Annotated in this window: 101 protein-coding genes, 1 tRNA gene and 6 pseudogenes (2 of these 108 cut by a window edge); 57 read left to right on the top strand and 51 right to left on the bottom strand. The window is 72.7% G+C overall.

What is annotated here, in order from left to right:
- The 3 genes from ACQ452_RS23085 to mce all read right to left on the bottom strand — a co-directional run.
- Window positions 1-1,247, bottom strand: the 5' portion of a protein-coding gene (locus ACQ452_RS23085) for a cell division protein DivIVA (protein ID WP_433387255.1). 16 nt of this gene lie to the left of the window's left edge; 1,247 of the gene's 1,263 nt are visible here — the first part of the coding sequence; its start codon is at window positions 1,245-1,247; the stop codon falls past the left edge of the window.
- A gap of 290 nt (window positions 1,248-1,537) precedes the next feature.
- The gene (ccrA, locus tag ACQ452_RS23080) at window positions 1,538-2,902 is read right to left on the bottom strand and encodes a crotonyl-CoA carboxylase/reductase (RefSeq protein ID WP_433394358.1); all 1,365 of its coding nucleotides are present in this window, start codon (window positions 2,900-2,902) and stop codon (window positions 1,538-1,540) included.
- Window positions 2,903-3,260: 358 nt separating this feature from the next.
- Window positions 3,261-3,731, bottom strand: a complete 471-nt coding sequence (gene mce, locus ACQ452_RS23075; protein ID WP_433387254.1) for a methylmalonyl-CoA epimerase — start codon at window positions 3,729-3,731, stop codon at window positions 3,261-3,263.
- A gap of 60 nt (window positions 3,732-3,791) precedes the next feature.
- Here mce and ACQ452_RS23070 point away from each other — a divergent pair, with 60 nt between their 5' ends.
- From ACQ452_RS23070 to ACQ452_RS23045, 6 genes and pseudogenes are all read left to right on the top strand, one after another.
- Entirely contained in the window at window positions 3,792-4,991 is a 1,200-nt protein-coding gene (locus ACQ452_RS23070; RefSeq protein WP_433387252.1) for an acetyl-CoA C-acetyltransferase, read from the top strand.
- Window positions 4,992-5,093: 102 nt separating this feature from the next.
- Window positions 5,094-6,029 (top strand): methylmalonyl Co-A mutase-associated GTPase MeaB, encoded by a 936-nt coding sequence (gene meaB, locus ACQ452_RS23065; protein ID WP_433394357.1) that lies wholly within the window; start codon window positions 5,094-5,096, stop codon window positions 6,027-6,029.
- 74 nt (window positions 6,030-6,103) lie between these two features.
- Window positions 6,104-6,517: an Asp23/Gls24 family envelope stress response protein gene (locus ACQ452_RS23060; protein ID WP_433387251.1), complete on the top strand. Its 414-nt coding sequence runs from the start codon at window positions 6,104-6,106 to the stop codon at window positions 6,515-6,517.
- Window positions 6,518-6,736: 219 nt separating this feature from the next.
- A complete protein-coding gene (locus tag ACQ452_RS23055) occupies window positions 6,737-8,425 on the top strand; it encodes an acyl-CoA mutase large subunit family protein (protein WP_433387249.1) in 1,689 nt (562 codons plus the stop codon).
- 311 nt (window positions 8,426-8,736) lie between these two features.
- Window positions 8,737-9,654 (top strand): tetratricopeptide repeat protein, encoded by a 918-nt coding sequence (locus tag ACQ452_RS23050; RefSeq protein ID WP_433387247.1) that lies wholly within the window; start codon window positions 8,737-8,739, stop codon window positions 9,652-9,654.
- An 85-nt stretch (window positions 9,655-9,739) separates the two neighbouring features.
- Window positions 9,740-10,676 (top strand): annotated as a pseudogene (locus ACQ452_RS23045) (arginase family protein); the annotation flags it as partial.
- 475 nt (window positions 10,677-11,151) lie between these two features.
- On the opposite strand, the gene ACQ452_RS23040 reads toward ACQ452_RS23045, so the two are convergent.
- The gene (locus ACQ452_RS23040; protein WP_433387245.1) at window positions 11,152-13,113 is read right to left on the bottom strand and encodes a penicillin-binding transpeptidase domain-containing protein; all 1,962 of its coding nucleotides are present in this window, start codon (window positions 13,111-13,113) and stop codon (window positions 11,152-11,154) included.
- 286 nt (window positions 13,114-13,399) lie between these two features.
- Here ACQ452_RS23040 and ACQ452_RS23035 point away from each other — a divergent pair, with 286 nt between their 5' ends.
- Window positions 13,400-18,478 carry an NAD-glutamate dehydrogenase gene (locus ACQ452_RS23035; RefSeq protein ID WP_433387244.1) on the top strand — a complete coding sequence of 1,693 codons (5,079 nt, stop codon included), beginning with the start codon at window positions 13,400-13,402 and terminating at the stop codon, window positions 18,476-18,478.
- An 86-nt stretch (window positions 18,479-18,564) separates the two neighbouring features.
- Here the strand turns inward: ACQ452_RS23035 and ACQ452_RS23030 are convergent, their stop codons facing one another.
- Together ACQ452_RS23030 and ACQ452_RS23025 are read right to left on the bottom strand one after the other, a co-directional pair.
- Window positions 18,565-19,224, bottom strand: coding sequence for a class F sortase (locus tag ACQ452_RS23030; protein ID WP_433387243.1), 660 nt, complete (start codon window positions 19,222-19,224; stop codon window positions 18,565-18,567).
- A gap of 1 nt (window position 19,225) precedes the next feature.
- On the bottom strand, window positions 19,226-20,353 hold the full coding sequence (locus ACQ452_RS23025) for a hypothetical protein (RefSeq protein ID WP_433387241.1): 1,128 nt from the start codon (window positions 20,351-20,353) through the stop codon (window positions 19,226-19,228).
- A 527-nt stretch (window positions 20,354-20,880) separates the two neighbouring features.
- Between ACQ452_RS23025 and ACQ452_RS23020 the strand changes: the two genes are divergently transcribed.
- On the top strand, window positions 20,881-22,647 hold the full coding sequence (locus ACQ452_RS23020; protein WP_433387240.1) for a glycoside hydrolase family 6 protein: 1,767 nt from the start codon (window positions 20,881-20,883) through the stop codon (window positions 22,645-22,647).
- 112 nt (window positions 22,648-22,759) lie between these two features.
- Here the strand turns inward: ACQ452_RS23020 and ACQ452_RS23015 are convergent, their stop codons facing one another.
- From ACQ452_RS23015 to ACQ452_RS22995, 5 genes are all read right to left on the bottom strand, one after another.
- Window positions 22,760-23,113: a hypothetical protein gene (locus ACQ452_RS23015; protein ID WP_433387238.1), complete on the bottom strand. Its 354-nt coding sequence runs from the start codon at window positions 23,111-23,113 to the stop codon at window positions 22,760-22,762.
- Window positions 23,114-23,199: 86 nt separating this feature from the next.
- Window positions 23,200-23,508 (bottom strand): hypothetical protein, encoded by a 309-nt coding sequence (locus ACQ452_RS23010; RefSeq protein WP_433387236.1) that lies wholly within the window; start codon window positions 23,506-23,508, stop codon window positions 23,200-23,202.
- A 16-nt stretch (window positions 23,509-23,524) separates the two neighbouring features.
- Window positions 23,525-25,183, bottom strand: coding sequence for a sodium:solute symporter family protein (locus ACQ452_RS23005; protein WP_433387234.1), 1,659 nt, complete (start codon window positions 25,181-25,183; stop codon window positions 23,525-23,527).
- 161 nt (window positions 25,184-25,344) lie between these two features.
- Window positions 25,345-26,337: a hypothetical protein gene (locus tag ACQ452_RS23000; RefSeq protein ID WP_433387232.1), complete on the bottom strand. Its 993-nt coding sequence runs from the start codon at window positions 26,335-26,337 to the stop codon at window positions 25,345-25,347.
- 10 nt (window positions 26,338-26,347) lie between these two features.
- On the bottom strand, window positions 26,348-26,941 hold the full coding sequence (locus tag ACQ452_RS22995) for a hypothetical protein (RefSeq protein ID WP_433387230.1): 594 nt from the start codon (window positions 26,939-26,941) through the stop codon (window positions 26,348-26,350).
- A gap of 197 nt (window positions 26,942-27,138) precedes the next feature.
- Between ACQ452_RS22995 and ACQ452_RS22990 the strand changes: the two genes are divergently transcribed.
- The 9 genes from ACQ452_RS22990 to ACQ452_RS22950 all read left to right on the top strand — a co-directional run bounded on the left by ACQ452_RS22990 (window position 27,139) and on the right by ACQ452_RS22950 (window position 37,943).
- Entirely contained in the window at window positions 27,139-27,558 is a 420-nt protein-coding gene (locus tag ACQ452_RS22990) for a Fur family transcriptional regulator (protein ID WP_433387228.1), read from the top strand.
- A 30-nt stretch (window positions 27,559-27,588) separates the two neighbouring features.
- Window positions 27,589-29,079, top strand: coding sequence for a catalase (locus ACQ452_RS22985; RefSeq protein ID WP_433387226.1), 1,491 nt, complete (start codon window positions 27,589-27,591; stop codon window positions 29,077-29,079).
- 229 nt (window positions 29,080-29,308) lie between these two features.
- The gene (locus tag ACQ452_RS22980) at window positions 29,309-31,765 is read left to right on the top strand and encodes a sensor histidine kinase (RefSeq protein WP_433387224.1); all 2,457 of its coding nucleotides are present in this window, start codon (window positions 29,309-29,311) and stop codon (window positions 31,763-31,765) included.
- On the top strand, window positions 31,765-32,184 hold the full coding sequence (locus ACQ452_RS22975; protein WP_433387222.1) for a roadblock/LC7 domain-containing protein: 420 nt from the start codon (window positions 31,765-31,767) through the stop codon (window positions 32,182-32,184). The genes ACQ452_RS22980 and ACQ452_RS22975 overlap by 1 nt, the downstream gene beginning before the upstream one ends.
- Window positions 32,174-32,563, top strand: a complete 390-nt coding sequence (locus ACQ452_RS22970) for a DUF742 domain-containing protein (protein ID WP_433387221.1) — start codon at window positions 32,174-32,176, stop codon at window positions 32,561-32,563. Before ACQ452_RS22975 ends, ACQ452_RS22970 begins: the two co-directional genes overlap by 11 nt.
- Entirely contained in the window at window positions 32,544-33,146 is a 603-nt protein-coding gene (locus ACQ452_RS22965) for a GTP-binding protein (RefSeq protein WP_433387219.1), read from the top strand. Before ACQ452_RS22970 ends, ACQ452_RS22965 begins: the two co-directional genes overlap by 20 nt.
- Window positions 33,147-33,270: 124 nt before the next feature.
- Window positions 33,271-34,314 carry a lactonase family protein gene (locus ACQ452_RS22960; RefSeq protein ID WP_433387217.1) on the top strand — a complete coding sequence of 348 codons (1,044 nt, stop codon included), beginning with the start codon at window positions 33,271-33,273 and terminating at the stop codon, window positions 34,312-34,314.
- A gap of 143 nt (window positions 34,315-34,457) precedes the next feature.
- The gene (locus tag ACQ452_RS22955) at window positions 34,458-36,218 is read left to right on the top strand and encodes a substrate-binding domain-containing protein (RefSeq protein ID WP_433387216.1); all 1,761 of its coding nucleotides are present in this window, start codon (window positions 34,458-34,460) and stop codon (window positions 36,216-36,218) included.
- A gap of 243 nt (window positions 36,219-36,461) precedes the next feature.
- The gene (locus ACQ452_RS22950; RefSeq protein ID WP_433387215.1) at window positions 36,462-37,943 is read left to right on the top strand and encodes a sugar transferase; all 1,482 of its coding nucleotides are present in this window, start codon (window positions 36,462-36,464) and stop codon (window positions 37,941-37,943) included.
- Window positions 37,944-37,955: 12 nt separating this feature from the next.
- On the opposite strand, the gene ACQ452_RS22945 is transcribed toward ACQ452_RS22950, so the two are convergent.
- On the bottom strand, window positions 37,956-39,086 hold the full coding sequence (locus ACQ452_RS22945; protein ID WP_433387213.1) for a PP2C family protein-serine/threonine phosphatase: 1,131 nt from the start codon (window positions 39,084-39,086) through the stop codon (window positions 37,956-37,958).
- Between the two features lie 96 nt (window positions 39,087-39,182).
- On the opposite strand from ACQ452_RS22945, the gene ACQ452_RS22940 reads away from it, so the two are divergent.
- On the top strand, window positions 39,183-39,710 hold the full coding sequence (locus ACQ452_RS22940; RefSeq protein ID WP_433387211.1) for a MarR family winged helix-turn-helix transcriptional regulator: 528 nt from the start codon (window positions 39,183-39,185) through the stop codon (window positions 39,708-39,710).
- Window positions 39,711-39,747: 37 nt separating this feature from the next.
- Here the strand turns inward: ACQ452_RS22940 and ACQ452_RS22935 are convergent, their stop codons facing one another.
- Both ACQ452_RS22935 and ACQ452_RS22930 read right to left on the bottom strand, forming a co-directional pair.
- A complete protein-coding gene (locus tag ACQ452_RS22935; protein WP_433387209.1) occupies window positions 39,748-41,403 on the bottom strand; it encodes a PP2C family protein-serine/threonine phosphatase in 1,656 nt (551 codons plus the stop codon).
- Window positions 41,404-41,532: 129 nt separating this feature from the next.
- On the bottom strand, window positions 41,533-42,771 hold the full coding sequence (locus tag ACQ452_RS22930) for an ROK family protein (protein ID WP_433387207.1): 1,239 nt from the start codon (window positions 42,769-42,771) through the stop codon (window positions 41,533-41,535).
- Window positions 42,772-42,847: 76 nt separating this feature from the next.
- Between ACQ452_RS22930 and xylA the strand changes: the two genes are divergently transcribed.
- The 4 genes from xylA to ACQ452_RS22910 all read left to right on the top strand — a co-directional run bounded on the left by xylA (window position 42,848) and on the right by ACQ452_RS22910 (window position 48,159).
- Window positions 42,848-44,035 (top strand): xylose isomerase, encoded by a 1,188-nt coding sequence (gene xylA, locus ACQ452_RS22925; RefSeq protein ID WP_433387206.1) that lies wholly within the window; start codon window positions 42,848-42,850, stop codon window positions 44,033-44,035.
- 12 nt (window positions 44,036-44,047) lie between these two features.
- Complete coding sequence (xylB, locus tag ACQ452_RS22920) at window positions 44,048-45,505, top strand: xylulokinase (protein WP_433387204.1); 1,458 nt, start codon at window positions 44,048-44,050, stop codon at window positions 45,503-45,505.
- A gap of 41 nt (window positions 45,506-45,546) precedes the next feature.
- Window positions 45,547-46,650 (top strand): DUF5925 domain-containing protein, encoded by a 1,104-nt coding sequence (locus ACQ452_RS22915; RefSeq protein WP_433387202.1) that lies wholly within the window; start codon window positions 45,547-45,549, stop codon window positions 46,648-46,650.
- Window positions 46,651-46,734: 84 nt separating this feature from the next.
- Complete coding sequence (locus ACQ452_RS22910) at window positions 46,735-48,159, top strand: MFS transporter (protein WP_433387201.1); 1,425 nt, start codon at window positions 46,735-46,737, stop codon at window positions 48,157-48,159.
- 42 nt (window positions 48,160-48,201) lie between these two features.
- On the opposite strand, the gene ACQ452_RS22905 is transcribed toward ACQ452_RS22910, so the two are convergent.
- The 5 genes from ACQ452_RS22905 to ACQ452_RS22885 form a co-directional block, all read right to left on the bottom strand.
- Window positions 48,202-49,875: a glycoside hydrolase family 13 protein gene (locus ACQ452_RS22905; RefSeq protein WP_433394355.1), complete on the bottom strand. Its 1,674-nt coding sequence runs from the start codon at window positions 49,873-49,875 to the stop codon at window positions 48,202-48,204.
- A 59-nt stretch (window positions 49,876-49,934) separates the two neighbouring features.
- On the bottom strand, window positions 49,935-50,981 hold the full coding sequence (locus ACQ452_RS22900; RefSeq protein WP_433387199.1) for a LacI family DNA-binding transcriptional regulator: 1,047 nt from the start codon (window positions 50,979-50,981) through the stop codon (window positions 49,935-49,937).
- Between the two features lie 65 nt (window positions 50,982-51,046).
- Window positions 51,047-52,015, bottom strand: coding sequence for a carbohydrate ABC transporter permease (locus tag ACQ452_RS22895; RefSeq protein ID WP_433387198.1), 969 nt, complete (start codon window positions 52,013-52,015; stop codon window positions 51,047-51,049).
- Window position 52,016: 1 nt separating this feature from the next.
- Window positions 52,017-53,066, bottom strand: a complete 1,050-nt coding sequence (locus tag ACQ452_RS22890) for a carbohydrate ABC transporter permease (protein ID WP_433387196.1) — start codon at window positions 53,064-53,066, stop codon at window positions 52,017-52,019.
- 73 nt (window positions 53,067-53,139) lie between these two features.
- The gene (locus ACQ452_RS22885; RefSeq protein WP_433387195.1) at window positions 53,140-54,480 is read right to left on the bottom strand and encodes an ABC transporter substrate-binding protein; all 1,341 of its coding nucleotides are present in this window, start codon (window positions 54,478-54,480) and stop codon (window positions 53,140-53,142) included.
- Between the two features lie 248 nt (window positions 54,481-54,728).
- Between ACQ452_RS22885 and ACQ452_RS22880 the strand changes: the two genes are divergently transcribed.
- Window positions 54,729-55,505 carry a peptidoglycan DD-metalloendopeptidase family protein gene (locus ACQ452_RS22880; RefSeq protein ID WP_433387193.1) on the top strand — a complete coding sequence of 259 codons (777 nt, stop codon included), beginning with the start codon at window positions 54,729-54,731 and terminating at the stop codon, window positions 55,503-55,505.
- Window positions 55,506-55,582: 77 nt separating this feature from the next.
- Here the strand turns inward: ACQ452_RS22880 and ACQ452_RS22875 are convergent, their stop codons facing one another.
- The 5 genes from ACQ452_RS22875 to ACQ452_RS22855 form a co-directional block, all read right to left on the bottom strand.
- A complete protein-coding gene (locus ACQ452_RS22875) occupies window positions 55,583-56,077 on the bottom strand; it encodes a TspO/MBR family protein (protein WP_433387192.1) in 495 nt (164 codons plus the stop codon).
- A 158-nt stretch (window positions 56,078-56,235) separates the two neighbouring features.
- Window positions 56,236-56,379 (bottom strand): GPGG-motif small membrane protein, encoded by a 144-nt coding sequence (locus ACQ452_RS22870; RefSeq protein WP_165947907.1) that lies wholly within the window; start codon window positions 56,377-56,379, stop codon window positions 56,236-56,238.
- The gene (locus ACQ452_RS22865) at window positions 56,370-57,146 is read right to left on the bottom strand and encodes a metallophosphoesterase family protein (RefSeq protein WP_433387190.1); all 777 of its coding nucleotides are present in this window, start codon (window positions 57,144-57,146) and stop codon (window positions 56,370-56,372) included. The genes ACQ452_RS22870 and ACQ452_RS22865 overlap by 10 nt, the downstream gene beginning before the upstream one ends.
- A 12-nt stretch (window positions 57,147-57,158) precedes the next feature.
- Window positions 57,159-57,434 carry a hypothetical protein gene (locus ACQ452_RS22860; protein WP_433387189.1) on the bottom strand — a complete coding sequence of 92 codons (276 nt, stop codon included), beginning with the start codon at window positions 57,432-57,434 and terminating at the stop codon, window positions 57,159-57,161.
- On the bottom strand, window positions 57,431-58,015 hold the full coding sequence (locus tag ACQ452_RS22855; protein ID WP_433387187.1) for a nucleotidyltransferase: 585 nt from the start codon (window positions 58,013-58,015) through the stop codon (window positions 57,431-57,433). The genes ACQ452_RS22860 and ACQ452_RS22855 overlap by 4 nt, the downstream gene beginning before the upstream one ends.
- 158 nt (window positions 58,016-58,173) lie before the next feature.
- Between ACQ452_RS22855 and ACQ452_RS22850 the strand changes: the two genes are divergently transcribed.
- The 4 genes from ACQ452_RS22850 (at window position 58,174) to ACQ452_RS22835 (ending at window position 62,542) form a co-directional block, all read left to right on the top strand.
- Entirely contained in the window at window positions 58,174-58,992 is an 819-nt protein-coding gene (locus tag ACQ452_RS22850; RefSeq protein WP_433387185.1) for a thymidylate kinase, read from the top strand.
- A 267-nt stretch (window positions 58,993-59,259) separates the two neighbouring features.
- Entirely contained in the window at window positions 59,260-60,174 is a 915-nt protein-coding gene (locus ACQ452_RS22845; protein WP_433387184.1) for a MurR/RpiR family transcriptional regulator, read from the top strand.
- The gene (gene murQ, locus ACQ452_RS22840) at window positions 60,171-61,127 is read left to right on the top strand and encodes an N-acetylmuramic acid 6-phosphate etherase (protein ID WP_433387183.1); all 957 of its coding nucleotides are present in this window, start codon (window positions 60,171-60,173) and stop codon (window positions 61,125-61,127) included. Before ACQ452_RS22845 ends, murQ begins: the two co-directional genes overlap by 4 nt.
- A 425-nt stretch (window positions 61,128-61,552) precedes the next feature.
- Window positions 61,553-62,542 carry a sigma-70 family RNA polymerase sigma factor gene (locus ACQ452_RS22835; RefSeq protein ID WP_433387181.1) on the top strand — a complete coding sequence of 330 codons (990 nt, stop codon included), beginning with the start codon at window positions 61,553-61,555 and terminating at the stop codon, window positions 62,540-62,542.
- Window positions 62,543-62,612: 70 nt separating this feature from the next.
- Here the strand turns inward: ACQ452_RS22835 and ACQ452_RS22830 are convergent, their stop codons facing one another.
- The gene (locus ACQ452_RS22830; protein WP_433387180.1) at window positions 62,613-63,587 is read right to left on the bottom strand and encodes an NlpC/P60 family protein; all 975 of its coding nucleotides are present in this window, start codon (window positions 63,585-63,587) and stop codon (window positions 62,613-62,615) included.
- Window positions 63,588-64,079: 492 nt separating this feature from the next.
- Between ACQ452_RS22830 and ACQ452_RS22825 the strand changes: the two genes are divergently transcribed.
- Entirely contained in the window at window positions 64,080-64,595 is a 516-nt protein-coding gene (locus ACQ452_RS22825) for a DUF6232 family protein (RefSeq protein WP_433387178.1), read from the top strand.
- 27 nt (window positions 64,596-64,622) lie between these two features.
- Here the strand turns inward: ACQ452_RS22825 and ACQ452_RS22820 are convergent, their stop codons facing one another.
- The gene (locus ACQ452_RS22820; RefSeq protein WP_433387177.1) at window positions 64,623-64,952 is read right to left on the bottom strand and encodes a DUF3817 domain-containing protein; all 330 of its coding nucleotides are present in this window, start codon (window positions 64,950-64,952) and stop codon (window positions 64,623-64,625) included.
- A 29-nt stretch (window positions 64,953-64,981) separates the two neighbouring features.
- Window positions 64,982-65,404, bottom strand: coding sequence for a hypothetical protein (locus tag ACQ452_RS22815; protein ID WP_433387175.1), 423 nt, complete (start codon window positions 65,402-65,404; stop codon window positions 64,982-64,984).
- A 121-nt stretch (window positions 65,405-65,525) separates the two neighbouring features.
- Between ACQ452_RS22815 and ACQ452_RS22810 the strand changes: the two genes are divergently transcribed.
- The 3 genes from ACQ452_RS22810 to ACQ452_RS22800 are packed head-to-tail and all read left to right on the top strand — an operon-like array spanning window position 65,526 to window position 66,768.
- Entirely contained in the window at window positions 65,526-65,852 is a 327-nt protein-coding gene (locus tag ACQ452_RS22810; protein WP_433394353.1) for a DUF6158 family protein, read from the top strand.
- Window positions 65,852-66,172 carry a hypothetical protein gene (locus tag ACQ452_RS22805; protein WP_433387174.1) on the top strand — a complete coding sequence of 107 codons (321 nt, stop codon included), beginning with the start codon at window positions 65,852-65,854 and terminating at the stop codon, window positions 66,170-66,172. Before ACQ452_RS22810 ends, ACQ452_RS22805 begins: the two co-directional genes overlap by 1 nt.
- Window positions 66,173-66,231: 59 nt before the next feature.
- Window positions 66,232-66,768 (top strand): DUF1360 domain-containing protein, encoded by a 537-nt coding sequence (locus tag ACQ452_RS22800; RefSeq protein WP_433387173.1) that lies wholly within the window; start codon window positions 66,232-66,234, stop codon window positions 66,766-66,768.
- A gap of 62 nt (window positions 66,769-66,830) precedes the next feature.
- On the opposite strand, the gene ACQ452_RS22795 is transcribed toward ACQ452_RS22800, so the two are convergent.
- The 3 genes from ACQ452_RS22795 to ACQ452_RS22785 are packed head-to-tail and all read right to left on the bottom strand — an operon-like array spanning window position 66,831 to window position 68,456.
- Entirely contained in the window at window positions 66,831-67,040 is a 210-nt protein-coding gene (locus tag ACQ452_RS22795) for a hypothetical protein (RefSeq protein ID WP_433387171.1), read from the bottom strand.
- A gap of 34 nt (window positions 67,041-67,074) precedes the next feature.
- Complete coding sequence (locus ACQ452_RS22790) at window positions 67,075-67,338, bottom strand: hypothetical protein (protein WP_433394352.1); 264 nt, start codon at window positions 67,336-67,338, stop codon at window positions 67,075-67,077.
- Between the two features lie 26 nt (window positions 67,339-67,364).
- Window positions 67,365-68,456, bottom strand: coding sequence for a 3-deoxy-7-phosphoheptulonate synthase (locus ACQ452_RS22785; protein ID WP_433387170.1), 1,092 nt, complete (start codon window positions 68,454-68,456; stop codon window positions 67,365-67,367).
- Window positions 68,457-68,769: 313 nt separating this feature from the next.
- Here ACQ452_RS22785 and ACQ452_RS22780 point away from each other — a divergent pair, with 313 nt between their 5' ends.
- Window positions 68,770-69,924: an alkaline phosphatase PhoX gene (locus ACQ452_RS22780; RefSeq protein ID WP_433387168.1), complete on the top strand. Its 1,155-nt coding sequence runs from the start codon at window positions 68,770-68,772 to the stop codon at window positions 69,922-69,924.
- Window positions 69,925-70,019: 95 nt separating this feature from the next.
- Complete coding sequence (locus tag ACQ452_RS22775; protein WP_433387167.1) at window positions 70,020-70,232, top strand: hypothetical protein; 213 nt, start codon at window positions 70,020-70,022, stop codon at window positions 70,230-70,232.
- Here the strand turns inward: ACQ452_RS22775 and ACQ452_RS22770 are convergent.
- The gene (locus tag ACQ452_RS22770) at window positions 70,202-70,939 is read right to left on the bottom strand and encodes a phosphodiesterase (protein WP_433387165.1); all 738 of its coding nucleotides are present in this window, start codon (window positions 70,937-70,939) and stop codon (window positions 70,202-70,204) included. The genes ACQ452_RS22775 and ACQ452_RS22770 overlap by 31 nt on opposite strands.
- 89 nt (window positions 70,940-71,028) lie before the next feature.
- Between ACQ452_RS22770 and ACQ452_RS22765 the strand changes: the two genes are divergently transcribed.
- From ACQ452_RS22765 to ACQ452_RS22725, 9 genes are all read left to right on the top strand, one after another.
- The gene (locus tag ACQ452_RS22765; RefSeq protein ID WP_433387164.1) at window positions 71,029-72,321 is read left to right on the top strand and encodes a M16 family metallopeptidase; all 1,293 of its coding nucleotides are present in this window, start codon (window positions 71,029-71,031) and stop codon (window positions 72,319-72,321) included.
- A complete protein-coding gene (locus ACQ452_RS22760) occupies window positions 72,321-73,667 on the top strand; it encodes a M16 family metallopeptidase (RefSeq protein ID WP_433387162.1) in 1,347 nt (448 codons plus the stop codon). The genes ACQ452_RS22765 and ACQ452_RS22760 overlap by 1 nt, the downstream gene beginning before the upstream one ends.
- 247 nt (window positions 73,668-73,914) lie before the next feature.
- Window positions 73,915-74,946, top strand: a complete 1,032-nt coding sequence (locus ACQ452_RS22755) for an aspartate-semialdehyde dehydrogenase (RefSeq protein WP_433387160.1) — start codon at window positions 73,915-73,917, stop codon at window positions 74,944-74,946.
- Window positions 74,943-75,383 carry a PPOX class F420-dependent oxidoreductase gene (locus tag ACQ452_RS22750; protein WP_433387159.1) on the top strand — a complete coding sequence of 147 codons (441 nt, stop codon included), beginning with the start codon at window positions 74,943-74,945 and terminating at the stop codon, window positions 75,381-75,383. Before ACQ452_RS22755 ends, ACQ452_RS22750 begins: the two co-directional genes overlap by 4 nt.
- Before the next feature lie 76 nt (window positions 75,384-75,459).
- Entirely contained in the window at window positions 75,460-75,876 is a 417-nt protein-coding gene (locus ACQ452_RS22745; RefSeq protein WP_433387157.1) for a CBS domain-containing protein, read from the top strand.
- A 315-nt stretch (window positions 75,877-76,191) separates the two neighbouring features.
- The gene (locus ACQ452_RS22740) at window positions 76,192-76,737 is read left to right on the top strand and encodes a hypothetical protein (protein WP_433387155.1); all 546 of its coding nucleotides are present in this window, start codon (window positions 76,192-76,194) and stop codon (window positions 76,735-76,737) included.
- Window positions 76,738-76,875: 138 nt separating this feature from the next.
- Window positions 76,876-77,250, top strand: a complete 375-nt coding sequence (locus ACQ452_RS22735; protein WP_433387153.1) for an SCP2 sterol-binding domain-containing protein — start codon at window positions 76,876-76,878, stop codon at window positions 77,248-77,250.
- A gap of 2 nt (window positions 77,251-77,252) precedes the next feature.
- On the top strand, window positions 77,253-79,310 hold the full coding sequence (locus ACQ452_RS22730; RefSeq protein ID WP_433394350.1) for an amylo-alpha-1,6-glucosidase: 2,058 nt from the start codon (window positions 77,253-77,255) through the stop codon (window positions 79,308-79,310).
- 117 nt (window positions 79,311-79,427) lie between these two features.
- On the top strand, window positions 79,428-80,186 hold the full coding sequence (locus tag ACQ452_RS22725; protein WP_433387151.1) for a lysophospholipid acyltransferase family protein: 759 nt from the start codon (window positions 79,428-79,430) through the stop codon (window positions 80,184-80,186).
- A gap of 135 nt (window positions 80,187-80,321) precedes the next feature.
- Here the strand turns inward: ACQ452_RS22725 and ACQ452_RS22720 are convergent, their stop codons facing one another.
- The 6 genes and pseudogenes from ACQ452_RS22720 to ACQ452_RS22695 form a co-directional block, all read right to left on the bottom strand.
- Window positions 80,322-81,041 carry a hypothetical protein gene (locus tag ACQ452_RS22720; protein WP_433387149.1) on the bottom strand — a complete coding sequence of 240 codons (720 nt, stop codon included), beginning with the start codon at window positions 81,039-81,041 and terminating at the stop codon, window positions 80,322-80,324.
- A 73-nt stretch (window positions 81,042-81,114) separates the two neighbouring features.
- Entirely contained in the window at window positions 81,115-81,828 is a 714-nt protein-coding gene (locus ACQ452_RS22715) for a response regulator transcription factor (RefSeq protein WP_433387148.1), read from the bottom strand.
- On the bottom strand, window positions 81,801-82,964 hold the full coding sequence (locus tag ACQ452_RS22710; RefSeq protein WP_433387147.1) for a hypothetical protein: 1,164 nt from the start codon (window positions 82,962-82,964) through the stop codon (window positions 81,801-81,803). The genes ACQ452_RS22715 and ACQ452_RS22710 overlap by 28 nt, the downstream gene beginning before the upstream one ends.
- The gene (locus ACQ452_RS22705; RefSeq protein ID WP_433387145.1) at window positions 82,954-84,132 is read right to left on the bottom strand and encodes a sensor histidine kinase; all 1,179 of its coding nucleotides are present in this window, start codon (window positions 84,130-84,132) and stop codon (window positions 82,954-82,956) included. The genes ACQ452_RS22710 and ACQ452_RS22705 overlap by 11 nt, the downstream gene beginning before the upstream one ends.
- 333 nt (window positions 84,133-84,465) lie before the next feature.
- Complete coding sequence (locus ACQ452_RS22700; RefSeq protein ID WP_433387144.1) at window positions 84,466-84,708, bottom strand: septum formation family protein; 243 nt, start codon at window positions 84,706-84,708, stop codon at window positions 84,466-84,468.
- A gap of 97 nt (window positions 84,709-84,805) precedes the next feature.
- Window positions 84,806-84,904 (bottom strand): annotated as a pseudogene (locus tag ACQ452_RS22695) (septum formation family protein); the annotation flags it as partial.
- A 108-nt stretch (window positions 84,905-85,012) separates the two neighbouring features.
- On the opposite strand from ACQ452_RS22695, the pseudogene ACQ452_RS22690 reads away from it, so the two are divergent.
- The 3 genes and pseudogenes from ACQ452_RS22690 to ACQ452_RS22680 form a co-directional block, all read left to right on the top strand.
- Window positions 85,013-85,836, top strand: a pseudogene (locus ACQ452_RS22690) (TrmH family RNA methyltransferase); the annotation flags it as partial.
- A 243-nt stretch (window positions 85,837-86,079) separates the two neighbouring features.
- On the top strand, window positions 86,080-88,293 hold the full coding sequence (locus tag ACQ452_RS22685; RefSeq protein WP_433387142.1) for a GDSL-type esterase/lipase family protein: 2,214 nt from the start codon (window positions 86,080-86,082) through the stop codon (window positions 88,291-88,293).
- 314 nt (window positions 88,294-88,607) lie between these two features.
- On the top strand, window positions 88,608-88,955 hold the full coding sequence (locus tag ACQ452_RS22680; protein WP_433387140.1) for a VOC family protein: 348 nt from the start codon (window positions 88,608-88,610) through the stop codon (window positions 88,953-88,955).
- Window positions 88,956-89,837: 882 nt separating this feature from the next.
- Here ACQ452_RS22680 and ACQ452_RS22675 read toward each other — a convergent pair.
- Both ACQ452_RS22675 and ACQ452_RS22670 read right to left on the bottom strand, forming a co-directional pair.
- On the bottom strand, window positions 89,838-90,038 hold the full coding sequence (locus ACQ452_RS22675; protein ID WP_433387138.1) for a hypothetical protein: 201 nt from the start codon (window positions 90,036-90,038) through the stop codon (window positions 89,838-89,840).
- 236 nt (window positions 90,039-90,274) lie between these two features.
- Entirely contained in the window at window positions 90,275-91,216 is a 942-nt protein-coding gene (locus ACQ452_RS22670; RefSeq protein ID WP_433387136.1) for a hypothetical protein, read from the bottom strand.
- 449 nt (window positions 91,217-91,665) lie between these two features.
- On the opposite strand from ACQ452_RS22670, the gene ACQ452_RS22665 reads away from it, so the two are divergent.
- A complete protein-coding gene (locus ACQ452_RS22665) occupies window positions 91,666-92,010 on the top strand; it encodes a hypothetical protein (RefSeq protein WP_433387135.1) in 345 nt (114 codons plus the stop codon).
- A 225-nt stretch (window positions 92,011-92,235) separates the two neighbouring features.
- Here the strand turns inward: ACQ452_RS22665 and ACQ452_RS22660 are convergent, their stop codons facing one another.
- The 4 genes from ACQ452_RS22660 to ACQ452_RS22645 form a co-directional block, all read right to left on the bottom strand.
- Window positions 92,236-93,423: a hypothetical protein gene (locus ACQ452_RS22660; protein WP_433387134.1), complete on the bottom strand. Its 1,188-nt coding sequence runs from the start codon at window positions 93,421-93,423 to the stop codon at window positions 92,236-92,238.
- Window positions 93,420-93,749: a hypothetical protein gene (locus ACQ452_RS22655; RefSeq protein WP_433394348.1), complete on the bottom strand. Its 330-nt coding sequence runs from the start codon at window positions 93,747-93,749 to the stop codon at window positions 93,420-93,422. Before ACQ452_RS22655 ends, ACQ452_RS22660 begins: the two co-directional genes overlap by 4 nt.
- 382 nt (window positions 93,750-94,131) lie before the next feature.
- Window positions 94,132-94,848: a TIGR02391 family protein gene (locus ACQ452_RS22650; RefSeq protein WP_433387133.1), complete on the bottom strand. Its 717-nt coding sequence runs from the start codon at window positions 94,846-94,848 to the stop codon at window positions 94,132-94,134.
- Between the two features lie 10 nt (window positions 94,849-94,858).
- Window positions 94,859-95,083: a GntR family transcriptional regulator gene (locus ACQ452_RS22645; protein ID WP_433387131.1), complete on the bottom strand. Its 225-nt coding sequence runs from the start codon at window positions 95,081-95,083 to the stop codon at window positions 94,859-94,861.
- 399 nt (window positions 95,084-95,482) lie between these two features.
- Here ACQ452_RS22645 and ACQ452_RS22640 point away from each other — a divergent pair, with 399 nt between their 5' ends.
- Together ACQ452_RS22640 and ACQ452_RS22635 are read left to right on the top strand one after the other, a co-directional pair.
- The gene (locus ACQ452_RS22640) at window positions 95,483-95,650 is read left to right on the top strand and encodes a hypothetical protein (protein ID WP_433387129.1); all 168 of its coding nucleotides are present in this window, start codon (window positions 95,483-95,485) and stop codon (window positions 95,648-95,650) included.
- Window positions 95,647-95,875 (top strand): annotated as a pseudogene (locus tag ACQ452_RS22635) (hypothetical protein); the annotation flags it as partial. The gene ACQ452_RS22640 and the pseudogene ACQ452_RS22635, both read left to right, overlap by 4 nt.
- A gap of 179 nt (window positions 95,876-96,054) precedes the next feature.
- Here the strand turns inward: ACQ452_RS22635 and ACQ452_RS22630 are convergent.
- The 3 genes and pseudogenes from ACQ452_RS22630 to ACQ452_RS22620 form a co-directional block, all read right to left on the bottom strand.
- A tRNA-Arg gene (locus ACQ452_RS22630) sits at window positions 96,055-96,127 on the bottom strand.
- Window positions 96,128-96,288: 161 nt separating this feature from the next.
- Window positions 96,289-97,302, bottom strand: a pseudogene (locus tag ACQ452_RS22625) (alpha/beta hydrolase).
- 97 nt (window positions 97,303-97,399) lie between these two features.
- A complete protein-coding gene (locus ACQ452_RS22620; RefSeq protein WP_433387127.1) occupies window positions 97,400-97,816 on the bottom strand; it encodes an HPF/RaiA family ribosome-associated protein in 417 nt (138 codons plus the stop codon).
- A gap of 346 nt (window positions 97,817-98,162) precedes the next feature.
- Between ACQ452_RS22620 and ACQ452_RS22615 the strand changes: the two genes are divergently transcribed.
- The 3 genes from ACQ452_RS22615 to ACQ452_RS22605 all read left to right on the top strand — a co-directional run bounded on the left by ACQ452_RS22615 (window position 98,163) and on the right by ACQ452_RS22605 (window position 102,332).
- Window positions 98,163-98,942: a single-stranded DNA-binding protein gene (locus ACQ452_RS22615; protein WP_433387125.1), complete on the top strand. Its 780-nt coding sequence runs from the start codon at window positions 98,163-98,165 to the stop codon at window positions 98,940-98,942.
- A gap of 805 nt (window positions 98,943-99,747) precedes the next feature.
- The gene (locus ACQ452_RS22610; protein ID WP_433387123.1) at window positions 99,748-100,797 is read left to right on the top strand and encodes a cobalamin biosynthesis protein; all 1,050 of its coding nucleotides are present in this window, start codon (window positions 99,748-99,750) and stop codon (window positions 100,795-100,797) included.
- Window positions 100,794-102,332 (top strand): cobyric acid synthase, encoded by a 1,539-nt coding sequence (locus ACQ452_RS22605; RefSeq protein ID WP_433387121.1) that lies wholly within the window; start codon window positions 100,794-100,796, stop codon window positions 102,330-102,332. Before ACQ452_RS22610 ends, ACQ452_RS22605 begins: the two co-directional genes overlap by 4 nt.
- A 53-nt stretch (window positions 102,333-102,385) precedes the next feature.
- On the opposite strand, the gene ACQ452_RS22600 is transcribed toward ACQ452_RS22605, so the two are convergent.
- Window positions 102,386-102,787, bottom strand: coding sequence for a rhodanese-like domain-containing protein (locus ACQ452_RS22600; RefSeq protein ID WP_433394347.1), 402 nt, complete (start codon window positions 102,785-102,787; stop codon window positions 102,386-102,388).
- Between ACQ452_RS22600 and ACQ452_RS22595 the strand changes: the two are divergent.
- From ACQ452_RS22595 to ACQ452_RS22580, 4 genes and pseudogenes are all read left to right on the top strand, one after another.
- Window positions 102,722-103,770 (top strand): annotated as a pseudogene (locus ACQ452_RS22595) (hypothetical protein); the annotation flags it as partial. The gene ACQ452_RS22600 and the pseudogene ACQ452_RS22595 overlap by 66 nt on opposite strands.
- On the top strand, window positions 103,760-105,112 hold the full coding sequence (locus tag ACQ452_RS22590; protein WP_433394345.1) for a dipeptidase: 1,353 nt from the start codon (window positions 103,760-103,762) through the stop codon (window positions 105,110-105,112). The pseudogene ACQ452_RS22595 and the gene ACQ452_RS22590, both read left to right, overlap by 11 nt.
- Before the next feature lie 79 nt (window positions 105,113-105,191).
- Window positions 105,192-105,398 (top strand): hypothetical protein, encoded by a 207-nt coding sequence (locus ACQ452_RS22585; protein ID WP_433387119.1) that lies wholly within the window; start codon window positions 105,192-105,194, stop codon window positions 105,396-105,398.
- Window positions 105,399-105,497: 99 nt separating this feature from the next.
- Window positions 105,498-107,081: an ATP-dependent DNA ligase gene (locus ACQ452_RS22580; protein ID WP_433387117.1), complete on the top strand. Its 1,584-nt coding sequence runs from the start codon at window positions 105,498-105,500 to the stop codon at window positions 107,079-107,081.
- Window positions 107,082-107,177: 96 nt separating this feature from the next.
- Here ACQ452_RS22580 and ACQ452_RS22575 read toward each other — a convergent pair whose 3' ends face one another.
- Window positions 107,178-107,762 carry a hypothetical protein gene (locus ACQ452_RS22575; protein ID WP_433387115.1) on the bottom strand — a complete coding sequence of 195 codons (585 nt, stop codon included), beginning with the start codon at window positions 107,760-107,762 and terminating at the stop codon, window positions 107,178-107,180.
- A 108-nt stretch (window positions 107,763-107,870) separates the two neighbouring features.
- Window positions 107,871-108,743: an SURF1 family cytochrome oxidase biogenesis protein gene (locus tag ACQ452_RS22570; RefSeq protein ID WP_433387113.1), complete on the bottom strand. Its 873-nt coding sequence runs from the start codon at window positions 108,741-108,743 to the stop codon at window positions 107,871-107,873.
- Between the two features lie 121 nt (window positions 108,744-108,864).
- On the opposite strand from ACQ452_RS22570, the gene ACQ452_RS22565 reads away from it, so the two are divergent.
- Window positions 108,865-110,268, top strand: a complete 1,404-nt coding sequence (locus ACQ452_RS22565; protein ID WP_433387111.1) for a cobyrinate a,c-diamide synthase — start codon at window positions 108,865-108,867, stop codon at window positions 110,266-110,268.
- The gene (locus ACQ452_RS22560; RefSeq protein WP_433387109.1) at window positions 110,265-110,834 is read left to right on the top strand and encodes a GNAT family N-acetyltransferase; all 570 of its coding nucleotides are present in this window, start codon (window positions 110,265-110,267) and stop codon (window positions 110,832-110,834) included. The genes ACQ452_RS22565 and ACQ452_RS22560 overlap by 4 nt, the downstream gene beginning before the upstream one ends.
- 194 nt (window positions 110,835-111,028) lie before the next feature.
- Here the strand turns inward: ACQ452_RS22560 and ACQ452_RS22555 are convergent, their stop codons facing one another.
- Both ACQ452_RS22555 and ACQ452_RS22550 read right to left on the bottom strand, forming a co-directional pair.
- Window positions 111,029-111,790, bottom strand: coding sequence for an ABC transporter permease (locus ACQ452_RS22555; RefSeq protein ID WP_433387107.1), 762 nt, complete (start codon window positions 111,788-111,790; stop codon window positions 111,029-111,031).
- Window positions 111,787-112,561, bottom strand: the 3' portion of a protein-coding gene (locus tag ACQ452_RS22550; RefSeq protein ID WP_433387106.1) for an ABC transporter ATP-binding protein. The gene runs 47 nt beyond the window's last position; only the last 775 of its 822 coding nucleotides appear in the window; the start codon falls outside the window, past its right edge; its stop codon occupies window positions 111,787-111,789. The genes ACQ452_RS22555 and ACQ452_RS22550 overlap by 4 nt, the downstream gene beginning before the upstream one ends.

The raw sequence follows: 112,561 nt of genomic DNA, 5'->3' as shown, positions 1-112,561 counted from the left end.
GCGCTCACCCGCTCGCCGGCGCCGTCGGCCTTCTTCGCCTCCGGCTTGGCCTGCGCGGCCGGGGGCGCGGCGGGCACGCCCGGCACGATGCCGGCGAGACCGGAGAGCATCTGGCCGAGCTGCGAGGTGACGGCGTCCTTCTGCCGGGTGAGGTCCTCGACCTCGCGGCGGGCCGCCTGGGTGGTCAGCTCGGACTCGGTGCGCGCCTCGGTGAGCAGGCGGGTCGCCTCGGCCTTCGCCTCGGTCAGCGTCTTGTCGGCCAGCGCCTTGGCCCTGTCGACCGTCTCGTTGGCGGTGCGCTCCGACTCGACCCGGCGGGCCTCGGCCCGCTGCTCGATCTCCCTGGCCCGCTCCTGCGCCGCGTGGGCCCGCTGCTCGGCCTCGCCGACCAGCTTCTGGGTCTGGGCGACCTGCGTGGCGTGCCGCTCGGACTCCTCGCGCTCGGCCTTCTCCCGACGCTCCGCGAGCTGGAGATCCAGGGCCTGGAGGTCCTTGTCGCGCTTGTCCCGGGCGTCGGTGAGCAGCTTGGTGGCCTCGGCGCGCTTCTCCTCGGCCTCGCGGGCGGCCTTCGCCCGCTGCTGGGTGATCTCCCGCTCGGCGGTGGCCCGCATGGTGGAGACCTCGCGCTCGACGGTCGACTTCAGCTCGGCCACCTCGTGGGCGGTGACCGTACGCAGCTGCTTGGTCTCCCGGTCAGCGTCGGCGCGCAGCGTGTCGGCCTCGCGCCGGGCCTGGACGCGGACCTCGGCGGCCTCCCGCTCGGCGGCGGTGCGAACGCTGCCGGCCTCCCGCTCGGCGTTCGCCTTCATCGCCGCCGCCTCGGCGCGCGCCTTGTCGGTGATCTCACGCGCCTCGAGGCGGGCTGCGGAGAGGATGCCCTCCGACTCCCGCTTGGCCTCGTTGCGGTGGTCGTTGGCCTGCTCCTCGGCCAGCCGGAGGATCTGCTCGACCCGCGTGCCGAGGCCGGAGAGGGTGGGCCGGCTGTTCTCCTCGAGCTGCTTGTTGGTGTCGGCGAGCTTCTGCTCCAGCGCGCTCATGCGCTGCTCGGCCTGGCGGAGCCGCCGCTGGGCGTCATTCATCCGCTGCTCGGCCTCGGCGCGGGCCTGCTCGGACTGGGTCAGCGCGGCCGTCATCCGGCCGATGAAGTCATCGACCTGATGGGTGTTGTAGCCGCGCAGGCCAACGGTGAAATCGGGCTGCGAGTTCGCGTTATCGAAGAACGCAAGAGGGGAGGACTGCTGGGGCATTGGGACATACTCGCAGACCCCCCAGGGTGCTTCGCAAGAGCGGTCCCGAGCTTTCGTGTCCTCTTTACATGGTCAACTGCTGATCGGCCGATCGCCGGACGGATCGCCGATCTTGGCAGGTCCCGGGCGGGTCGGACGGCACGGAGAGTGACATCGAAAAAGGGCCGCGGGGGTGCCCGCGGCCCTTTGTCCGTCGACGGACCGGGGTCACTCGAATGAGCGGACCGCCGCTGCGGCGGAAACGCAATCGCCGTTCACCGCAATGGTCTACTTTGTGTCATCCACCGGGGTCAGTGGCCGCGGAACCGGTCGATCGCGTGTTCGTGCCGCGAGCGCAGCTCGTGGTCGCGTACGCCGAGGCCGTCGGACGGGGCTAGGCAGCGGACGCCCACCTTGCCCTGGTGGGCGTTGCGGTGCACCTCGTACGCGGCCTGGCCGGTCTGCTCCAGCGGGTAGGTCCTGGACACGGTGGGGTGGATCCGGCCCAGCGCCACCAGCCGGTTGGCCTCCCACGCCTCGCGGTAGTTGGCGAAGTGGCTGCCGATGATCCGCTTGAGGTGCATCCAGAGGTAGCGGTTGTCGTACTGGTGCAGGAAGCCGCTGGTGGAGGCGCAGGTGACGACGGTGCCGCCGCGCTTGGCCACGTAGACGCTCGCGCCGAAGGTCTCCCGGCCGGGGTGCTCGAAGACGATGTCCGGGTCCTCGCCGCCGGTCAGTTCCCGGATCCGCTCACCGAAGCGCCGCCACTCGTCCGGGTCCTGGGTGTGTTCGTCACGCCAGAAGCGGTAGCCCTCCCCGGTGGCCTCGGAGCGGTCGATGACCAGCTCGGCACCCATCCGTCGGCACAGCTCCGCCTTCTCGGGGGAGGAGACCACGCAGACCGGGATCGCCCCGCCGTTGAGTGCGAGCTGGGTGGCGTAGCCGCCCAGGCCGCCCGACGCGCCCCAGATCAGCACCACGTCGCCCTGCTTCATGTTGGCCCCGTGGTGCGACACCAACTGCCGGTACGCCGTCGAGTTGACCAGCCCGGGGCTGGCCGCCTCCTCCCAGCTCAGGTGGCCCGGCTTGGGCATCAGCTGGTTGGCCTTGACGACGGCCAGTTCGGCCAGGCCGCCGAAGTTGGTCTCGAAGCCCCAGATCCGCTGCTGCGGGTCGAGCATGGTGTCGTCGTGCCCGGCCGCGTCCTCCAGCTCCACGGAGAGGCAGTGCGCGACCACCTCGTCGCCGGGGGACCACCGGGTGACGCCGGGCCCGGTGCGCAGGACCACGCCCGCCGCGTCCGAGCCCACCACGTGGTACGGCAGGTCGTGCCGGCGGGTCAGCTCCGAGAGCCGGCCGTAGCGCCGCAGGAACGTGAAGGTCGCCATCGGCTCGAAGATGCTGGTCCAGACCGTGTTGTAGTTGATGGCGCTGGCCATCACGGCGACCAGTGCCTCCCCTGGGCCCAGCTCCGGCGTCGGCACCTCCTGCACGTGCAGCGCCTTGCGCGGGTCCCGGTCCCGGGTGGCGAGGCCGTCGAACATCCGGGCCTCGTCGGCGCGCACCACGACGCCGCGGTAGGACCCGGGCACCGGCAGGCCGGCGATCGCGGCGAGTTCCCGTTCCGGTCGGTCGGATCCCTCCGCCGCCATGATCGCTTCGAGGATGTCCTGCACGTCGGCCTCCCGTTCGTCCGCACCCGGCGCGAGCAGGCCTGGTGCTGCCATCGTCGGCGCCGGTGCGGCCCGTTCGCCGGGTGGGCATCCGACCCGTCCGGCACCGGCCGCGCTCCTGTGGGGCGGGACGTTACTGAACGGTAGTTATGGCGGGAAGCCTTCTGTGAAAAACTACATTGGCCGATGCGTGGAGGTGTCCGGGCGACGCCCGAACCACGCAGCCCCGCGCTTCGGGCGGCAGTGGGGCCGCCGGCCCCCGCCCGGGTGGCGGCGGCCGGCGGCGCAGGTCAGCGCGCGACGGGCCGTGCCGTCGCGTGGCCGGCCGGCCGGCGGGCGGGTGGGTGCCGGGCCGGGTCGGTCAGTGCGCGGCGGGCTCGACCAGCTCGACGAGCACCCCGCCGGCGTCCTTCGGGTGCACGAAGTTGACCCTCGAGTTGGCCGTGCCCCGCCTGGGGGTCTCGTAGAGCAGGCGCATACCCCGCTCGCGCAGCTTCGCGCAGGCGACGTCGAGGTCCGCCACGGTGTACGCCACCTGCTGCACGCCCGGGCCCTGACGGTCCAGGAACTTGGCGATGGTCGACTCCGGGGTCAGCGGGGCGAGCAGTTGCACGCACCCGCCCTCGGCGGTCGGGCCCACGGCCAGCATCGCCTCGCGTACGCCCTGCTCGGTGTTCACCTCGGTGTGCACGCAGCGCATCCCGAAGGTGCGCTGGTAGAAGTCGATCGCGGCGTCCAGGTCGGCGACGGCGACCCCGACGTGGTCGATGCGGCGCAGGCCGATGTCTGTGACATAGTCGGCAGCGGTCTCGACGGGGGAGTTCTCAGCCATGGCGCTAGTCTGACCGAACAATCGTTAAGGCGTACAGGTCGGCACCCCTCGGAGGCAGGCATGGCTTCGGTGATCGTCAGCGGCGCGAGGACCCCGATGGGGCGCCTGCTGGGCAACCTCAAGGACCTCCCGGCGACCAGGCTCGGTGGCATCGCCATCAAGGCGGCGCTCGAGCGGGCGGGCGTCGCCCCCGAGCAGGTCCAGTATGTGATCATGGGCCAGGTGCTCCAGGCCGGCGCCGGGCAGATCCCCGCCCGGCAGGCGGCGGCCGAGGCGGGCATCCCGCTGTCCGTGCCGGCGCTGACGGTCAACAAGGTCTGCCTCTCCGGCCTGGACGCGATCGCCCTGGCCGACCAGCTCATCCGGGCCGGCGAGTTCGACATCGTCGTCGCCGGCGGCATGGAGTCCATGACCGGCGCCCCGCACCTGCTGCTCGGCCAGCGCGGCGGCTACAAGTACGGCGACGTGGTGGTCAAGGACCACATGGCGCTCGACGGGCTCACCGACGCCTGGGACAACTGCGCGATGGGGGAGTCCACCGAGCGGCACAACGAGCGGCACGGCATCACCCGCGAGGAACAGGACGCGTTCGCCGCGGCCAGCCACCAGCGGGCCGCCGCCGCGCAGAAGAACGGCCACTTCGCCGACGAGATCACCCCGGTGCTCATCCCGCAGCGCAAGGGCGACCCGCTGGTGATCAGCGAGGACGAGGGCATCCGCCCGGACACCACCGCCGAGTCGCTGGCGAAGCTGCGCCCCGCGTTCGCCAAGGACGGCACGATCACCGCCGGCAGCGCCTCGCCGATCTCCGACGGCGCCGCCGCGGTGGTCGTCATGAGCAAGGCCAAGGCCAAGGAGCTGGGGCTGACCTGGCTGGCGGAGATCGGCGCGCACGGCAACGTCGCGGGCCCGGACAACTCCCTGCACTCCCAGCCGTCCAACGCGATCCAGCACGCGCTCAAGAAGGGCGGGCTGGGCATCGAGGACCTGGACCTCATCGAGATCAACGAGGCGTTCGCCCAGGTCGGCATCCAGTCCATCCGTGACCTCGGGGTCAGCCCGGACCGGGTCAACGTCAACGGCGGGGCGATCGCGCTGGGCCACCCGATCGGCATGTCCGGCGCCCGGCTGGTGCTGACCCTCGCGTTGGAACTCAAGCGCCGGGGTGGCGGCACGGGCGCGGCGGCGCTCTGCGGCGGCGGTGGCCAGGGCGACGCCCTGATCATCCACGTTCCGGCCCCCGGCGAGAGCGGTCAGTGACCGCGAGCCGGCCGACCCCGTAGAGGCAGCACAGTGAGCGAGATCGTCGACGCCGTCCCGGCGGCGGGCGCACCCCCGGTGCGCCGCAGCCGGGACGTGCCGATGCTGGTCGAGCGGGCCCGCGCGGGCGATCCGCGCGCCGTGGCCAGGCTGATCACCCTGGTCGAGTCGGGCGACGAGGCGCTGCCGCGGATCGCGGCGGCGCTCGCGCCGTACGCCGGCCAGGCCCAGGTGGTCGGGTTGACCGGCTCGCCCGGAGTCGGTAAGTCGACCACCACCAACGAGCTGGTCCGGGCGCTGCGCGCCCGGGGCCACCGGGTGGGTGTGCTGGCCATCGACCCGTCCAGCCCGTTCACGGGCGGGGCGATCCTCGGCGACCGGGTCCGGATGCAGGACCACGCCACCGACCCGGGCGTCTACATCCGCTCGATGTCCAGTCGGGGCCACCTCGGCGGGCTGTCGGCGGCCACGCCGCAGGCGGTCCGGGTCCTGGAGGGCGCCGGCTGCGACGTGGTGCTGGTGGAGACCGTGGGCGTCGGGCAGGCCGAGGTGGAGGTCGCCTCGCTGGCCGACACCACGCTGGTGCTGCTCGCCCCGGGCATGGGCGACGCGATCCAGGCGGTCAAGGCCGGCATCCTGGAGATCGCCGACGTCTTCGTGGTCAACAAGGCCGACCGGGACGGCGCCGACGCCACCGTGCGTGACATCCAGGGCATGATCGCCCTGGGGGAGCGCGGGCCGGGCGAGTGGCGGCCACAGGTGGTGCGCGCCGTCGCGGCGCGGGGCGAGGGGATCGACGACATCGCCGCCGCCATCGACAAGCACCGCGCGTGGCTGCTCACCCACGACGAGCTGCGCCGCCGGCAGGAGGCGCGGGCCGCCGCCGAGGTCGAGGCGATCGCGTTGGGCGTGCTCCGCGGCCGGATCGGCTCCCTGCGCGACGGTACGGAGCTACCGGCGCTCGCCGCGAAGGTGGCCGAGGGCTCCCTCGACCCGTACGCGGCGGCCGACGAACTGCTCGCGCAGCTCGGCTCCTGAGGCGCCCTGCGGACTAGTACGCTCGCACCGCCGCACGGTCGGCGTGCGGCGGTGCGCGGCGGGTTGGGGAGACGATGGGCGACGAGGCGACGCAGGAACTGTCGATGACCCCGGGGGCGATGGCGGGCGGGACGACGCTCGTCTCCGACGAGGTGGTGGAGAAGATCGCGGTCGCCGCCGCGAGATCCGTGCCCGGGGTGGTCGAGCTGGGCGGGGACGTGGCCCGGTTCTTCAACGCGGTGCTCGACCGGGTCGGGCTGGACCAGGTCGGCGATGCCCGGCGCGGCTGCTCGGCGCACGTCACGAACGGTGCGGCGGTGATCAACCTCGTCATCGTGATCGAGGCCGGCCGTCCGGTGCCGCAGGTGACCGGCGAGGTCCGGGCGCAGGTCGCCGGGGCGGTCGAGGCGTACGGGTTGCGGGTCGACGAGGTCAACATCCGGGTCGACGACGTGGCCCTGGGCGATCCCGCCGCGCCCGTCGCGTGAGCCGGGCACGCACGCGGGGCGGCTCCGCGAACGCCGGTCCAGCCAACGGTGGTCAGGACGCCATGGACGTTGAAACGGCCGAATGACCTCCATGACGTCCTGATCACCGGCTCCCTTCGCGGACGACGGTTACCGGCCGGTACGAACGTACTTAGCGATCGTTCAGGTCCGGGCTCTACACTCGCAGTGCAGTCGAGGACTCGAGGAGGAGCCCCGCGGATGAACGCCGACGAGATCGCCGCCGGACGGGCACGCTGGCAGGCCCGCTACGACGCCGCGCGCAAGCGGGACGCCGACTTCACCACGCTCTCCGGGATGCCCGTCGAACCGGTCTACGGGCCCCCGGAGGGAGTCGACCACCCGGGCTTCGAGCGCATCGGCTGGCCGGGCGAATACCCGTACACCCGGGGTCTGCACCCGACCGGCTACCGCGGGCGGACCTGGACCATCCGGCAGTTCGCCGGGTTCGGCAACGCCCGGCAGACCAACGAGCGCTACAAGATGATCCTGGGCGCCGGTGGCGGCGGCCTCTCCGTCGCCTTCGACATGCCCACCCTGATGGGCCGCGACTCCGACGACCCGCAGGCGCTCGGCGAGGTGGGCCACTGCGGCGTCGCCATCGACACCGCCACGGACATGCAGGCGCTCTTCGACGGCATCGACCTGGCCGCGGTGACCACGTCGATGACCATCTCCGGGCCGGCCGTGCCGGTGTTCTGCATGTACCTGGTCGCCGCCGAGCGGCAGGGCGCCGACGTGTCCAAGCTGGACGGCACGCTGCAGACCGACATCTTCAAGGAGTACATCGCGCAGAAGGAGTGGCTCTTCGACCCGGAGCCGCACCTGCGCCTGATCGGCGACCTGATGGAATACTGCGCCGGCGAGATCCCGCGCTACAAGCCGCTCTCGGTCTCCGGCTACCACATCCGCGAGGCCGGCTCGACCGCCGCGCAGGAACTGGCATACACCCTCGCCGACGGGTTCGGCTACGTCGAGCTGGGGCTCTCCCGGGGGCTGGACGTCAACGTCTTCGCGCCCGGCCTGAGCTTCTTCTTCGACTCGCACCTCGACTTCTTCGAGGAGATCGCCAAGTTCCGCGCCGCCCGCCGGATCTGGGCCCGCTGGCTGCGCGACGTCTACGGCGCGACCAGCGAGAAGGCCCTCTGGCTGCGCTTCCACACGCAGACCGCCGGGGTGTCGCTGACCGCCCAGCAGCCGGTCAACAACGTGGTGCGTACCGCCGTGGAGGCGCTCGCGGCCGTGCTCGGCGGCACCAACTCGCTGCACACCAACGCCCTGGACGAGACGCTGGCGCTGCCCACCGACTCCTCCGCCGAGATCGCCCTGCGTACCCAGCAGGTGCTGATGGAGGAGATCGGGGTGACCAACGTGGCGGACCCGCTGGGCGGGTCCTGGTACGTCGAGGCGCTCACCGACAAGATCGAGGCCGAGGCGGAGGAGATCTTCGCCCGGATCCGGCAACTCGGCGGGGAGGGCCCGCACCGGATCGGCCCGATGACCTCCGGCATCCTGCGCGGCATCGAGGACGGCTGGTTCACCGGCCACATCGCCGAGTCCGCCTTCGTCTACCAGCAGGCGCTGGAGAAGGGCGACAAGAAGATCGTCGGGGTCAACTGCCACACCGGCACGGTCGCCAAGGACCTGGAGATCCTGCGCATCTCGCACGAGGTGGAGCTGGAACAGCGCCGAACCCTGGCCGAGCGGAAGGCCGGTCGCGACGAGGCCGCCGTCCGGGCCGCGATCGAGAAGATGGTCGCCGTCGGCCGGACCGAGGAGAACATGATCCCGGCCATGCTGGACGCCGTCCGCGAAGAGGCCACCCTCGGCGAGATCTGCGACGCCCTGCGCGCCGAGTGGGGCGTCTACCGCGAGCCCGCCCGCTTCTGACCGTCCCGCCCGCCGCACGTCCCCGGCCCGCGGCTCGTCCCCGGCCCCGTCCCGCCCGCCCCGGGGACGGGGCCCCGGGCCGGCTACGCGCCGTGCCCGCCACCGTGGTCGTACCCCGCCGTGCCCGCCACCGTGGCGTACGCCGGCATGCACGCCGCCGCGCGGAGGCCGCCGTGGCGGGGGCCGTGGGGACCGGGGCCGGGCGTGCGGGCGGGCCGGCCCGGGCAGGGGCGGGAGCAGCCGTGACAGTGGCAACTGTCGCCGTCGCGGTTGATCTGAGTTCCGCGGGTCGCGTGCGAGACTAGGTAACCATGAGCGACCCACGGATCACCTCGTCGATCTTCACCCGCGGCGCGGTCGACCTCAGCGCGCTGCGCAGCCCCGCACCGGCCCCCGCCCGCCCCGCCACCCCGGCCCAGTCCGCCCCCTCCGCCGAACTTCCCGGCGCGGCCGGTGGCGGCGTCGCCGTCATCGACGTGAGCGAGGCGACATTCCAGTCCGAGGTCCTCGAACGTTCCCTCACCACACCGGTGGTGGTGGACTTCTGGGCCGAGTGGTGCGAGCCGTGCAAGCAGTTGTCCCCGCTGTTGGAGCGGCTCGCCGCCGAGAGCGGCGGCGCCTGGGTGCTCGCCAAGGTCGACGTGGACGCGAACCCGCGCATCGCCCAGATGTTCCGGGTGCAGGGCATTCCCATGGTCTTCGCCGTGGTCGGCGGCCAGCCGATCGACGCCTTCTCCGGAGTGGTGCCCGAGGCACAGCTACGGCAGTGGATCCAGGCGGTCCTGAAGGCCGGTGGCGTGAGCGTCGCCGAGCCGGAGGACCCGCGCCTCGACGAGGCCGACGACGCCCTGATGGGCGGCGACCTCGACGCGGCCGAGCAGGCGTACCGCAAGATCCTCGCCGAGTCGCCGGCGGACGCCGCGGCGGAGGCGGGCCTCGCCCAGGTCGGGCTGGCCCGCCGGGTTTCCGGGGCTGACCCGGGCGCGGCGATCGCCGCCGCCCAGGCGAACCCCGACGACGTCGAGGCCCAACTCCTGGCCGCCGACATCGAGGTGCTCAGCGGCCAGGCCGAGGCGGCGTACGCCCGCCTGGTGGGCCTGGTCCGCCGCACCGCCGGTGAGGACCGCGAGAAGGTACGCCAGCACCTGGTCAGCCTCTTCACGGTCGCCGGGCCGGAGGACCCCGCCGTCGCCTCGGCCCGCCGGGCCCTGGCCAGCGCCCTGTTCTGAGCACCACCAAGCCTGTGAGCACATAGCACGCCAGCGCGGGCCGGCGTTCCGGCCGGCCCGCCCCACACCTCGAGGACGGGAGCCCATGATGCGCCGGATCGCCGTCCTCGACGCGCCCAGCAATCTCGGCCTGCGACCACCCACGTCCACCTCGGTGCCCGGCTGCGTGAAGGCCCCGGGCGCGCTGCGCGACCAGGGGCTGCTCGCCCGGCTGCGGGCCCGCGACGCCGGCTGCCTCACCCCGCCCCGCTACGATCCCGGCGACTGGCGGCCCGGCGACGGCGTCTGCCACGCCCGGGAGATCGCCGACTACTCGGTGGCGCTCGCGGAGCGGATCGGCGCGATCATCGACCGCAGCGAGTTTCCCCTGGTGCTCGGCGGCGACTGCTCGATCCTGCTCGGCTCGGCGCTGGCCATGCACCGGCTCGGCGAGGCGGTCGGCGGTCGCATCGGTCTGGTCTTCGTCGACGGCCACTCCGACTTCCGGCACCCCGGCAACGCCTCGTACGTGGGCGCGGCGGCCGGCGAGGACCTCGCGCTGGTCACCGGGCGGGGCCAGGCCGACCTGGCCGCCATCGAGGGACGCCGGCCATACTTCCGGGACATCGACGTGGTGGTGCTCGGCATCCGGGCGCAGGACGAGTACCGTCTCGACCTCCAGGCCGCCGGGATCACCACCCGGGCGGTGCCGGCGCTGCGCGCCGAGGGTGCCGCCCGTACGGCCCAGTGGGCGCACGAGCAGCTCGCCGACTGCGCCGGCTACTGGGTGCACGTCGACGTGGACGTGCTGGACCCCGCCGTGATGCCGGCCGTCGACGCCCCCGACCCGGGCGGGATCGCCTTCGCCGAGTTGGAGATCCTGCTCGCCGGCCTGGTCGACACCCCGCACTGCCTGGGCGTCGAGCTGACCGTCTTCGACCCCGACTACGACCAGGACGGCGCGTACGCGGCCGAGATCGTCAACACCGTGGTGGCCGGGCTGCGCCCCGTCTGCGCCCCGACCGCCGTCGCACCCCGGCTACTCGCGGATCGGCCGGGGGCGTCCGCCTCGTCGACGCGCCGAGGCAACGGGCGCTCCGGGGTCTCGCTCGTGCCCGCCCCGGCCGCCGCCCCCGTGCCCGCCCCCGCCCCGGCTCCGGCGAGTGCCCCCGCCGCCGATCCCTCCCCCGGTGCGGGGCCCGTCGTCGATGCGGCCCCCACCGGGGGCCGGGAGGACGGCGGTCATCCGGGCGGTGCGGAGGACGGCGGTCATCCGGGCGGTGCGGAGGACCGCCCCGAGCAGACACCGGTCGCGCCGGTCGGCCCGCCCGCCTCCGCCGGCCCGGGTCTGCTGCGCCGGGCCGTGATTCCGACGCAGGAACCGGGCGGCACGCCGCCGGCACCCAAGGGCGACGCGCCGCCGTCTGCCGTCGGCCGCACCTGACCGCTGCCACCCCGGGGCCGGTCGCTGCCGGACGTGTTGCTTGCCGCCGGACGTGTCGCGTCGGCGGGAGCCGGTCAGCGGGAGAGGGCGCGCAGGAAGCGTTCGGCGGCGGGAACGGCGGTGGCCGTGCTGGCCCCGCCCTTCTCGACGAAGACCGCGAACGCGACGTCGCCCTGCCAGCCGACGAACCAGGCGTGCGTGTGGGCCGGGTTGTCGTCGTATTCGGCGGTGCCCGTCTTGCCGTGCACCGGCTTGCCCGGCACGTCCCGCAGCGCGCTGCCCGTGCCGGCCGTGACGACCTCCCGCATCATCGCCCGCACCGCCTCGACCGACTCCGGCTTGAGTTGCGGGCCGGGGGCGGCAGGTCGGGCCGGCGCGGGGTCGAGCACCAGTTTCGGCTGCTCGAAGCGGCCCCCGGCGACCGCGGCGGTCGCCGCCGCCATGGCCAGCGGGCTGACCACGGTGGTGCCCTGCCCGATGGCGGCGGCTGCCTGCTCGGTCGCGCCACCGTTCGCGGAGACCTTGCCGGTGAAGGCGTCCAGGCCGACGTCCCACTGGCCCTCCAGCCCGAGGGCGCGGCCGGTCACGGCCAGCCCGTCGGGGCCGAGCTTCGGTGCCAGCGCGGCGAACGCGGTGTTGCAGGACTTGGCGAAGTCGGTGCGGAACGGCACCGGCCCGAGCTGGAAGTTGTCGGAGTTCTTGAACGAGCGACCGTCCACGGGCAACGTCTTGGGGCAGTCCACCGTCGCGTCCGGCGTCACCGCACCCCGGTCGAGCAGCCCGAGCGCGCTGACCATCTTGAAGGTGGAGCCCGGTGGGACCTGGGCGGTGAAGGCCAGGTTCTCCCCGGCGGCGCCGGGGCCGTTGGCGGCGGCGAGCACCGCGCCGTCGCTGATCCGCACGGCCACCAGCGCCGCCCGGCGCTTCTCGCCGCGCAGGGCGGTGTCGGCCGCGTTCTGGGTGGGCACGTCGAGCGTGGTCCTCAGCGGCTGCCCCGCCCGCGGCTCGCTGCGGAACACCTCGGTGCCGGTGGGCACCAGCGTGCCGTCCGGGCCGGGGCGTTCGGTGATGACGGTCAGCCCCGGCGCGCCGCGCAGCCGCTCGTCGTGGCGGCCCTGTAGGCCGCCGTGGCCGACGAGGTCGCCGGCCGTGTAGCGGTCGGGGTGCTTGGTCAGGTCGTCGGCCTGGGCCGGGTCGACGGAACCGAGCACCGCCCGGGCGAACTCCCGGGTGGGCGCCAGGTCCAGTTTGTCGCTGCGGAACTTCGTGCCAGGCAGGTCGTAGATGCGCGGCTTGATCTGCCGGTACGCCTCATCGCGCAGGGTCACCACCTCGACCGGCGAGCCCGCATCCGCGTCGGCGAGGCGCTTGGGCAGGTCGGAGAGGTCGACCGGCGGGGTGATCGCCGGCCGGATCGACCGGAAGGCCGCGTCCAGCCTGCGGATCAGGCCCGCGCGGTCGGTGACCTCCTCCGGCTGGATCTCGACGCGTACCACGGGGCGGGGTGCCACGATCGGTCGGCCGGCGGCGTCGAGCACGGCGGCCCGGGTGGCGGCGTCGCGGCGCAGCCCCAGCCGGTCACCCCGGGTGAGCTGCTCCTGCACCACCTGCGGCTCCCAGATCACCCGCCACCCGTCGCCGCCGCGGGTCAGCCGCAACGGACGGTCGTACGACCAGCGGGTCTGCCCCGGCAGGGCCCAGTCGATCCTGACCACCGTGGTCGCGACGTCCTTGGTCACCTTCGCCTCGCCCCGGCGGCTCAGCGTGGGCGGCGTCGCCGCCAGCTCGCCGGAGAGTTCCTTGATCTCGCTTGCGACGTCGGCCGCGGCCAGCTTGGCGCCCGTCGGGTCGACGAAGGCGACGCTCCGGAGGTCGCCCGAGCGCCAGCCGGCGAGGAACGCGTCGACGCTCCGTTCCGGCCCGTCACCGCCCGAGCACGCGCTGAGCGCGCCGGCAGCGAGCACGCCGGCGGCGAGTAGCGCCACCGGTGAACGGAACCGGTTGGGGCGGGGGCCGTGCGGGTACGACAGTGACATGGTGGGCAGTCTCCGATCTCGGCACTGCCCCGCACGCTAGTACGGCGTGGTCGTTCGCACCGCCCCCACACCCGCGACGTGCGGAAAGAGGGGTCGGTGACGGGTGATGAACGACTGGAGGCGGGGTACTCCCGGACCGGCCAACCTCGTACCCGCAACGGGTGAAGGGACGAAGTCCGGATCCGGACGTCCGCACTGTGGTCCGCTGAGCAAGGGGTGCAACGGCAGGGCCTAGGCTGGGCGGCAGAGTGACCCACAATGCGGTGGGTCGAGGGGAGTGGCACCGATGGACCGGCGTCCGGCGATCAAACCGGGACCCGACCTCCGGCAGGATGACACCGGCCGGGACGACAGCTTTGATTCGGCGACCGATGGGGACGGCTTCGGCCGACTCGACACAGGAGTGACCGGGATGACCGGTTCGAGCATCGACACCCTCTATGACCTGGGTTTGCCGGTCGACGCGTTGGCCGACGACGTGGAGGACAACGAGCTCGACGAGCCGGTTCCCAACGCGGAGCGCCTGGTCGCCCAGGCCGTCGCCCTCGCCGGCGACGACCACGACGCCGCGATCCTGGTCAGCCGCTTCTGGCGGTTCGCGCCGGACGAGGAGCTGATCGGCTTCACCGCCGAGGAGATGCTGGAGGCGGCCCGCGCGCACCGCGACCTCGCCCAGCAGCGGGTGCCGGGCGAGCTGAAGCTGCGCATCCACGAGCCCGACGCCGACCAGCACCACACGGTCATCGAGATCGTCACGGACGACATGCCGTTCCTGGTCGATTCGGTGACCGCCCTGCTCAACTCGCACCACCTGGACGTGCACCTGCTGGTCCACCCGCTGGTGGTCGTGCGCCGCGAGCCGCTGGGCCGGCTGGTCGAGGTCTCCGCCGACGTCGAGCCCGACGACGCCATCGACGGTGACCTGGTCGAGAGCTGGATGCACGTCGAGGTCGACCCCGTACGCGACGCCGACGAGCGGGCCAAACTGCGCCGGGAGCTGCAACGGGTGCTCACCGACGTGCGGGAGGCGGTGGAGGACTGGCCGAAGATGCGCCAGCGGGCCCTCGCCCTCGCCGACGAGCTGGCCGGCGCGCGGACGTCGGACAACCGCCCACCCGTGCCGGAGAAGGACATCACGGACTCGGTGGAGCTGCTCCGCTGGCTCGCCCACGACCACTTCACCTTCCTGGGCTACCGGGAGTACCGGCTGGTCGACACCGAGCAGCCGGCGGCCGGCGGCGGGGAGCACCGCGACGGCCAGGCCCTGGAGGCGGTGCTCGGCACCGGGCTGGGCATCCTGCGCCAGGACTCCCCGGAGGCCCGGCCGCTGTCGTCGATGACGCCCGAGGCGCACGACAAGGTCACCGAGAAGCGCCTGCTGATCATCACGAAGGCGAACTCGCGGGCGACCGTGCACCGTTCCGCCTACCTCGACTACATCGGCTTCAAGATCTTCAACGAGGCCGGCGAGGTGGTCGGCGAGCGGCGCTTCCTGGGCCTGTTCTCGACGGCCGCGTACCGCACCAGCGTGCAGCAGCTACCGGTGGTGCGCCGCAAGGTGGCCGAGGTGCTGGACCGCTCGGGCCTGAGCCAGCGCAGCCACTCCGGCAAGGACCTGTTGCAGATCCTGGAGACCTACCCGCGCGACGAGCTGTTCCAGATCAAGACCGAGGACCTCTACCACGCGGTGATCGGCGTACTGCGGATGGCCGGCCGGCGGCAGCTACGGGTGTTCCTGCGCCGGGACGCGTACGGGCGGTTCATCTCCTGCCTGATCTACCTGCCCCGGGACCGGTTCACCACGCAGAACCGGCTGCGCATGCAGGACATCCTGCTGCGCGAGCTGAACGGCGTCGGGGTCGACTACACGACCCGGGTCACCGAGTCGATGCTCGCCCGGGTGCACTTCATCGTCCGTACCGACCCGAGCCGGTCCGGCGGCGACATCGACGCCGACCTGCTCGCCGAGGAGCTGGCCGACGCCACCCGGCTCTGGGACGACGACTACCGGCTGGTGCTGGAGCGCAAGCTCGGCGACGAGCAGGCCAAGCGCCTGTTCACCCGGTACGCCGACGCCTTCCCCGAGGGTTACAAGGACGGGCACACGCCGTACGAGGCGATGAAGGACCTGGCGAAGCTGGAGCTGCTGGAGGAGCCCGGCCAGCTGGAGATGCACCTGTTCCGCAAGCAGCTCGCGCCGCGGGCCGGCGGTCGGGGCCCGGACGTCGACGAGGCGATGGACGTCCGCTTCAAGGTCTACCGCTACGGCGAGCCGATGATGCTCTCCGCCGTGCTGCCGGTGCTGCACTCGCTCGGCGTCAAGGTCGTCGACGAGCACCCGCACGAGGTGGACCGGATCGACGGCCGGGTCTACCTGTACGACTTCGGGCTGCGGCTGCCCGAGGGGCACCAGGAGCTGGCCGAGGTGCGCCCGCACGTGGAGAACGCCTTCGCGGCGGCGTGGCGGGGCGAGGCCGAGGTGGACGGCTTCAACGAGCTGGTGCTGCGCGCCGGTCTGACCTGGCGGCAGGTGGTGGTGCTGCGCGCGTACGCGAAGTACCTGCGCCAGGCCGGGGCGGTCTTCTCCCAGGAGTACATGGAGCAGACCTTCATCGCGTACCCGAAGGTCGCCGCCCTGCTGGTGGAGTTGTTCGAGGTGCGGTTCGCGCCCGGCTCGGACGGTCACGAGCAGCGCCAGCAGCGCAGCGGTGAGCTGGTCGCCGACATCCGGGAGGCACTGGACGACGTCGCCAGCCTCGACCAGGACCGGATCCTGCGCTCCTACCTGACGCTGATCCAGGCCACCCTGCGGACGAGCTTCTACCAGAAGCGCGCCGACGGGCGGCCGAAGGCGTACGTGGCAATGAAGCTGGATCCGCAGGCGATCCCGGACCTGCCGGCGCCGCGGCCGAAGTTCGAGATCTTCGTGTACTCGCCCCGTTTCGAGGGCGTGCACCTGCGGTTCGGGCCGGTGGCCCGGGGCGGGCTGCGCTGGTCCGACCGCCGCGAGGACTTCCGCACCGAGGTGCTCGGTCTGGTCAAGGCGCAGATGGTGAAGAACGCCGTGATCGTGCCGGTCGGCGCCAAGGGCGGCTTCGTGCTCAAGCAGAAGCCGGGGGACCGGGACGAGGCGGTCGTCTGCTACAAGGAGTTCATCTCGGCGCTGCTGGACGTCACCGACAACATCGTCGCCGGCGAGATCGTGCCGCCGGAGGACGTGGTCCGGCACGACGGCGACGACCCGTACATGGTGGTCGCGGCGGACAAGGGCACGGCCTCGTTCTCCGACATCGCCAACGAGATCTCCACCGAGCACCGGTTCTGGCTCGGCGACGCGTTCGCCTCGGGGGGTTCCGCCGGCTACGACCACAAGAAGATGGGCATCACCGCCCGGGGCGCCTGGGAGTCGGTGAAGCGGCACTTCCGCGAGCTGGGCCACGACACCCAGACCGAGGACTTCACGGTCGTCGGGGTCGGCGACATGTCCGGCGACGTGTTCGGCAACGGGATGCTGCTCTCGGAGCACATCCGCCTGGTGGCCGCGTTCGACCACCGGCACATCTTCCTCGACCCGGATCCGGATGCCGCCACCTCGTACGCGGAGCGGAGGCGGCTGTTCGAGCTGCCGCGCTCGTCGTGGGAGGACTACGACCCGAAGCTGATCTCGGCCGGCGGCGGGGTGCACCCGCGTACCGCCAAGTCGGTGCCGATCTCGGCGCAGGTCCGCGAGGTGCTGGGCCTGGACGACGACGTGACGCAGCTCTCCCCGCAGGAGCTGATGAAGGCAATCGTGACCGCGCCGGTCGACCTGTTCTGGAACGGCGGCATCGGCACGTACGTGAAGGCCTCCAGCCAGACCAACGCGGAGGTGGGCGACAAGTCCAACGACGCGATCCGGGTGGACGGGCGCAGCCTGCGGTGCCGGGTGGCGGGCGAGGGCGGCAACCTGGGCTGGACCCAGCTCGGCCGCATCGAGTACGCCCAGACCGGCGGGCGGATCTACACGGACTTCATCGACAACGCGGCCGGGGTGGACTGCTCCGACCACGAGGTGAACATCAAGATCCTGCTGAACACGGCGGTCGCCGACGGCGCGTTGACGCTGCCCGACCGCGACGAGTTGCTCGCGGCGATGACCGACGAGGTCGCCGAGCTGGTGCTGCGGGACAACTACGACCAGGCCCGGGCGATCAACAACGCGCAGGCGCAGGCCGCCTCGCTGCTGCCGGTGCACCGGCGGATGATCACCGATCTGGAGCGCTCCGGTGCGCTCAACCGGTCCCTGGAGGCGCTGCCGCCGGACGACGAGCTGGCGGTGCGCACCGAGTCGGGGCTGACCGCGCCGGAGTTCGCGGTGCTGCTCGCGTACGTCAAGATCGTTCTTGAGACGGAGATCCTGGCCGACGGCCTCGCGGACGAGCCCTGGACGAACGACGTCCTGGTCAACTACTTCCCGACGCCGATGCGCGAGCGGTTCGCCGACCGGATGGGGCAGCACCGGCTGCGCCGCGACATCGTGACGACGGTGCTGGTCAACGAGGCGATCAACCGGGGCGGCATCTCGTTCGTCTTCCGTGTGGTGGAGGAGACGGCCGCCTCGGCGGCGGACGTCATCCGGGCGTACGTGGTGGTCCGCGAGGTGTTCGGGCTGGGTGCGTTGTGGGACGCGGTGGAGGCCCTGGACAACAAGGTCGCCCCCGAGTTGCAGACCAGCGTCTACCTGGACACCCGTCGGCTGGTCGACCGGGCGGTGCGGTGGCTGGTCACCAACCGCCGTTCACCGATCGACGTGCCGGCCGAGATCGCCCGGCTGCGTGACGGGGTGGCCCGCCTCCTGCCCGACCTGGAGGAGCGTTTCCACGGCAACGAGCGGGAGTCGCTCGCCGCGCACATCGACTCGCTCACCGGGCGGGGGCTGCCGCGCGACCTGGCCGAGCAGGCGACCCGGCTGATGTACAGCTTCGGCCTGCTCGACGTGGTCGAGACGTCGGCCAGCAGCGGACGCGACGTCGGCGAGGTGGCCTCGGTCTACTTCGTGCTCTCCGACCGGTTCCGGGTCGACTCGCTGCTGTCGAAGATCTCCCTGCTGCCTCGGGAGGACCGCTGGCAGACGCTGGCCCGGATGGCGCTGCGCTACGACCTGTACGCCGCGCTGGCCGCGCTGACGGTGGAGGTGCTCGACTCCACCGGTGACTCCCTGCCGCCGCAGGAGCGGGTGCTGCAGTGGGAGCAGTCGAACGCCACCTCGATCCACCGCGCCGAGCGGGCGATGGGGGAGTTCGACGAGTCCCGGGCGGATCTCGCCGCCCTGTCGGTGCTGCTGCGCCAGATCCGCACCCTGGTGCGGACCTCCGCCGCCTCCTGACGCGTACGCGAACGGTCCGGCCGGTCGGGAAACCGACCGGCCGGACCTCGTCGTGCCCGACCCGGCTCATGCCGGTGCGTCCCGGCTCACGCCGACATGGAGGCGAAGACGACCACGTTGTCCGGGTAGCTGCCGGTCGCCTCGTCGAAGATCCCGCCGCAGGTCACGACGCGCAGGCCGGGACGGTCGTCGGGCCCGTAGACCTGCTCGGTCGGGAACTCGGTCTTCGGGTACGCCTTGACCAGCTCGACGGTGAAGGTGACCCGCCGCCCGTCCGCCCGGGTGACGGTGACCTTGTCGCCCGGTTGCAGGGCGCCGAGGGAGAAGAAGACCGCCGGCCCGATCTCGGCCGAGTCGACGTGCCCGACGATGACCGCGTTGCCGACCTCGCCCGGGCTGGGTCCCGGCTCGTACCAGCCGGCCAGCTGCGCCCGCTCCAGCGGGGGCACCTGGACGGTGCCGTCCGGGTTGGTGCCGAGGGGCATGATGGCGGCATCGACCCCGATCCGGGAGATGGTGATCGTGGTGGGGGCGGAGCGGGGCAGGCCCGCGACGTCCGGGTCCGCGCCGGCGTCCGGGCCGGTGCCGGCGGGCGCGGTCAGGGGCTGCGGGGGTCGGGGGGCGGGCGCGGTCGCGAACGAGGCACCGACGAGGCCGGCACCGACCATGGCCACCACGACGACGACGGCCGCGCCGGCGGCGCGCCACGGTTTCCCGTGACGGCCGCCGGCCGGTGTCGCCGTCATGTCAGGCGACGGACTCATCGGTCCGACGCCGGCGCATCAGCACCAGACCACCCAGGGCGGCCGCGCCGATCAGGCTCGCCCCACCGGCGGCCAGGCCCCGGTCGGTGCCGGCGACGCCGCCGTCACCACCGTCGACCCCGCCGCGCGGCAGCACGACCAGCTCGCCCTCGCCGCACGAGCCCTTGAGCTCGTAGCGACCCGGCTTGGCGTGCTCGGAGACCTCGGCCTCGCCGTAGTAGACGAAGTCCCGCTTGTGCTCCCAGCCGTCCTTGCCGTTGCCCTCGGACTCCTCGCCGGACCCGTTCTTCTCGTGGTCCTTGCGGTCGCCCTCGTCCGAGCCGTACCCGCGGTCGCCCTCGGACTTCTCGCCGGACCAGCTCTTCTCGTGGTCCCTGCCGTTGCCCTCGGAGCCCTCGCCCGACCAGCCGTTCTCGTCCGAGCCGGACCAGTCGTGGCCCTCGCGGTCGTACTCGTGACCCTTGTCGCCGCGGTCGCCCTCGGCGTCCTGGTCGTGCTCGTAGCCCTTCCAGTCGTGGTCACCCTCGTGACCGGCGGCGTCAGCGGCGCCGCCGCCCTGGCCGTTGGCGGGCGGCTGGCCGCCGTTGGCGGGCGGCTGGCCGCCGTTCGCCGGCGGCTGCGGCTGGCCGGGACCGGCCGGCGGCTTGGGCTTGCCGTTGTCGTCCTTGCCGTCCTTGCCGTTCTCGCCCTTGCCGTTCTCGCCCTTGCCGTTCTCGTCCTTGCCCTTGCCGTCCTTGCCGTTCTCGTCCTTGCCCTTGTCCTTGCCGTTCTCGTCCTTGCCGTTCTCGTGGCCCTTGTCCTCGTGGTCCTTGCCCTTGTCGTGCTCGCGGGAGCCGTCCTCCCCGCCACGCCAGTCGTCGCGGTTCTCGGCCGGCTTGAGCTTGACCTTGCCGGTGACCTTCGACCACACGAAGGCGTGCTCCTGACGATCCGGGCAGACCTCGAGGAGCTTGACCGTGTCGCCCGCCTTGACGACGTGCGGCTTGGCGTAGACCTTGCCCTGGTCCTCGTGGTGGCCGTCCGCGAACGCGATCCCCGGCGTGAACACGAGCAGGGAGGCACCACCGAGGGCAGCGCCCGCAACGACCTTCCCGAGCATCTTGTTTGCCATGACCTGCGTCACTCCATCCCTCTTGTCCTGAGCCCGGCGACAACCGAGCTACCGACGACGTTAGACGCTTTCACGAGCTATGAAGTGAAAGATTCGCGTTTTGCCCCTTCGCGAGGGTAGTGAACCTTGGGAGGCTACGCCGCTTTGGCGGCTTTCAGCGCTTCGTCGAGCGGTTACCGCCCTCCGGCGTGCGCTCGCGTGCTCCGGCCGGCGACGCCGCGGCGTCCGGTCGCGTCCGGTTACGCATCGCATCGAGGCATTGCCATGGAAGCGCTCCCATGCAAGAATCGCTGCACGCGGTTCGGGGAGCCACACCGCGCAGGCAGGGGTCGAGGGCACCGGTTCGCCGGACGACCATCCCGCCTCCCGGCCGGCCACGTCGCCGGCCGGACCACCACCGAACGCCCGTCCGGGTCGGGCACCCCCGAAAGAACCCCGTGGTGCCGGCGGACGTCCGCGCAGGACGCCCACCGGGCCGTATCGCCGGGCCGTTCGCGGATCCGGTCTCGCCCAAGGAGATCAGTGGCATGAATGTGTGGAGAAGGCTGTCCGGCCCCCGCCGGGCCCTCGCGCTCGGCGGCGCGGGCGCCCTGGTCGCGGGCGGGCTGGTGACCCTGCCGGTCACCATGGCGCACGCCGCGACCCAGTGCGACGTGTCGTACACGACCAGCGACTGGCAGGGCGGGTTCACCGCCTCCGTCAACATCAAGAACACCGGGGACGCCCTCAACGGCTGGACGCTGGGCTTCACCTTCCCCGACGGCGGCCAGCGCGTACAGCAGGGCTGGTCGGCCCGCTGGGCGCAGACCGGCCAGAACGTCACGGCGCAGAACGAGCCCTGGAACGGGGCGCTCGCCAGCGGTGCCACGGTGAGCATCGGCTTCAACGGCGCGTGGAGCGGCAGCAACCCGAAGCCCACCACGTTCACCCTCAACGGGGTGACCTGCAACGGTGGCGGCACCAACCCCACCACCCCGCCGCCCAGCAGCCCGCCGCCGCCGACGACACCGCCGCCCACCACCCCGCCGCCGCCGGGGCAGCGGGTGGACAACCCCTACCTGAACGCGCAGGGGTACGTGAACCCGGAGTGGAAGGCCAAGGCCGAATCGGTGTCCGGCGGCAACCGGGTGTCGAACAACCCGACCGCCGTGTGGATCGACCGGATCGCCGCCATCAACGGCACCCCCGACAGCAGCTCCAACGGGGCGATGGGGGTCCGCAACCACCTCGACAAGGCGTTGGAGCAGGGGGCGGAGTACATCCAGTTCGTCATCTACAACCTGCCCGGCCGTGACTGCGCCGCACTGGCCTCGAACGGTGAGCTGCGCGCCGACGAACTGCCGCGATACAAGGCCGAGTACATCGATCCCATCGCCGCGATCCAGGGCGACCCGAAGTACGCCGGCCTGCGGATCGTCAACATCATCGAGATCGACTCGCTGCCGAACCTGGTGACCAACACCTCCGGCAACCCGGGCGGCACCGCGATGTGCGACACGGTGAAGGCCAACGGCGCCTACGTCAACGGCGTCGGGTACGCCCTGTCGAAGCTGGGCGCGATCGGCAACGTCTACAACTACATCGACGCCGCCCACCACGGCTGGATCGGCTGGGACAGCAACTTCAGCCCCACCGCGCAGATCCTGAAGGACGCCGCCGTCGCCTCCGGCAGCACGGTCAACAACGTGCACGGCTTCATCGTCAACACCGCCAACTACTCGGCGCTGCGCGAGCCCCACATCAAGATCACCGACAACGTCAACGGGACCAGCGTGCGGCAGTCGAAGTGGATCGACTGGAACTTCTACGTCGACGAGCTCTCGTTCGCCCAGGCGTTCCGCAACGAGCTGGTGGCCAAGGGCTTCGACTCGAAGATCGGCATGCTGATCGACACCTCCCGCAACGGCTGGGGCGGCTCCGCCCGGCCCACCGGCCCGGGCGCGACGACAAACGTCGACACGTACGTCAACGGCGGCCGGGTGGACCGTCGGTTCCACGCCGGCAACTGGTGCAACCAGGCCGGGGCCGGCCTCGGCGAGCGCCCGAAGGCCGCGCCGGAGCCGGGCATCGACGCCTACGTCTGGGTCAAGCCCCCGGGTGAGTCGGACGGCTCCAGCAAGGAGATCCCGAACAACGAGGGCAAGGGCTTCGACCGGATGTGCGACCCGACCTACACCGGTAACGCCCGCAACGGCAACAGCATGAGTGGCGCCCTGCCGGACGCCCCGATCTCGGGCGCCTGGTTCGCCGCGCAGTTCGCGCAGCTCATGCAGAACGCGTACCCGGCGCTCTGACATCGGAGCCCGCCCGCCGCTGGCAGTAGGTGAGGCGCTCCAGCGGCAGGTTCCCCGGGCCCCCGGCCCGACCGTCCGACGGTCGGGCCGGGGGCCCCCTCGCGTACGCCGGTCAGGGCACCGTCTTCTCGATCGCCGCGCGGCCCAGCTCCGTGAGATCCCGACGGGCCCGCTCGACGTTCTCCGGCGTGAGGTCCTGCCCCCGGGCCGCCACCAGGTCCTCCGGTTCCCAGGGCTGCTCCGCGCCGGTGCGGACGTTGTCGGGGCCGGTGCCGGCCGCGTACGCGTTGCCGATCAGCTCGTCACCGCCCGCCGCGTCCGGCCGGTCGGCGGGGTCCCTGAACGACGGGGTGTCGGGGTCGGCGCCGCCCCCGGTCGTCAACTGCGGGATGCCGGTGTCGTCATCGACCGCCGCGGCCACCTCCGGGCTCTCCTCCAGCGGTCGGTCCCGGTCACGATCCGTCATGTCCCTGCCCTCCCGTCACCAGGTGGTCTCCTGATCCGCTGCTGTACCCGCCGTGGCGGGGCCCATGCCGGATGCCGGGGGCGCGCTCAGTGCTCCTCGCCGGAGGTGTCCGGCGGTTCGATCGGATTGCGCCACTGCCAGAGCAGCATCAGCACGCCGAAGACGAGCATGCCGAGGCCCACCCAGAGGTTGATGCGGACGCCCTGCGCCTTCTGGATGGCGGAGTCGCCGTCGAAGACGCCGATCAGGGTGACGATCGCCCCGTACGCGGTGAACAGGCCACCGATCACCCGGCGGATGTCGAACTGCCGGGCGGTGGCCGGCCGGCGGCGGGCCTCCTCGGTGGCCCCCACCGACTGGTCGTGCCCGTGCGGGTTGAGGTTGTCCATGCTCATGGCCGAGCGCCCCTTCCTAGAAGAACGGCACGTAGAGGAGGAGGGACAGCGCCACCGCGATCAGGCCCAGGATCACCGGCGAGCGCCACCAGACGGCGTCTGAGCGCAGCAGGTCGCCCTGCACGTCGACGGCGCCCATGCCGTAGACCAGCCCGCGCAGGTCCTGGTCCCGCTTCTTCGAGGTGAACGGGGTCACCGCGATGGCGACGACGGCCGCCGTGACGAACGCGATCCCGGCACCCCAGAAGCTCTCCTCCAGGTCCGAGTTGAAGTGCACCACGCCGGCCTTGTAGAGCACGTAGGTGGCCAGCGCCGCCAGGGTGCCCAGAAGCAGGGAGAGGAAGCCGGCCGCCGCGCTCATCCGCCGCCAGAACATGCCGATGATGAAGGTCGCGAAGAGCGGCGCGTTGAACATCGAGAAGAGCGCCTGGATGTAGTTCATGATGTTGCTGAACCCGGCCGCGATGAACGCGGTGCCGATGCCCACCACCACGCCGCCGACCGTCGCCCAGCGGCCGATGCGGATGTAGTACTCGTCGGGGCGGTCGCGGCGCACGTACTGCTGCCAGAGGTCGTAGGTGAACACCGTGTTGAAGCCGCTGACGTTCGCCGCCATGCCGGCCATGAACGACGCCACCAGGCCGGTCACCGCGATCCCGAGGACGCCGTTCGGGAGCAGGTCGCGCATCAGCAGCGGAATCGCGTTGTTGTAGACCAGGTCGCCGCTCTCCGCGCCGAGGCCCTGCACCGTCACGAGGGCGACCAGGCCGGGGATCACCGTGACCACCGGGATCAGCAACTTCGGGTACGCGGCGATGATCGGCGTGCGGCGGGCGGCACTCATGTTCTTGGCCGACAACGCGCGCTGCACCTCGGCGAAGTTGGTCGTCCAGTAGCCGAAGGAGAGCACGAACCCGAGACCGAAGACGATGCCGATCCAGTGGGCGCCGAGCGGGTTGGCGGTGGTGCCGGTGTCCTGCCAGGTGTGCAGCCCGGCCTCGCCCAGCTTGGACTCGCGCACCGCCTCCATCAGGCCGGAGACCCCGCCCACCTTGACCAGACCCAGGATCGTGATCGGCAGCAGACCCGCGATGATCACGAAGAACTGGAGCACCTCGTTGTAGATCGCCCCGGAGAGCCCACCCACAGTGATGTACGCCAGCACGATCACCGCGCCGACCACGATGGCCACCCAGAGCGGCCAGCCCAGCAACGCCTGCATGATCAGCGCCAGGGCGTAGAGGTTCACCCCCGCGATGAGCACCTGGGCGACCGCGAAGCTGAGCGCGTTCAGCACGTGGGTGGGGCGGTTGAACCGCAGCCGCAGGTACTCGGGAACGCTGCGGACCTTCGAGCCGTAGTAGAACGGCATCATCACGATGCCGAGGAAGACCATGGCCGGCACGGCGCCGATCCAGTAGTAGTGCAGCGTCATCGCGCCGTACTGGGCGCCGTTGGCGGCCATGCCGATGATCTCCAACGCCCCCAGGTTGGCCGAGACGAAGGCGAGGCCCGTCACCCAGGCCGGCAGCGAGCGGCCGGAGAGGAAGAAGTCGACGCTGGTCCGGATGGCGCGACGGGCGGCGAAGCCGACAGCGAGCACGGTGACGAAATAGAGCATCAGGATGCCGTAGTCCAGGACGTTCAAGTTCAGCCGCAGGCTATCGCCGTCCATCCCGTAACCCCTCGTCGACCGTGCGCGCCGGATCCAGTGCGCGTCCGATTACCCCACGTGGTCGGTTTCACGCCTGCGGCGGCGAAACCCGCGCTATCCACCCCACCCGGACATGCGGGGGCGCCCCCGGCCACCTGGCCGGGGGCGCCCGTCGGAAGCTGTCAGCGCCCGAGCACGCGGTCGAGGAAGTCGCGGTAGTGGCGCAGCGCCATCCGGATGTGCTCGGTGTCGGCGGAGCCGGCGTCCTGCCAGCCGCTCAGCTTGTTCTTCTGCGCGGACAGCGCCGAGGAGAGCGCCTGGATGGCCTCGTCGACAAGCGACTGGGCCTCCCCGGCCGCCGCGCGGGGGTCGTCCACGAACCGGAGCTGGACGTCGCGCCAGCGGTCCCGGAAGTCCTGCGCCATGTCCGGCTCGAAGAGGCTCGCCGGCTCGGCTGCCACGGTCTCGTCCGTCGACCGGCCGGTCCCGGCGTGCGCGGCCGGCGCGTGTCCGGCGTCCGGGTCGACCAGGGCGGGCGCGGCGCTGCCGTAGCCGGCCGCGCCGGCCTCCGGGTCGCCGTCGGTCGGGTCGGCGCGCCGCCCGGGGCGGTCGTCGGTGGCGTCCGGGTCGCCGTGGTGCGCCTCCCGGTCGTCGCCGAGCCCGACGGGGCGGTGGAACCCGGCGGTCGGATCCGCCCGGCGGCCCTCCCGGGCGTCGTCGTCCACGGCGCCGTCGCCCGGCCGCGCGGTCGACTCCGTACGCGGGTCGGGCTCGTCCTGCGGCCGGGGGTTGGCCAGGGCCGACGCGGCGACCGCGCCGCCGACGCTGGTCGCGCCGAAGGCGGTCGGCACCGGCCCCGGCTCGTGGAACTCGTCCCGGTCGCCGTCGGCACCCCGGGCGCGTTGCGCCCCGGCGTCGTCCCGGTCGTGCGACGACGCCTCGGCGTCGCCCGGGTGGTGGGCCGACCCGGCGTCGCCCCGGTGGTGGGCCACTTCGGCGTCGCCCCGGCCCCGGTCGTCGCCGGCGGCCGGATCGTCGAAGGTGCCCCGGTCGTCGAGGGCGTCCTCGGGCACGTCGGTCCGGCCGGCCCGGTCACCCGGCGGTGGCACCGGTACGGGCTCGGAACGGACGGCCTCGGGGTGCTCGTTCTCCACTCGCTGCTCTTCCTGGCGCATGGTGATCCTCCTAGCGGCTCGTGGCGTCGTGTGGGGTGTCCGGGTTGCCCGGTTCGGCCGGCCGGGCCGCGACCGGCTCCTCGCCGAGCAGGTCGGCGAAGAGGGCGCGGTAGTGGACGACGGCTTGGCGCAGCTCCTCGGTGCTCGCCTCGCCCCGCGCGTTGCGCTTGTGGATCTCGTGGGCGTCGCGGTAGTGGCCCAGCGTGCGGGCGTGCTCGACGGAGAGGTGGGAGACATGGTCGGAGAACTCGCCGGTGGGGTACCCCCGCTCGGCGATGAGCCGGGTGACCAGCTCGTCCGCGTCGCCCACGGCCTCGGCGGGGGAGTCGACGAAGCGGACCTGGAGTTCCTCCCACGCGGCGGCGTAGCGCGCCCGGGACTCGGGGGCGAGCGGAGTGAGCGTGAGTTCCGCGTGGCGGCGTTCCCGCTCCCGCAGCTCCCGTTCGGCGGCGGTCCGGCTGTCCTTCTCGGTCACGGCGCGGTCGTACTCGGGCCCGAACTTGGACCGCAGCGCACGGCGGCGGGCGTACGAACGGGCGGCCACGGCGGCGGCCGCGATCACCAGCACGACGAGAACAATGACGATTACCTGCGTGGGCGACATGGCTCCTCCTTCGTCAGGTGGTATTCCCTCTGTCGACTGATCGCCAATCCCGTTCCGGGACACTTTCCTGACGAAACCGGTGGCGCGGCTCGCGTACGGGCCGGCGGAGGGCGGATCCCGGGCCGACATGACGAGTCACACAGGGTGAGCGGACACCAAAACTTGACTCATTCCAGAAAACGCGCCAGGGTGGGATGATGCCGGTCGGATCCGACGTCGAACGCCTGCGGGCGGTGGGGCTGCGTGTCACACGCCCCCGCCTCGCGGTGCTCGCGACGGTGCGCGACCGGCCGCACCTGGATGCCGACACGATCACCCGACTCGCCCGGGTCCGCCTGGGGCGCATCTCGGGCCAGGCGGTCTACGACGTCCTGCACGCGCTCACCGGCGCGGGCCTGCTGCGCCGGTTCGCCCCGGCGGGCGGGCCGGCCCGCTACGAGTTGGGCGGGGACGACCACGACCACCTGGTCTGCCGGGACTGCGGCACGATCGTCGACACCCGGCGTCACCGGGCCCCCGGGCCCTGCCTCGACCCCGGGGACTCCGCCTTCGCGGTGGAGGCCACCGAGGTCACCTACTGGGGCCGGTGCCCCGGATGCCGGCCGCGGCACGACTGACGCACGGCCACACCGAGCAGGAGGAGTTTCATGAGCGACCCGCAGGCCAGCAAGCCGATCCTCACCACCCGTCAGGGTCACCCCGTGCACAACAACCAGCAGCAGCGGACGGTCGGCTCGCGCGGCCCGGCGACGCTGGAGAACTACCACTTCCTGGAGAAGATCAGCCACTTCGACCGGGAGCGGATCCCGGAGCGGGTGGTGCACGCCCGTGGCTTCGTCGCCCACGGCGAGTTCGAGGCGTACGGGACGATCGGCGAAGAGCCGGCGTCGAAGTACACCCGCGCGAAGCTGTTCCAGACCAGGGGCAAGAAGACCCCCGTCACCATCCGCTTCTCCACCGTCATCGGCGGCCGGGACTCCTCCGAGGCGGCCCGCGACCCGCGCGGCTTCGCCGTGAAGTTCCGCACCGAGGACGGCAACTGGGACATGGTGGGCAACAACCTCCAGGTCTTCTTCATCCGGGACGCGATCAAGTTCCCCGACGTGATCCACTCGCTGAAGCCGGACCCGGTCACCTTCCGCCAGGAGCCGAACCGGATCTTCGACTTCATGTCGAACACGCCCGAGTCGATGCACATGCTGACCTGGCTCTTCTCCCCGTACGGCATCCCGAAGAACTACCGCACGATGCGCGGTTCCGGGGTGAACACCTACCGCCTCGTCAACGCCGAAGGCGAGGGCGTGCTGGTCAAGTTCCACTGGATGACGCAGCAGGGCGAGCACAACCTGACCCAGGCCGAGGCGGACGCCATCCAGGCCACCGAGCTGGGCCACGCCTCCAAGGACCTCTACGAGGCGATCGAGCGCGGCGAGCACCCCAAGTGGGAGCTCAACGTCCAGATCATGAGCGACGACGAGCACCCGGAGCTGGACTTCGACCCGCTCGACGACACCAAGATCTGGCCGGAGGAGGACTTCCCCTACCTGCCGGTCGGCATGATGACGCTCAACCGCAACATCACCGACCACCACAACGAGAACGAGCAGATCGCCTTCGGCACCGGCGTGCTTGTCGACGGCATCGACTTCTCCGACGACAAGATGCTGGTCGGCCGGACGTTCTCCTACTCGGACACCCAGCGCTACCGGGTCGGCCCGAACTACCTCCAGCTGCCGGTCAACCGGCCGCGCGAGGACGTGCGGGTCAGCACCAACCAGGGTGGCGGCCAGATGTCGTACGGGGTGGACGAGCGCGGCGGCAACCCGCACATCAACTTCGAGCCGTCCTCGGTGGCCGGCCTGCGGGAGGCCGACGAGTCCTACCGGGAGTACCGTCCGTTCGTGTCGGGCCAGATCATGAAGGCCCCGATCGAGCGGCAGAACAACTACGCTCAGGCCGGCCGGCGTTTCCGCGAGATGGCCGACTGGGAGCGCGACGACCTGATCCTCAACCTGACCACCCTGCTGGGCCAGTGCGACAAGCACATCCAGGAGAAGATGGTCTGGCACTTCAGCCAGTGCGACTCCGACTACGGTCGCCGGGTCGCCGAGGGCCTCGGCATCTCCGTCGACGCCTGACCCGCACCGTCACACGAACGCCCCGCCGGTCTCCGGCGGGGCGTTCGTCGACTGTGGACGTTCGTCCGGGTGGGCCCGACGCGACGGACGGTAGTGCATTCGGGCGAGGATTACGTATCCTGCCCAAGGCGTCCGCCGGACCGCCCCGGCATCGAAGGAAGGGACCGTCCGACCGCGATGCCGCCCGGCCGGCGCCGGCGCCTCCGCAGCCACTTCCGGTGAGGTCTGATTGAACACCCGCGACTGGCCGATCCGCTCCAAGCTGACCGCATTGGTCGTCGTGCCGGTGACCGCGCTGCTGGCGCTCTGGATCTTCGCCACCACGCTCACCTTCGGACCCGCCCTCGACCTGCTGGCCGCCCGTACCCTCCTCTACGACCTCGGCCGTCCCGGCGAGACCGTGGTGGCCGAGCTGCAACGGGAGCGGCGGCTCTCGGTGGTCCAACTGGCCGGCGACGGCCCCCTGCCCGCGCTCGTCGAGCAGCGGCAGCGCACCGACCAGGCGGTCGCGGAGCTGCGCCGCCGGGTCGGCGGGGACGATCTGCGCGACGCCGCCGACGAACTCCTCGACACCCGGCTCGACCAGCTGGTCACCGCGCTGGCGGCGCTGCCCGCCGGGCGGGGGTTCATCGACCGGCGGGCGGTGGACCGGGCCGGCGCGGTCGGGCTCTACAGCGGGATGGTCGACGCGGCCTTCCAGACGTTCTCCGCGATGGCCAACCTGCCCGACCGTAACCTCAACCGGCAGGCGCTCGCCGTCACCGCGCTCGGCCGCTCCCGGGAACTGCTCGGGCAGACCGACGCCCTGCTCGCCGGGGCGTTCACCGCCGGCCGGTTCGCCCCCGGCGAGCACCTCCAACTGGTGCGGACCGTCGCCAACCAGCGGTTCCTCGCCGAGTCGGCGGTCGCCGACCTGCCGGACGCCGAGCGCGCCGCGTTCCAGCGGATGAGCGAGGGGGCGGCCTTCGGCCGGTTGCGGACGTTGCAGGACGCGCTCGTCGACGGCGGCTCGTCCAGCCGGCCGACGTTGGACCCGGCGGCCTGGCAGGAGAGCTACCAGGAGGTGCAGCAGACGCTGCGGGAGTTCGAGCTGGCGCAGGCCGACGGGCTCGCCGACCGGTCGGTGCCGACGGCCGTGCGGATCCTGGTCCGGCTCGGCGCCGCCGGGCTGCTGGGACTCGTCGCCGTCGTGGTCTCGGTGCTCGTGTCCCTGCGGGTCGGTCGCCACCTCGCGCACCGGCTCACCGCCGTACGCACGGCCGCGCTGGAGACGGCCGAGCACCGGTTGCCGGAGGTGGTGGCCCGGCTGCGCCGGGGCGAGCAGGTCGACGTGGCCCGGGAAGCGCCCCCGCTGGAGTACGGCGGCGACGAGATCGGCCAGGTGGCGCGGGCGTTCACCGAGGTGCAGCGCACCGCCGTCCAGTCGGCCGTCGACGAGATCACCCTGCGCCGGGGCCTCAACGAGGTGTTCCTCAACCTCGCCCGGCGCAGCCAGGGGCTGGTGCACCGGCAGCTCGCGCTGCTGGACCGGATGGAGCGGCACAGCGAGGACCCGGACGAGCTGGCCGAGCTGTTCCGCGTCGACCACCTCGCCACCCGGCTGCGGCGGCACGCCGAGGACCTGGTCATCCTGGCCGGCGCGGCCCCCGGGCGGGGCTGGCGCAACCCGGTCGCGGCGGTGGACCTCGTCCGGGGCGCGATCTCCGAGGTCGAGTCGTACGACCGGGTCGACATCAGCACGGTGACGCCCGCCGCCGTGCTGGGGCGGGCCGTCGGCGACGTGATCCACCTGCTCGCCGAGTTGATCGAGAACGCCACGGCGTTCTCGCCGCCACGGACCCGGGTCGAGGTCTCCGGGCAGCGCGTGGCGAACGGCTACGCGGTGGAGGTCACCGACCGGGGCCTCGGCATGTCCGCAGCCGCCCTGACGGACACGAACCGGCGACTGGCCCGCTCGCCCGACTTCGAGCCGACCGAGACCGCCCGGCTCGGCCACTTCGTGGTGGCCCGCCTGGCCGCCCGGCACGGGGTCCGGGTGCGGCTGCGCCCGTCCGACGGGGGCGGGCTGACCGCCGTGGTGCTCATCCCCGCCGACCTGGTCACCGACGAGCCGCCCCTGACGCCGGCCGGTGCCCCGGCGGCGCCGCGCCGGCCGGTGGCGTCGCCGGAGGAGGAGCGGCGGCTGGCCCGGGCGGGCCGGTTGAGTACCCTGCCCCGCCCGGCCCGCCCCGCCCCGCCCCGGTCCGCCTCGGCGCACGCCGGCCCCCACCCGGGTGCGGCCGGCGGCCCCGCCCCCGCCGAGACGGTGGGTGAGATCGACGGGCTGCCCCGCCGGGTGCGCCGGCGGCCCCCGTCGGCCCGGCCTTCGGGGCCCGCCACGGACCCGCCCGGTGGGCAGCCGTCGGCCCGCGCCGCAGGCGGGCCCGGCGCGCTGGACGGCCCGACGCTGCGGCAACCGGTGCGCGAGAGCCCCACCCCGCGCAGCCCGCAGGAGGCCCGACGGATCATGTCCGCGCTGCAGGCCGGCACCGCCCGTGGGCGGGCGGCGGCCGGCGACACCGCTGCGGGGCAGGCCGCCGCCGGCACCGCCGACCGGCCGGCGGTGCCACGCGGCGAGCCAAGCCTGACGCCGGCCGAGTCGCCGGCGGTTCCCGAACCGACGACCGTGACTGAGAGGGACGCCTGATGCATCCGACGAGGCCGAGCGCCGATCTCGACTGGCTGCTCGACGAACTGGTGCAGCGGGTACCACCCGCCCGCCAGGCGGTGGTGCTCTCGGCGGACGGGCTGCTGGTCGGCTCCTCCGCCGGCATGGACCGGGCCGACGCCGAGCACCTGTCCGCGCTCGCGTCCGGATTCTCGAGCCTGGCCCGCGGCACGAGCCGGCAGGTGGCCGGCGGGGCGGTCCGGCAGACCGTGGTGGAGATGGAGTCGGCGTACCTCTTCGTCACCGCCGCCGGGCAGGGCGCCTGCCTGGCCGTGGTCAGCGACGCGGACGCGGACATCGGCCTGGTGGCGTACGAGATGGCGATGCTCGTCACCCGGGTCGGGGAGAATCTGAGCGCCCCGCCACGGCCGGCGACGGGGACCGCCGATGCGGGCTGAGTCACCCGGGCCCCAGCACGAGTGGCTGGACGACGACGCCGGCCCCGTCGTGCGGCCCTACACCCTCACCGGCGGCCGGGTCTCCCCGGCCGGCGACGGCTTCGACCTGGTCGCCTACGTGCTGGCCGACCCGGCCGCCGACCCGACCGCCCATCCGGAGCTGCACCCCGAGCACCGGCGGCTGGTGGAACTGGCTGCCCGGCCGGTCCCCGTCGCGGAACTCGCCGCCGATCTCGACCTCGCGGTCGGCGTGGTCCGCGTGCTGCTCGGCGACCTGTTGGCGCGGGGGCTGGTCGCGGTGCACCAGCCGCCGCCCACCGCGTACCTGCCCGACGACGACATCCTCAAGGCGGTGGTCAGTGGACTCCGTGCGCTATGACCGAACCGGATCCGGCCCACGGGTCCCGCTCGCGCTGAAGATCCTCATTGCCGGGGGGTTCGGCGCGGGCAAGACGACGCTGGTGAGCGCCCTGAGCGAGGTCCGGCCGTTGCAGACCGAGGAGGTGCTGACGGGGGCCGGGATCGGCACCGACGACCTCTCCGGCGTCGAGGCGAAGTCGACCACGACGGTGGCGATGGACTTCGGCCGGATCACGATCAACGACGATCTCCAGGTCTACCTCTTCGGCACCCCCGGCCAGGACAGGTTCTGGTTCCTCTGGGACGAGCTGGCCTTCGGGGCGCTCGGTGCGGTGGTGCTCGCCGACACCCGCCGGCTGTCCGACTGCTTCCCCTCGATCGACTACTTCGAGCAGCGGGGCGTCCCGTTCGTGGTGGGGGTGAACTGCTTCGACGACGCCCGGCGGTTCAGCCTGGAGACCGTACGCCAGGCGCTGGATCTCGATGCCGACGTGCCGCTGGTGCTCTGCGACGCGCGGGACCGGCAGTCGGGCAAGGAGGTGCTGATCGCGCTGGTGGAGCACGTGGCCCGGCAGCGCGGCGAGCCGGTGTCCACGGGCTGAGCCGGCGGGCCGGGCGGTCGGCTCCCCGCGATCCGCCCGAATTTCCCGCGGCTTTCGCGTCTGGGCGGGCGGCCCGGCGGGAAGGCTGGTGGGATCGGTGCGGAATCGGCGGAGGGTGGATCCGGTGACAGGTCGGGGCGAGATCGTCCACATCGGCGGCTACACGGCGCACGGCGGAGGCCGGGGCGCCGGCATCGTCGCGGCCCGGCGCGATCCGGGCTCCGGTGCGTTGAGCTCGCTCGGCACCGTCGCGGTCACCGCCTCGCCCTCCTTCCTCGCCCGGCACCCGCGGCTGCCCGTGCTGTACGCGGTGAACGAGCTGCCCGACGGGCAGGTCAGCGCGTTCGCCGTCGGCGTCGACGGCCAGCTCGCCCCGCTCGGCACCCGACCCACCGGCGGCGCGGAGCCGTGCCACGTGGCGGTCCTGCCCGACGGCGGCCACCTCGTCGTGGCCAACTACGGCGGCGGCAGCGTGACGGTGTTCCCCCTCGACGCCGACGGGGTCCCCGGCGAGCGCAGCGACCTGGTGCGGCACGAGGGGCGGGGCCCGGACCCGGAGCGTCAGGACCGCGCACACGCGCACATGGTGAACCCCGACCCGGCCGGGGGTCCGCTGTTCGCGGTCGATCTGGGCACCGATTCGATCTACCGCTACGACCTGGACGCGACCTCCGGCCGGCTGACGCCCACGCCCCGGGCGCCCCGGGTGCGCACGGTCGCCGGCACCGGCCCCCGGCACCTGGCCCGGCACCCCGACGGGCGGCGCTGCTGGGTGGCGGGGGAGCTGGACGCCTCGGTCACCGCCTACGCGCTGACCGGCGACGCTGCGCCGCACCAGCGGGGCCGGGTCGCGGCCAGCGACCGGACCGGGCACGTCCAGCCGTCGGAGATCGGCCTCGGCCCGGACGGGCGCTTCCTCTACGTCGCCAACCGGGGGGTGGGCACGGTCGCCGTGTTCGCCGTGACCGGCGAGCTGCCGGAGCTGGTCGCCGAGGTCGACACGGGCGGGCAGTGGCCGCGGCACTTCGCCCTGATCGGCGCGCACCTCTACGTCGCCGACGAGCGGGCCGACCTCGTCGGCGTGTTCCGGGTGGACGCGGCCACCGGCGTCCCGGCGCCGGCCGGGGAGCCGCTGGTGGTGCCGAGCCCCACCTGCATACTGCCCTGACCAGGCACGTTGCCCGAAAACTCACGGTCTGTGTCGGGTTCGTCGCCGCGCGTGGCGGGTGTGACGATCAATTGTTTCTGGCGGGTAACTTTCGTCCGAACGGCCCGTGTCAGTCGTGCGGGCGGGTCCGCAAGATGGTCAGCGTGTCAGCAGGTCGCCATCGCACGCGTACGAGTCTCCACGCAGTCACCGCCGCCGCGGCCGTGGGCGTCCTCGCCGTCACCGGCGGCGGCTGGTTCGGCTACCGGCAACTGACGCAACCGGACTGCTCGGGGCGGGTCGAGCTGTCGGTCGCGGTCGCCGCCGAACTCGCCCCGGCCGTCGGGGACGCCGCCGCCCAGTGGGTGCGCAACGGCGCCGCGGTGGGTGGCACCTGCATCGCGGTGAACGTCTCGGCGGCCGACCCCGTCGAGGTGGCCACCATCGTCGCCGCCAAGCACGGCGTCACCCTGGCCGGCCTGGGGCAGGCCAGCGGCACGTCGGTCAGCCCGGACGTCTGGGTGCCCGACTCCTCCACCTGGCTGCTGCGGCTCAAGACCGGCGGCGCGACCGCCTTCGAGCCCGACAGCGGGGCGTCCGTCGCCCGCAGCCCGGTGGTCGTGGCGATGCCGGAGCCGATCGCCACGCGGCTCGGCTGGCCGCAGCAGAAGTTCACCTGGACGCAGCTCCTGCGGCAGACGCAGGGCGACAAGCCGCTGCGTACCGGGATCGTCGAGCCGACCCGCGACGCGGCCGGCCTGTCCGGCCTGCTCTCGTTGACCGCCGCCGCCAGCGCCTCCGGCGGCTCCGGGGCCGAGGCGGAGAAGGTGGCCGCGCTGCGGGCGCTGGCCACCGGCCGCTCGGCGTTGCGCCCGGACCTGCTCGCGCGTTTCCCCACCGCCTCGGATCCCACCACGATCGCGAGCAGCCTCGGTGCGGCGGCGCTCTCCGAGCGGGACGTGATCCAGTACAACGGCAGGAAGCCGCCGGTGCCGCTGGCCGCGCTCTACCCGCAGCCGGCGCCCGCGTCGCTGGACTACCCGTACGCGGTGCTGCTCGGCCTGGAACCGGCCAAGGCGTCGGCGGCGTGGGCGTTCAACGAGGTGCTCGCCACCGGCGACTTCCGCGACCGGCTGGGGAGCCGGTCGTTGCGCGCGCCGGACGGCAACTGGGGCCCGGGCTTCGACGCCCCGCAGGGCGCGCCCGGCCCGGCCGGGGGCGGGCCGGCCCCGCCGGCCGACGGCGGCGCCCCGGCCGACGGCGGGCTCGACCCGCTGGCCCTGGACCGGGCGGTCTCCAGCTGGTCGATCGCCACCCAGTCCGGCCGGATGCTCGCCGTCATCGACGTCTCCGGATCGATGAAGGAGCGGGTGGCCAACGCCGGCAACGCGACCCGGCAGCAGGTCACCGTCGAGGCGGCCCGGCGCGGGCTGAACCTCTTCGACGACTCGTGGTCCATCGGTCTGTGGACGTTCTCCACCGAGCTGGTGGGCGCGCGCGACCACCGGGAACTGGTCGGCATCGGGCCGCTGTCGCGCCAGCGCGCGAAGCTGGAACAGTCGCTGGGTGCGATCCGCTCCTCGACCGGGGACACCGGCCTCTACGACACGGTGCTGGCGGCGTACCAGCAGGTGCAGGAGAACTGGGAGCCCGGCCGGGTCAACTCGATCGTGCTGTTCACCGACGGCAAGAACGAGGACTCCGACGGCGTCACCCAGCAGGAACTGCTGGGCCGGCTGCACCGCATGCAGGACCCGGAGCGGCCGGTGCAGGTCGTGATCATCGGTATCGGCAGTGATGTGAGTCGGGCAGAGCTGAAGTCGATCACCGACGTCACGGGCGGCGGGGCCTTCGTGACCGAGGACCCGACCAGGATCGGCGACATCTTCCTCCGGGCGATCGCGCTGCGCCGGGCCCCCGCCTGACCCACCATTCAGCTCGGGCGGGCCGGCCGCCCTGAGTCTCCACCCAGCCGGGGCGGGCCGACCGCGCCGAATTCGACGCCATGGACCCTTTCCTGGAAAGGGTTTCTCGGGAAAAGTGACGGTAATGCGTCCGAAGCAATCGGCGATCACGGCTGCCGGGGCAGGATGTCGTAGTGCCCCGACGACCGACCCGCGACGCGGGCCGGCCGTGCGGGCCGTCGGCGACCTAGGTGGGGAGGGCCGGTGAGCTCAGCGACGCTGTTGACGCCCGCCAGGACGTCGTCGAGGCCGGACGGGCCCCGGCCGGGGCCCGTCCGCACCAGTGAACGCAGCTACGTGCGTTCCCTGGTGGTGCTGGACACCACCGTCCTGGTCGTCGCCGTGCTCGTCGGGTACGTCGCCCGCTTCGGCGACGACGACCCCGGCGGCTCCAAGATCCCGTACGTCCTGGTCGCCCCCGGGCTGGTCCTCGCCTGGCTGGTCTCGCTGCGGTTGCTGCGCTGCTACGACGACCGCGTCCTCGGCTACGGCGCCGACGAGTACCGGCGGGTCAGCACCGCCAGCGTGCGCCTCGCCGGCGGCATCGCGATCTTCGGCTACATCGCCGACGTCGGCGTCTCGCGCGGCTTCCTCGGCATCTCGTTGGCCGTCGGCACCCTCGGCCTGGAGATCGCCCGGTTCGCGTCGCGCAAGCGGCTGCACCGGGCGCGCTCCGAGGGTGTCGGCTGGTCGCGCAAGGTGCTGGTGGTCGGCGACACCGCGCACGTGCTGGAACTGGTGCACACCCTGCGGCGCGAGCCGTACGCGGGCTACCAGGTGGTCGGCGCCTGCATCCCGGACGCGCTGCTCGCCCCCGTGGCGCAGCGGCTGGGCGACGTGCCGGTGGTCGGCTCGTTCCGGGGCATTCCCGAGGCGGCGAGCGCCATCGGCGCGGACACCGTGGCGGTGACGGCGTCCGGCGAGCTGACCGCCGCCCGGCTGCGCCGGCTGGGCTGGCAGTTGGAGGGCACCGGGATCGACCTGGTGGTGGCGCCGGCGCTGACCGACGTCGCCGGCCCGCGCATCCACACCCGGCCGGTGGCCGGCCTGCCGCTGATCCACGTCGAGGCGCCGGAGTTCCGCGGTGCCCGCAAACTGATCAAGGGTTTCGTCGACCGGGCGGTCTCCTCGGTGGCCCTGACGCTGCTGCTGCCGCCGCTGGCCGTCATGGCGCTCGCCATCAAGATCGACAGCCGGGGGCCGGTGCTGTTCCGGCAGACCCGGGTCGGGCAGGGCGGGCAGGAGTTCGGCGTCTACAAGTTCCGCACCATGGTGGTCAACGCCGACGCCCTGCTGGCCGAGCTGGCCGCCCGCAACGAGACCGACGGCCTGATGTTCAAGATGCGCGACGACCCGCGGGTGACCCGGATCGGGCGGCTGCTGCGCAAGTGGTCGCTCGACGAGCTGCCGCAGCTCGTCAACGTCCTGCTCGGGCACATGAGCCTGGTCGGCCCCCGCCCGCCGCTGCCCTCCGAGGTGGCCCGCTACGACGGGGACGTGGCCCGTCGACTGCTGGTCAAGCCCGGCATGACCGGGCTCTGGCAGGTCAGCGGCCGGTCCGACCTGAGCTGGGAGGACGGCATCCGGCTCGACCTCTACTACGTGGAGAACTGGTCGCTCGCGGCAGACCTGACGATCCTGTGGAAGACCTTCGGGGCGGTGCTCAACAGCCGCGGGGCATACTGAGCGGCCGGGCGCTCACTCCTGCGGGCCCGTCCAGTCCAGGCACACCACCACCGCGTCGTCGACCAGGTCGCCGGCGACGAACGCGCGCAGGTCACCGATGAGCGAACGGACCGCGTCCAGCGGCTCCATCGGCCCGGTGCGGCGCAGGAACCGCTCCAGCGCGGTCTCGCCGTACCGGATGTCCTTGCCGGTGGCGTCGATGACGCCGTCGCTGACGACGAAGAGCCGGTCGCCGCGGCGCAGCGCGAAGTGCTGCTCCCGGTAGTCGGTGGCCTCGAACATGCCGAGCGGGAACTGCGCCGCCAACGGCAGCTCCTCGACGTCGCCGTCGCGCAGCAGCATGAGGCGGGGCGACCCGGCGTCGACCACGGTGAGCTGTCCCGAGCGCAGGTCCAGCTCCATCAGCAGCACCGCGAGGTGCTGGCCGCCGCGGTGCAGGTCGTAGACCGCCTGGTCGGCCAGGGCCGCCTGGTCGGCGAGGCCCAGCCCGGAGCGGCGGGCGTTGCGCAGCGCGTGGGTGGCGAGCGCGGTGAGCAACGCGGCGGCCACCCCCACACCCGTGCCGTTTATCGTCGACAGCCACACCCGGGTGCCGTCGTCGGACCAGTCGAAGCTGTCGCCGCGCACCGCGTACGCCGGTTCGAGCTGCCCGGCGAGGCTGAACGACGGGCGGCTCCGGCTGCGCCCGGGCAGCATCTCCCACTGCATCTCGGCGGCGAGGGTGAGCCGCTTGCTGCGCCGCGCGGAGCGGTACACGTCCGTGCCGTAGCCGACCGCGGCCATCTCGTGGGCCAGCGCGGTGGCGACGTCCGTCAGCTCGGCGAGCACGCTCGGCCCCGTCGGCACGGGGCTCACCACCAGCACGCCCCAGCGCTCGCCGCGCATGGACACCGGAAGGTATCCGGTGCCGTCGGCGACTGTCGGCGTCTGGTGGTCGAAGCAGCGCCAGGCGGGGTGCCCCGGCGCGGTGACCGGCTCCTCGCCGAAGAACGGCAGCAGCGCCGCCAACCGGTAGTCCACCTGGAGCAGCTCCACCCGGCTCACGCCGTAGCCGGCGGCCAGGACGTCGGCGATCCGGTCCAGCAGGAGGTCGGCGGGCGCCTCGTTGAGCACGCGCCGTGCCTCGTCGACCGGTTCACTCATCATCGCTCCCTCATCACGAGCCCGGACCAGCGGATTCGGAGTAGTCTCGGGCCCACCATGGCGCACGTGCACGGTCCCGACGGACCAGAGACGAGTATGGCTGTCGAGCTCGACTCGGTGGCCGATGCCCTGCTGACGGTGTGGGAAGCCGCCCGGGAGCGGACGACCAGTCGGGTCTCCGGTGCACAGCTGCGCGCGATCATGCTGGTCGAGCAGTACGAGGGAATCAACCTCCGTCGCCTGGCCACCGGGCTCGACATGCTGCTCTCCTCCGCCAGCCGGCTCTGCGACCGCCTGGTGGCGGCCGGCATGCTGGAACGCGAGCCCGGCCGGTTGGACCGGCGGGAGATCTCGCTGCACCTCACCCCGGAGGCCCACAGCCTCCTGGCCGAGCTGCGCGACGACCGACGCCAGCAGCTCGCGGCGATCCTCGCCGACATGACCCCGCAGGGGCGGCAGGCCCTGCTGCGGGGCATGCGGGAGTTCGACGGGGCGGCCCGGCAACGGGACGCGTCGGTGCAGTCCGTCGACGGCCCCTGGCCGGGGCAGCCGCTGGAGCGCCGGGTCGGGTTGCCGGCGCAGGAACCACCGGCGGCGGGCGCGCCGGTGGCCAGGACGGCCTGACCCGCGCCGGACGGCCGGAGAGGCACCCTCGCGCCCGTCAGGGCGGTGCCGCCGCGACGGCCAGCATCGCGATGTCGTCCTGGCTCTGCCCGTCGAGCCACTCGTCCACGGTGCGCAGGAGCCGGTCGACGAGCGCGTCCGGCGGCAGCCCGGCGGCCGATGCCAGCGCCGCGCGCAACCGCTGCTCGCCGAACATCTCCCGGCCGCCGGGGCCGCCGTGCGCCTCGACGACCCCGTCGGTGTACGCGAGCAGCAGCTCGCCGGGGGCGAGGCGGAACGTGGCCTCGGCGAAGCGGGCGGCGGCGAGCGCACCCACCGGCATCCCGCCGACCGCGACCGATGCGACGGCGCCGCCCGCCCGGAGCAGCAGCGGGGACGGGTGGCCCCCGCCGGCGATCCGGACCGTGCAGCCGCCGCCGGGCGCGGCGTCGAGGGTGCCGAGCAGCAGGGTGGCGAACTGGCTGCGCCGGGCCGCGTCCGGCGCGTCGAGCAGCGCCTGGTTGAGCAGGCGCATCAGCTCCAGCGGTCGCTGCTCGACCAGGCGCAGGGTCCGCAGGGACTGGCGGACCCGCCCGGTGAGGACGGCCGCGCCGACGCCCTTGCCGGCGACGTCGCCGAGGGCGAAGATCGCGCCCGCGGGGACGGGGAACACGTCGTAGAAGTCACCGCCGATGCGCAGCCGGTCCCCGGCCGCCCGGTATCCGCCGGCCAGGGCGGCACCCGGCACGGTCGGCAGCTCGGGCGGGAGGAGGCTGTTCTGCAGCACCCGGGCGAGGTGGACCTGCTCGCCGTAGAGCTCGGCGGCGCCCAGGGCCGCGCCGGCCCGGGCGGCGAACTCCCGGGCCAGCTCGACGTCGGGCCGGGTGAAGCCGGCCCGCCCCGTGCGACGGACCAGCACCAGGGCGCCGACGGTGCGCCCGGGGCCCCGCAGGGGACTGGCCAGCACGGTGCCGGGCCGGCCGAAGCCGGGCGGGAGCAGGGCGGCCAGCCCCGGCTCCCCGTCGGGCCAGGGGGCCGGGTCGACCGGCTGGCCGCCCAGCGCCTCCGCCAGGCCGGGCAGTGTGCCGGTCAGCGGCCCGGTCGCCGGGGCGGGTGCGCTCCCGGCGTAGCGGATCCAGTGCGGCCGGGCCCCCGTGGGCGGGAACGGCAGGTGTGCCACCAGGGCCAGGTCGGCGAGGTGGGGCACGGGCAGGGTCGTCGCGGTCCGCAGGGCCTGCTCGCGTTGCAGGGACAGCCCGAGGCGGCTGCCGGCCCGGGCGAGGAACACCGTCCGGGAACGCTCGACGCGCAGCGCCTCGACGCGCGCGTGTTCCTCCGTGACGTCCCGCACGTACCAGGCGTGCCGCCCGTCGGCCAGGTCGCGCCGTACGCCGTGCAGCCGCCGGCCGCCGTGCTCGGTGTCGAAGCCGCCCGCGCCGGCCCGCGCCGCCCGGGCCAGGGCCGGCACGGGGCAGGCCGTCAGGTCGGTGCCGGGCACGACCTCGGGAAGGAGCGTGGCCGTCACCGCGTTGACCAGCGTCACGAGCCCGGCCCGGTCGGTCACCACGAACGCGTCGGCGAATCCGTCGAGCACCTCGCGGGAGAGCGGGGAGCCGGGTGGCCGGGCGGTGCCGGGAAGACGCTCGACGCGGGATCGGGCGGGCTGTCCGCCGTCGGCCGGGCCCGGGGCGCCGCCCCGGGACACGGTGGTCACCGCAGCTCGCCGAGTGCCCCGGTCTGTCGACCTGTGCGCATGCTGGTCGTGCACCTCTCGGAACGGGGCCGTTGTGTCGGGGCAAGCGTACCGAGGCGTGGCCGCGCCGCCATCCCGAGGAATCCGGGCTCAGGCCGGACGGGCCAGCCAGCCGGCCGGGCGGGCCAGGATCCGGCGTACCACCGAGCCGGCCCCGCCGACGGCCGCGGCGGCGGTGCCGAGCGCCGCCGGGCGGACGGTGACGGGTGACCAGGCCGCCGTGAGCACCCGCCGGGAGATCTCGGCGAGCACCGGTGGGCGCAGCCACGGCGTCAGCGGGGCGTAGCCGCCGCCGAGCACCACGGTGTCCAGGTCCAGCAGGTTCACCACGCCGGCGACGGCCACCCCGAGGGCGCTGCCGGCCCCGGCCAGGGCCCGTAGCGTGCCGGGGTCGCCGGCCGCCGCCAGCTCGGCCAGCCGGGTGGTGGCGGTGTCCGCCGGCAGTTGCGCGCCGGCGAGGCCGGCCGCCGCGAGGATCGCCTCCTGACCGGCGTACGTCTCCAGGCAGCCCCGGGCGCCGCATCGGCAGGACGGGCCGTCGGGGTGGACCGGGAGGTGACCGATCTCGCCGCTCCAGCCCCGGGTGCCCCGGAACAGGGCTCCGTCCAGCACGATCCCGGCGCCGATGCCGATCTCCCCGGAGATGTGCAGGAAGCTGCGCGGGCCGACCGGCGCGGCGTGCAGCTCGCCCAGCGCGGCGAGGTTGGCCTCGTTGTCGACCACCAGTGGCGGGACGCCGTCGACGTGCGCGGTCAGCGGCGGCCCTTCGGCGAACAGCGCGGCGACGGGCACGTCACGCCAGCCGAGGTTCGGCGCGAGCCGGACCAGTCCGGCGTCGTCGACCAGGCCGGGCACCGCGAGGACCGCGCCGGCCAGGGTGAGGTCCTCGCCGGCGGCCTCGGCGCGGACGCGGGCGGCCAGGTCGGCGAGCCGGGCGAGCGCGTCGGCGGGGGAGACGGGCCGCAGGTCGGCGCGGTGCACGCGGTGGTGGCGGACGCGGCCGGCGAGGTCGACCACGCAGGCGGCCAGGTAGTCGACGTTGACCTCCAGGCCGAGCCCGGCGGGGCCGTCCGGGGCGAGCACCAGCCCCCGCGACGGCCGGCCCGCGCCGCTGCGCGGGGTCGGCTCCGCCTCGGCGACCAGCCGACCGGCGCGCAGGTCCTCCACCACGGCGGAGACGGTGGCCCGGGTGAGGCCGGTGCCGGTGGCCAGCTCGGCCCGCGAGGGCGGTCGGTCGGCGGCGGCGATCCGGCCGAGCACCACGGCGAGGTTCCACTCGCGCAGGCTGCCCTGCCGTACCGCGCCGGCCGGGGCGTCGGGTCGGGTCACCCCTTGACACTGCCACAGCCCGACCAAATAATTCAATCACTGAACAAATAGCGGACGACACCCCCGGAGGTCTGCCATGGCGCCCCGCCCCACCCCGGCCGACAAGTTCTCCTTCGGCCTCTGGACGGTGGGCTGGCAGGCCCGCGACCCGTTCGGCGACGCCACCCGCCCCGAGCTGGACCCGGTCGAGGCGGTGCACCGCCTCGCCGGGCTCGGGGCGTACGGCATCACGTTCCACGACGACGACCTGGTGCCCTTCGGCGCGGACGCCGCCACCCGCGACCGGCACGTGGCCCGCTTCCGCGAGGCGCTCGACGAGACCGGCCTGGTGGTCCCGATGGTGACCACCAACCTCTTCACCCACCCGGTCTTCAAGGACGGCGGCTTCACCAGCAACGACCGCGATGTGCGGCGCTACGCGCTGCGCAAGGTGCTGCGCAACGTCGACCTCGCCGCGGAGCTCGGCGCCCGCACCTTCGTGATGTGGGGCGGCCGGGAGGGCGCCGAGTACGACCTCGCCAAGGACGTCCGGGCCGCGCTGGAGCGCTACCGGGAGGCCGTCGACCTGCTCTGCCAGTACGTCGTCGACTCCGGCTACGACCTGCGCTTCGCCATCGAGCCCAAGCCCAACGAGCCGCGCGGCGACATCCTGCTGCCCACCGTCGGGCACGCCCTGGCGTTCATCTCCACCCTGGCCCGCCCCGAGCTGGTCGGGCTCAACCCGGAGGTGGGGCACGAGCAGATGGCCGGCCTCAACTTCGCCCACGGCATCGCCCAGGCGCTCTGGCAGGGCAAACTGTTCCACATCGACCTCAACGGCCAGCGCGGCGTCAAGTACGACCAGGACCTCGTCTTCGGCCACGGCGACCTGCTCAACGCGTTCGCCCTGGTCGACCTGCTGGAGCACGGCGGCCCCGGCGGCTCGCCCGCCTACGACGGCCCCCGGCACTTCGACTACAAGCCCTCGCGCACCGAGGACATGACAGGCGTCTGGGCGTCGGCGGAGGCGAACATGCGCACCTACCTGCTGCTCAGGGAGCGGGCCGCGGCGTTCCGGGCCGACCCGGAGGTGACCGAGGCGCTGGCCGCGAGCCGGGTGGCCGACCTCGGCACGCCGACGCTGGCACCGGGGGAGGGCCACGCCGGCCTGCTCGCCGACCGGTCCGCGTTCGAGGAGTTCGACGTCGACGCCGCCGCCGCGCGGGGCTTCGGCTTCGTCCGGCTCAACCAACTCGCCGTCGAGCACCTGCTCGGCGCCCGCTGAGGGCCGCCGCCGATGCCGCTCGTCGCGGGGATCGACTCCTCGACCCAGTCCTGCAAGGTCGTCGTCCGGGACGCGCAGACCGGCGCCCTGCTCCGGCAGGGCCGGGCGCCGCACCCGGACGGCACCGAGGTCGACCCGTCGGCGTGGTGGACCGCGCTCGGCGCGGCGGTCGACGCCGCCGGCGGGCTGGCCGACGTCGCGGCGGTCTCCGTCGCCGGCCAGCAGCACGGCATGGTCTGCCTCGACGAGGCGGGCCGGGTCGTCCGCCCGGCGCTGCTGTGGAACGACACCCGCTCCGCCGGCGCCGCCGCCGAGCTGGTCGGGGAGGCCGGCGGCGGGGAGGCCGGCCGCCGGTTCTGGGCGGACGCGGTGGGCAGCGTGCCCGTGGCCAGCTTCACCGTCACCAAGCTGCGCTGGCTCGCCCGGCACGAGCCGGCGCACGCGGCCCGGGTGGCGGCGGTCTGCCTGCCGCACGACTGGCTGACCTGGCGGCTGGCCGGCGCGCCGGGCCTGGCGGCGCTGCGCACCGACCGGGGCGACGCCAGCGGCACCGGCTACTGGTCACCGGCCAGCGGCGACTACCGGCTCGACCTGTTGGAGCGGGCGCTCGGCCACCGGCCGCAGGTGCCCCGGGTGCTCGGGCCGGCGGAGCCGGCCGGCACGGTGCGCCCCGACGCGTCGCCGCGGCGCCTGCCGCTGCCCGACGGGGCGGTGCTCGGCCCCGGCACGGGAGACAACGCCGCCGCCGCGCTCGGCGTCGGTGCGGACCCGGGTGACGTGCTCGTCTCGATCGGGACCTCCGGCACCGTGTGCGGCGTCGCCGACGCCCCGGCGGCCGACGCGACCGGCACCGTCGCCGGCTTCGCCGACGCCACCGGCCGCTTCCTGCCCCTCGTCTGCACGCTCAACGCGGCCCGGGTGCTCGACGCCGCCGCGGCGCTGCTCCGGGTCGACCTGGACGAGCTGGCCCGGTTGGCGCTCTCCGCACCGGCCGGCGCGGACGGGCTGGTCATGGTGCCCTACCTGGCGGGCGAGCGGACCCCCGACCGGCCCCTGGCGTCCGGGGCCCTGCACGGGTTGACGCTGCGCACGTCGACGGCGGCCCACCTGGCGCGCGCCGCCGTCGAGGGGCTGCTCTGTGCCCTCGCCGACGGGCTCGACGCGCTCACCGCCCGGGGCCTCACGGTGCGTCGGGTGATCCTGGTGGGCGGCGGCGCCCGCTCGGCGGCCGTCCGCCGGATCGCCCCGCAGGTCCTCGGGGCGCCGGTGGTCGTTCCGCCGCCCGGCGAGTACGTCGCCGACGGCGCCGCCCGCCAGGCCGCCTGGGTCGCCCTGGGCGGCGCGACGCCCCCCGGGTGGGCCGTGCACGGCACCGAGGAGCACGTCGCCGCCCCCGTGCCCGCCATCCGCGAGCGGTACGCCGCCGCCCGCGAGCACTTCCTCGACCGGGTCGACGCCCCCGCGCGGTAAACGTCTGTACGCGCGGATCGTGGCCCCGCCATCATCGACGGATGCAGACCACCCCCGAAGCGGACGAGGCGCCCGGCACCGGCATTCCCTCGATGCTCCAGTACGACGACGCGGACACCCCCTGCGACGTCATCGACGCGCTCGTCCTCGCGGACTTCGTCACGGGCCGGCACCCGTGGTCGCACACCGTCCGGCTCTCCCGGGTACGCCCCGACGCGCCGCTGAGCGACCCGGGCGGGCGACTGCTGCGCACGGCGGTGGAGAACCGGCAGCGGTCCCGCCTGCTGGCCGGCGACGGCTGGACGGCCCGGGTGGTCACCTGGAAGGGGCGCGGCGCCGAGGTGACGGTCACGGCGGTCTCCGAGGAGGTGGGCCGCGGCGCCCTCGACCGCATCGTCGACGGCGCCGCCGAACCGGAGGACCCGGGCGCCGGCCGGATCGGCTTCTGGCACCAGAGCCCTCGGCGGGGCAGCCAGCGTGACGTGCGCTCCATCGCCGCGCCGGAGTGGGCGACGATCCGGTCGAACTACACCGCCACGGCCCGCACCGCCCTCGACGCGTTGATGGCCACCACCCCGCAGGGCCTCTCCGGTCGGCTGGTGCTGCTGCACGGGGCGCCCGGAACGGGAAAGACCACCGCGCTGCGCGCCCTCGCCCGCCAGTGGCGCGACTGGTGCCAGGTCGACACCATCCTCGACCCGGACGTGCTCTTCGCGGACACGGCATACCTCTCCGAGGTGGCGGTCGGGGACGAGGACGGCGAGCAGGGGACGGGCCGCCGGTGGCGGCTGCTCATCCTGGAGGACTGCGACGAACTGATCCGGGGCGAGGCGAAGCAGGCCGCCGGGCAGGCCCTGTCCCGGCTGCTCAACCTCACCGACGGGCTGCTCGGGCAGGGGCGCGACGTGCTCGTCGCGATCACCACGAACGAGGACCTGTCCCGGCTGCACCCGGCGGTGGTCCGCCCGGGGCGCTGCCTGGCCCGCATCGAGGTGGGTCCGCTGTCGTACGCGGAGGCGACCGGGTGGCTGGGCACGTCGGCGCAGGTGCCGCCGCAGGGCGCCACCCTCGCCGAGCTGTACGCGCTGCGGGCGGGCACGCCCGTCACGTCCACCACCCCGGCCGAGGTCGGCGGCTACCTCTGAGCGCCCCGCGGCGGGAACCGCCGCCCGGCCGACGGCCCGCGCGTCGTCACCCGCTCGTGACCTGACCCTGGTTGGCTGCCGCACATGACCTTGACCAGGGGCGGCCCGCCGCGGGCCCGGGGCGGGACGCCCGCGCACCGGTTCTACAGCGTCGTGGTCTTCGTGCTGCTCGCCTCGCTGGACAACGTGGCGATCGGCCTGGTCCCCCCGCTGTACGGGCCGATCTCCGACGCCTTCGACGTGCCCCAGCGGCTGCTCGGCCTGGTCACCGCCGTGAGCTTCCTGGCCAGCGCGGTGGCGGCGGTGGGCTGGGCGTACGTCGGGGACCGCACGAACCGCAAGCCGCTGCTCATGGTCGGCACCCTGATCTGGGCGCTCGGCACGGGCGGCAGCGCGCTGGCGGTGAGCTACCCCACCTTCCTGGCCGCGCAGATCCTGGCGGCGGTGGGGTTGGGCGCGGTCGGGTCGGTCGGGTTCTCGGTCGTCACGGACCTGATCTCGCCCCGCCGCCGGGGCCTGGTGATGAGCTTCTGGGGGTTGTCCCAGGGCGTCGGCACGCTGGCCGGCACCCTGGTCGGCGGGCTGCTCGGGTCCGCCGACTGGCGGCGGCCGTTCCTGCTGCTGACGGTGGTCGGCCTGGCGGCGACCGTCGCCTACCTGTTCACCTACGACATCCGGCGCGGGCAGAGCGAGCCGGAACTGGCCTCGGCGCTCGCCGCCGGCGCCGAGTACGACCACCGGATCAGCCGGGCGGACCTGCCGAAGATCCTCGGCCGGCGGACGAACCGGTGGCTGATCATGCAGGGACTCACCGCCCAGGCGGCCTTCGGGTCGCTGGTCTGGCTGCCGGTGCTCTTCGCCGAGCGGGCCGAGGACCAGGGCTACTCCGCCGCCACCGCCGTGATCGTGGGCAGTGTCTTCGCCACCCTGTTCCAGCTCGGCGGGGTGCTCTCCATCGTCGGCGGGCTGGTCGGCGACGCGCTGCAACGGCGTACGCCCCGGGGTCGGGCCCTGGTCGCGGCGGTCGGCATCCTCGCGGCGCTGCCGTTCTACCTGGTGCTCTTCTTCGTGCCGATCCGCATCGACGTGCCCGACGGCGCCGGGGCGGCGGCGGTCGTCCGGGCGGTGCTGGCCAGCGTCGTCACCGAGCCGACGGTCGGGCTGAGCCTGCTCACCGCCGTGGTGGCGCTGGCGCTCACCTCCGCCAACTCGCCGAACTGGTTCGCCCTGATCGCCGACGTCAACCCGCCCGAGCACCGGGGCACCGTCTACAGCCTCGGCAACCTGGTCAACGGCGTCGGCCGGGCCGCCGGCAACGGGCTCGTCGGGGTGGCCTTCCACGGGCTGCGGGCGGTCTTCCCGCCGCCGCTGAACTACGCCGTCGGGCTGGCCGCGTTCCAGCTCTTCTTCATTCCCACCGGGATCATGTACTGGCTGGCCTCGCGGACCTCGCCGACGGACATCGCCGACGTCCGCGTCCTGCTGCACGACCGCGCCGAGCGGCTGTGAGGAAGGGCCCCGCGACGCGGGGCCCTTCCTCACCGCCAGGCGTCAGGCCGACCGGACCCAGACCGTCACGTCGGCGGGCACGGCGCCGTCGGCGTCGAGCGGGGCGCTGGCGTGCACCAGGTCGCCGGCGGGCAGCGGTACGGCGGCGGGGCCGAAGTTGGTCAGCACCGTCAGGTCGCCGTTGCGGAACGAGAGCACCTCGTCGCCGGAGGCGAGCCAGGCCAGCGTGCCCTCGCCGAGCCGGTGCTCGCGGCGCAGCCGCAGCGCCGCCCGGTACAGCTCGTACGTCGAGCCGGGCGTGCCCCGCTGCCGGTCCAGGGCGTACTCCGCCCAGAGCGGCGACTGCGGCAGCCAGCTCGCGTCGGTCGGCCCGAAACCGTACGACGGGGCGTCGGCCTCCCACGGGATCGGCACCCGGCAGCCGTCGCGACCCCGCTCGGTGTGCCCGCTGCGCGCCCACGTCGGGTCCTGCCGGGCCTCGTCGGGCATCGTGGTGTGCTCCGGCAGGCCCAGCTCCTCACCCTGGTACAGGTAGGCCGAGCCGGGCAGGGCGAGCATCAGCAGCGTGGCCGCCCGGGCCCGGCGCAGGCCGAGCGCGACGTCCGGCTGCGGGTCGCCGGCGCCGATGCCGTTGGGCCGCTTGGCGCCGACCGGCAACCCCAGCCGGGAGGCGTGCCGGACCACGTCGTGGTTGGACAGCACCCAGGTGGTCGGTGCGCCGACGGTGTCGGTGGCCTCCAGCGAGCGGGTGATCACCGCGTACTGGGCCGGTGCGGTCCAGGCGGCGAGCAGGTACTCGAAGTTGAACGCCTGGTGCATCTCGTCCGGGCGCACGTAGCGGGCCAGCCGCTCGGCCGGCTCGACCCACGCCTCGGCCACCAGGATCCGCTCGCCGGGGTAGCTGTCCACCACCCGCCGCCAGTCGCGGTAGATGTCGTGCACGCCCTCCTGGTCCCACATCGGCGGGCGCGGCTTGTCGACCTCCTGGCCGGAGAGGATCTCCTGCGGTTCCTGCCAGTCGGCCAGGTCGGCCTGCTTGATCAGGCCGTGTGCCACGTCGACGCGGAAGCCGTCGACGCCGCGGTCCAGCCAGAACCGCAGCACGCCCAGGAACTCCTGCCGGACCTCCGGGTTGTCCCAGTTGAGGTCGGGCTGACCGGGGTCGAACAGGTGCAGGTACCACTGGCCGGGGCGGCCGTCGGTCTCCGTGACGCGGGTCCAGGCCGGCCCCCCGAAGACGCTCTGCCAGTCGTTCGGCGGCTGCGCGCCGTCCGGCCCCCGGCCCTCCCGGAAGACGTAGCGGTCGCGCTCCGGGCTGCCCGGGGCGGTGGCGAGCGCGGCGGCGAACCAGACGTGCGCCGACGACGTGTGGTTGGGCACCAGGTCCACGATGACCCGCAGCCCACGCGAGTGGGCCTCGCCGATCAGCCGGTCGGCGTCGGCGAGGGTGCCGAAGAGCGGGTCCACGTCGCGGTAGTCCGCCACGTCGTAGCCGGCGTCGGCCTGCGGCGACGGGTAGAACGGCGACAGCCAGAGCGCGTCCACACCCAGCTCGACGAGGTGGTCCAGGCGGGCGGTGATGCCGGGCAGGTCGCCGACGCCGTCGCCGTCCGAGTCGGCGAAGGAACGCGGATAGACCTGGTAGATGGTGGCGCTGGTCCACCAACCGGTGGCCTGGCCGGCGGGCTTGTCCTGGTGCGTCGGGTTGCTGTTCAGGGCCTTCTCCCGTGTGTCGAGCCGGACGGCGGATGCTGCCGGGCGTCGGCTTTTGCCCGTTAGTGTGCCCGGGGCGGCGCGGTCGATTCACGCACGACCAGCCGAGTGGGCAGGATCACCGGGGAGCCCGGCGTGTCGGGCTGGGGGCCGATCCTCGGCGGGAGGGGATCGCCGGGCAGCGGGCCGAGCAGGATCCGGGCGGCGAGCCGGCCCTGTTCGGCCGCCGGCTGGGCGACGGTGCTCAGCCCGAGGACGCCGGCCAGGTCGTGGTCGTCGAGGCCGATCACGCTGACGTCCCCCGGCACCCGCAGACCGGCGTCGCGCAGGGCCGACATCGCCCCCATCGCCATCTCGTCGCAGGCCGCGAAGATCGCCGTCGGGGGGTCGCCGCGGCGCAGCAGTTCCTCGGTGGCGCGCGTCCCGCCGCTGATGGTGAAGTGCGAGTCCACGTCGAGCCCCGGGTCGGGGTCGATGCCGGCGGCACGCAGCGCCTCCCGGTAGCCCCGGCGGCGGTCGAGGTGGGTGGTGTAGGCCAGCTCGTCGTGCGGGTCGCCGTTGATGTGCGCGATCCGGCGGTGCCCCAGGTCGAGCAGGTGCCGGGTCGCGGTCCGCGCGGCCTCCACGTCGTCGATGCGTACGCAGGGCCAGCCGGGCACGACGGTGCCGGAGCTGATGGTCACCCCGGGCAGTTTCAGCTTCGCCAGGGCGGTCAGGTCGGCGGGCCGCAGCGGGGTGGCGACCAGCATGACCGCGTCCACCCGCTTGTGCAGGTCGGCGGTGCGCAGCATCCGCTGGCGGATCTGCTCGCGCCCGCCGAGGCTGTGCAGCAGCAGGTCGTAGCCCGCGTGGTGGAGGAAGTCCTCGACCGTCTCGACGACGATCCCGAAGAACCACCGGGTGATCCGGGGGACGACGACGGCGATCGTGCCGGTGCGCCCGCCGGCCAGCCGCGAGGCGTTCGGCGAGACCGCGTACTGGAGTTGTTCGGCCGCCGCGAGCACCCGGCGCCGGGTCGCGGCCGAAACGGTCGGCAGCCCCCGCAGCGCCCGGGACACGGTGGCGGTGGAGACCCCCGCCAGACGGGCGACGTCATCGATCCGCGCCACGCTACCCCCGTTAGCTCGCCGCCCCCGCTCCGCAGCCGCCGGTGACCGGCGGCTGCGGAGCTGTCTCAGCCCTTGACGCTGCCAGCGAGCAGGCCGCGCACGAAGTAACGCTGGAGGGACAGGAAGACGATCAGCGGTAGGACGATCGAGACGAACGCGCCGGCGGTGAGCCGCTGCCACTCGTTGCCCCGGGTGCCGGCCATCTCGGCCAGCCGGACGGTGAGCGGGGCGGTCTCGTCGCCGCCACCGGCGAAGATCAGCGCGACCAGCAGGTCGTTCCAGACCCAGAGGAACTGGAAGATGCCGATCGCGGCCAGCGCCGGGGTGATCAGCGGCAGCACGATGCTGCGGAAGATCTTCGGGTGGCTGGCCCCGTCGACCCGGGCCGACTCCATGAGTTCTCCGGGCAGCTGCGAGATGAAGTTGTGCAGCAGGTAGACGGCGAACGGCAGCGCGAAGCAGGTGTGCGCGAACCACACCTGCGCGAACTTCTGTTCGTCGACCAGGTCCCAGGCCGGCAGCACGGTGATCCCGCCGATGGTGACGCCGGTGGAGAAGAACTTCAGCAGCGGCACCAGCGCCATCTGCAGCGGCACGATCTGCAACGCGAAGATCGCGATGTACAGCCAGTCCCGACCGCGGAAGTTGATCCAGGCCAGCGCGTACGCGGCCAGGGCCGCGAAGGCGATCGGGAAGAGCACCGACGGGATGGTGATCGCCAGCGAGTTGATGAAGTAGCTGGCGAGCTGCCCGGACGACGAGGAGCTGCCGAACAGCACCTCCTGGTAGTTCTCCAGGGTGAACGACGGGTCGGTGAAGAAGGTCCACCATCCGCTGCTCTTGATCTCGTTCTCCGGCCGGATCGAGGAGATGAACAGGCCGAAGGTGGGGATGGTCCAGACCACCGCGATGACGATCGAGACGAGGGTCGCGGTGCGGCTGTTCAACCGCTTGCGGACCCGTCCGGCGGTGCTGGTGCCACTGCCGCCGGTCTTCTGTGTGCCGGCGGCGACGGTGGGCGTCGCGGTGGTCATCTCAGCCCTCCCGCTGCTGACGGATGTTGCGGATCTGGTAGATCACGATCGGGATCACCAGGATGAACAGGAAGACCGCCAGGGCGGAGCCCTGCCCGTTCTGGCCGTACCGGAACGCCTGGTTGTACATCTCGTTGGCGATCACGCTGGTGTCGTAGTTGCCGTTGGTGGACGTCCGGACGATGTCGAAGACCTTGAGAGTGGCGATCGACAACGTCACCACGACCACGATCAGCGCCGGCTTGATGCTCGGCATGGTGATCTGCCAGAACATCTGCCAGGGGGTGACCCCGTCGAGCCGGGCCGCCTCCACGATGTCGGCGGGGATCGCCTTGATCGCGGCGGAGAGCACCACCATGGCGAAGCCCGCCTGGATCCAGACCATGATCACGATCAGCAGCAGCGTGTTCAGCGGCGATTCCAGCAGCCACTGGGTGGGCTCGCCGCCGAGGCTGACCACGATCTGGTTGAGCAGGCCGATCTGCTGCTCGCCGTCGCCGCGGTAGGCGTAGACGAACTTCCAGATGATGCTCGCGCCGACGAAGGAGATCGCCATCGGCAGGAAGATCAGCGACTTGGCCACCGCCTCGAACCGGGCCTTGTCCACCAGGACGGCGTAGATCAGGCCGAACGAGGTGGCGACCAGCGGGACGAGGAGCACCCAGACCAGGGTGTTGATCAGCACCCGGACGATCGAGTCCTCGGAGAATATCCAGCCGTAGTTGCGCAGCCCGACCCATTCGTTGCTGTTGCCGTCCATCAGGGACAGCAGCAGGGTGCGGATGGCCGGGACCACCAGCCCGACAGCGAGCAGCAGCAGCGTCGGCAGCAGGAAGAAGAGCGCGAACAGGCCCTCGCGCGGCTTGCGCCGGCGGGGGAGTGGGGCACCGGTCGTGGCGGCGGTGACGAGCTGCGCCTCCCGACGGCGGGCGAACCAGGCCGGCACCACGTCGAGGAGCAGGAGCAGCCCTCCCACCACCAGGACGAAGGCGAGCAGCCCGTACCCCAGCATGAGGAATTTGTCCTTCTCCTCGATGAAGTCGAACTCCATCGACCCTCCTTCAAGGGCTCGGTGACGGACCGGGGGGCCGGTCCGCGTCAGCGGACCGGCCCCCCGGCTCACATCACTTCCAGCTGCTCTCGATGCCGTTGAGCACCGTCGCGGTGTCCTTGCCGTTGATCCAGTCGACCATGCCCTTCCAGAACGTCCCCGCGCCGACGCTGGCCGGCATCAGGTCGGAGCCGTCGAAGCGGAAGACGCTGCTCTTGTCCTGGAGGATCTGGACGGAGAGCTTGTCGATCGGGTTGGCGACGTTGGCCAGGTCGAGCTTGTTGTTCGCCGACACCCAGTCGCCGATCTTGGCGCGGCTGTTGGCGTACTCGCCCGAGGCGAGGTAGGTCTGCACGGCCTGGACCTCGGGGCGGTCGCTGAAGGCCGCGGCGAACTCGCCGCCACCAAGCACGGGCTTGCCCTTGCTGGCGTCGATGGCCGGGAAGTAGAAGGCGAAGACGTCGCCGTCCTCGGCCACCTTCGTGCCCTTCGGCCACTGGTTGGCGTAGAAGGACGCCTGGCGGTGCAGGGCGCACTTGTTCTCGAGGATCGGCAGGCCGGCCTCGCCGAACGCGGTGGTGGAGATGCTCTTCACGCCGCCGAAGCCGCCGTTGACGTACTTCTCGTTCTTGAGGATGCTGCCGGCCCGGTCGACGGCCTCGACGACCCGCGGGTCGTTGAACGGGATGCCGTGGCTGGTCCACTGGTCGTAGACCTCGGGGGTCTGCGTCCGCAGCATCACGTCTTCGATCCAGTCGGTGGCCGGCCAGCCGGTGCCCTCACCGGACTCGATGCCCGCGCACCACGGCTTGGTGCCGGCGCCCGCGATCTGGTCGCTGAGCTTGATCATGTCGTCCCAGCTCGTCGGGACCGTCCAGCCCTTCTCCTTGAAGGTCTTCGGCGAGTACCACACGAAGGACTTCACGTTGGAGCCGAGCGGGGCGCCGTAGAACTGGCCGTTGACGGTGCTGTACTTCAGCCAGTCGGCCGGGTAGTTCTCCTCGGCCATCTTCTTGGTGTCGGCGCCGACCGGCTTGAGCTTGCCCGAGTCGACGAAGCGCTTGAGCAGACCCGGCTGCGGGATGAACGCGAGGTCGGGGGCGTTGCCGCCGTCGACCCGGACGTTGAGCTGGGCCTCGAACTCGCCGCTGCCCTCGTGGTCGATCTCGATGCCGGTGCAGTCCTCGAACTGCTTCCAGGACTGGTCGAGGCGGTCGGCCTCGATGTCCCGGATGGACGAGTAGATCGTGACCTTCTTGCCCTTGTTGTCACCGTACTTTTCGTATGCGGCGCACTCCGCGGAGCCCGCGGTGTCACTCTTGTCGTCATCGCCGGTGCCGCAGGCGGTGGCGCTCAGCGCCAGCCCCAGCACGCCGGCGATCGCGAGAGCCTGGCGTGATCTGGCAAACGCCATGCCGTTCTCCTTCCTTGCCGGCGCGTGCAGGGTTCAACCCCGCGCCGGTCCGATGGGCGTCACCACATGTAAGCGCTTGCATCTGGGCCGGTCCACCCCTAGCCGGACACGAGCGAGTAACAATCCCGAAACCCCTTGGCCGCCGGGTGGGCACGCTCCCACAGGGGAGGTCGACCCCTTTCCATCGATGATGCTTTCTGACACGCTGACTGCATCCGATCGAAGGATTTCGACATAGGAGGTGCTGGATGGGTAAGCGGTGGTTGGGCCTGCTGGCGACCGGTCTGCTGGCGGTGGGCGTGCTGCTGCCGGCGACCCCGGCGATGGCCGCGCCCACGTTCAAGGTCCCGTTCCCCTGCGGACAGTCCTGGTCCGGCCAGACCCGGACCGGCCACAGCCCGGCCAGGGCGGTGGACTTCAACCGCACCGACGACCTCGGCGACCCGGTGGTGGCGAGCGCCCCCGGCACCGTCGACCGGGTGACCGACCTCGGCGGCACCAGCTACGGAAAGTACGTCCGGATCAACCACGGTGGCGGATACAGCACCTACTACGCCCACCTCAACGGCTTCAACGTCTCCGTCGGCCAGAGCGTCGGCTACGGCAAGGTGATCGGCTGGGTCGGCAGCACCGGCGGCTCCACCGGGCCGCACCTGCACTACGAGCAGCGCCTCGACGGCGCCGACATCCAGGTGCGGTTCAACGGCGCGTTGGCCTACTACTGGGGCACGAAGAGCTACTCCAGCGACAACGGCTGCTCCGGCTCCGGCACCGGCTCCGGCACCGTCAACACCAGCGGGACGCCCCTGACCGTCCGCACCGGGCCGGGCACCGGCTACGCCACGGCGGGCACCGTCGCCGACGGCGCCCAGGTGACCATCCAGTGCCAGACCAGCGGCACCAGCGTCACCGGCACCTACGGCACCAGCACGATCTGGGACCGGATCGGCTCGGGCCGCTTCATCGCCGACGCGTACGTCCACACCGGCTACGACGGGTACATCCCCAACGTGCCCCGGTGCTGAGCTGACGCGCGGGCCCCGGGCCTCGGCCCGGGGCCTCGCGCGGGGTCGGGTCCACCCGCGCCGCCGACAGGGGTGCCCTAGCTGTTCAGGCGCCAGATCGCGAAGTTGAGCGCGGCGGCGAAGGTGACCCACGCCCAGTACGGCAGCATCAGCAGCGTCGCCGGGCGGGAGACCCGACTGAACAGCGCGACAGTCACGCCGATCGCCACCCACATCGCCAGGATCTCGACGAAGGCCAGCCCGTAGCGGCCGGCGCCGAAGAAGAGCGGGGTCCAGATCGCGTTGAGCACCAGCTGGGCCAGCCACGCCCCGAGGGCCGGGCCGAAGCCGACCCGCCGCCAGGCCAGCCAGCCGGCCACCGCGATCATCGCGTAGAGGAGGCTCCAGACCGGTCCGAAGAGCCAGGACGGCGGAGCCCAGGCGGGCTGTTCGAGGCTCGCGTACTCGGCCGTCGTGCCCTGCACGCCGAGCCCGCCGATCGCCGCGGCGACGGCCACCGCGACCCCGAAGCCGAGCAGCGCCCACCACTGCCGGGCGCCGCCCGTCCGTTCAGCGTTCCGAGACGTCTCCATGGACCGGATATCTCCGCCGGAGGCGGCGGGTAAACCCGCGCCCACCCTGCCGGCAGCACGACACCGAGGTCGTCGTGCCCGGATGCTCCTGTCGGGAGGACGGAGTTCCGGTCACGACGACCTCGGTGGTCCAGGGATGGCGGCCCGTGGCCGCCACGTCAATTGAAGATGCTCACACCACCCGGCCCGACCAGCAGGCCCACCACGATGAGGACGACGCCCCACAGGATCTGCCGCCGGAACAGCGCGAGGATGCCGGCGACCACGAGTACGACTGCGAGAATCCAGAGAATCAGCTCCATGGCTGCTGAATACCCGAGCTCCCGATGCCGGAAACCTGCGGCTGATCAAGGTGATCGCCCAGGTGGTAGACGCTGTACGCCTGCTTGATCACGGGGTGGGCGACGTTGCGGACGCGGACCCCGCCGGGCGTGGTGCCCCGCTCGGTGCCGGCGTGCGCGTGCCCGTGCAGGGCCAGGGCGGTCGGCGCCGAGTCGATCGCCTGGCCGAGCTGGTACGACCCCAGGAACGGGTAGATCTCCAGCGGCTCACCGGCGAGCGTGTCCGGCACCGGCGCGTAGTGGGTGAGCGCCACGAGCACGTCGCAGTCCAGCCCCCGCAGGGCGGCGGACAGGGCGTCCGCGCTCTGCGTGGTGGTCCGGACGAACGCCTTCATCTCCGGCTCGCCGAAGTCGCTGGCGCAGCGGCCGGCGAACCCGCCGCCGAACCCCTTCACCCCCGCGACACCCAGCCGGCCGCCGGGGCAGTCCAGCACGACGCCGTCGCCCTCCAGCACGGTGATCCCGGCGTCCTCCAGCACCTTGACCACCTGCGGGACCTGGTCGCACTGGTGGTCGTGGTTGCCCAGCACGGTGACCACCGGCACGCCCAGCCCGCCGAACTCGGTGGCCACGCACCGGGCCTCGGCCTCGGTCCCGTGCCGGGTCAGGTCGCCGGCGAGCAACAGCGCGTCGGCGTGTTCGGGCAGTTCGTCCAGGGCGGGCCGGAACCGGCCGACCACGTCCTCGTCCAGATGCACGTCGCCCACGGCGGCGATCCGGATCACCATGGAACCTCCTCCTCAGGGCAGTTGCTCGATCTCCGTGGGCGCCTGCGTCCGGATCACCCCGATGTCGCTGGTGATCGGCACGTCCGGGAAGTGCTCGGCCACCCGGCGCAGGATCTCCTCCCGGCGGTGCGCGCTCTCCACCTCGCCGTAGAGCACGAGGCCGCGTTCCCGGCGGACCACGGTGATGCCCTGTTCGGCCACGCCCGGATCCTCGGTGAGCAGCCGGTGGACCTCCGCCTCGACATACTCGTCCGGTGGTCCGGTGGCGACGTCACGGTGCTCGGTCACGGTGTCCCCTCTCCCTCCGGGGTGCCGGGACGCGGCACCACCTCCAGCCGGTCGAGCAGCACCAGGAACGCCTCCGCGTACGGCGAGTGCTGCGTCTCCTTGCGTACCCGTTCCCAGTCGATCTGCTCCCGCAGCGAGCGGGCCAGCGGCAGACCCCGGGCGAAGTCGCAGTAGTGCTGCGAGAAGCTCAGCAGCTTGTGCACCATGAGTTGGGTGGCCGAGAGGACCGGCATGTGGATCGCGTCGACCGGCCGTACGACCGTGTCGGCGAACGTCTCCTCGGTCACCGGCGTCTCGATCGGCCGGTGGATCAGGTCCACCATCCGACCGTCGTCGAAGACCTTGACCAGCCAGTCCTCGGGCGGGCGCTCGGCGGTGAAGCCTGCCGCGACCAGCGCCTCCAGGCAGCGTTCCACGTCGACCTCGCGGATCAGGAAGTCGACGTCGTGCTCGCTGGAATGTCCCCCGTGGGCGTACACGGCGAAGCTGCCCCCGAGCGCGAAGGGAATCTCTTCCTGCTTGAGCACGGCGGCGACCTTCTTCAGCGTGTGCACCAGGCTCTCGTCCCCGCGCTCTGCCATTGGCGTCTCCCGTCGAAAGGTGGTGGGCGGCTGATTCCCACTGCGGTACCCGGCTTGCCGGCGGGCCACACCTGGCAGGAGGCACGGTCGGGGTCAACCAGGATGAACCGCCACAAACCGACGAAAGCGTCGGGCGCGGGTCGGATAGCCTGTGCAGAGTGTCCAGATCACCGCAGGCGCGGCGCGGCAGGGCCCGATTGCGCGCCGTCGCCCTGATCGGCATCGACGGCTCGGGCAAGACCACCCAGGCGTACCGGCTCGCCGAGGCGCTGACCACGGCGGGACGCCCCGCCACCTACCACCGCAACGCCGGCGGGCGGCGCTGGCTGGGCCGCCTCGCGCACCGCCTCGGCCGCCCCGACGCCCAGCGGCTCGTCGGGCGCGGCGGACTGCTGGCGGTGGAGTCCGTGCTGCGCTGGCTGGCCATCGCCGTCGCCCTGCTCTGCTGCCTGGCCACCGGTCGGGTCGCGGTCATGGACCGCTACTCCGCCTGCCAGTACGCGAGCATCCGCGCGCACGGCGGCCAGCGCTGGGAGCGGCTGGCCCGGGTCGGCTACCGGATGTTCCCGCGCCCGCAGGTGACGTTCCTGCTGACCGTCGATCCCGCCGAGGCGTACCGGCGGATCGAGCAGCGCGGCACCGACCACGAGAGCATGGGGTACCTGACCGCCGCGGACACCGCGTACCGCACCCTGCCGGAGTACCCGACGTTCGTGGTGGTCGACGCCGGACGCCCGCCCGAGGAGGTCTCCCGGGAGATCCAGGCCCACGTCGCCGAATGGTTGGCCGCCGGCGGGCCCGCCACCGACCCCACCCCGCAGCCGGCCACCCCGCCGATCGTGCGACCGGTCGCCGCCCCGGGTTCGCCGCCGGTCGCGTCGCCCGCCGCGCCGTCGGGCGACGTGCGGGAGGCCGTGCCGGGCGTCGCGCCGCCTGCCACCGGACCCGCCGCGGAGCCGGTCGCGGCGGCCGGCTGACCACCTGACCTGCCGGCATGCCCGGCGACCGCCTCGCGCCGGCCGGGGTGGGGCACCGCGGGCGGTGGCGGGGGTGGCATGGTCTACCTGAGGAACGGCGGCGGCGCAGGGCCGGGCCCGGCGGCGGGCGGAAGGCGCCGCGGCCGGGCGCGGCGCCGGCCGGGAGGCTGCGGTACGCGGGGCGGCGCGGCACGTAGCGCGGGAGTACTTTCCTCAACACGCGCAGTCATGGTTGACGCTCGGGCCTGGTGAAAGTAAGTTTCATCCGTGGCGAAGAGTCCGAAGATTTCTGCGAATCACGAGCCGGGTGGGCTGATCGTCCACATCAGCGGCCTGCTCCCGTCGTTGTCGCCGGCCGAGCAGCGGGTCGCCCGGCTGGTGGTCGCCGACCCGGCCGCCGCCGCGCGTCGCACCATCACCGACCTCGCCACCGCCGCCGAGACATCCGAGGCGACCGTCATCCGATTCTGCCGGTCCGTCGGCATGGACGGGTACCCGCAGCTAAGGATCCGGCTCGCCGCCGAGGCCGCCCGCCGGATCGAGCCGCCGGACGCGCGGGTGGTCGGCGGCGACATCCCGCCCGGGGCCGACCTCGCCCAGATCATCGCGACCATCGCCTTCAACGACGCGCGCGCCGTCGAGGAGACAGCCGAGCAGCTCGACCCGGCGATCTGCGAGCAGGTGGTGGACGCCATCGCGGGAGCCAGCCGGATCGACGTCTACGGGGCGGGCGCCAGTGGCTTCGTCGCCTCGGACTTCCAGCAGAAGCTGCACCGCATCGGGCGCATCTCCTTCTACTTCCCGGACGTGCACACCGCGCTGACATCGGCCGCGCTGCTCGCGCGGGGCGACGTGGCGGTCGGCATCTCGCACACCGGCACCACCTCCGACGTGATCGAGGTGCTGGAGCAGGCGCGGGCGCGGGGGGCGGTGACGGTGGCGCTCACCAACTTCCCCCGCTCGCCGATCACCGAGGTGGCGGACTTCGTGCTCACCACGGCGGCCCGCGAGACCACCTACCGATCCGGCGCGATGGCGAGCCGGCTGGCGCAGCTCACCGTCGTCGACTGCCTCTTCGTCGGGGTGGCCGCACGCAACCGCAACCGGGCCCGCAAGGCACTCGAGGCGACGGCCGAGGCGGTCTGGTCGCACCGGGTCGGCCCGGGACGGAAGCGGTCATGACGGCGGGCGCGGTGGGGCCGCACGAGGTGACGTCGCCGTTGGCCGCCCGGCCGGTGATCCGGGTCGGCGCGCCGACGGAGCGGCGCAACCCCCTCAGCACGGACCTCGACCTCATGTCGACCCGGGACGTGCTGACCGTGATCAACGAGGCGGACCGGCGGGTGCCCGGGGCCGTCGCGGACGTCCTCGACGAGATCGCCGCGACGGTGGACCTGGCCGTGACCGCCCTGCGCGGCGGGCACCGGGTGCACTACTTCGGCGCCGGCACCTCCGGGCGCCTCGGCGTGCTCGACGCCGCCGAACTCGCCCCCACCTTCAACTCGCCCCGGCACTGGTTCTGCGCCCACATCGCGGGTGGACCGGAGGCCATGTGGCGGGCGGTCGAGGACGCCGAGGACGACGACCGGGGCGGTGCGGCCGAGGCCGCCGACTGCGTACGGGCCGGGGACCTCGTGGTCGGGCTCGCCGCCAGCGGGCGCACACCGTACGTCCTGGGTGCGCTCGCCGCGTCGCGGGCCAAGGGGGCCTCGACGGTGCTGCTCTGTGCCAACCCGGAGGCGGAGGCCGCCCGGGCGGTGGACGTCTTCATCGGCGTCAACACCGGCCCGGAGGTCGTCACCGGGTCGACCCGGATGAAGGCGGGCACCGCGCAGAAGCTGGTGCTCAACACGTTCTCCACGGCGGTCATGGTGCGGCTGGGCCGGGTCTACTCCAACCTCATGATCGACATGCTGGCGACCAACGCCAAGCTCCGGGGTCGGATGATCTCGATCCTGATCGAGGCCACTGGCTGCTCGGAGGAGATCTGCCGACGGGCCCTCACCGACGCCGACGGCGACATGAAGGTGGCGCTGGTCTCGCTCGTCACCGGGGTGGAGGTGCCGGCCGCGCGGGCCGCCCTGGCCCGCTCCGCCGACCAGGTCCGCGGCGCCCTGGCCCTGCTCGCCCCCTGACCCACCCGCCGCCCCCGGCTGCGACCCGCGTCACGTCCCGGTAGGGATCCGCGGCGCGGATTGTTCACCTGGGGGTGGGGTAATACCACGGGCGTAGATGGACCGACCCCGTCCACCGCGCGGATCCGACCCGACAGTGACCGGAATCGCAGCGCTGCGGTGACCCGGGTCGCTGCGCCCGCCGTACGGGCGGTGCTGCCATGTATCGGGCTGGCCGGCGACCCGTAGCCCCCGACATGGAGCCCGTGGCAGTGCGGCCATCCGGGGTGCTGACAGCAAACATGGATCGCGCTCTCAGCGGATTATCAGGCATTCGTGACACTTTCGACTCACGCCACGGAATCCCCGCCACGTCTCAACTGTTGTGTAGGTGTCAGCACCGGTGGGCACAGCGGAGGTGCGGGGCAGGGCTGATGGACGTGGGGATGGCAAGGAACCGGGCAACCGGCGCGAGCGAGGGGACCGTGGGCAACGTGGACAAGAACATCGGCATGCGAACCGACGAGGTTGCCGAGGAGCGCGACCTGGTCGGCGTCTACCTTCACGAGATCTCCCGGACGCCACTGCTGGACGCCGCCAGGGAGGTGGAACTCTCCAAGGCCATCGAGGCCGGCCTCTACGCCGAGCACCTGCTCGGCGAGGACCGGATCCCCGCCGGCGCCGACCGGGACGACCTGGAGCGGCTGGTCGCCGAGGGCGAGGGGGCGAAGGACCTCTTCATCCGGGCCAACCTGCGGCTGGTCGTGTCGATCGCCCGCCGCTACGTCCGTTCGGGCATGCCCATGCTGGATCTGATCCAGGAGGGCAACACCGGGCTGGTGCGCGCGGTCGAGAAGTTCGACTACGTGCGCGGCTACAAGTTCTCCACCTACGCGACCTGGTGGATCCGCCAGGCGATCAGCCGGGCGATCGCCCAGCAGGAGCGCACCGTGCGGCTGCCGGTGCACCTGGTCGAGGACGTCAACCGGATGCGCAACGTGGCCCGGCAGCTCACCCGCGAGCTGGGCGCCGACCCGGAGCCGGAGCAGATCGCGGCCTCGCTCGGGGTCACCGTCGAGCGGGTCAACGAGCTGGTCCGCTGGTCGCAGGACACCGTCTCGCTGGACACCCCGATCGGCGACGACGGCGACACCAAGCTCGGCGACCTGGTCGCCGACAGCGACGCGCCGTCGCCGGAGGAGATCGTCCTCACCGGGCTGGAGCGGCAGCGCATCGAGGGCCTGCTCAACCACCTCGACGACCGTTCGGCCGGCATCATGCGCGCCCGCTACGGCCTTGAGGACGGCCGGGAGCACTCCCTCACCGAGGTGGCGTCGCGCTTCTCGCTGTCGCGGGAGCGGATCCGTCAGCTGGAGATCCAGGCGCTCGGCCGGCTCCGCGAGCTGGCCCGGGCCGAGGGGCTCCAGGCGGCCTGAGCGGTGCGGTAGCAACAGCGGCGAACGGCCGGCGTCCGATGCGACGCCGGCCGTTCGTCGTGTGGGTCGCTCAGCGGACCCGGCCGTAGCCCTGGATGGACATCATGTTCATGCCCCGTTTGAGCACGTTGCGGCCGGCGCTCGGGGCGTCGATCACCTGGCCGCCGCCGACGTAGAGCGCCACGTGCCCGAGCCCGCTGTAGAAGACGAGGTCACCGGGCTGGAGCTGACTCCGGCTGATCTTGGTGACCGCGCTCCACTGCATCCGGGTGTTGTGCGGCAGCGACTTGCCGGCCGCCCGCCAGGCCGCCGAGGTCAGGCCCGAGCAGTCGTAGCCGTTCGGCCCGTCGGCGGCCCACACGTACGGCTTGCCGAGCGCGCCGTACGCGTACCGCACGGCGACGCCGGCCCGGCCGGAGACCGCCGGGGCCTTCTTCGCGCTGTCGGGCCGGGCGGCCGGCTTCTCCGTGGCCTGACCGTACGCCTGCCGGCGCAGCTCGTAGAGCTGGGCCAGGTCGCGTTCGATCCGCTTCTTCGCGGCTGTCGTCTGCTTGACCTGGGCCGCCTGGCGGGCCAGCGTGACCTCCAGGCGGGTCTTCTCGTCGAGCAGCCGGCGCTGGTTGGCGGTGAAGTTCGAGATCTTCTCCTGCCGTTGCCGGGCGAGCTGGTCGAGCATGCCGAGGCGGTCCAGCAGCGTGTCGGCGCCACCGGGACGCAGCAGCGTCTCGGCGGTGGTCAGGTTGCTGCCGGTCTTGTACGCGGTCACGGCCATCTCGCCGACGTCGGCCCGGCTCTGTTCGGTCTCCTGCTCCAGCGGGCCGAGCCGGCTCTGCACACGCGCGGCGGCGGCCTCGTTGGCCTTGATCTCCTCCCGGAGCTTGTTGTAGGCCTCGACGACGTGTTCGAGCTCGGTGGAGGACTTCTCGATGCGCCGGGTCAGCTCGGCGGGGGACGGCTCGGCCCGGGCGGGTGCCGCCGGTGTGAGCAGCGCGGCCGAGATCACGGTGACTGCCAGGGCGCGCAGCGTGTTGCTCAGGGACGACAAGAGCGGAAGGCTCCTCTCCCATCGGCCGCCGTGGGCTGCTGACGCCCCCGGCGACGCCGACCGGTGCTGTCCGGTTGGACAACTGTCGACCGGGCCGGCCCCGACAACCTATCCCGGGGCAGGAGTGATGCGCAGTTGAAGCAGGGTCGAATGTTGGCGGAGTGACGGAAATTCCTGGTGTCCCCGTCCGTCGCGAGTCGGGCCGATCCGGGCGCAACTGTCGACATTGAGGGCATGTTGCCCTTATTGCGCGCTTTGTCGTTGTCTGCGGATGCCGGCGGAGGCCGGGCCGGCATGACCGACAAGCCCGACTTGGCCGCCGGAAAGTCCGGCCCGCGCGGGCGCCGCCGGAGGGCGGCGGCCGGAAAGCCGCACCCGGGATGGCATCCGCGCCACACAATGGGGCCCGCAGCCGGGAATCCCGTCGACCGGCGTCGATGCTCGGCCGTCGACGGGAGCCGACCCGGCACCAGCCGCGGGAGGTAGACAACCGTGAACCCTCAAGGCGCCACCCGACAGCCGCGACCGACCACCCGGAAGCACACCCTCCTCTACGCCCGGCCGGGCATCATCGTGACCGTCGACCGGTTCACCGTCGGACGCAACAGCTGGCAGGTCGCCGAGCTGACCCACCTGGACATCGGCCGGGGCCCGCACGACCGGGTCGCGGTGCGGGCCGTCGCGGTCACCGGCGCCATGATCGTCGGCGTCGGACTGCTGCTCGGCTTCACCGGCGGACTGCAACGGCTCACCGCCGGGGCGTACCTCGTCCTGGGCCTGGTGTTCCTGCTGCCGGTGCTGGTGGCGGCGGTGGGCGACCGGTGGCGACCGCCGGCGTACGAGCTGTGGGGCCAGCGCAGGGGCGCGCGGATGCTGCTGTTCAGCAGCGACGACGAGCGGCAGTTCGGCCAGGTGACCCGGGCCCTGCGCCGGGCCCGCGAGATGCACCGGTACGGCGGCGGGGAGGACCCGCTCGCCCCGGCCGGCCCCTGGCGACCCCGCCGGTGAGCCTGGCGACCCCGCCGGTGAGCCGCGTCAGCCGGCGACCGGCTCCGGGGTGCGCTCGGCCTGCCCGGCCGTCAGCCAACCGCTGACCCGACGTTCGGCGTAGAACGACACGAACGGCACCGTGCCGGCCAGCATCACCAGGATCATCCGCTTCAGCGGCCAGCCGGCCCGGCGGGACAGGTCGAAGGCGGCCACCAGGTAGAGCATGTAGAGGAAGCCGTGCGCCTGGCCCACGGTCTCCACCAGGATCGGCTCGTCGAAGCCGTACTTCATCGGCATGCCGATCACGACCAGCAGGATCAGCGCCACGCCGACGATCCAGGCGATGACTCGGTACCGGGTCAGGGCTGCGCCCACCGTTGTCCATCCTTTCCGCGGCCGGCCTCTCAGCCGGGGTAGTCACCGGAGCTCGCGCCCGGGTTGTCGTTGCGCCAACGCAGGTAGTGGTTGTAGGCGGCCAGGTCGCCGTCCTCGCCGCCGGCGGGGGCGGCGGGCACGCGGACGACCCGTACGGGCCGGCGTACGGCCGGTCGCGTCCCGGTGGCCTCCGTGGCGGCGGCCGGTCGCGTCCCGGCGGTGGCCCCCGGTTCGTCCTCCGGCGCCGGACGCAGGGTGAGCCGGACCTCACGCCACCAGACGAAGACCACGAAACCCGCGAAGATCGGCCACTCGACCGCGTAGCCCCAGCTGATCGCGTTGCCGGCGGCGGCCCGGCTGACCTGCCACCAGCCCAGCGCCAGGAAACCGACGACCAGCACGACCATGGCCACGTGGCGCGCGATCCACGCCGGGGTCCAGAGCCGCTTCATGGCATCGAGAGTACCGGGGACATCCGCGCTCTCCGACGCCGCGTCGTAGGACGGGATGGTTTGGTGGCACCCGCCGTGGGCAACCGTCTAGACGCGAGCACAAACCAGACCAGGGGGGTCGATCATGACGGGACCGGTTAGGCAGGACGACTTCGGCAGCCCGGAGCAGCGGCTGCCCGAGTGGGACGGCGACCACGTCCACGACAGGGCCACCGGCCAGCCGGACCCGCTCGACGGCGAACTGCTCGGCGTCGACCCGGCCGAGCTGACCGACGAGGACCTGATCCGGGAGATGCACAGCCTGCACCGCACCCGGCTGGACACCCTGCGGCACGCGGCGGACTCCGCGCTCGCCAACCACCTGCGGCGCACCGCCGAGCTGGAGACCGAGTACCTCGCCCGGCACCCCGGGCGCGAGGTCGACCCGAGCCGGCTGCGGGACGCGTGATGGCGCACGCCGAGCGCGGGATGTCCGCGCCGCCGGAGGTGGTGTTCAGCATCGCCACCGACCCCGACCGGGCCACCGCGTGGCTGCCCGAGCCGCTGCGGGCCGACGGCAGCGCGGCCGGGGAGGCCAGCGCGGAGGAACTGCGCGCCCGGTGGAGCGCCGCCGACGCGTGGTCGGCCGAGATCCGGGTGGAGCCGGCGCAGGCCGGTGGCGCCCGGACGCGGCTCGACCTGACCGGCGGACCGGACGCCGAGCGGCTGGCCGACGAGGCCCTGGACAACCTCGCCCGCGAGGTGGCCGACAACCTGCAGGCCGGCTGAACCGGCGGTGCCGCCGGCGGGCCGAGCCGACGGTACGACCCGAGACATCGAGGAGAACGGTGAGCGACCTGAAGGAGAAGGTGGCGCGACTGCGCCAGGCGTACGCGCCGCACGAGCACCGGCCGCTGGGCGGGTACCTGGCGGCGATGGGCACCTACGCCGGGGTGACCGCCGGCATCGCCGGACTGGTCCGGGCGACCGGCCGTCCGGTGCCCGAGCGGCCGGCCCCGGCCGACGTGGTGCTGCTCGCCATCGCCACCCACAAGCTGAGCCGGCTGCTGTCGAAGGACGCCGTGACGAGCCCGCTGCGGGCGCCGTTCACCAGCTACGACAGGCCGATCGGCAGCGGCGAGGTGATGGAGCAGGTCCGGGACCAGGGCAGCTCCACCCGGCACGCGATCGGTGAGCTGCTGAGCTGCCCGTTCTGCCTCGCGGTCTGGGTCGCCACCGGGCTCACCGGCGGGCTGGTCCTCGCCCCCCGGCTCACCCGCCTGGTGGCCACCGCGCTGACCGCCGTGGCCGCCTCGGACTTCCTCCAGATGGCGTACGCGGTGGCCCAGCAGGCCGCCGAGGGCCACGGACCGGACAAGGACTGACCGACGTACCCGACGACGAAGGGGCCGGCGCGGGCCGGCCCCTTCGTCGTGTCGTCGGAGGATCAGGTCGGGGTGGTGCCGTGGTCCTCGCCGGCCCAGCCGCGCGAGGACTCCGGCTCGCGTTCGTCGGCGTCCGCCCCGGTGATGACGTCCCGGTCCACGGCGGTGCGGTCGTGCTCGTTGGCGAAGTCGGGCTCCGGCAGGGTGTCCCGGCCCTCGGGGGGTTGGCCGAGCGCCGGCAGGTCCTCGTGCCGTTCGTCGTGGTGGGGCATTCCGCTCTCCTCGCTGTGTCGTCGTCCGCGCACGTCAGGTGACCGACCCACCGAGCAGGTCGGCCACCTCGTCCACGGAGTACTCGCCCTCGGGCAGGGCGGCCATGCGGGTGAGGAGCTGCGCGGGCATCTCCGCGGCGACCGCCCGGCGGTAGATGTCGGCCTGGCTGATCCGCTCCTGGCCGTGGTAGAGGTCCTCGAGCAGGTCGTCGAGGCGCCGGGTGTCCGGCTCCTCGATCACGAGCTCCTCGATCACGGGCGCGTCGGTCACGGGTGCGTCATCGGTCACGTCGGTCAGCTACCCGTCCCCGAATGGGTCAAACGTCACCGCGCGGGGGTGGCCGCCGGTGTGCGGCGGCGGGTGCGCACGGCGGCGGCCAGGTGCGCGAGGACCTCCTGGGTGGTGTCCCAGCCGATGCAGGCGTCGGTGACGGAGCGGCCGTACGTCAGTTCGCGGGTCGGATCGAGGTCCTGGCGGCCGGCGAGCAGGAAGCTCTCCAGCATGATCCCGACGAGGCCCCGCTGGCCGGCGGCGAGCTGGTCGGCCACGTCGGCCGCCACCCTCGGCTGGTTGCGGTGGTCCTTGCCGCTGTTGGCGTGGCTGGCGTCCACCACCACCCGCTCGGGCAGGCCGGCGGCCCGCAGCAGGTCCAGGGCCCCGGCCACCGACTCCGCGTCGTAGTTGGGTCGGCCGCCCCCGCCGCGCAGCACCAGGTGCCCGTCCGCGTTGCCCCGGGTGTGCAGGATCGCCGGCGTGCCGGAGAAGTCGATGCCGGGGAAGACGTGCGGTACGCCGGCGGCGCGGATGGCGTCCACGGCGGTGCCGATGCTGCCGTCCGGGCGGTTCTTCATGCCGATCGGCATCGACAGGCCGGAGGCGAGCTGCCGGTGCACCTGGCTCTCCACCGTCCGCGCGCCGATCGCGCCCCACGCCACCGTGTCGGCGATGTACTGCGGGGTGATCGGGTCGAGGAACTCGCAGCCCACGGGCAGCCCCAGGCGCAGCACGTCGAGCAGGAGCGCGCGGGCGGTACGCAGACCGGTGTTGACGTCGCCGGAGCCGTCCAGCGCCGGGTCGTTGATCAGGCCCTTCCAGCCCACCGTCGAGCGGGGCTTCTCGAAGTAGACCCGCATGACGACCAGCAGGTCGTCGGCGACCCGGTCGGCGGCGGCGCGCAGCCGGCGGGCGTAGTCCAGGGCGGCGGCCGGATCGTGCACCGAGCACGGGCCGACCACCACCAGCAGGCGGTCGTCGGCGCCGTCGAGCACCCGGCCGACCGCGCGCCGCCCGGCCAGCACGGCCGAGGCGAGCGAGTCGTCGAGGGGCAGCTCGTGGTGCAGGAGGGCCGGGGTGGTCAGCGGCACGACGCGGTCGATGCGCTGATCGCTGACCCGATCGGTCTCCGGGGTCGTCACGGTGGTGGATCCTTCCGCCGACCGTGCCCCGGTGCCGGTGCCCGGGTCGAGCCGGCTGCTCGTACGCAAAAGGGCAGGAACGGAAGCTCCTGCCCGGCCGGCTCGATCGTGGGTGACGTCAGATCATGGTGAAGTCACCGGCGCGAGCCGGCTGCCTAAACCATCGATACGAACGCGTCACGCGGCCCAGCGTACCCGACGGGCCCGCACGGTCCACCCGATCGTCGGAAAAGAAACGCCCGGCGTTTACCTGCGTCGATGCGTGCGAGGGTAACTTCATCGACACCCACCGCTGCTTCTCCGGAGGTTCCCGATGGACCGTCGCACCATCCTGCGCGCCACCGTCCTCGGCGGTGCCGCCGCCTTCTCCGGCAGTCTCTGGGCCGGCGCCGCGCTGGCCGCCCCCGCTCAGCCCGGCGCCAGCCCCTACGGGCCGCCCGGCGCCGCCGACGCCAACGGCCTCCAACTGCCCGCCGGCTTCACCAGCCGGGTGATCGCCCGCTCCCGCCAGGTGGTGCCCGGCACCTCCTACCCGTGGCACGACGCGCCCGACGGCGGCGCCTGCTTCGCCGCCGGCACCGGCTGGATCTACGTCTCGAACTCCGAGATCATGACCACCGGTGGGGCCTCCGCCGTGCGCTTCGACGCCGCCGGCGGCATCGTCTCGGCGTACCGCGTCCTGTCGAACACCAACCGCAACTGCGCGGGCGGCGCGACCCCGTGGGGGACCTGGCTCTCCGGCGAGGAGGTCAACCGGGGGTACGTCTACGAGACGTACCCGCAGGGGGGCCAGGCCGGGGCGCGGCGGGCGGCGATGGGCCGGTTCAACCACGAGGCCGCCGCCTGCGACCCGGCCCGCCGGGTCGTCTACCTCACGGAGGACGAGAGCAACGGCTGCTTCTACCGGTTCCGGCCGACCACCTGGGGTGACCTCTCCGCCGGCACCCTGGAGGTGCTGGTCGCCGGCACGGGCACCAGCGGCCCGGTGAGCTGGGCGCGCGTGCCCGACCCGGACGGCTCCCCGACGCTCACCCGCAACCAGGTCGCCGGGGCGAAGAGGTTCAACGGCGGTGAGGGCTGCTGGTACGCGGACGGCACCTGCTGGTTCACCACCAAGGGCGACAACCGGGTCTGGGCCTACGACGCGGTAGGCCAGGGCATCGACCTGGCGTACGACGACTCGCTGGTCTCCGGCACGGCGCCGCTGACCGGGGTGGACAACATCACCGGGGCCCGCTCGGGCGACCTCTACGTCGCCGAGGACGGCGGCAACATGGAGATCAACGTGATCACGCCCGCGGGGGTGGTCGCCCCGTTCCTGCGGATCACCGGGCAGTCCTCGTCGGAGATCTGTGGGCCGGCGTTCTCGCCCGACGGCGGTCGGTTCTACTTCTCGTCGCAGCGCGGCACGTCCGGCTCGTCGTCCGGCGGCATCACCTACGAGGTGCGCGGCCCGTTCCGCTCCTGACCGGCGCCCGTCCGCCCCGGCCCGCGGACACCCGCCGGGGCCGGGCGGGATCTTGACGCGCGTGCCGGCGGCGACGACGGGGTATGTGTGCGGTCATGACTGACGAGCAGAGCGACCAGGAACGGGTGGAGTCCCGCGCACACCTGCTGCCCGAGGAGGCGGCGGCCGGCAGCGACGACCCCCGGGCGCAGGCGGCGGCCATCCTCGCCGAGTCCGACATCCGGGAGGAGGACCGCAACGCCGCGCCGGACACCGTGCTGGAGCAGCGCACCTCCGATCAGACGGTGGCCGTGGAACCCCCGGACTGAGCCTCGGCGCCCCGGGCCCGCCGCGAGCCCCGGTAGCTGTGCTCCCGCAGCCAGGCGAGCGGCCCCGCCGCCCGCAGCCCCGGGGGCAGGTTGCCGATCGGGTCGAAGGCCAGTGCGGCGTCCTCACCGGCGTCGAGCCGGGCACCGATGCTCACCTGACCGAACGGCCGCCACCGCCCGACGGCGGACGCGACCGCGAGCACCAGGCGCGGCGCGTCCGTCCGGGCGGCGGCGGCCACCTCGGACAGGCTGCGACCCAGCCCGGGGGACTCCGGGTCGGCCAGGGCGGCCAGGAAGAGCCGCCGCCGCCCCGCGCGAAACGACATGATCGTGCTGTACGTCCCCGCGAAACGCCGCCGGGGCAGCGGCAGGTTCCGCAGCACCGGCGCGGCCCCGCTGGAGCTGACCAACAGGTCGAACGGCCGGCCGGGGTCCCGGTGCAGCCGCACGGCCAACCCCAGCACGTCCGGCCAGCCGCCCGGGGTGGGCACGCCCTTGGAGAGCCGGAGGGTGGCCCGGAAGCGGCCCGGTTCGTCGAGCAGCGGCACCCCCGTCGGCGGCCCCGGCGCACCCCAGACGGTGACCTCGCCGGCGAAGGAGTGGCCCGCGGGGTGCAGCAGGCGGGCCCGACGGAGCCTGGTGAGCGCGGCGCTCGCGCGATCGAGCGCGACGGCAGCCCGGTCGGTCACGCTGGTGGCTGGCGGCATGCCTTCCCGGTACCCGGACGGCGACGCTCGATGCCTCGCCGTGTGCGGCGGGTGCCCTCTTCGCGTACCTGATCGGATAGCGTCGTGCCATGCCCGACAGCGGTTACCCCTGGCCCATCGAGACCACCCGACTGGACAACGGCCTGCGCGTGGTGGTCAGTGAGGACCGCACCGCCCCGGCGGTCGCCGTGAACCTCTGGTACGACGTCGGCTCCCGGCACGAGCCCGAGGGGCAGACGGGCTTCGCCCACCTCTTCGAGCACCTCATGTTCGAGGGCTCGGTCAACGTGGCGAAGACCGAGCACATGAAGCTGGTGCAGGGCGCGGGCGGCTCGCTCAACGCCACCACCAACCCGGACCGCACCAACTACTTCGAGACCGTCCCCGCCGAGCACCTGGAACTGGCGCTGTGGCTGGAGGCGGACCGGATGGGCGGGCTGGTCCCCGCGCTGACCCAGGAGACGCTGGACAACCAGCGCGACGTGGTCAAGAACGAGCGACGCCAGCGCTACGACAACGTGCCCTACGGCGACGCCTGGCTGCGGCTGCTGCCGCTGCTCTATCCGCCCGGGCACCCCTACCACCACGCCACGATCGGGTCGATGGCCGACCTCAACGCCGCCGACCTGGCGACCTTCCAGGCGTTCCACCGCACCTACTACGCGCCGAACAACGCCGTGCTGACCGTGGTGGGGGACGCCCCGGCAGCCGAGGTGTTCGCGCTGGCCGACAAATACTTCGGGGCGATCCCGCCGCGCGAGCGGATCCCGCCCGCGCCGGACGGCCGCAGCGTCGCGGGCGCCGGCCGGCCGGCCGGGGAGACCGTCACCGCCGACGTGCCGGCACCGCGCGTCTACATCGCGCACCGCACCCACCCCTTCGGCACCCCCGGCTACGACGTGTCGACGGTGCTCGCCACCGTGCTGGGCAGCGGCCGGGGCAGCCGCCTCTACCAGCGCCTCGCCGACGGGGAGCGGATCGCCCAGCCCGACCTGGTCGGGGCGTACGGGGTGGACCTCGCGCACGCCCCCGCGCCGCTGATCGCCACCGCCACGGCCCGTCCCGGGGTGAGCGCCGAACGGCTGGCCGCCGGGCTGGCCGAGGTGGTCGACGAGTTGGCCACCGTCCCGGTCACCGCCACCGAACTGGACCGGGCCAAGTCCCTGCTGAGCACCTCGTGGTGGCGGCAGCTCTCCACGGTGGACGGCCGGGCGGACACGCTCGGGCGCTACGCCACCCAGTTCGGCGACCCGGCCAAGGCCGCCGAGCGGCTGCCGGCCTGGCTCGCGGTGACCGCCGAGCAGATCGCCGAGGCCGCCGCCGAGGTGCTCGCTCCCGCCGACCGGGCCACCCTGACCTACCTGCCCGAGGAGAAGCCCTGATGACGCTGATCGCCGACCGTCCCGGGCCCGGCGCGGCCCGCCCGTACCGGTTCCCGCAGGTGGTCCGCCGCACGGTGGCGGGAGGCCAGGTCGTCGCCGCGCACCTGCCCGGGCAGAACCTGGCCGTGGCGCTGCTGCTGCTCGACGGGGGCGCCGGCCGCGAGCCGACCGGCAAGGAGGGGCTCGGCGCGGTGCTCGCCAAGGCCCTGGAGGAGGGGACCACGCAGCGCGACGCGTCGGCGTACGCGCTGGCGATCGAAGGGCTCGGCACGGAGCTGGTGGCCGGGCTGGACTGGGACTCCTTCCAGGCCAGCGTGCAGGTGCCGGTGGAGCGGCTGGGGGCCGCCGTGGAGCTGCTCGCCGAGGCGGTGCGCACCCCGAAGCTGGACCCGGACGACGTGCGGCGGGTCCGCGACGACGAGGCGACGGCGCTGCGGATGGACTGGGCCAGCCCCGGCCCCCGCGCCGACGCGGCGCTGCGCGCGGACCTGTTCGGCGCCGACAACCGCTGGGGCCGTCCCCTGTACGGCGACCCGGAGTCGGTGGCCGCCCTGGACGTCGAGGACGTCACCGTCTTCCACTCCGAGTGGTTCATCCGTCCCGGCACCCTGATCGTCGCCGGCGACCTGGACCGGCTCGACCTGGACGCGCTCGGCGCGACGGCGTTCGCCGGCACCGGCGGCGGGCCGGTCGACCGGGGCGGCCCGATCGAGGTGCCGAGCCGTCCCGGCCGGCGGATCATCCTGGTGGACCGGCCCGGCTCGGTGCAGTCCACGCTGCGGCTGGGCCACCCGTCGCCGCACCGCGCCCACCCCGACCACGTGCCGATGACGCTCGCCGGCACGGTGCTCGGGGGAGCGTTCACCTCCCGGCTCAACCACCTGATCCGCGAGGTGCGCGGCTACACGTACGGCATCCGGGGAGACTTCGCCTCGTCCCGCCGGTTCGGTCGGTTCGGGGTCAGCTCCGGGGTGCAGACGGCGGTGACCGCACCGGCCCTCGTCGAGTCCGTCGGCGAGATCACCCGTACCCGCCAGACGGGGGTGACCGAGGACGAGCTGGCGGTCGCGCGTTCCTGGCGGGCCGGGCAGCTCTCGGTCGAGTTGCAGAGCCCCCGGGCGATCGCCGCCGCGTTGACCACCCTGGTCGTGCACGACCTGCCGGACGACCACCACGCCCGGCTGCGGGAGGCGTTGCTCGCCGCCGACGTGGCGCAGGTCTCGGCGGCGGCCGCCGCGTACCTGCGCCCCGACGAACTCACCCTCGTGGTGGAGGGCGACGCCGCGGTGATCCGCGACGAACTCGTCGCCACCGGCCTGGGCGAGCTGGTCGAGCAGTCCGTCTGACGGCCGGCGGCGGTGTGACCTGGGTCGCGTCGCCGTCGGTGGTCGTCGCCGGCCCGGCCGGCCGGGCCGGCGTGGATGCTGCGGCCACCCGCCCCGGCGGCCCCGGTTCTTGCGGGCCGGGGCCGGGTGCGCCGGTGTCGTTGCGGCGCCGGCGGGGGAGCGGGCGGCGCCGGGCCACCGGTGTGACCCGCGCCGACGGTGGGAAACCGTTGCCGCTCGGGTCGCCGGGCTGGGTAGCCTCGCGGGCATGAGGATCGGCATTGTGGGGGCCACCGGCCAGGTCGGTGGCGTGATGCGGCAGGTGCTGGCGGAGCGGAAGTTCCCGGCGGAGCAGGTGCGGTTGTTCGCCTCGGCGCGCTCGGCCGGGCGCGCCGTGGCCTGGCGGGACGGCGAGGTGACCGTGGAGGACGCGGCCACCGCCGACTACTCCGGGCTCGACATCGTGCTCTTCTCCGCCGGCAAGGGCACCGCGAAGGAACTCGCGCCCCGGGTCGCCGCAACCGGGGCCGTCGTCATCGACAACTCGTCGGCGTTCCGGACGGACCCCCAGGTGCCGCTGGTCGTCGCCGAGGTCAACCCGCACGCCGCCGCCGTACGCCCCAAGGGGATCATCGCCAACCCCAACTGCACGACGATGGCCGCGATGCCGGTGCTGCGCCCGCTGCACGCCGAGGCGGAGCTGGTCAGCCTGGTCGTCTCGACGTACCAGGCGGTCTCCGGCGCCGGCCTGGCCGGCGTCGCCGAACTCGACGAGCAGGTCCGCAAGGTCGCCGAGCACGCCGCCGGCCTCGCCTTCGACGGTGCGGCGGTCGAGTTCCCGGCCCCCCGCGCCTTCGCGGCGCCGATCGCGTTCAACGTGCTCCCACTCGCCGGCTCGATCGTCGACGACGGCAGCTTCGAGACCGACGAGGAGCAGAAGCTGCGCAACGAGAGCCGGCGCATCCTGGAGATCCCCGGGCTGCGGGTCTCCGGCACCTGCGTGCGGGTGCCCGTGTTCACCGGCCACTCGCTCCAGGTCAACGCGCGGTTCACCCGCCCGATCACCCCGCAGCGGGCCCGCGAGCTGCTCGACGGTGCTCCCGGCGTGGCGCTCGCGGACGTGCCCACCCCGCTGCTGGCCGCCGGCCAGGACCCGACGTACGTCGGGCGGATCCGCGCCGACGAGACCGTCGAGCACGGCCTCGCCCTGTTCTGCTCCAACGACAACCTGCGCAAGGGCGCGGCGCTCAACGCGGTGCAGATCGCCGAACTGGTCGCCGCCGAGCGGCGGTCGGTGTGACGGCCGACGAGACCCAGCGGGCGTTGGCGGAGCTGGTCGCCGGCCACCGGCTGGGGGTCCTGGCCACGCTCAGACGGGACGGGCGCCCGCAGCTCTCCACCGTCAGCTACGCCTTCGACCGCGCGGCGGCGCTCATCCGGGTCTCGGTGACCGACGGCCGGGCCAAGACCGCCAACCTGCGCCGGGACCCGCGCGCCTCCTTCCACGTCAGCAGCGACGACGGCTGGGCGTACGCGGTCGCGGAGGCGCGCGCCGAGCTGACGCCGGTGGCCGCCGACCCGGACGACGCGACAGTGGCGGAGCTGGTCGACCTCTACCGGACGATCCAGGGCGAGCACCCGGACTGGAGCGACTACCGCCGGGCGATGATCGCCGAGGGACGCCTCGTGCTCCGGCTGCACGTCGAACGCCTCTACGGCGCCCCACCGCGCACCTGACCCGGCCGAGGCGCGGCGCGTTACCCCGTCCGGCCGGCGGGTAGACGACCCGTGCCGACACCGAGAGGGGAGCACCATGACAACGGTCGGAGAGTTCATGACGACCCGGTTGGTGACGATGGACGGCAACGACACGCTGGCCGCCGCGGCGCGGGAGATGCGCGACAGCGCCATCGGCGACGTGGTGGTGACCGACGGCGACAACGTGGTCGGTATCGTCACCGACCGGGATATCACCGTGCGGGGCGTGGCGGAGAACCTGGACCCGAACTCGACCCCGCTCAACCGGGTCACCAACAAGGACATGATCACGGTGAGCCAGTACGACGACGCGGTGTCCGCCGCGGACCTGATGCGGACCTACGCCGTACGCCGGCTGCCGGTGATCGACGACGGGCGGCTGGTCGGCCTGGTGTCGATGGGTGACCTCGCCGTGGAGCGGGAACCGCAGTCGGTGCTCGCGGACATCAGCGCCGACGACCCCAACAACTGACCGCCCGCCGCGACGCGCCGGCTTCCCGGGTGGGAGCCGGCGTGGCGGCGTCAGCGACAACACCCGAGGGGCGGCGGGCCGAGGCCGGGCGAGCTGCCCGACCCGGGAGCGACGCGCTGACCTGGGGCGGACCGCCGTGACTATGATCTTTCCGTGTCAGCCCAGCCCCCCGCACCAGGCCGAACTCCTCCGACCGGATGGCGACCCGTCCACGGCGGTCCCGCCGGGAACCACCCCATCGGGGCGTCGCCGGCCCCCGTCCCGACGGCGGGAACCTGGTCGGTCGGCAGGTCCGTCGGGACGACGCTGCTGCTGGTGCTGCTGGGCGTCGTGTTCGTCGGGCTCAACACCGGCGTCGCGTACGTCGCCATCGGCACGAAGGTCGTCCCGATCGTCACCGGGGTGCTCTTCTGCCTGGTCTTCGTGATCGCCGTACGGCTGCTGCACCGGGCCGCGTGGCTTTCCTTCCTCGCGTTCGCTCCGGCCCTGTTCGTGCTCGTGGGGGCGGTGCAGTTCGCCCCGGAGGCGGCGTTGGAGGCCCGCGGCGTGCGTCAGGAGGTGTCCATCGTCGACGTCGCGGTCACCGGCAAGCGGCACGCCTTCACGCTGCAGGGCGCCGACGGGCGCCTCGACGAACCGCTGGTCTATCAGGGCAGCAACCCGGGCTACCAGGTCGGCGACCGGCTCGCCGTGCTCACCGATCCGGACGGGAAGGTCGAACTCGAAGTCGCCGACCGGGTCGACTCCAGCGGCATGCTGGGGATGCTGATTCTCGGCTGGGTCGGCTGGACCCTCATCGCGCTGCTCGCCGGGTGGCGCGGACACGTCCGTCGCCGGAAGGGCCGGGTCGACATGTGGTGATCCGGGGTCGCCGCCGCGGACGCGGCCGGCCCCGCGGCCGAGGACAGTTCCCGACTCACCCGATCCGGGCGAGGTTGAGCCCGCACCGGAGGGGGACCCCCTGCTCGGACGCTGATCGACGGGGGAGGGGGTGACCTGGTGCTGGACGCGACGACGAAATTCTTCGAGGACCTCGACCGGCGGGAGTTCGAGCCCCTGCTGGCCAAGGCCTCCGGGACCCTGCGGGTGGACCTGCACGAGGGGCCGCAGACGAGCCACTGGCTCCTGCGGGTCGATCACGGCCGGGTCCAGGTGACCCGGGAGGAACGCGACGCCGACACCGTCGTCGGAATGGACCCCGAGCTGTTCGAGGCCCTCGCCGAGGGGCGGGAGGCCGGGCTGGCGGCGCTGCTGCGGGGCGACCTGGCGGTGACCGGTGACCTGCGGCGGCTGGTGCTGCTGGACCGGCTCTTCCCCGGCCCGCCGGACTCCCGGGGGCCGCGACGCTTCGAGGGCCGACGGGAGGTGCGGTGATGGTGAAGAGCAAGACGGTCCGGATCCTGGACGGCAGCACGTTCGTGGTGTCGGAGGACACCGGCGACATCGAGGCGACCCCGAGCGAACCCACCGGGTTCTTCGCCCTGGACACCCGCTACCTGTCGCGCTGGGTGCTGACGCTGAACGGGGAGCAGCTCACCCCCCTGTCGTACGACGACCTCCAGTACTACGAGGCCCGGTTCTTCCTGGTGCCGGGGATGGCGACGCACTACGTCGACGCCAAGCTGTCGGTCATCCGCCAGCGGGCGGTGGGCAGCAGCTTCCGGGAGCAGCTCACCATCCTCAACCACGACGAGAATCCGGTCGCGCTGGAGATCAGGATGGACGCGGCGGCCGATTTCGCCGACATCTTCGAGGTCAAGGACGAGATCGTCAACAAGAAGGGCGAGATCTACGCCGAGGTCGAGCCCGAGCGGCTGCGGCTGGGCTACCGGCGGGGCAACTTCACCCGCGAGACGACGATCTCCGCGTCGCCGACGCCGCGCTACGACGGCAAGGGCTTCGCGTACTCCATCCGGCTCGAACCGGGCGAACAGTGGGACGCGCAGATCCACGTCAAGACGCTGGCGCGCACCCTCGGCGGCCGGGACCTGCGGGTGGGACTGCGGGCGCAGAACTCCGAACGGCTCGCCCTCCAGCACGACCTCCAGGAGTGGATCGAGCAGGCTCCCAAGGTCAACAGCGAGCACGACCGGGTCGCCGCCACGTACCGTCGGAGCCTGATCGACCTGGCGGCGCTGCGCTTCTCGCCGCTCTCCCTCGGCGGCGCGTCGCTGCCGGCCGCCGGCCTGCCCTGGTTCATGACCATGTTCGGCCGCGACAGCATCCTGACCTGCCTGCAGTCGCTGCCGTTCACCCCCGAGCTGTCGAAGACCACGCTGCGCATCCTGGCCTCCTTGCAGGGCACCCGGTTCGACGACTTCCGCGACGAGGACCCGGGCCGGATCCTGCACGAGATGCGGTACGGCGAGACCGCAGCCTTCGAGGAACAGCCGCACTCGCCGTACTACGGGTCGGTGGACGCGACCCCGCTGTTCCTGGTGCTGCTCGACGAGTACGAGCGGTGGAGCGGGGACACGGCCCTGGTCATGGAGCTGGAGCGGGAGGCCCGCGCCGCCCTCCGGTGGATCGACGAGTACGCCGACCTGGTGGGCACCGGCTACATCTGGTACCAGCGGCGCAACACCGACACCGGGCTGGAGAACCAGTGCTGGAAGGACTCCTGGGACTCCATCTCCTACCGCGACGGCACGCTACCGCCGTTTCCCCGGGCCACCTGCGAGGTACAGGGGTACGCGTACGACGCGAAGCGGCGCGCCGCCCGGCTGGCGCGCGAGTTCTGGGGTGACGCCGAGTTCGCGACGCGGCTGGAGCGGGAGGCGGCGGCGCTGAAGGAGCGGTTCAACCGCGACTTCTGGGTGGAGGACGGCGGCTACTACGCGCTGGCCCTCGACCCGTCCGGCCGCCAGTGCGACGTGTTGAGCTCCAACATCGGTCACCTGCTCTGGAGCGGCATCGTCGACGAGGACCGGGCCGGGCGGATCGCCGAGCACCTGGTCGGGCCCCGGCTCTTCACCGGGTGGGGGGTGCGGACGCTGGCCGAGGGCGAGGCCCGCTACAACCCGATCGGCTACCACAACGGCACGATCTGGCCGTTCGACAACTCGTTCATCGCCTGGGGTCTGCGCCGGTACGGCTTCGCCGAGGAGGCGGCCGTCATCGCCAGCGGCATCCTCGATGCGGCCACCTTCTTCGAGGGCCGGCTGCCGGAGGCGTTCGGGGGCTATCCGCGCGAGCTGACCAAGTTCCCCGTGGAGTACCCGACGGCGTGCAGCCCGCAGGCCTGGTCGACAGGTACGCCGCTGCTGCTGCTGCGCACGATGCTCGGCCTGGAGCCGCACGAGGGGCACCTCGCCATGGAACCCCGCCTGCCGGTCGGGATGGGCCGCATCGAGGTGCTGGACATCCCGGGCCGGTGGGGTCGCGTGGACGCGTTCGCCCGGGGCCGCCTCGATCTGCACCGCCTCGCCGAGTAGCAGCCGCCGCGGGGCGGGCCGCCGTCGCGCAACCGGGGGAACCGCCCCGCGCGCCGGCGGCCCGGGGCGGGCGTGGTGCCCGGGGTGGTGCTCAGGTGGGCAGGGTAAGTTCGCGCCATGCCGGAACTCGTGTACCCGCCCGTGATCGCCGCCCTCAAGACGTGGTTCCGGGTCCAGGACCTGAAGATCACCATTGAGGGCGCCCATCATGTGCCCCGCACGGGCGGGGCGGTGATGGCCAGCAACCACGTCAGCTACCTCGACTTCATCTTCTGCGGGCTGGGCGCGCAGGACTCGAAGCGGCTGGTGCGGTTCATGGCCAAGAAGTCCGTCTTCACGCACAAGGTGTCCGGCCCGCTGATGCGGGGCATGCACCACATCCAGGTGGACCGGCGGGCCGGCGCCGGCTCGTACGCGACGGCGGTCAGCGCGCTGAGGCGCGGCGAGGTGGTAGGCGTCTTCCCGGAGGCGACGATCAGCCGGTCGTTCACGGTCAAGCAGCTCAAGAGCGGGACCACCCGGATGGCGTCCGAGGCGGGGGTGCCGGTGCTGCCGGTGGCGCTCTGGGGCACCCAGCGGCTCTGGACCAAGGGCCGCCCCCGCACCCTCACCCGCCGGCACACCCCGATCACGATCCTGGTGGGCGAGCCGATGCACCCGGCCGACTATCCGGACGCCAACGCGATGACCGCCGACCTGAAGACCCGGCTGACCGCGCTGGTCGACCGGGCCCAGCGCGAGTACCCCGACAAGCCGGCCGGCCCCGACGACACCTGGTGGCTTCCGAAGCACCTCGGCGGCACCGCCCCCACCCTGGAGGAGGCCGCCGAGCTGGAGGTCCGTCGCCGGGCCGCCGCGGCGGACCCCGACGCCTGACCCACCCGACGCGACGGCCGGTGACCGGATCGTCGCGCAGCGGGACGCGACGGCGGCTGCCGAGCCGGTGGAACGCACCGGACACCCTGCCGGCCGCCGGGCCACAGTGGAGCCGGCCGCCCGGTGCCGGCGGCTTCAGTGCCGCCCGGATGCGGCGCCGGCCGCCGGCCCGGGCCAGCGGTCGAAGCTCCCCCGGCGGTAGTAGTCGTCCCGGGACCGGAACTCCACCGGCAACGACCCGGGCAGGGTGATCCGGTTCGCGCCGGCGCCCGGCGCCGGCGAGGCACGCACCGCCAGCACGTCCCGCTCGGGCGGGGACAGCTCCACCAGCTCGGGGTGGGTGAGCCGGAAGGTGGCCACCGCCCGGCGCACCCGGCGGGTCAGCTCCAGGATCTCCTCCACCGCACCGCAGAACCCGAGCGCCGGCTGCTGGATGGTGCGCAGCGCGTCGCAGACCACCAGCAGCCGGGCCGGCTCCGCCGGCCCGGTGGTCAGCAGCTCCAGCCGGGACGGCCACTGCCAGCGGATCTGACCGGTGACCAGCCCCGGCAACCGGACGCCCCGGCGGTGCCGCGCGCCCTCGGACGCCCCGACCAGGCAGAGCTGCGGCCCGCCACCGACATACGCGATCCGCCGGTCGGTGACGGTGACCGTCACCGGCTCGGGCAGCGTCCACTGCCGGCGCGCCTCCGTCGGGCCGAGCAGGTGCCCCGACGCGAGCAGCCGACGCTGGGCGAGCACGTGCTCGCCGGCCTCGACGACGAACTCGTTGCGCCGGTCCAGCGCCGGAGCCACGTCGTCGTCCGCGTCGAAACGGTGCGGGGAGATGAAGAAGGGGGACGCGTCATCGTGCATCGCCATGACCTCCGGTGCCGACGGCATCACCGCATGAGCCTCGCCGATCTCCGACCGGCTGTCATGACGGCCGTTAGGGGGTCGGCCGGTCGTACGAGGCCCGTGACTGGTAGGTGCCGATCTCCTCCGGTCGTACCAGGCCGTCCTCGATCGCACGGGCGAGCAACGCCGCCTTCGTGGCGGCCGGCCGCCCCGCCCGGGTGTACTTGATCCGCGCCCGGTCGACGTACTGCTTGACCGTGTGTTCGCTGATCCGCATCCGGCGGGCGACCGATGCCTTCGACATCGACTGGAACCACAGCAGCAGCGCCTCGCGTTCCTTGTCGGACAGGGCCGGCCGGTCCGGCCGGGGATCACCCACGATGGCCCCGGCGAGCGCCGGCGGCACGTACGGGCGGTCGCTGGCGGCGGCCAGCACGGTGGCCACGCAGTGCTCCCGCCCCTCGTGCTTGGCGAGGAACGCCACCGCCCCGGCGTCCAGGGCGGCGAGCATCGTCTGCGGGTCGCTGTGCTCCGAGTAGACCACCACCCGCCGGCCGGCCGCGCTCAGCTCGGCGAGCTTGTCCAGCGCCAACCGCCCGTGCAGCCGCAGGTCGAGCATGACCACGTCGGCGGCGGGGGCGGCCCGGAGCACGACGTCCGGATCGTCGCCGGTCGCCAGCACCCTCAGGCGGGGCTCGGCGGCCAACCAGACGCGGACCCCCTCGATGACGACCGGGTGGTCGTCCACGATCGCCACGCCGATCGTCCGATCGCCGGTCACCTCCGCCACCGCGTCTGCGCCCATCTGATCTCCCCGTCCCGTTCGTAGAGGTACTCCACCGGCCCGTCGTAGCCCGGTGGCTCGGCGGTGTCGTCGCCGGCCCGGTCGGGCGTGACCAGGCCGACCACCACCTCGTCGGCGTCGGCGACCACCGTCAGCCGGGCCCAGCCCCGGGCGTCGGCCAGGATCGCGGTGAGCGGATCGGCGAGCCGGCGACGCACCTGCACCGGCAGCGGCGGCGGGCTGCCGATCGTGACGAGGTCGATCGGCAGCCCGTTGCGTTCCGCCACGCCGACGGCGGCTCGCAACTCGTGCAGCAGCGGGTCCGGCACGTCGTCGGACTCGGCGATGAGCCGGCGCAGCCGGGCGGCCGCCAGCACGGCCCGCCGCTGCACGTCCGGGTCGGCGGGATCGGCCCGGCCGTCGGCCAGCTCCGCGAGCACCTCCTCGGCCGCGCCGCTGACCAGCGTGAGGCGGGCGCCGCGCTCCCGCCGGGCCCGTTCGGCGGCGTCCCGCTCGGCCCGCGCCGTGTGCGTGGCCGCCGCCGCGCCGGCCCGCTGCCGGGCCAGCCCCGCGATCGCCGTGCTGCCCACGAGGACCGCCACCGGCAGCGTCAGCGTGCCGTAGACGTACATCGTGTACCGGGCCAGGTCGGCGGGGGCGGTCGCGCCGTGCCCGAGCACCCCCAACAGCGCGATCAGCGAGTGCGCGCCCAGCACGGCGACCAGCCGGGACGCCGGGCGACCCCAGAGCGCCACCACGAAGAACCAGCCGAGGGTGCCCCACACCCAGTTCGCGGCGGTGAAGAGCTGCCCCTTGCCGGCGGCCGCGAAGACCGCCGCGTCGACCCCCAGCAGCAGCGCGGTCACCGGCCAGGCCGGCAGCGCGGCGCCGCGCAGCAGCCGCAGGCCCGCCAGCACGCCGGTCGCCGCGACGAGCAACCAGGCCGCGAGGACCACCGCCGGCGCGGTGAACTGCGCCCGGGCGCCCAGTGCCGCGGGCAGCGCGATCGCCGCGTGCCAGGCCAGCGCGATGACCACCGCCGCGATCCGGGCACCACTGTCGGAGGCGTCGGCCACGGCCGCCGCCGGGTCCGCCGGAGGCCGGCTTCGCCCGGGCGTACGCGTCGCCGTCGGCGCGGTCGTCGTCTCAGTCGCCACCGGGCCACTCCAACCGGATCCGGGTGCCCGCGCCGGGCCGGGAGTCGATCTCGGCGCGCCCGCCGATCGTGGACATCCGGCCGCGTACCGACTCGCGTAGGCCGTAGCGGTGCGCCGGGACACCGGCCGGGTCGAAGCCGGGACCGTCGTCGGCGAGCTCGATCACGACGGTGTCGGCGATCCGGGACAGCCGCAGCTCGGCGGTCGCGCCCGGCGCGTGCAGGGCCACGTTGGACAGCGCGGCGTAGGTGCTCTCGGCGAGCGCCTGCGCGACCGGTTCCGGTACCGCGCAGGCCGCCAGTTCGGTGGTGACCGGCAGGTCGGGCAGCCGGGCTCGCACCGCCCGCAGCCGTTCGTCGAGCGGCACCGACCCCCCGGCGGAGGTCGACCGGGCGTCGGCCAGCGCGCTGAGGGCGCGCAGGTCGGCGGCGCAGCGCGTGCGCAACGGGGCGGACGGGCCGGCCATCGCGCCCAACCCGACCATGGTCAGCGTGGCCAGCACCGTGTCGTGCAGGTCCCGGTTCTGCTGCCGCTCGGCCTCCCGGGCCCGCCGGGCGACCAGCGCCTCCCGGGTGAGCCGTTGGTGCGCGACGAACGCGTTGTCGGCCCGGCCGATACGCCGGCGCATGATGGCGGTCATGATCGCGGCGCAGGCCGTCTGCACCAGCAGCGTCGCCGCGTGCGAGGTGGCCTCGTCGGGGTGCCCGGCGGAGTGCGCGCCGACCGCGTAGGCGGCGGTGAGCAGCAGTCCCGCCGGGACCGACCAGCGCGCCGGGGCGGTCGCCTGCGTGTTGATCACCGTCGTGCTGGCGAGGATCGCGATCCAGCTACCCTCGCCAGGCAGCACCTCCGGGGCCACCAGCACGGGGATCGCCAGGCAGGCGGCGGTGGTCGCGACCACGTCACCGACCACCAGCGGGGCGCCGATGCCGTGGCGCAGGGCCCGGATCCCGTACCAGAGCGACCAGGCGGTCAGCGCCGCGACGGCCGGGACCAGCAACGCCGGCTCGACGGGCGGCGTACGCACCGACAGGGCGACCACCGCGCCGACCAGCCCGCAGGTCAGCCGCAGCAGCGCGGGCAGGCGGGTGAAGATGAGGGCGAACGCGCCGCCGGCCGGGGTGTCCAGCGGGGTCGGTGACGTGTTCGGAGCGGCAACGGCCGGCATCGGGGAGAGGCGTCCTTCTGCGACAAACGACCCGAACGGGTCGGCGCGACGGAGATCGACGCCGGAGAATAGCATGAGCCGCGACACGCGATTACTTGCGGTGCATGACGCGTCGCCGTCCGGTTAACCCTCGGCGGCGCGCGCCGGCCCGCCCCGCCGGTCGACTCCGGGCCGGGCGTCAGTTGACCGGCAGGGCCCGGGTCCCGCCGCCGGCGATCGACCGGGTCAGCTTCTTTTCGCTGGACCAGTGCCAGCAGCGGACCCCCCCCGGTCGCCGCGCGCCCAGGCCTCCTGCGACGGGAACCGGTAGGCGCTGCCCGTGCGGTAGCGGAGCTAGCCGTCGACGGGCACCTTCGCGTAGCGGGCGATGACCGGCCGGCACTTCGCGTGCACGGCGTCCTCCTTCTCCGTCGCGTCGTCGTACGAGACGTCCGGGGCGGTCCAGATGCCGACGTACTCGAAGTGGTGGGTCTTCGTGCAGGGCGCCGGCAGCAGGTGGCCCCACCTGTCCTGCACGGCGCAGCCGTGCGCCAGCGGCGTGCGGTCCTCGGCACGCCCCGCAGGCTGCCCACCCACACGATGGCGCGTCGTTGTCGCCGTTGGCTCCGCCGACTTGGTCGAGCTCGAACAGGTCGCACCGGTACCACCGGCTGCCGCCCGTCCAGCCCGCCGGTGAGGTGGGCGCCACCTGCACCGACAACCGGGCGTCGCGCCTGTCCCCGCCGACGAATGCCTTGGACTTGACGTCACAGTTGGCGAACGCGGGGCGCATCGCGGCCGACCCGACAGGGGGCGTGGGGCATCTCTTCGGACCTGACGCGGCTGGCCGGGGCCGCCGAGGTCAATCGGTGGGGCGGACCGATGCTGTCCAATCAGGACTGTGGCGAAGACCCTGAGGACCACGACCCGCAACGCGAACTTCCAGCAGTGGCAGGCGCTGCTGACCAATCGCACCAAGCGCCAGTACTCGGGGGAGTTCCTGGTCCAGGGGTACGCCCGATCACCCTGGCCCTGGAACACGGTTGGCAGATCCGGGCCCTGCTCCACCCCGACCGGCAGGTGCCCTCCCGCTGGTCCCGGGAGCTCCTCGACCGCGTCCCGGCCACCCGGGTCGCGCTCTCGCCAGAGCTGATGCGGGAGCTCGACGACAGGAGGCGGAGTCGCCCGAGCTGCTCGCCGTGGTGGCGTTGCCCGGCGACAGCCTGGACCGCGTACCGGCCGGGCCGGAGATGCTCGTGGGGTCTTCGACCGCCCGAGGACGCCGGGCAACGTCGGCACCCTGATCCGCTCCGCCGACGCCTTCGGGCCGTCCGCCGTGGTCATCATCGGCCACGCGGCGGACCCCTACGACCCAAAGACCGTCCGGGCCAGCACCGGATCCCTCTTCGCCGTCCCGGTCGTGCGGGTCGCCAGCCACCGCGAAGTCCTCGACTGGACGCCCGGGCTGCGGGCACACCGCCTGCCGGGATTGAGATCATCGGTACGGACGAGCGCGGCGAGGTGGAGGTCGCGGAGCACGACCTGACCGGCCCCACGCTCGTGCTGATCGGCAACGAGACGCACGGCCTCAGCGCCGGCTGGCAGGAGGCCAGCGACCGGACGGTAAGCAGCCCGATCGTCGGCGCCGCCAGCTCGCTCAACGCGGCAGCGGCCGGATCGGTCGTCCTGTACGAAGCCGCCCGGCAGCGAACCGAGCGAAGCGCCCGTCAATCCGTTCCGAGAAGTCCCGCAGAGACCGGTGCCCGTAGCGGGCGGGTGCGCGGGATGCTGCCGGGGCAGGGCAGCGAGAGGGCTTTCATAGATGCCTATTGTCGCGGCGCGAGAGATAGGCCAAGATGATCGCCTATACGACGTGACCGGGGGCGCGCTCGTCGTGTTTGCGTCCCCCGCACAGTTTTGGGGGACCCGGTGAGGCTCAGGCCGCTTATCGTTGCGTTACTGCTGACCGTGGCCGCAGGTCTGGTCGGCACGCCGGCCGCGGCCGCGGCACCTCCGGCCAACCCGCAGCCGAGCGCCGGCGCGGCGGGCATGCAATCCATGATCGCCGGGCATTTCAACATGGCCGGTGGCCATCCACAGCACGGCGTCAAGGGCGACGTGGTAGCCGATGCGCTGGCCGCGGACATCAACCGCCGGGTGCCCCGGCTCGGGTTCCTGACCATCAACGAGGGCTGCCTCGACTGGCTGGAACGGATCGAAGCGCAGCTCCCGGCCACATACACGGTGCGCTTCGACCCGATCCGCGGCGGCAGCGGCCAGGTGGCCAACTGCAAGCACGAGTCGCCGTTCGGCAACGCCATCATCTACAACACCGGTGTCCTAGTGGACCCGCAGCCCGTGGCGCACGACCTCGGCGCGCTGGAGGGCGCGGAAAAGCGCGAGATGCTGTGCCTGCGCTCCATCGCCAGGATGCTGGTGGCCTGCACCGCCCACCTCGTCGCCAACAGTGAAAACGTTGAGCAGCGCCGGCGCGAGGCGGCAGAGGTCAAGCGGGTGCTGGCGACTGACTACTCCAGCTACACCGTGGTGCTCGGTGGTGACCTCAACGACAGCCCGGGCTCCAAGGCCGCCAGCAACCTCTACCACAGTGGCTACGGAGGCATTCCAGGCTCGGAGGCGCACGGCGCGTTCAAGGAGGCGTTCAGCCCCTGCCGCAACGAGATCAAGGTCTATTACTTGGGGACCGGTGGAGAGCAGAACTGGTGCCGGGGCGGCGCGAACACCCACGGCTTCAACAAGCTCGACTACATGTTCGTGCCACCGGCGGCGGTGGTCGACTCCGCCACCGTGGTGTCGTCACCGCACTCGGACCACAACCAGATGTGGGCCGAGTTGACGCTACCGTCGAGCATCGGGCCGCGCGTCGACCGGATCATGGTGGTCGGTGACTCGATCAGCCAGGGTCTCGAGGGCGACTACACCTGGCGTTACCGGCTCGCCCAGCACCTGAAGGCAGCCGGCCGCGACGTCACCTTCGTCGGCCCCTACCGCGGCACGACCCGGCTGCCAAGGAGCCAGCCGGCCAACTACCCCGAGCAGTCGGCGCCGCCGTACTTCAACGGGGTCTACCGGGACGGGCTCACCTTCGACAGCGACCACTTCGCGCAGTGGGGCCGCCAGGCACACCAGGCCAAGGACGACATCAGGGACCGGGTGAGTCAGTACCAGCCGGACTATCTCCTGGTCGAACTCGGCTTCAACGACCTGGGCTGGGGCGTGTCCAACCCCGACGGGCTGATCGCCGACATGCGCAGCCTGATCGCCAACGCCCGGTCCAACAAGCACAACATCCGCATCTTGGTCTCCAACGTCCCCCAACGCACGCCACTGGACGTGCAGCCGGACCTGGGCACCAAGATCAGCGCGTACAACGCCAAGCTGGGGCCCGCGTTGCAGGCGCTGAACACCTCGGTGTCACCGGTACGGCTGGTGGACTTCGCCACCAGCTACGACCCGTACGCCGACGCCTATGACGGTCTGCACCCCAACCCGCAGGGCGAGCACAAGATCGCCAGGGCGTTCGCCAACGTCCTGTCGAGCCAGTTCCAGGTCGGTGCGACCTACAGCATCCCGTCCGGAAGCATCCCGGCGCTGGTGCCCTCCGTCCCCAGTTGGATGCGGGCCACCAACACGGCCGCCGGGATAGCCCTGGAATGGCAGCACTCGTTCGGTGCCGGCGGCTACTGGCTCTACCAACGCGACGCGACGGCCGGTGAGGCGTTCCAGCGGCTGCCGTTGCAGATCCCGTCCGACTCCTGGAGCGCCAAATGGGTGATACCCGGGCACACGTACGAGTTCTACGTCGTGGCTACCCGCGGTGACTGGCTGGCCAACGGGCCTTCGCCGATCGGCGCGGTGACAGTTGTCAACCAGCAGACCGCGGCCGGTCCGCCGAACATCGTCGCGACGGCCGGGGCAGGCTACATCGACGTACGTTGGGACGCCGCGACCGGGCCGTACAGCGAGACGGTGAACAGGTACAACGTCTACTACCTAGACAACTCTGTGCCAGGCGCGATCGTGTCGATGGTGTCCACCACCGACCGCTCGATCCGGTTGTCCGGCCTGGTCAGCGGTCACTCGTACACCGTGGCTATTTGTTCGGTCAACGCGGCCGGCGAAGGACTGCCCGCAGGCGGTCAATCCGTTACCGTCGGCTAAGGCCTCGTCTTCGAACGTTGACCGGATGACCCGTCGGGTGTTCGTCGGCGGGTGTCGAGGCGAGGGTCAGCGCCTGCTGATCCTCGCCGAGGACTACGCGCGACACGTGAGCCACGCGTTCAACGAGCGGGGGTGCGACGCGCTGGATCCGGCATGGCGCGTGGGCCTACCTGTGCGACTGCGATCGCTTCGGACGACCACGTCACGACAGAGCGAACAGCTTCGGGGCGCCGGTCGGCACAGAGAAGGTGAGGTGTGCCGGCAGGATCCGCACCTGCGGCCCTGGGCTAGAGGAAGATCGTAGCTGGCTGGTCATGTGGTTGACTGCCGACCTGGCCTGCGCAACCCCATATCTCCGCCGCCAGAATCGGCCTTGTCGCCTCGCCCCCGCCCGTGTCTACTGTGCGGTGATGACCTCGCGGCTGCTGGCGGTGACGTTCGATGCGCACGCCCCGGCCCGCCTGGCGCAGTTCTGGGCTGGCATGCTCGGCAGGGAGGTCACCGGGGACGCCGATGACGACTCCTGCCTGGAGCGGACAACCAGCTCAGCCTTCGCTTCGTGCCGAACCGCACCGAGCGGATGGGGTCCGAGACGCCGCACGCACCTTCACCTGACCAGCGCCAGTCACGCCGAGGTCGTGGTAAGCAACTTGATCTCCTAATGGCCAGCTCGCCAGTCGGCAACTCATGCGTCCGCGACGGTTGCCCGGCGATCTCGGGTGACGCTGACCAAGCCCTCTGCCTTCCGCGCTCGCACCACGAAATAGCCCCACGTGAACCGGCCAGACCGGGAAAGTACCTGTGCGCCCGGCAGGATTCGAACCTGCGGCCTTGGGATTAGAAGTGGCATTCAGGCCTTGATCTCTGGCTTCAGTGATTGCTCTAGCTGCGCAAAATGCTTCCCTGACGCGCCCGGCTTTCCTTGGTGGCCCGTATTTCGCACCACGAATAGCTCCACGTTCGGCCGAGTTGAAGGGTTCGGGTGATCTGAGATGTAGTAACGCTCTGTAAGTCGGCGCAGTAGAGCCTGGCTGTCGGCTGGTTGGTGTCGGCTGGATGTCCGCGACGTTGGGAATTGCTGCTGCCGGGATGTGGTCCAAACTTCCTGTACGGCTTCTGAAGCGGCCCGCTTCACAGACCGGGCGCACCGCCGGCCAGTGGCCGGCCCCGACGGGGCCAGCCGGTCGGAACCCGCGCCCTTAGCGCAAGCGCACGGGCGCTCCCGGAGGTTGTAGCCCGTTGGCAGCGCGAAGGATGCGAAAAGCCCCGGGTTGCCATGACGGTTGGCAACTTCGGGGCTGGGGCGGTAAATGTGAACCAGAGGTAGTGCCTCCGGCGGGATTCTCGGGCGCTCCGGGATGGTCGGCGCCATCCCGGAGCCTTCGTCTGGGCGAAGCCGAGTGGGTGAGGCCTATCCGGTCAAGGTCGTTCGGACAGTGGCGTGCTCCATCCTAGCGGGCCAGGCCCCACCCACTCCACGAATGTGCGGACGAAAGGCCGAGGGGTGCCTAGAAGAGCAGGGGGAGGGCAGGAACTCCCTTGAGCTACGCGGTGGTCACCTTGCTCGCCAAGAAGATCCGGCACTCACCGGTGCTCTCGAACAGCACGGTTGAGAGGTAATGTTCGCCATTCCTGGTCTGCCTGGCCTCCACCTCAATGCCGATCTCGTCAATGCCCTCCACCTGGACCCGACGCGGAGCCGGAGTTCCGCCGCGAACCTCTGTCGTCACTACTGAGATATTCATACGTCGAGTGTGACCGGCAGGTACGACAACCGGCTCGCCGCCTGGGCCGGAGGGTGGGCGGGTGACGATCGGCCTGAGGGAGGATGCGTCTAGGGACGCCGGCGGGCCGTTCTAGCAGGTCTCCCACATGCCCGCTCAGCTTGAGCGCCGCTGGCTTCTCCCTTCCAACGAAGGAGCCGAGCCCCGCCAGGCGGCCGACCGAGATCGACATCCATAGGAGCATCGGCCACCACTCACTACTCCGGCGCTGGCGGTTGCCTCTTCATCAGGCCGTACCAGTACCACGCGTTCCTAAAGTTGTCGCCCAGAATAAGGCTAGCCAGCAACTTGCCGGTAGCGGTTAGGGTATAGCGCTCACGCGTTTTGAGTGATCCCATTGACCGAATCAGGCGTGCGTCCGTCAATTCTTGCAAGGCGGGGATTTCAACCATCTCCGGCCGTGTAATAATAATCGAATTGCTTTCAACTCCGTTCCGGACGACCATAGTCGTGAAGACTAGAAGAGCCTCTGGGCCGATTCTGTGAAAAACTTCCATCGCTTTGGTGCCGAGATCCTCGCTGAGGAGGACGTATGGGCGAAGCTCTGGCCCACTACTCCTGTGGGGGTTGGACTGGCTGAATAGGAGCCGCTTGACTCGTTCCTCTACCAGTTCTGCGACAGTTTCAGGGTCCAAGGCCTCCACCTGGCCGGGCGGGGTTCCGGTGGTGTCGACCGAAGCTTCGGTCGCCTCTCGAACCGCGTCTTCGGTGGCCGAACGTAGGAGTGCTGAAAGGATCTTATTGAACTGATCAGACTGATTTGTCAGCAGGGCGTTGGCAGTTGATCTGACCTCCGCGAGGGCGGATTGGGTCTGGGAGTTCACTCTCTCGGTCTGAGTTAGTTGCTGGGCAGACCCTTGAGCTTGAGCAAGAGAAACAATCAGTTGAGCCGCGAACGCAAGGACGGCAAGCGCCAAGGCTATCGTGGAGAGGAGGTCGACGTCCTTAACGCTCACGATCACGCTTAGGGTGCCGAGCGATGTTACGCTCACCACGAAAAGCGAAAGACTAAGCCAGGACCACGGGACATGCAGGCCTGGGCGCTTTGCCTCCTGGTCATCTCTTGGCCAGAACGTATGGTTGACCTGACCCACTAGTGTTGCGCTTGGCATAGCAACGTTTGCCGAATCATCCCGCATGAAGGCGCAGCCTATAGAGCGACGAGTTGGGCGGCCACAGGACACGCATTGGTTGTCGAGAAGTTGTCGCCTCAGGCGTGGCATATGCCGGCAATATGCAATTTTGATGACCGGTGCTTATCCAGACGACAGGCCTGCCACCGGCCCAGCCCAGCGGCAGTGCAGCCCGAAGTAGAGCAACCGTCGGAACCCCTAGGGCCGCTGTTATCGAGATCAGGATGTTGAGTAGACGTGTCGCGCGCATCTGACCTCCTCCGACTGAGGCACCGTGCGCGGCTCGGCGGGCATCCCCGAGGTCTGGAGGTCAAGGGATGGAAGCCGGCGAGCAGATGGCAGCAGTCAGGCGGCGGCCCGTGGGCGGTGGTCTAAATGGCCGCAATGGTAAAAATGCAGATCAGGCCAGAATTCTACCATTGCGGCCATTTTAGCCATCGGGTTACGCGGGTCTGATGGACGCCAACGAGATGATCCAGGAGTTCATCACCGCCTTCCCGCAGGTCGTCGGGGAGCACGTCCGGGCGCAGTTCGGGAAGCCGGTACAGCACACGCTGACCGCCCGAGAGGCCGCGAAGCTCAACAGCCGTCCCCTCGCCCCCACGTACCAGGCGGGTCAGGTGGTGTCGGCCATCATCGCCGGCATTTCTATCACCACCGACGCCAGCGAGTACGTCACGCTTCGCCTGGACGACGGTGCCGAGCTGTACCTCGTCCCGCGTCCGTGGACGGAGGAGCTGCGACGCCCGCCGAACTGGAATCCATCCGCACTAGCGACCCCAAGCGGTACGAGGCGCTGACCAGGCCGCAGCGTGACCAGCAGTTGGCGGCAGCCGCCGCGCGGCGGGGTGACCCGCTCTACAGCAGCGAGCACGATCCCTGCCGCCCCACGCCCTACGAGCGGCAGGCCAGGGCCGAACGCGAAACCGCACGGGCGATCGGCGAACCCAAACCGCCGGTTTACGGGTCGAGTGGCGGCTGATGTCCGCTGGCGGAGGAGTTCGATCTGAACCGCTAGCGTCTGTCTAGAACAGGGGCTGATCGAGGTCGTCGTCGCTGTCCTGCTCGGCAGGGTCAGGCTCCACCGCCGAGGGGACCTCAACGAGGTCGATCCCTTGCGGGTCGTACAGCCAGTACAGCCGTCCCTCCTTCTCCTGCCGGCCAGACAGGCGCATCGCAAGCCCTTCTCGGAAAGCTTGGATTGCCTGGTCGTACAACTCTTCAGGTAGCCGGACCCGGAGCTTCTTGGCTTGCGAGCCCTCGATGACGTTCAAGCGAATCACGCCCGCAGTGCCCGGCCTGGGCCGGTCGAGCAGGGTCACCGTCCCGAGTGCTGTGACGCCGACTGAAGGCTCAGTCCGGGCGAACCGGGTACTGGCGCTCTCAAGAGCAACGACGTCCGATGGCTCGAACTGGACGTACGTCGGACCGGGTGCATTTTCCCGCCAGTCCCGCCACTCCACGCCCACCTCGGCCCCGTCTGAGTTAGCGACAAGCCGAGCTAGGGCCTGCGTCAGCTCATATGAGACCCCGTACTGGACTGCTTCGTCAAAGGCGGCACTGGATGATGTTCGGTTGAACTGATCTGTTGCTTCCCGGGTGGCTTCCAGACTCGACACCAACGTGCGCGTAACCTCACGGCCTGTTAGTGCCTCACCGAAGCCCGGCAAAGGCACGTCCACCCCGGCAATGTCGCCTACGGGAGTTAGCGCCGTGACGACATAGCTGCCGATCTCCGTCTGCCCCATGCGGACACTGTTCATGTACGCCTTGGCGGAGGTCCAATGCTTGTTGCCGAAATACTGGGTCTTCTCCCGTTGAGCCTTGGCAGCCGCTTCAAGTAGGCGAGTAGACGAGGCGATCAGCGACTGGCCGGACGACCAAGGAATCGTTCCGTGTGGCGTAGGCATTTCTTTGCGGAATCGGACCAGGTCGCCTATGCCAACGTCAAGCCTGGTGAGCATCCGCTCATAATCTAGACCGGAGATGTCCCCGACGGCCGCGACTGCGTCGGTCAGCAGATTCCGAAAGTCGGCATGCCCCACGTCCAACGGAACCACAACACTCTGACCGACAGTCGGTGGGACTAGTCGCAGGTACAACCCTTCGCGCCCGCCACGGATCGTCCAACCCTGGCGCTGTAGATAGGCCACAGTCTGACTCGGGCTGATCCACGAGCCGTCCAGCCCCACGGCGTCCATCGGGATGGTCATGCTCGACCACCGGCTCCGATGCGTCGCATGATGTCGCAGAGAGCGAACTCGTCAAAGACCTGAGACGTGGAAACCCTAACTACCGTCTCGTCCCTGCCGGTAATCGGGTGTCCTTCGAGGTTCCGCCAATAGCAACAATGGCGGAGCATCATGTGGTTGGAACCTACCTCGATCCACTGCCCGATGTCGCGAGGCACCAGCATGGCGATCAAGATCGTTGAAGTGATGACGGGCGAGTGTGCCAAACGAGCTAGCTGACTGTTTGGCAACGAGATCGGAATCGAATCCAGATCGCTTGCCGGCGCGACCTGATACGTGCTCTTCAGTTGGACTCGGAGATCTACCTCAAAGTCGTGAAGATGCTCAGTCGATTGATGGCTGATCTTCAGTCAATCCCTCGATCCCTATTGGGTTTTGAGAGGGAGCAGCGGGCCGCCGCAGCCACGGCGTGTAAGTAAGCCTCCTGAAGGGTCTCCATGCACTGCTTCTGATCCAGGTCCCCACGCAGTGGAGTTGGGTCATCGACAGCGACAGACATGGCTCCCCCTACAGTCCGGAGCGATCATTGTGACGCTCCGTCGCATGTAGATCTACCCACCGAAAGGTCGAGACTAAAACCCGACAGCAGTGGTGTCCACACTGACTGACCGCGAACCGGAGGTATCGGGGTCGTCTGCCTGGTGGCGGGCGGCCCTGACTGTGGCCCGTCTACTCGCTCTTGAGGATGTCTCCGTGCTCGTACCGGAGCTGCGTCAGCAGCAGGCTTCCGAGACCGAGGACCCCGAGGGCATAGCGCTTGGCATCGTCCCGCGTCTGAATCCGGTGTCGGTCGACGTTGCTCAGCGCCTGGGCGAAGCCCACGCCGAGCGCCCGCCACCCCTCTCGCTCGCTGGCCTGCCGGCCGAGCCGGTAGTCGCTGGCGTCCCCGAACACCTCCGAGTAGAGCTGCTTGCCGACCAGGTTGTTGCCCTTGACGTCGGTGGGGCTCCCCGTCCAGCCGCGGATCCGGTTCTCTACGAAGATGGCCGTCTGGCTGGCAACCTTCTCCCACTCGCCATCTTCGACCTGGGTCTTCACGTGCGCCCACAAATCAGGGTCGTACGCATGCTCGTCCACCGGCTCGTCGCCGCCCACAAGGCCGAGCTCCCAGATGGCGGCATTGATCAGCTCACAACCCCTTCGAACGCCTCCTTGCCGAGCTTGGTCGAAGGAGGATCGGGGAGTGCTTGAGCTGTAGACGCTCAGTGCATACCGGATCTTGTCGAAGCGCTCGATCAGATGATTGTCGGCCCCTAGAGAGCGGACGAAGACCGCCCTGGTCTGAGCCTTCCATGACTCGAATCCGTCGCGACGGGCGAAGAAGGTGGCCTGGGCGGCTTCCTCTTTCAGCCTCTTGAGTTCCTCGATGGCGACAGCAGGGCGCATGGATGCGAGCCTACTTCTCCCCTGCGACATAGACCCCGCGCCCCGGCTGCCCCACGACCAGATTCCGGTCGTGCAGGAGTGAGACGGCACGGTACGCGGTGGCCACGCTGACTCCGAACTGGTCGGCAAGCTCGCTCGTGCTGGGCAGCTTCGTCCCCGGCGTGAGCTCACCGCTCTTAATCTTTGTGGTCAGCTCGTCGGCAATACGTCGATATTCAGCAGGTGCAGAGGGCATGGCTTCGTTCCCTTGGTTCGGCCCTGCCATCTGACCATGAACCAACCATCGTCAGCAAGTGATGCAAGACAATCACGCGCCGTGGCTTTACCTACGTCAGATAGTGACGTAGTTTTCTCTGTGGCTGCCCTTGGTTCGGCAAACGAAGGTTAGCCCCGTCAGGGCGGCGTGGATCCCGTCGCCCTGACGGTCCACCGTGGCCTGACCGCCGGGAGCTCCGATGAACCGGATCCGCTATGACGACTACTTGATTGCCACCGCGCTGACGCTGGCCCGCCGGCATCGACCGGTCTGGAGTTGGAAGCGCTGGCGCAGGGTGTGCCGCTGCGGCGGGGAACTGCCCTGCCGAGCCCGCCACCGCATCCCAATCAACCGTGGGCACTGGCCAGGGGAGCAGTCGTGATCGAGAGCCGCCAGGTGCCGTTCCTGGTCGAGGTGGCCTGGTTCGTGATCGATGACCACCACGTGAAGCCCTGCCACTGGTGCCACCCGGACAGCTGGTGCCCGCGCTTCACCGCAGCGCGTGCCCGGTTGCTGGCTTGGCGGCTGGCCGGTGATCCACGATGAGCCCGCAGCTACCGAAGGCCGGCGACCTGGTGCACGTGACCAGCGCGGCCAGCGTGCAGTTCATCAAGCCGATCATGTGCCGAGTCATCCGGGTGCTCGACTGGATCACCTACGACGGGTGGTGCTGGCTCGACGTGTATCAACTGGATGCCAAGGGCGACGCGGTGGCCCGCCGGTCGATCCTCGTGCAGCCGGCCGGGCTACAGATACAGCGCTCCGCCCCCACGCCCCGCAGGCCGACGCGGTCGGCTGCCATCCCGAACGTACGCCAAGATCGCCGCCCCGCAGCGCCGGGCGACGCCGGCTGGGCGTACGGCTGGCCATGGGTGACGCGGTGGGGCCGAGGTGGGGCCGGGACAGGCCGAAGATCAGAGGCTAGGGTCGTTTCTCCTGCCAGATATAGGTGCGCCCGGCAGGATTCGAACCTGCGGCCTTGGGATTAGAAGTCCCCTGCTCTATCCGCTGAGCTACGGGCGCGCGCGTGTCGCGCGAGAAGGGTACCGCCGCCCACCGGGGGGCCGGTGGATCGGGTGGTCGCGTGCCACGTCGCACAACAGGGTCGCACGCACGCCCCCAACCGTCATCCGGGTTGCGCCGCCCCGGCCGTCATCCGGGTTGCGCCGCCGGGGAGAGCGGCGTCAGCCGCCCGGCGTGAGGGCGTCGGACTGGTCCGCCGGGGGGCGCTGCCCGGCGCGGGCCGTCGGCCCGGCGTCGAGGAAGGCGTCGGCCCAGCGCCCGACCTCCTCGAAGACCCTTTCGCGTACGGCGGGGCCCGAGAGGGTGAGGTCGTGCAGGCCGCCGTCGAAACGCGCCAGGGTGACGTGCCGGCCGAGGCGGGGCGCCCAGCGGACCATGTGCTCGACGTCCAGGACGGCGTCGGCGAGGGCGGCCGACTCGTGCTACTTCTTGCCCTTGAATGAGCGGGTCGAGCAGGCGAGCAGCACCGGCACCTGGATGTCCAGGCCGGCGCGGAGCTGCCGCTGGGCGGTGCGGACGGCGTTCAGCCAGCCGACGCGTACGGGAAAACCGGCGAGTGGCTTCCACGCCAGGTCGTAGTTCCACTCGCCGCGATGCTCGGCGTGCAGGCTCTCGTTGTAGACCGTGCCGAGCCCCACCGGCAGCACCCGGTGCGGCGCGCGGCGGGCCAGCCGGCCGACGGCCGCCGCGAGGGGCCGGCGCACCAGCCAGGGGGCGTTGATGTCGAAGAAGGGGCTGTTCAGGAAGAGCCCGTCGATGACGCCGGCGTCGCGGCGGGCGTGCGCCCAGAGCGGCATGATCAGGCCGCCGGTCGAGTGGCCCATCGCGAGCAGCGTGTCGTGCCCGTCGTCCGACCGGATGATCTTCGCGGCGGCGTCCAGCTCGGGGAAGTAGTCGCCGAGGTCGCGGCAGAAGTTCGGGGTCTGGTGGGTGAGCAGGCTGCGGCCGTACTTGCGCAGGTCGAGGGCGTAGAAGTCCCAGCCCCGCGCGGCGAAGAAGTCGCCGAGGTGGCCCTGGAAGAAGTAGTCGGTGAAGCCGTGCGTGTAGAGCACGGCCCGACCCGTCGGGCGGTCGGCCCGGCGACGGACCAGGGTGGCGACCACCGGACCCTCGTCGTCGGTGCCCAGGTCGATCGTCTGCCGCTCGTACGGCGGGCCCAGCACGTCCGGTTCCACGACCGCGACGGTACGCCGGTAACCTACCCGGCGGTAGCCCGAGACCCGCCCGGCCCCGCCCGCCCGCACCCGGCGGACGGGAACCGTGGCGTACGCCTCAGACGGTCTCGGCCTCGGCGCGCGGCGCGTCCGTGTCGGGCTCGACCTCGACGACCGGCGCGGGCACGTCACGCAGGTGCTTGTTGTGCCGCGGCTCCTGCTTGGTCTTCGCGTCGTTGAGCTTGCGCCGCAGGTCGTCGCGGACGTCGTTGAGCGCGGCGTGCAGGTCCTCCTCGGCGGAGGTGGTGACGATCTTCTGGCGGCCGGCGATCCAGCACTCCAGGGTGACCTTCTGGCCCTTGGCCTCCCGGTCCTTGACCGACACCTCCAGCTCGGTGGCGTCGGCGTGGAAGCCGGCCAGCCGGGCGTCGAGGGTGGTGAACTGCTCAGCGATCCAGTTGCGGTCGCCCTGGGAGAACCCCGCGCCGACCCGCAGGCACTCCGCGACGGTGGCCGGGTTGGCGACGGCGCTCATCGCTGCACCCCGCCGAGGGCGATGGTGGCTGCGGTGCTGGTCATCATCATGATCGCTGACCTCTCGTTCGTCGTGCTGGGCGGTGCGTTGATCCAGTTCTTACCCCGCCGGGCTCCGTCCGGAACGTGACATGTCACCCGGCCCTTTCGATCATCGAGCCGGGCGCGCACGCCCCCCCCAGGGCCGCCCGGCCCTAGCACACCGGGACCTCGATCAGGTTGTTGTCCACAGGCGGTCCGGCTGTCCACAGGCCGGCGTGCGGGGCTGGCGGCTCCCGGCGCCAAGGGACCAGGCTCGGCGTCGAGTCGACTCGCGATGGCAAGCCCGATCTCGCCCTGGAGGGACGATGTTCGACACCTACGTCACGATCGTGGGCAACGTGCTGACGGCGCCGGAGTGGCGCCGCACCACCCAGAGCAACACCCTGGTGGCCAACTTCAAGGTCGCCTCGACCGCCCGCCGGCTCAACCGCGACAGCGGTCGCTGGGTCGACGGCAACAGCCTGCGCGTCCGGGTCAACTGCTGGCGCAAGCTCGCCGAGGGGGTGGCCTCCTCGGTGATGGTCGGCGACCCGGTGGTGGTCTGCGGCCGGCTCTACACCCGCGACTGGACCGACGACGCCGGCAACCACCGCACGCTCTACGAACTGGAGGCGGTCGCCGTCGGCCACGACCTGTCCCGGGGGCGCAGCCGGTTCCAGCGCAACCGGCCGGCGATCACGACCAGCACCGTCGAGGACACCGAGGCCGCGCACCGGGTGCACGGCGAGGCGACCGAGCCGGTGCCGGACGAGGACGCCCCCGTCCTGCCGGACCGCCGACCGCTCGACGACGACTTCGAGCCCGATTTCGGCGCGTTCGCCGCCGGCCGCGGCCTGCCGACCGACGCCACCGGCGACGGCTCGCTCGACCCCTTCGACGACCCGCACGGCGGGGAGGCCGACGAGCCGGAGGCCGACGGTCCGACGCCGGTGACCGACCCACCGGAGGACGCCCCAGGTGCCCGGGGCGGTCGGGGCGACGCGGCCGTGGGGGAGCCGGCCCCGCCGTCCGGGGAGGCCGAGGCGGGCGTCTCTGCGGCCGGCCGTGGCCGCCGGGGCCGTGGGCGGGTGCCGCAGCCCGCGTGACCGCCAGCGCCCGGGCGACACGACGGGGGCGGGGTGGCGTCAGCGGTGCCGTCGTCACCCCGCGTGTCCCCGGGCTCCGGCGGGCCGTTCGGCCGAACGGTGGGCGCTGAACAGGCCGGCGCTGAGCGGTGACGGTGCGCGGTAGGTGGTGCGTCGGCGGTGCGGTGGTGCGTCGGCGGTGCGGTGGTGCGTCGCGGTGCGGTGGTGCGTCGCGGTGCGGTGGTGCGTCGCGGTGCGGTGGTGCGTCGCGGTGCGGTGGTGCGTCGCGGTGCGGTGGTGCGTCGGCGAGGCCGTGGTGGACTGGCGGCGCTGCGGTGCATCGGCGGGTGCCGGTGCGGCCCATCTCGGCGGCGCTGCCCGATCGCGGCCGGGTCACGGGTGATCGTTTGCACGGTAACCGGACGTCCGTCGTCGCTTCGGCCGGGCCAACGCCAAACGATCATGCGCATCGAGGCTCGTGCACCGAGCGTGCGTGCGGGCGTGCCGCACGTCCACCCGCACGCCCACACGCCCACCCGCACGCCCACCCGCACGCCCACACGCACGCCCACCCGCACGCCCACCCGCACGCCCACCCGCACGCCCACACGCCCACCCGCACGCCCGCACGCACGCCCACCCGCACGCCCACCCGCCCCACCCGCACGCCCGCAGGACGCTGGTGGGAGTGGGCCGTTGGGGAGCGGGTGGCAGGCGGGGTTCGGGGTGGGTCGGGGACGACGGGCGCCGGGGTGTGGGGTGGTCGGGTGTTCGGCCGGGCACGGGTGCGCGCTCGGCTAGGCTGGCCGGCCGGAGGTGGTGGTGGGTGCGACAGGTGACGCCGGTGGCGACCGCGGCGGGACTGCTCGCGGGGTACGCCCTCGACGCGTTCCTCGGCGATCCGCGCAGCTACCACCCTGTGGCCGGGTTCGGCCGCGCCGCCGGGGCGCTGGAGCGGCGGATGCACCGCCCCGACCGGGTGGCCGGGGCGGCGTTCACCGCGCTGGCCGTCGGTGCGCCGGTGCTGCTCGGGGTGGCCGCCACGGTCGCCACCCGACGCCGGCCGGTGGCCCGGGCGGCCCTGGTCGCAGCCGGCACCTGGACGGTGCTCGGCGGGCGGACCCTGCGGCACGAGGCCACCGTGATGGGGCAGGCGCTGCGCGCCGGTGACCTGCCGGCGGCGCGGCGGCGGCTCGGCCACCTCTGTGGTCGGGACCCGTCCGCGCTCGACGAGCCCGAACTGGCCCGCGCCACCGTCGAGTCGGTCGCCGAGAACACCTCGGACGCGGTCGTCGCCCCGCTGCTGTGGGGTGCCGTCGCGGGGCTGCCCGGCCTGCTCGGCTACCGCGCGGCGAACACCCTCGACGCGATGGTGGGCCACCGCTCGCCCCGTCACGCCCGGTTCGGCACCCCGGCCGCCCGCCTCGACGACCTGCTCAACCTGGTGCCCGCGCGGCTGACGGGCCTGCTCACCGTGGCGCTCGCGCCCACCGTCCACGGCGACCGGGCGCGGGCGTGGCGGGTGTGGCGCCGGGACCGCAACGACCACCCCAGCCCCAACGCCGGGCAGTGCGAGGCCGCGATGGCCGGCGTCCTCGGCGTACGGCTGGGTGGGCGCAACGTCTACTTCGGGCGCTGCGAGGTGCGTCCGTTCCTCGGCGACGGCCCCCGCCCCGAGGCGCGGCACCTCCGGCGGGCTGCCCGGATCTCCGCGACGGTCGGGCTGGCCGCGCTCGCGCTGGCCGCCGCGTACCCGCTGACCCTCGGCCGGCTGGCGGGCACCGCCGGGCGGGCAGTGACCGGGTGGGCAGTGGCCGGGCGGCGCGCAGCCGCCTCGCGGGCCGCCGACGGGGTCGGGCGGGGCGGCGGGCGGTGAGCGGCGGCCTGCTGGTCGCCGGCACCACCTCCGACGCGGGCAAGAGCGTGCTCACCGCCGGCATCTGCCGCTGGCTGCACCGCCGGGGCGTGAAGGTGGCGCCGTTCAAGGCGCAGAACATGTCCAACAACTCCGCCGTCGTCGTCGGCCCCGACGGGCGGGGTGGCGAGATCGGCCGGGCGCAGGCGATGCAGGCCGCCGCCTGCGGGCTCGCCCCGGACCTGCGGTTCAACCCGGTGCTGCTCAAGCCCGGCAGCGACCTGGCCAGCCAGGTGGTGCTGCTCGGCGAGGCGGTCGACACGGTCACCGCCGGCAACTTCCGTGAGCTGCGGCCCCGGCTCGCCGCGACGGCGTACGCGGCGCTCGCCGAGCTGCGGGCGGCGTACGACGTGGTGATCTGTGAGGGCGCGGGCAGCCCGACCGAGATAAACCTGCGCGCCGGCGACTACGTGAACATGGGCCTGGCCCGGCACGCCGACCTGCCCACGATCGTGGTCGGCGACATCGACCGGGGCGGCGTCTTCGCCTCGATGTTCGGCACCGTCGCCCTGCTGGACCCGGCCGACCAGGCACTGATCGCCGGCTTCGTGATCAACAAGTTCCGGGGCGACCTCGGGCTGCTGCGGCCGGGGCTGGACATGCTGCGCCAGGTCACCGGCCGCCCCACGTACGGGGTGCTGCCCTGGGCGCTCGACCTCTGGCTCGACGCCGAGGACTCCCTGGCGTACGGCCGGGTTCTCGGCCGGCCGGCGGCGCCGCGCGGCACCGACTGGCTGGACGTGGCCGTCGTCCGGCTGCCCCGGATCAGCAACGCCACCGACGTGGAGGCGCTCGCCACCGAACCGGGAGTACGGGTCCGGCTGACCGTCGAACCGGCCGAACTGGCCGCCGCCGATCTCGTCGTGCTGCCCGGCTCGAAGTCGACCGTGGCCGACCTGGCCTGGCTGCGGCGCACCGGCCTGGCCGACGCCGTCCTGGCGCACGCGGCGGCCGGCAGGCCGCTGCTCGGCATCTGCGGCGGCTTCCAGATGCTGGCCCGGGCCATCCACGACCCCGTGGAGAGCCGGCAGGGCAGCGTGCCGGGGCTGGGGCTGTTGCCGATCGAGGTCACCTTCGACCCGCGCAAGACCGTCCGGCAGTCGACCGGTACCGCCGGCGCGGGCGTCCCGGTCCGCGGCTACGAGATCCACCACGGGTATGTCTCGCACGCCGACCCGGGGCTGGCCCCGTTGCTCAACCGCGCGGACGGCACCGGCGAGGGAGCGGTGGCGGGTGCCGTGCACGGCACCCACTGGCACGGCACGTTCGAGTCCGACGGGTTCCGCCGGCGGTTCCTCACGGAGGTGGCCCGGCTCGCCGGCCGGACCGGCTTCACGGTGGCCCCCGACACCGCCTTCGCCGCCGCCCGCGAGCGTTCGCTGGACCTGCTCGGGGACCTGGTCGAGGAGCACCTGGACACCGCAGCCCTCTGGCGCCTCGTCGAGTCCGGCCCGCCCGCCGGCCTACCCGCCATCCCACCCGGCGCCCCCACCTGAACCCTGCCCACGTCGACGTCGTGGGGCGAGCCGCGGCGAGGGGCCGGTCGGGGTCAGTAGCGGATGTCGGCGGGGCGGTCGGACATGGGCAGTCCCGCCTCACGCCACGCCTGCACCCCGCCGATCATGTCGGTCGCGTGGTTCAACCCCAGCGCCCGCAGGCTCGCCACGGCGAGGCTGGAGCTGTAGCCCTGCCGGCACACGACCACGACCCGCTGGTCGTACCCGGTGGCCTCGGGGATGCGCCACGCGCTGGCCGGGTCGAGCCGCCACTCCAGCACCGTCCGGTCCACCACGATGGCGCCCGGCAGGTCACCCTGCTCCCGCCGCTGCCCGTCGGTGCGGGTGTCGATCAGCAACGCGCCGGTGCGTACCGCCTCGACTGTCTGGTGCGGGGTCAGCCGGCATACCCCGGCGCGGGCCTGTTCCAGGAGGGCGTCAACGCCCGGACTCATCACGCTGTGGGACACCAGCAGATCATCCCGTCCCGTCCGGGGCGTCGCCGGACGAACGCCCCGGCCCGGCTCACGACCGCTCGTTCGGGCGACCCCCGATCGGAGCGCCGGCCCGGCCCGCAGCCGGAGCGCCGGCCCGGGCGCGACAGCGCGCGATGGGAGCGCCGACGGGATCCAGGTTGGAGCGCCGGTCCGGCCCGCGCCCGTCCGCGGGCGGGCCCGTCTCCGTGCGCGTCCCACGGGTCGCGCGTCGGCCGCAGGTCGGGCCTGGTTACCGTCGGCGGGTGGCGGTGGCGGTGGTCGAGGCGTACGACCGGCTGGCCCGGCGGGTGCTCGCGGAGCCGGCGCGGTTGGGGCGGACCCGGCTGGTGGCGGTGGACGGGCCGAGCGGCGCGGGCAAGAGCGTGTTCGCGGCGCGGCTCGCGGACGCCCTCGCCGCCCTGCCCGGCGGCCCGCCGCCGGTGGTGCACACCGACGACCTGCTCGACGGGTGGGCCGACCAGTTGACCTTCTGGCCCCGGCTGGAGGAGTGCGTGCTGGGGCCGCTGCGCGCCGGCCGGCCGGGGGCGTACCGCCGCTACAGCTGGGTCCGCCGGGCGTTCCTGCCGCGCCCGGTGCCGGTACCGGTCGCGCCGGTGCTCGTCGTCGAGGGGGTGAGCGCGGCGCGGGCCGCCGCCACCGCGGACCTCACCCTCGCCGTCTTCGTCACCGCCCCGGCGGCGACGCGGCTGGCCCGGGCGGTACGGCGCGACGGCCCGGAGATCCTGCCGGAGCTGCGCCGCTGGCACCTGGGGGAGCTGTCGCACTTCGCCGCCGACGGCACCGAGGCCCGTGCGGACCTGGTGGTCGACGGGGCCCCGGACCTGCCGCACGACGCCGCCCGCTACTACGTGCGCCGCCGCTGAGCCCGCCGGGCTCGCCCCGTGGGGTCGGTAAGGCCGGCATACGATGCCGGTCATGACCACACCGATCATGTCCGAGTCCGAGGTCCGGGCCGCCGTCGAGCGGGAACTGCCCGGGGTCCGCGCCGACCTGGAGCGCCTCGTCCGCATCCCCGGCATCGCGTTCGAGGGCTTCGACCACTCGCACGTCGAGCGCTCCGCCGAGGCGGTGGCCGAGCTGCTGCGCGGCTGCGACCTCGACGTGCGGATCGTGCGCTCCGGTGGGCAGCCCGCGGTGATCGGCAAGAAGGCGGCCCCGCCCGGCGCGCCGACGGTGCTGCTCTACGCCCACCACGACGTGCAGCCGGTCGGCGACCTGTCGCTGTGGGAGTCGGACCCGTTCGAGCCGGTGGAGCGCGACGGGCGCCTCTACGGCCGGGGCGCCGCCGACGACAAGGCGGGCATCATGGCGCACGTCGCGGCCCTGCGGGCGTACGGGGACGCGCTGCCGGTCGGCGTGGTGCTCTTCATCGAGGGCGAGGAGGAGTACGGCTCCGACTCGTTGGAGCGGCTGCTCGTCGAGCACCGCGACGAGATCACCTCGGACGTCATCGTGATCGCCGACTCGGCGAACTGGGACATCGGCGTACCGGCGCTGACCACGTCGCTGCGCGGCATCGTCAACTGCTTCGTGCAGGTACGCACCCTCGACCACGCCGTGCACAGCGGCATGTACGGCGGCGCGGTGCCGGACGCGCTGACCGCCCTGGCGCGGCTGCTGGCCACCCTGCACACCGACGCCGGCGACGTGGCCGTCGAGGGGCTGGTCGGCCGGGAGGGTGCGAGCGTCGACTACCCCGAGGACCGGTTCCGCGCCGAGGCCGGGCTGGCCGAGGGCGTGGGCCTGATCGGCACCGGGCGGATCACCGACCGGCTATGGACGAAGCCGGCCCTCGCGGTGCTCGGCATCGACGCCCCGTCCACCGGTGAGGCGCCGAACGCCCTGGTGCCGGCCGCCAAGGCCAAGCTCAGCGTGCGGCTGGCGCCGGGCGACGATCCCAAGCGGGCGTACGCGGCCCTGCGCGCCCACCTGGAGGGGCACGCCCCGTGGGGCGCGCGGGTGGACGTCACCTTCGAACACGACGGCGACCCGTGCGTCATCGACGCGTCCGGGCCGATGTTCGACGCGGCCCGTTCGGCGTTCCGGACCGCCTGGGACGGCACGGAGCCGGTGGACCTCGGCATCGGCGGCTCGATCCCGTTCATCGCCACCTTCCAGGAGATGTTCCCGGCCGCGGCGGTCCTGGTGACCGGCGTGGAGGACCCGAACGCCCGGGCGCACGGCCCCAACGAGAGCCTGCACCTCGGGGAGTTCGCGCGGGTGTGTCTGGCCGAGGCCCTGCTGCTGCGCAACGTCGCCGAGGCGGGTGTCGACGGGCGTTAGGTTGTCGCAACCGTCGGCTTCGGTGCCGATGTGGGCGTTTACGGCGTGTCGCCGGCCGCGTTGTTATAGCCTCTCGAACATGCGTACGAATGAGGTGATGGGCCGGCTGACGGCCGCCGTCAGCGCTCTGGGGGACGTCGACGTCTCCGCGTGGTCCGAGGACACGCTCAAGGAACAGCTCGGTGACCTGTCCGCCGCGCTGGTCGCGCTCGACACGGTGCTCTCCCGGGTCGCCGAGGAGGTCCGCGCCCGTGGCCTGCGGATCGAGGAACCCGTCTCGGCCTGACCGACGCAAGGCCCCGGGCCCGGCCGGGCCCGGGCCGCCGGGCCACCCGGGCACGGCAATGCCCGGGTGATGTCGGGGGTGGCTGGCAGGATGGAGCCCGTGCGGTTCCTCGACCTGGCAGCCACCTCCGCCGCCGTCGGCGCCACCCGGGCCCGGTCGGCCAAGGTGGAGCTGCTCGCCGCCGCGCTGCGCTCGCTCGACCCGGCGGAGGTCCCGGCGGGTGCGGGTTGGCTGGCCGGCGAGCTGCGCCAGCGGCAGACCGGGGTGGGCTGGGCGAGCCTGCGGGACCTGCCGCCGCCGGCCGCCGAGCCGACCCTGACCGTGGCCGCCGTCGACGCGGCCGTCGACGAGATCGCGTCCGTGCACGGGCCGGGTTCCCAGGCCCGACGCCGGGCGCTGCTGGGCGCGCTCTACGCCGCCGCCACCGCCGAGGAGCAGCGGCTGCTGACCGGCCTGTTCAGCGGTGAGCTGCGCCAGGGCGCGCAGGCGGGGCTGCTCGCCGACGCGGTGGCCCGGGCCGCTGCGGTGCCGGCCGCCGCCGTACGCCGGGCGTTGCTGCTCGCCGGCGATTTGCGCGCGGTCGCGGTCGCGGCGCTCGACGGGGGCGCGGCGGCGCTGGCCGCCTTCGGCCTGGTCCTCGGGCGCCCGCTCGCGCCGATGCTGGCCCAGAGCGCGCCGACGGTGGACGCGGCGCTGGCCGCCACCGGCACGCCCGCGGTGGTCGACGTGAAGCTCGACGGCATCCGGATCCAGGTCCACCGCAGCGGCGACGAGATCGCCGTGTTCACCCGCAGCCTGGACGACATCACCGCCCGCGTCCCGGAGGTGGTCGCCGCCGTGCGGGCGCTGCCCGCCCGCGAGCTGGTGCTCGACGGGGAGGCCATCGGCCTCGACGAGACGGGCCGGCCGCTGCCGTTCCAGCAGACGTCGAGCCGCGCGGCGCGGCGCACCCCGCCGGGCGGCACCGGTCGGGCCCCGGTCGCCCCGGCGGTGCGGGCCGCCGCCGGCAGCACCGGCGAGACGGTGCTGACCCCGTACTTCTTCGACCTGCTGCACCTCGACGGCGACGACCTGATCGACCGGCCCGGCCGGGAGCGTTGGGCCGCGCTCGACGCCGCGGTCGGCGCCCCGCTGCTGGTGGGCCGGATGGAGGTCGACGGCCCCGAGCGGGCCGGCGAGGCGTTCGCCGCCGCCGTCGACGCCGGCCAGGAGGGCGTGGTGGTGAAGGCGCCCGACGCCCCCTACGACGCCGGCCGGCGGGGGTCCGCGTGGGTGAAGGTGAAGCCCCGGCACACCCTCGACCTGGTGGTGCTGGCCGTGGAGTGGGGCAGCGGCCGGCGGCAGGGCTGGCTGTCCAACCTGCACCTCGGCGCGCGCGACCCCCGCACCGGCGACTTCGTCATGCTCGGCAAGACGTTCAAGGGCCTCACCGACGAGCTGCTGCGCTGGCAGACCGAGCGCTTCCTCGCCCTCGCCGTCGAGCGCGGCGACTGGGTGGTGCGGGTGCGCCCGGAGCAGGTGGTCGAGATCGCCTTCGACGGGGTGCAGACCAGCTCCCGCTACCCGGGCGGGATGGCGCTGCGCTTCGCCCGGGTGGTGCGCTACCGCGACGACAAGGCGGCGGCGGAGGCCGACACCATCGACGCCGTACGCGCCATCCACGCCGGTCGCGTCACCGGCTGACCGCCGCCCGACCCGCCCGGCCGGCGGTTGCGGCCGCACGGGCCACCCCGGGCGTTGCGGCGGGACGCCGGTCGCACCGGCGCCCCACCGGCGCGCTCACCGGGCCGACAGCGACCGGGCGTAGTTGACCTGGTTGTTGATGTGCTGCACCTGGCCCTGGTCGCTGACCGGGATCCGGGCGACGTACTGCTGGACGCCGTTGATCACGGTGACCTGGACGGTGCCGTGGTGCCGGGTCTCCTTGATCAGGAGGAAGAGCAGGCTGAAGAAGGTCAGGCAGAAGAAGCCGACGATCGCGCAGACCACCGCCCAGGGGGCGATCTTCTCCTCCCGCTGCCAGTAGTCGGAGACGTGCCAGGACGCGCCGGCCAGCGGCAGGACCCCGGCGGGAGTGTGGATCACCGGCGGGCTCACCATGATCTCGCCGATCTGTACCCCCGCCCCGCCCTGCGGGGCCGGCCCGAAACCGGCCGGCGGCAGGGCCAGGTGCGCCATCGCCGGCGGGTGCGGCCCCGGCGGGGCCGAGTAGGGGGCGGCGGGGTGGCCGGCGGCCGGCGGGGCGGAGTAGTACGGATCGACGGCGTAGGGCGCCGCCGGCGGGGCCGAGTAGGGGCTGGCCGAGGCCGGCGGCGGGGTCGCCGGTTCCGACGGCGGTAGCGGCATCGTCGGATCAGGGCTCACCGCAGCACTCCACGCACGTTGAACATGAGGCGGACCCTACAACCCGGGCGTCGTGCCCGGGCCCCCGACTGCCGGCCCCGACCGTGACGCCGGGCGGGTGGGGCGCCCTCAGGCGACCGGGTGCGGTGCGGGCTCGGCGGCGCGGTCGACGGGCTTCTCCGGTGCCCCACCGGCCAACCGGCGGGCCTCCCGGCGGGCCACCCAGCCGTAGCCGAAGAGGGTCATCACGGCGAAGATCCACCACTGCACGACGTAGCCGAGGTTCTGCCAGTTGTTGGCGTGCCCCACCGGTACGGCCTTGAACAGCGGGTCGGCTGCCGGGGTCTGCTCGTCGAGCAGGACGTAGGCCCCGTGCACCGGGTAGGGCAGCTCCTGGGCCAGCCGGGGCACCCCGATCCGCCGGGTCTCCAGCTTGCCGTCGCGTCGGGTCACGGCGACCGAGCCGCTCTCGCTCACGTGCACGCGCCCGGTGACGGTGACCTCGCCGGTCGGCAGGGCCGGCACGTCCGGGTGGACGGTCGCGTCGCCGCCGCGTGCCGGCGGGACCCAGCCGCGGTTCACCAGCACGGCGGTGCCGTCGGCCAGCACGAGCGGGGTGACCACCTCGAAGCCGACCGTGCGGTCGACCGAGCGGCCCCGCACCAGGACCACGTTCGCCGGGTCGTAGCGGCCGGTCACGGTGACCCGGGACCAGGCGTCCGCCGCGGCGGGGGCGGGGCCGACCGTGCCGGCGCCGCCGGCCGGGGCGGGCAGCGCGTCCCGCAGCGGCCTCGGGTCCATCCGCAGGCCGGCGTCGATCCGTTCATTGATCTCCGTGCGGCCGTGGTAGCGGTCCAGCTGCCAGTTGCCGAGCAGCACCATCACGGCGGCGGCGACGAGGGTGAGCACGAGAATGCCCAGCCAGCGCGGCGTCAGCAGGAACCGGTACACGACAACGAGGCTACCCCTGTGACCGGAGGCACTCGCCTCGACCGCCCTCATCGGGCCGGCGCGGGGCGCGGGCCGGCCGGCTCGGCGGGGGCCATCCGCCGATGGCTTGGGCTATCGTCACGCGGGCGGAGCCGGGCCGCCGGCCCGCCGTAGGTCCCGCAGGGAGTCGATGATGACCGTCGTGCCGCGCCTGGTGCTCAGCGCGCCGTCCTCCGGCCACGGCAAGAACGCGCTGGCGATCGGGCTGCTCGCCGCCTTCGCCGCCCGGGGCGTCGACGTCGCCGGGTTCAAGGTCGGCCCCGACCAGGTCGACGCCGCGTACCTCGGCCTGGCCGCCGGTCGCCCCGGGCGTGTCCTCGATCCCCGACTGGTCGGCATCGACCGGATCGCCCCGCTCGTCGGCCACGGCGCGGCCGGCGCCGGGCTCGCCGTGGTGCAGGGCAGCATGGGGCTGTACGACAGCCTCACCGGCCGTCCGCAGAGCGAGTCGACGGCCGCCGTGGCCACCGCGCTGCGCAGCCCGGTGGTGCTGGTGGTCGACGTCGCCGCGACCGGGCAGTCGGTGGCCGCCCTGGTGCACGGCTTCCGCTCGTACGACGAGCAGCTCTGGCTCGGCGGGGTGCTCCTGACCCGGGTGGCGTCCGACCGGCACGAGAAGCTGCTGCGTGAGGCGCTCGACGACATCGGGGTGCCGGTGCACGGCGCGCTGCGCCGCCAGGACCTGCCGGCCGTGCTGCCCACCCGCCGCTACGGTACGGTGCCGGCGCTCGCCCGCACCCCCGAGGCCGTCCGCGCGGTCCGCCAGCTCGGCGAGGCGGTGGCGGCCACGGTCGAGCTGGATCAGCTCCTGGGCCTGGCCCGCTCCGCCCCGCCGTTGCCCGCGCCGCCGTGGACGCCGCAGGCCGGGCGCGACGACGTCGTGCCCCCGCCGCCGGGGCCGCGCCCGGTCGTGGCGGTCGCCGGCACGCCGGGCGGCAGTTACAGCCACGCCGAGACCGCCGAGCTGCTGCGGGCGGCCGGCGCCGAGGTGGTGACCGTGGACCCGCTGCACGACGAGGCGCTGCCCGTCGGCACCGGCGCGCTGGTCGTCGGCGGCGGGCTGCCCGAGTCGTACGCCGAGCGGCTCTCCGCCAACCGCCGGCTCTGCGTCGCCGTCGCGGAGCTGGCCCGCGACGGGCGGCCCGTGGTCGCCGAGGGGGCCGGCCTGCTCTGGCTGGCCCGGGAGCTGGACGGGCTGCCGATGTGCGGGGTGCTCGACGCGGTCGGGACGCGCCGCGACGGCCTGGTGACGGGCTACCGGGAGGCGACCGCGCTGACCGGCAGCCTGGTGGCGCCGGCGGGCACGGTGGTGGCCGGGCACAAGGAGCACCGGGGGGTGCTCACCCCGCGGGCCGGTGCCCGGCCGGCGTGGAGCTGGGACGGCGGTGCGCCCGAGGGCTTCGTCTGGCGGGGCGTGCACGCCTCGCAGCTCACCCTGCACTGGGCGGCGTATCCGGGGTTGGCGGACCGGCTGGTGGCCGCGGCGGTGGCGGCGGCCGACCCCGCGACCGCCCGGCCCGAGGGGGTGCCGGCATGATCGGTCAGGTGGCGGTGCGCCGCTTCCCGGCGCTGACGGTCTCCACGCCCCGCACCGAGGTACGCGCGCTGACCGGGGCCGACGCCACGGCCGCCGACGAGGTCTTCGCCGACCGGCAGACCCAGCGGTGGCTGCCGCTGGCCGACAGCTCCGGTCAGATCGACGGGTTGGCCTGGTGCACGGACTGGGCCCGGCAGCGCCGCGACAGCGGCGACGGCGACCACTACGCGGCGGTACGCCGGGAGGACGACCGGGTGGTGGGCTGCCTGTGGACGCGGCGCACCGACTGGGGCGCCCGGTGCACCGAGGTCTCCTACGCGATGGCGCCGCACGCGCGGGGCTTCGGCCTGGCGGTCGAGGCGGTCGACGCGCTGGCCATCGCGCTGATCCTCGAACACGGCTTCCAGCGCGTCGAGCTGCGGGTCGCCCCCGGCAACCTGGCCTCGCGCCGGGTCGCCGAGAAGGCCGGGTTCAGCTACGAGGGCCTGCTGCGCAACGCGGGTTTCGTCCGGGGCGGCCGGGTCGACCTGGAGGTCTGGTCCCTGGTCTCCGCCGACCTGCGTTGACGGCCCCGACGGGCCGGCCACCGCCCAGGGGGTTCACCCCGCCGGCCCCGACCTGACCGGCGAACTCTCTCCGGGCAGGTCGGGGCCGGTCAGGTGGCGGATGTGGCTCTCGCGCGGTGGTGGCTTCTCCCGGCGGTGGCTCCCGGGCCCGACACGTCCCACGCACCCGACAGACGTGCCGGGCGAGGCGCTAGCTAGCTGATCTTGCGGCGGTAGGTGACGGTGGCGAGGGCGTAGGCGATGACGAGGATGCCGACGCACCAGGCGAGGGCGATCCAGATGTCGGCGCCGACGGGCTGCTGCGAGTACAGGTCGCGGAGGGCGTTGACGATGGAGGTCACCGGTTGGTGTTCGGCGAAGGCGCGTACGGGGCCCGGCATGGTGGCGGTGGGCACGAATGCCGAGCTGAGGAACGGCAGGAAGATGAGGGGGTAGGAGAAGGCGCTGGCACCGTCGACGGATTTCGCGGTGAGGCCGGCGATGACGGCGAGCCAGGTCAGCGCGAGGGTGAACAGGGTCAGGATGCCGGCGACGGCGAGCCACGCGAGGATTCCGGCTCCGGAGCGGAAGCCCATGAGCAGGGCGACGCCGGTGACGACCGTGAGCGAGATCAGGTTGGCGATGAGTGAGGTCAGCACGTGCGCCCACAGCACGGAGGACCGTGCGATCGGCATGGACTGGAATCGTGCGAAGATGCCGCTCTTCAGGTCGAGGAAGAGCCGGAACGCGGTGTAGGCGATGCCCGACGCGACGGTGATGAGCAGGATGCCGGGCAGCAGGTAGTTGACGTACGAGTCGGACCCGGTGTCGATCGCCCCGCCGAACACGTAGACGAACAGCAGCAGCATGACGACCGGTGTGATCGCCGTGGTGATGATGGTGTCGACGCTGCGGGTGATGTGGCGCAGGGATCGGCCCAGGAGGACGGCGGTGTCGCCGAAGAAGTGCGTGGTCATCGCTTTTCCCTGCTCGTCGGTGTCGATGCTGCGGTCAGTGCGGTGCCGCCGTCCCTGCCGGCGGCGCCGATGAGTGTGAGGAAGACGTCCTCGAGGGTCGGTTGCTTCTCGACGTATTCGACCGTGGCGGGTGGGAGCAGCCGCTTGAGTTCGGGCAGGGTGCCGTCGACGATGATGCGGCCCTCGTGGAGGATCGCGATGCGGTCGGCGAGGTGTTCGGCTTCGTCCAGGTACTGCGTGGTGAGCAGCACCGTGGTGCCCTGGGCGGCGAGTTCCTTGACGGCCTGCCACACCTCGATGCGCGCCTGGGGGTCCAGGCCGGTGGTCGGCTCGTCGAGGAAGATGACCGGCGGGCTCCCGATGAGGCTCATCGCGATGTCGAGGCGGCGGCGCATGCCGCCGGAGTAGGTCGCCGCCCTCCGGGTGGCCGCTTCGGTCAGGGCGAAACGTTCGAGCAGGTCGTCCGCGATGGCGCCCGGGTTCCTGAGGTGCCGTAACCGGGCGACCAGGACGAGGTTCTCCCGCCCGCTGAGGATCTCGTCGACGGCGGCGAACTGCCCGGTGAGGCTGATGGACTCCCGCACGCCCGCGGCCTGCGTGGCGACGTCGCGGCCGTTGACGTTGGCCGTCCCCGCGTCCGCCTTCAGCAGGGTGGAGAGGATCTTCACGACGGTGGTCTTGCCTGCGCCGTTGGAGCCGAGCAGGGCGAAGATGCTGCCCCGCGCCACGTCGAAGTCCACGCCCCGCAACACGTGCAGTTGCTGGTACGAC

Origin of the sequence: Micromonospora sp. KLBMP9576 (genome assembly GCF_050941805.1) — a bacterium.
GTDB lineage: Bacteria > Actinomycetota > Actinomycetes > Mycobacteriales > Micromonosporaceae > Micromonospora.
This window is presented reverse-complemented; position numbering and strand designations above follow the sequence as displayed.

Bases quoted from the DNA above. Each gene is read 5' to 3' on its own strand.
- ACQ452_RS22880 (WP_433387193.1), top strand. From the start codon at position 54,729: ATGGGTAAGCGGTGGTTGGGCCTGCTGGCGACCGGTCTGCTGGCGGTG.
- ACQ452_RS23050 (WP_433387247.1), top strand. From the start codon at position 8,737: ATGAGCGACCCACGGATCACCTCGTCGATCTTCACCCGCGGCGCGGTC.
- ACQ452_RS22990 (WP_433387228.1), top strand. From the start codon at position 27,139: ATGCCGGTCGGATCCGACGTCGAACGCCTGCGGGCGGTGGGGCTGCGT.
- ACQ452_RS22725 (WP_433387151.1), top strand. From the start codon at position 79,428: ATGCCGGAACTCGTGTACCCGCCCGTGATCGCCGCCCTCAAGACGTGG.
- ACQ452_RS22755 (WP_433387160.1), top strand. From the start codon at position 73,915: ATGAGGATCGGCATTGTGGGGGCCACCGGCCAGGTCGGTGGCGTGATG.
- ACQ452_RS22705 (WP_433387145.1), bottom strand. From the start codon at position 84,132: ATGCCGGCCGTTGCCGCTCCGAACACGTCACCGACCCCGCTGGACACC.
- meaB (WP_433394357.1), top strand. From the start codon at position 5,094: ATGCTGGTCGAGCGGGCCCGCGCGGGCGATCCGCGCGCCGTGGCCAGG.
- ACQ452_RS22645 (WP_433387131.1), bottom strand. From the start codon at position 95,083: ATGCCCTCTGCACCTGCTGAATATCGACGTATTGCCGACGAGCTGACC.
- ACQ452_RS22660 (WP_433387134.1), bottom strand. From the start codon at position 93,423: ATGACCATCCCGATGGACGCCGTGGGGCTGGACGGCTCGTGGATCAGC.
- ACQ452_RS22915 (WP_433387202.1), top strand. From the start codon at position 45,547: ATGCAGACCACCCCCGAAGCGGACGAGGCGCCCGGCACCGGCATTCCC.
- ACQ452_RS22590 (WP_433394345.1), top strand. From the start codon at position 103,760: ATGTCCGAGTCCGAGGTCCGGGCCGCCGTCGAGCGGGAACTGCCCGGG.
- ACQ452_RS22945 (WP_433387213.1), bottom strand. From the start codon at position 39,086: ATGAGTGAACCGGTCGACGAGGCACGGCGCGTGCTCAACGAGGCGCCC.
- ACQ452_RS23035 (WP_433387244.1), top strand. From the start codon at position 13,400: ATGGACCGGCGTCCGGCGATCAAACCGGGACCCGACCTCCGGCAGGAT.
- ACQ452_RS22565 (WP_433387111.1), top strand. From the start codon at position 108,865: ATGACCGTCGTGCCGCGCCTGGTGCTCAGCGCGCCGTCCTCCGGCCAC.
- ACQ452_RS22600 (WP_433394347.1), bottom strand. From the start codon at position 102,787: ATGAGTCCGGGCGTTGACGCCCTCCTGGAACAGGCCCGCGCCGGGGTA.
- ACQ452_RS22765 (WP_433387164.1), top strand. From the start codon at position 71,029: ATGCCCGACAGCGGTTACCCCTGGCCCATCGAGACCACCCGACTGGAC.
- ACQ452_RS22885 (WP_433387195.1), bottom strand. From the start codon at position 54,480: ATGGCGTTTGCCAGATCACGCCAGGCTCTCGCGATCGCCGGCGTGCTG.
- ACQ452_RS22680 (WP_433387140.1), top strand. From the start codon at position 88,608: ATGTGGTTGACTGCCGACCTGGCCTGCGCAACCCCATATCTCCGCCGC.
- ACQ452_RS23015 (WP_433387238.1), bottom strand. From the start codon at position 23,113: ATGACGGATCGTGACCGGGACCGACCGCTGGAGGAGAGCCCGGAGGTG.
- ACQ452_RS22560 (WP_433387109.1), top strand. From the start codon at position 110,265: ATGATCGGTCAGGTGGCGGTGCGCCGCTTCCCGGCGCTGACGGTCTCC.
- ACQ452_RS22875 (WP_433387192.1), bottom strand. From the start codon at position 56,077: ATGGAGACGTCTCGGAACGCTGAACGGACGGGCGGCGCCCGGCAGTGG.
- ACQ452_RS23005 (WP_433387234.1), bottom strand. From the start codon at position 25,183: ATGGACGGCGATAGCCTGCGGCTGAACTTGAACGTCCTGGACTACGGC.
- murQ (WP_433387183.1), top strand. From the start codon at position 60,171: ATGACGGCGGGCGCGGTGGGGCCGCACGAGGTGACGTCGCCGTTGGCC.
- ACQ452_RS22775 (WP_433387167.1), top strand. From the start codon at position 70,020: ATGACTGACGAGCAGAGCGACCAGGAACGGGTGGAGTCCCGCGCACAC.
- ACQ452_RS22555 (WP_433387107.1), bottom strand. From the start codon at position 111,790: ATGACCACGCACTTCTTCGGCGACACCGCCGTCCTCCTGGGCCGATCC.
- ACQ452_RS22670 (WP_433387136.1), bottom strand. From the start codon at position 91,216: ATGCGGGATGATTCGGCAAACGTTGCTATGCCAAGCGCAACACTAGTG.
- mce (WP_433387254.1), bottom strand. From the start codon at position 3,731: ATGGCTGAGAACTCCCCCGTCGAGACCGCTGCCGACTATGTCACAGAC.
- ACQ452_RS22895 (WP_433387198.1), bottom strand. From the start codon at position 52,015: ATGACCACCGCGACGCCCACCGTCGCCGCCGGCACACAGAAGACCGGC.
- ACQ452_RS22770 (WP_433387165.1), bottom strand. From the start codon at position 70,939: ATGCCGCCAGCCACCAGCGTGACCGACCGGGCTGCCGTCGCGCTCGAT.
- ACQ452_RS23025 (WP_433387241.1), bottom strand. From the start codon at position 20,353: ATGGCAAACAAGATGCTCGGGAAGGTCGTTGCGGGCGCTGCCCTCGGT.
- ACQ452_RS22585 (WP_433387119.1), top strand. From the start codon at position 105,192: ATGCGTACGAATGAGGTGATGGGCCGGCTGACGGCCGCCGTCAGCGCT.
- ACQ452_RS23055 (WP_433387249.1), top strand. From the start codon at position 6,737: ATGAACGCCGACGAGATCGCCGCCGGACGGGCACGCTGGCAGGCCCGC.
- ACQ452_RS22855 (WP_433387187.1), bottom strand. From the start codon at position 58,015: ATGGCAGAGCGCGGGGACGAGAGCCTGGTGCACACGCTGAAGAAGGTC.
- xylB (WP_433387204.1), top strand. From the start codon at position 44,048: ATGCCGCTCGTCGCGGGGATCGACTCCTCGACCCAGTCCTGCAAGGTC.
- ACQ452_RS22835 (WP_433387181.1), top strand. From the start codon at position 61,553: ATGGCAAGGAACCGGGCAACCGGCGCGAGCGAGGGGACCGTGGGCAAC.
- ACQ452_RS22665 (WP_433387135.1), top strand. From the start codon at position 91,666: ATGGACGCCAACGAGATGATCCAGGAGTTCATCACCGCCTTCCCGCAG.
- ACQ452_RS22780 (WP_433387168.1), top strand. From the start codon at position 68,770: ATGGACCGTCGCACCATCCTGCGCGCCACCGTCCTCGGCGGTGCCGCC.
- ACQ452_RS22795 (WP_433387171.1), bottom strand. From the start codon at position 67,040: ATGCCCCACCACGACGAACGGCACGAGGACCTGCCGGCGCTCGGCCAA.
- ACQ452_RS22760 (WP_433387162.1), top strand. From the start codon at position 72,321: ATGACGCTGATCGCCGACCGTCCCGGGCCCGGCGCGGCCCGCCCGTAC.
- ACQ452_RS23020 (WP_433387240.1), top strand. From the start codon at position 20,881: ATGAATGTGTGGAGAAGGCTGTCCGGCCCCCGCCGGGCCCTCGCGCTC.
- xylA (WP_433387206.1), top strand. From the start codon at position 42,848: ATGGCGCCCCGCCCCACCCCGGCCGACAAGTTCTCCTTCGGCCTCTGG.
- ACQ452_RS23000 (WP_433387232.1), bottom strand. From the start codon at position 26,337: ATGCGCCAGGAAGAGCAGCGAGTGGAGAACGAGCACCCCGAGGCCGTC.
- ACQ452_RS22620 (WP_433387127.1), bottom strand. From the start codon at position 97,816: ATGAGCGCCGTCGCCAACCCGGCCACCGTCGCGGAGTGCCTGCGGGTC.
- ACQ452_RS22870 (WP_165947907.1), bottom strand. From the start codon at position 56,379: ATGGAGCTGATTCTCTGGATTCTCGCAGTCGTACTCGTGGTCGCCGGC.
- ACQ452_RS22715 (WP_433387148.1), bottom strand. From the start codon at position 81,828: ATGGGCGCAGACGCGGTGGCGGAGGTGACCGGCGATCGGACGATCGGC.
- ACQ452_RS22975 (WP_433387222.1), top strand. From the start codon at position 31,765: ATGCATCCGACGAGGCCGAGCGCCGATCTCGACTGGCTGCTCGACGAA.
- ACQ452_RS23010 (WP_433387236.1), bottom strand. From the start codon at position 23,508: ATGAGCATGGACAACCTCAACCCGCACGGGCACGACCAGTCGGTGGGG.
- ACQ452_RS22865 (WP_433387190.1), bottom strand. From the start codon at position 57,146: ATGGTGATCCGGATCGCCGCCGTGGGCGACGTGCATCTGGACGAGGAC.
- ACQ452_RS22615 (WP_433387125.1), top strand. From the start codon at position 98,163: ATGTTCGACACCTACGTCACGATCGTGGGCAACGTGCTGACGGCGCCG.
- ACQ452_RS22985 (WP_433387226.1), top strand. From the start codon at position 27,589: ATGAGCGACCCGCAGGCCAGCAAGCCGATCCTCACCACCCGTCAGGGT.
- ACQ452_RS22970 (WP_433387221.1), top strand. From the start codon at position 32,174: ATGCGGGCTGAGTCACCCGGGCCCCAGCACGAGTGGCTGGACGACGAC.
- ACQ452_RS22805 (WP_433387174.1), top strand. From the start codon at position 65,852: ATGGCGCACGCCGAGCGCGGGATGTCCGCGCCGCCGGAGGTGGTGTTC.
- ACQ452_RS22650 (WP_433387133.1), bottom strand. From the start codon at position 94,848: ATGCGCCCTGCTGTCGCCATCGAGGAACTCAAGAGGCTGAAAGAGGAA.
- ACQ452_RS22940 (WP_433387211.1), top strand. From the start codon at position 39,183: ATGGCTGTCGAGCTCGACTCGGTGGCCGATGCCCTGCTGACGGTGTGG.
- ACQ452_RS23070 (WP_433387252.1), top strand. From the start codon at position 3,792: ATGGCTTCGGTGATCGTCAGCGGCGCGAGGACCCCGATGGGGCGCCTG.
- ACQ452_RS22720 (WP_433387149.1), bottom strand. From the start codon at position 81,041: ATGCACGATGACGCGTCCCCCTTCTTCATCTCCCCGCACCGTTTCGAC.
- ACQ452_RS22570 (WP_433387113.1), bottom strand. From the start codon at position 108,743: ATGAGGGCGGTCGAGGCGAGTGCCTCCGGTCACAGGGGTAGCCTCGTT.
- ACQ452_RS22890 (WP_433387196.1), bottom strand. From the start codon at position 53,066: ATGGAGTTCGACTTCATCGAGGAGAAGGACAAATTCCTCATGCTGGGG.
- ACQ452_RS22675 (WP_433387138.1), bottom strand. From the start codon at position 90,038: ATGAATATCTCAGTAGTGACGACAGAGGTTCGCGGCGGAACTCCGGCT.
- ACQ452_RS22995 (WP_433387230.1), bottom strand. From the start codon at position 26,941: ATGTCGCCCACGCAGGTAATCGTCATTGTTCTCGTCGTGCTGGTGATC.
- ACQ452_RS22910 (WP_433387201.1), top strand. From the start codon at position 46,735: ATGACCTTGACCAGGGGCGGCCCGCCGCGGGCCCGGGGCGGGACGCCC.
- ACQ452_RS23060 (WP_433387251.1), top strand. From the start codon at position 6,104: ATGGGCGACGAGGCGACGCAGGAACTGTCGATGACCCCGGGGGCGATG.
- ACQ452_RS22815 (WP_433387175.1), bottom strand. From the start codon at position 65,404: ATGAAGCGGCTCTGGACCCCGGCGTGGATCGCGCGCCACGTGGCCATG.
- ACQ452_RS22745 (WP_433387157.1), top strand. From the start codon at position 75,460: ATGACAACGGTCGGAGAGTTCATGACGACCCGGTTGGTGACGATGGAC.
- ACQ452_RS23030 (WP_433387243.1), bottom strand. From the start codon at position 19,224: ATGACGGCGACACCGGCCGGCGGCCGTCACGGGAAACCGTGGCGCGCC.
- ACQ452_RS23040 (WP_433387245.1), bottom strand. From the start codon at position 13,113: ATGTCACTGTCGTACCCGCACGGCCCCCGCCCCAACCGGTTCCGTTCA.